Annotated in this window: 100 protein-coding genes, 2 tRNA genes and 1 riboswitch (2 of these 103 running past the window's edge); of the genes, 34 read left to right on the forward strand and 68 right to left on the reverse strand. The window is 71.5% G+C overall.

Features of this window, described 5'->3' with window-relative positions; all coding sequences use genetic code 11:
• The 8 genes from OHA17_RS13550 to OHA17_RS13585 all read right to left on the reverse strand — a co-directional run.
• Positions 1-211, reverse strand: partial view of a GNAT family N-acetyltransferase gene (locus tag OHA17_RS13550; protein WP_406506890.1) — the beginning only. Its footprint begins 308 nt before the window's first position; the window shows 211 of its 519 coding nt (coding positions 1-211); the start codon lies at positions 209-211; the stop codon falls past the left edge of the window.
• Positions 212-1384 (reverse strand): type III PLP-dependent enzyme, encoded by a 1173-nt coding sequence (locus OHA17_RS13555; RefSeq protein ID WP_406506891.1) that lies wholly within the window; start codon positions 1382-1384, stop codon positions 212-214.
• Positions 1377-2696, reverse strand: a complete 1320-nt coding sequence (locus OHA17_RS13560; protein ID WP_406506892.1) for a DUF6271 family protein — start codon at positions 2694-2696, stop codon at positions 1377-1379. Before OHA17_RS13560 ends, OHA17_RS13555 begins: the two co-directional genes overlap by 8 nt.
• On the reverse strand, positions 2678-3748 hold the full coding sequence (locus OHA17_RS13565) for a phytanoyl-CoA dioxygenase family protein (protein WP_406506893.1): 1071 nt from the start codon (positions 3746-3748) through the stop codon (positions 2678-2680). Before OHA17_RS13565 ends, OHA17_RS13560 begins: the two co-directional genes overlap by 19 nt.
• A 790-nt stretch (positions 3749-4538) precedes the next feature.
• On the reverse strand, positions 4539-6056 hold the full coding sequence (locus OHA17_RS13570; protein ID WP_406506894.1) for a glycoside hydrolase family 3 protein: 1518 nt from the start codon (positions 6054-6056) through the stop codon (positions 4539-4541).
• Positions 6057-6065: 9 nt separating this feature from the next.
• Positions 6066-6920, reverse strand: a complete 855-nt coding sequence (locus tag OHA17_RS13575; protein ID WP_053729860.1) for a carbohydrate ABC transporter permease — start codon at positions 6918-6920, stop codon at positions 6066-6068.
• A gap of 29 nt (positions 6921-6949) precedes the next feature.
• Positions 6950-7948, reverse strand: coding sequence for a carbohydrate ABC transporter permease (locus OHA17_RS13580; protein WP_398876238.1), 999 nt, complete (start codon positions 7946-7948; stop codon positions 6950-6952).
• Positions 7949-8023: 75 nt separating this feature from the next.
• Positions 8024-9304, reverse strand: a complete 1281-nt coding sequence (locus tag OHA17_RS13585) for an extracellular solute-binding protein (RefSeq protein WP_406506895.1) — start codon at positions 9302-9304, stop codon at positions 8024-8026.
• Between the two features lie 481 nt (positions 9305-9785).
• Between OHA17_RS13585 and OHA17_RS13590 the strand changes: the two genes are divergently transcribed.
• The 5 genes from OHA17_RS13590 to OHA17_RS13610 all read left to right on the forward strand — a co-directional run bounded on the left by OHA17_RS13590 (position 9786) and on the right by OHA17_RS13610 (position 16421).
• Entirely contained in the window at positions 9786-10547 is a 762-nt protein-coding gene (locus OHA17_RS13590) for a GntR family transcriptional regulator (protein WP_053729863.1), read from the forward strand.
• Positions 10548-10679: 132 nt separating this feature from the next.
• Complete coding sequence (locus tag OHA17_RS13595; RefSeq protein ID WP_406506896.1) at positions 10680-10967, forward strand: DUF3311 domain-containing protein; 288 nt, start codon at positions 10680-10682, stop codon at positions 10965-10967.
• Positions 10964-12583 (forward strand): monocarboxylate uptake permease MctP, encoded by a 1620-nt coding sequence (gene mctP, locus OHA17_RS13600; protein WP_406506897.1) that lies wholly within the window; start codon positions 10964-10966, stop codon positions 12581-12583. The genes OHA17_RS13595 and mctP overlap by 4 nt, the downstream gene beginning before the upstream one ends.
• A 183-nt stretch (positions 12584-12766) precedes the next feature.
• Positions 12767-12843: riboswitch (cobalamin riboswitch) on the forward strand.
• A gap of 147 nt (positions 12844-12990) precedes the next feature.
• Entirely contained in the window at positions 12991-15408 is a 2418-nt protein-coding gene (locus tag OHA17_RS13605) for a ribonucleoside-diphosphate reductase subunit alpha (protein ID WP_406506898.1), read from the forward strand.
• Complete coding sequence (locus tag OHA17_RS13610) at positions 15408-16421, forward strand: ribonucleotide-diphosphate reductase subunit beta (RefSeq protein WP_398876243.1); 1014 nt, start codon at positions 15408-15410, stop codon at positions 16419-16421. Before OHA17_RS13605 ends, OHA17_RS13610 begins: the two co-directional genes overlap by 1 nt.
• A gap of 93 nt (positions 16422-16514) precedes the next feature.
• Here OHA17_RS13610 and def read toward each other — a convergent pair whose 3' ends face one another.
• From def to OHA17_RS13650, 8 genes are all read right to left on the reverse strand, one after another.
• Complete coding sequence (gene def, locus OHA17_RS13615) at positions 16515-17147, reverse strand: peptide deformylase (protein ID WP_398876244.1); 633 nt, start codon at positions 17145-17147, stop codon at positions 16515-16517.
• Positions 17148-17205: 58 nt separating this feature from the next.
• On the reverse strand, positions 17206-18186 hold the full coding sequence (locus OHA17_RS13620; RefSeq protein WP_053729869.1) for a hypothetical protein: 981 nt from the start codon (positions 18184-18186) through the stop codon (positions 17206-17208).
• Positions 18187-18303: 117 nt separating this feature from the next.
• Positions 18304-19560: an HD-GYP domain-containing protein gene (locus OHA17_RS13625; RefSeq protein WP_406506899.1), complete on the reverse strand. Its 1257-nt coding sequence runs from the start codon at positions 19558-19560 to the stop codon at positions 18304-18306.
• 1 nt (position 19561) lies between these two features.
• The gene (locus OHA17_RS13630; protein ID WP_406510708.1) at positions 19562-20989 is read right to left on the reverse strand and encodes an HD-GYP domain-containing protein; all 1428 of its coding nucleotides are present in this window, start codon (positions 20987-20989) and stop codon (positions 19562-19564) included.
• Between the two features lie 261 nt (positions 20990-21250).
• Positions 21251-21565, reverse strand: a complete 315-nt coding sequence (gene rsrA / locus OHA17_RS13635; protein WP_398876247.1) for a mycothiol system anti-sigma-R factor — start codon at positions 21563-21565, stop codon at positions 21251-21253.
• Positions 21562-22206 (reverse strand): sigma-70 family RNA polymerase sigma factor, encoded by a 645-nt coding sequence (locus OHA17_RS13640; RefSeq protein WP_398876248.1) that lies wholly within the window; start codon positions 22204-22206, stop codon positions 21562-21564. The genes rsrA and OHA17_RS13640 overlap by 4 nt, the downstream gene beginning before the upstream one ends.
• Positions 22207-22453: 247 nt before the next feature.
• Complete coding sequence (locus OHA17_RS13645; protein ID WP_406506900.1) at positions 22454-23089, reverse strand: alpha/beta family hydrolase; 636 nt, start codon at positions 23087-23089, stop codon at positions 22454-22456.
• 57 nt (positions 23090-23146) lie between these two features.
• Positions 23147-23962: an SOS response-associated peptidase gene (locus OHA17_RS13650; RefSeq protein ID WP_406506901.1), complete on the reverse strand. Its 816-nt coding sequence runs from the start codon at positions 23960-23962 to the stop codon at positions 23147-23149.
• Between the two features lie 50 nt (positions 23963-24012).
• On the opposite strand from OHA17_RS13650, the gene OHA17_RS13655 reads away from it, so the two are divergent.
• The 4 genes from OHA17_RS13655 to OHA17_RS13670 all read left to right on the forward strand — a co-directional run bounded on the left by OHA17_RS13655 (position 24013) and on the right by OHA17_RS13670 (position 27516).
• Positions 24013-24714, forward strand: a complete 702-nt coding sequence (locus tag OHA17_RS13655) for a M50 family metallopeptidase (protein ID WP_344378293.1) — start codon at positions 24013-24015, stop codon at positions 24712-24714.
• A 26-nt stretch (positions 24715-24740) separates the two neighbouring features.
• Positions 24741-26066, forward strand: coding sequence for a 3-phosphoshikimate 1-carboxyvinyltransferase (gene aroA / locus OHA17_RS13660; protein ID WP_398876253.1), 1326 nt, complete (start codon positions 24741-24743; stop codon positions 26064-26066).
• Positions 26067-26080: 14 nt separating this feature from the next.
• Positions 26081-27094 (forward strand): ribosome small subunit-dependent GTPase A, encoded by a 1014-nt coding sequence (gene rsgA / locus OHA17_RS13665; RefSeq protein ID WP_398876254.1) that lies wholly within the window; start codon positions 26081-26083, stop codon positions 27092-27094.
• 98 nt (positions 27095-27192) lie between these two features.
• Positions 27193-27516, forward strand: coding sequence for a multidrug efflux SMR transporter (locus OHA17_RS13670; protein ID WP_053730036.1), 324 nt, complete (start codon positions 27193-27195; stop codon positions 27514-27516).
• Between the two features lie 46 nt (positions 27517-27562).
• On the opposite strand, the gene OHA17_RS13675 is transcribed toward OHA17_RS13670, so the two are convergent.
• Positions 27563-28222, reverse strand: coding sequence for a TetR/AcrR family transcriptional regulator (locus OHA17_RS13675; RefSeq protein ID WP_406506902.1), 660 nt, complete (start codon positions 28220-28222; stop codon positions 27563-27565).
• Positions 28223-28377: 155 nt separating this feature from the next.
• On the opposite strand from OHA17_RS13675, the gene hisN reads away from it, so the two are divergent.
• The gene (hisN, locus tag OHA17_RS13680; RefSeq protein WP_406506903.1) at positions 28378-29184 is read left to right on the forward strand and encodes a histidinol-phosphatase; all 807 of its coding nucleotides are present in this window, start codon (positions 28378-28380) and stop codon (positions 29182-29184) included.
• A 209-nt stretch (positions 29185-29393) separates the two neighbouring features.
• Entirely contained in the window at positions 29394-29792 is a 399-nt protein-coding gene (locus OHA17_RS13685) for a cyclic nucleotide-binding/CBS domain-containing protein (RefSeq protein WP_406506904.1), read from the forward strand.
• 88 nt (positions 29793-29880) lie between these two features.
• On the opposite strand, the gene OHA17_RS13690 is transcribed toward OHA17_RS13685, so the two are convergent.
• Complete coding sequence (locus tag OHA17_RS13690; protein WP_406506905.1) at positions 29881-31350, reverse strand: catalase; 1470 nt, start codon at positions 31348-31350, stop codon at positions 29881-29883.
• A gap of 127 nt (positions 31351-31477) precedes the next feature.
• On the opposite strand from OHA17_RS13690, the gene OHA17_RS13695 reads away from it, so the two are divergent.
• Entirely contained in the window at positions 31478-31894 is a 417-nt protein-coding gene (locus OHA17_RS13695) for a Fur family transcriptional regulator (RefSeq protein WP_053729883.1), read from the forward strand.
• A 129-nt stretch (positions 31895-32023) separates the two neighbouring features.
• On the opposite strand, the gene OHA17_RS13700 is transcribed toward OHA17_RS13695, so the two are convergent.
• The 4 genes from OHA17_RS13700 to OHA17_RS13715 form a co-directional block, all read right to left on the reverse strand.
• Positions 32024-32097, reverse strand: a tRNA-Met gene (locus OHA17_RS13700).
• 303 nt (positions 32098-32400) lie between these two features.
• Entirely contained in the window at positions 32401-34233 is a 1833-nt protein-coding gene (locus OHA17_RS13705; protein WP_053729884.1) for a tetratricopeptide repeat protein, read from the reverse strand.
• Between the two features lie 240 nt (positions 34234-34473).
• A tRNA-Met gene (locus OHA17_RS13710) sits at positions 34474-34547 on the reverse strand.
• A 107-nt stretch (positions 34548-34654) separates the two neighbouring features.
• Entirely contained in the window at positions 34655-37540 is a 2886-nt protein-coding gene (locus OHA17_RS13715; RefSeq protein ID WP_398876564.1) for a UPF0182 family protein, read from the reverse strand.
• 135 nt (positions 37541-37675) lie between these two features.
• Between OHA17_RS13715 and OHA17_RS13720 the strand changes: the two genes are divergently transcribed.
• The gene (locus OHA17_RS13720; protein WP_053730037.1) at positions 37676-38221 is read left to right on the forward strand and encodes a PPA1309 family protein; all 546 of its coding nucleotides are present in this window, start codon (positions 37676-37678) and stop codon (positions 38219-38221) included.
• 24 nt (positions 38222-38245) lie between these two features.
• Here the strand turns inward: OHA17_RS13720 and OHA17_RS13725 are convergent, their stop codons facing one another.
• From OHA17_RS13725 to OHA17_RS13740, 4 genes are all read right to left on the reverse strand, one after another.
• The gene (locus OHA17_RS13725) at positions 38246-39334 is read right to left on the reverse strand and encodes a PDZ domain-containing protein (RefSeq protein ID WP_398876258.1); all 1089 of its coding nucleotides are present in this window, start codon (positions 39332-39334) and stop codon (positions 38246-38248) included.
• Positions 39335-39443: 109 nt separating this feature from the next.
• On the reverse strand, positions 39444-39614 hold the full coding sequence (locus tag OHA17_RS13730; RefSeq protein WP_199827102.1) for a hypothetical protein: 171 nt from the start codon (positions 39612-39614) through the stop codon (positions 39444-39446).
• 219 nt (positions 39615-39833) lie between these two features.
• On the reverse strand, positions 39834-40295 hold the full coding sequence (locus OHA17_RS13735; RefSeq protein ID WP_406506906.1) for a molybdenum cofactor biosynthesis protein MoaE: 462 nt from the start codon (positions 40293-40295) through the stop codon (positions 39834-39836).
• A gap of 78 nt (positions 40296-40373) precedes the next feature.
• Positions 40374-41480 carry an SDR family oxidoreductase gene (locus OHA17_RS13740; RefSeq protein WP_053729888.1) on the reverse strand — a complete coding sequence of 369 codons (1107 nt, stop codon included), beginning with the start codon at positions 41478-41480 and terminating at the stop codon, positions 40374-40376.
• A 189-nt stretch (positions 41481-41669) separates the two neighbouring features.
• Here OHA17_RS13740 and OHA17_RS13745 point away from each other — a divergent pair, with 189 nt between their 5' ends.
• Together OHA17_RS13745 and OHA17_RS13750 are read left to right on the forward strand one after the other, a co-directional pair.
• Positions 41670-43121, forward strand: coding sequence for a zinc-dependent metalloprotease (locus OHA17_RS13745; RefSeq protein WP_398876260.1), 1452 nt, complete (start codon positions 41670-41672; stop codon positions 43119-43121).
• Entirely contained in the window at positions 43118-43639 is a 522-nt protein-coding gene (locus tag OHA17_RS13750) for an NUDIX hydrolase (protein WP_398876261.1), read from the forward strand. The genes OHA17_RS13745 and OHA17_RS13750 overlap by 4 nt, the downstream gene beginning before the upstream one ends.
• A 77-nt stretch (positions 43640-43716) precedes the next feature.
• On the opposite strand, the gene OHA17_RS13755 is transcribed toward OHA17_RS13750, so the two are convergent.
• The 4 genes from OHA17_RS13755 to OHA17_RS13770 form a co-directional block, all read right to left on the reverse strand.
• Positions 43717-44472, reverse strand: coding sequence for an AIM24 family protein (locus tag OHA17_RS13755; protein ID WP_406506907.1), 756 nt, complete (start codon positions 44470-44472; stop codon positions 43717-43719).
• 13 nt (positions 44473-44485) lie between these two features.
• Positions 44486-45166: an AIM24 family protein gene (locus tag OHA17_RS13760; RefSeq protein ID WP_406506908.1), complete on the reverse strand. Its 681-nt coding sequence runs from the start codon at positions 45164-45166 to the stop codon at positions 44486-44488.
• Between the two features lie 13 nt (positions 45167-45179).
• Positions 45180-46859, reverse strand: a complete 1680-nt coding sequence (locus OHA17_RS13765) for a TerD family protein (RefSeq protein ID WP_406506909.1) — start codon at positions 46857-46859, stop codon at positions 45180-45182.
• 106 nt (positions 46860-46965) lie between these two features.
• The gene (locus tag OHA17_RS13770; RefSeq protein WP_053729894.1) at positions 46966-47562 is read right to left on the reverse strand and encodes a M48 family metallopeptidase; all 597 of its coding nucleotides are present in this window, start codon (positions 47560-47562) and stop codon (positions 46966-46968) included.
• 225 nt (positions 47563-47787) lie between these two features.
• On the opposite strand from OHA17_RS13770, the gene OHA17_RS13775 reads away from it, so the two are divergent.
• Positions 47788-48921, forward strand: a complete 1134-nt coding sequence (locus OHA17_RS13775) for a ThiF family adenylyltransferase (RefSeq protein ID WP_406506910.1) — start codon at positions 47788-47790, stop codon at positions 48919-48921.
• A 40-nt stretch (positions 48922-48961) separates the two neighbouring features.
• Positions 48962-50332 carry an ABC1 kinase family protein gene (locus OHA17_RS13780; RefSeq protein WP_406506911.1) on the forward strand — a complete coding sequence of 457 codons (1371 nt, stop codon included), beginning with the start codon at positions 48962-48964 and terminating at the stop codon, positions 50330-50332.
• A 36-nt stretch (positions 50333-50368) separates the two neighbouring features.
• Here OHA17_RS13780 and OHA17_RS13785 read toward each other — a convergent pair whose 3' ends face one another.
• The 5 genes from OHA17_RS13785 to OHA17_RS13805 all read right to left on the reverse strand — a co-directional run bounded on the left by OHA17_RS13785 (position 50369) and on the right by OHA17_RS13805 (position 54257).
• A complete protein-coding gene (locus OHA17_RS13785; RefSeq protein ID WP_053729896.1) occupies positions 50369-50560 on the reverse strand; it encodes a hypothetical protein in 192 nt (63 codons plus the stop codon).
• A gap of 122 nt (positions 50561-50682) precedes the next feature.
• A complete protein-coding gene (locus OHA17_RS13790) occupies positions 50683-51006 on the reverse strand; it encodes a hypothetical protein (RefSeq protein ID WP_398876266.1) in 324 nt (107 codons plus the stop codon).
• Positions 51003-51371 carry a WhiB family transcriptional regulator gene (locus OHA17_RS13795; protein WP_053729898.1) on the reverse strand — a complete coding sequence of 123 codons (369 nt, stop codon included), beginning with the start codon at positions 51369-51371 and terminating at the stop codon, positions 51003-51005. The genes OHA17_RS13790 and OHA17_RS13795 overlap by 4 nt, the downstream gene beginning before the upstream one ends.
• A 166-nt stretch (positions 51372-51537) precedes the next feature.
• Positions 51538-51891, reverse strand: coding sequence for a hypothetical protein (locus OHA17_RS13800; protein ID WP_398876267.1), 354 nt, complete (start codon positions 51889-51891; stop codon positions 51538-51540).
• A 179-nt stretch (positions 51892-52070) separates the two neighbouring features.
• A complete protein-coding gene (locus OHA17_RS13805) occupies positions 52071-54257 on the reverse strand; it encodes an ATP-dependent DNA helicase UvrD2 (protein ID WP_406506912.1) in 2187 nt (728 codons plus the stop codon).
• Between the two features lie 262 nt (positions 54258-54519).
• Here OHA17_RS13805 and OHA17_RS13810 point away from each other — a divergent pair, with 262 nt between their 5' ends.
• A complete protein-coding gene (locus OHA17_RS13810; protein ID WP_053729899.1) occupies positions 54520-54762 on the forward strand; it encodes a mycoredoxin in 243 nt (80 codons plus the stop codon).
• Positions 54763-54851: 89 nt separating this feature from the next.
• On the opposite strand, the gene nudC is transcribed toward OHA17_RS13810, so the two are convergent.
• The 5 genes from nudC to OHA17_RS13835 all read right to left on the reverse strand — a co-directional run bounded on the left by nudC (position 54852) and on the right by OHA17_RS13835 (position 65127).
• Positions 54852-55814 carry an NAD(+) diphosphatase gene (gene nudC, locus OHA17_RS13815; RefSeq protein WP_406506913.1) on the reverse strand — a complete coding sequence of 321 codons (963 nt, stop codon included), beginning with the start codon at positions 55812-55814 and terminating at the stop codon, positions 54852-54854.
• A 71-nt stretch (positions 55815-55885) separates the two neighbouring features.
• Entirely contained in the window at positions 55886-57301 is a 1416-nt protein-coding gene (locus OHA17_RS13820) for a dipeptidase (RefSeq protein WP_406506914.1), read from the reverse strand.
• A gap of 10 nt (positions 57302-57311) precedes the next feature.
• Positions 57312-60911 carry an ATP-dependent helicase gene (locus tag OHA17_RS13825; RefSeq protein ID WP_406506915.1) on the reverse strand — a complete coding sequence of 1200 codons (3600 nt, stop codon included), beginning with the start codon at positions 60909-60911 and terminating at the stop codon, positions 57312-57314.
• Between the two features lie 230 nt (positions 60912-61141).
• Positions 61142-64552 (reverse strand): ATP-dependent helicase, encoded by a 3411-nt coding sequence (locus OHA17_RS13830; protein ID WP_406506916.1) that lies wholly within the window; start codon positions 64550-64552, stop codon positions 61142-61144.
• A gap of 161 nt (positions 64553-64713) precedes the next feature.
• Entirely contained in the window at positions 64714-65127 is a 414-nt protein-coding gene (locus OHA17_RS13835) for an MGMT family protein (protein ID WP_406510709.1), read from the reverse strand.
• A gap of 212 nt (positions 65128-65339) precedes the next feature.
• On the opposite strand from OHA17_RS13835, the gene OHA17_RS13840 reads away from it, so the two are divergent.
• Positions 65340-68333 (forward strand): lysylphosphatidylglycerol synthase domain-containing protein, encoded by a 2994-nt coding sequence (locus tag OHA17_RS13840; RefSeq protein WP_406506917.1) that lies wholly within the window; start codon positions 65340-65342, stop codon positions 68331-68333.
• A gap of 108 nt (positions 68334-68441) precedes the next feature.
• Here the strand turns inward: OHA17_RS13840 and OHA17_RS13845 are convergent, their stop codons facing one another.
• Positions 68442-68684 (reverse strand): hypothetical protein, encoded by a 243-nt coding sequence (locus tag OHA17_RS13845; protein WP_406506918.1) that lies wholly within the window; start codon positions 68682-68684, stop codon positions 68442-68444.
• On the opposite strand from OHA17_RS13845, the gene OHA17_RS13850 reads away from it, so the two are divergent.
• The gene (locus tag OHA17_RS13850; RefSeq protein WP_406506919.1) at positions 68676-68846 is read left to right on the forward strand and encodes a hypothetical protein; all 171 of its coding nucleotides are present in this window, start codon (positions 68676-68678) and stop codon (positions 68844-68846) included. The two genes, OHA17_RS13845 and OHA17_RS13850, sit on opposite strands and share 9 nt — an antisense overlap.
• 85 nt (positions 68847-68931) lie before the next feature.
• Complete coding sequence (locus OHA17_RS13855; protein ID WP_406506920.1) at positions 68932-70518, forward strand: alpha/beta hydrolase; 1587 nt, start codon at positions 68932-68934, stop codon at positions 70516-70518.
• Positions 70519-70579: 61 nt separating this feature from the next.
• On the opposite strand, the gene moeZ is transcribed toward OHA17_RS13855, so the two are convergent.
• The 12 genes from moeZ to OHA17_RS13915 all read right to left on the reverse strand — a co-directional run bounded on the left by moeZ (position 70580) and on the right by OHA17_RS13915 (position 85288).
• Positions 70580-71758 carry an adenylyltransferase/sulfurtransferase MoeZ gene (moeZ, locus tag OHA17_RS13860; RefSeq protein ID WP_406506921.1) on the reverse strand — a complete coding sequence of 393 codons (1179 nt, stop codon included), beginning with the start codon at positions 71756-71758 and terminating at the stop codon, positions 70580-70582.
• 63 nt (positions 71759-71821) lie between these two features.
• The gene (locus OHA17_RS13865) at positions 71822-72601 is read right to left on the reverse strand and encodes a spherulation-specific family 4 protein (RefSeq protein WP_406506922.1); all 780 of its coding nucleotides are present in this window, start codon (positions 72599-72601) and stop codon (positions 71822-71824) included.
• Positions 72589-73554 carry an NAD-dependent epimerase/dehydratase family protein gene (locus tag OHA17_RS13870; protein WP_398876278.1) on the reverse strand — a complete coding sequence of 322 codons (966 nt, stop codon included), beginning with the start codon at positions 73552-73554 and terminating at the stop codon, positions 72589-72591. Before OHA17_RS13870 ends, OHA17_RS13865 begins: the two co-directional genes overlap by 13 nt.
• Positions 73555-73699: 145 nt before the next feature.
• Entirely contained in the window at positions 73700-74851 is a 1152-nt protein-coding gene (locus OHA17_RS13875) for a hypothetical protein (RefSeq protein ID WP_406506923.1), read from the reverse strand.
• A complete protein-coding gene (locus OHA17_RS13880) occupies positions 74848-76569 on the reverse strand; it encodes a DUF3492 domain-containing protein (RefSeq protein WP_406506924.1) in 1722 nt (573 codons plus the stop codon). Before OHA17_RS13880 ends, OHA17_RS13875 begins: the two co-directional genes overlap by 4 nt.
• Positions 76570-76760: 191 nt before the next feature.
• A complete protein-coding gene (locus tag OHA17_RS13885; RefSeq protein WP_406506925.1) occupies positions 76761-78941 on the reverse strand; it encodes a dipeptide ABC transporter ATP-binding protein in 2181 nt (726 codons plus the stop codon).
• Positions 78938-79936 (reverse strand): ABC transporter permease, encoded by a 999-nt coding sequence (locus OHA17_RS13890; protein WP_406506926.1) that lies wholly within the window; start codon positions 79934-79936, stop codon positions 78938-78940. The genes OHA17_RS13885 and OHA17_RS13890 overlap by 4 nt, the downstream gene beginning before the upstream one ends.
• Positions 79933-80925: an ABC transporter permease gene (locus OHA17_RS13895; RefSeq protein ID WP_406506927.1), complete on the reverse strand. Its 993-nt coding sequence runs from the start codon at positions 80923-80925 to the stop codon at positions 79933-79935. Before OHA17_RS13895 ends, OHA17_RS13890 begins: the two co-directional genes overlap by 4 nt.
• A gap of 2 nt (positions 80926-80927) precedes the next feature.
• On the reverse strand, positions 80928-82658 hold the full coding sequence (locus OHA17_RS13900) for an ABC transporter substrate-binding protein (RefSeq protein ID WP_406506928.1): 1731 nt from the start codon (positions 82656-82658) through the stop codon (positions 80928-80930).
• A 167-nt stretch (positions 82659-82825) separates the two neighbouring features.
• Complete coding sequence (locus tag OHA17_RS13905) at positions 82826-82921, reverse strand: Ms4533A family Cys-rich leader peptide (RefSeq protein ID WP_317617795.1); 96 nt, start codon at positions 82919-82921, stop codon at positions 82826-82828.
• An 88-nt stretch (positions 82922-83009) separates the two neighbouring features.
• The gene (locus tag OHA17_RS13910; RefSeq protein WP_406506929.1) at positions 83010-84275 is read right to left on the reverse strand and encodes a DUF3152 domain-containing protein; all 1266 of its coding nucleotides are present in this window, start codon (positions 84273-84275) and stop codon (positions 83010-83012) included.
• Between the two features lie 8 nt (positions 84276-84283).
• A complete protein-coding gene (locus OHA17_RS13915) occupies positions 84284-85288 on the reverse strand; it encodes an alpha/beta fold hydrolase (protein WP_406506930.1) in 1005 nt (334 codons plus the stop codon).
• Positions 85289-85423: 135 nt separating this feature from the next.
• Here OHA17_RS13915 and OHA17_RS13920 point away from each other — a divergent pair, with 135 nt between their 5' ends.
• The 3 genes from OHA17_RS13920 to OHA17_RS13930 all read left to right on the forward strand — a co-directional run bounded on the left by OHA17_RS13920 (position 85424) and on the right by OHA17_RS13930 (position 86801).
• Positions 85424-85645 carry a hypothetical protein gene (locus OHA17_RS13920; protein WP_189962764.1) on the forward strand — a complete coding sequence of 74 codons (222 nt, stop codon included), beginning with the start codon at positions 85424-85426 and terminating at the stop codon, positions 85643-85645.
• Between the two features lie 145 nt (positions 85646-85790).
• Positions 85791-86432, forward strand: a complete 642-nt coding sequence (locus OHA17_RS13925; RefSeq protein ID WP_053729923.1) for a TetR/AcrR family transcriptional regulator — start codon at positions 85791-85793, stop codon at positions 86430-86432.
• A gap of 141 nt (positions 86433-86573) precedes the next feature.
• Positions 86574-86801 (forward strand): DUF3107 domain-containing protein, encoded by a 228-nt coding sequence (locus OHA17_RS13930; RefSeq protein ID WP_053729924.1) that lies wholly within the window; start codon positions 86574-86576, stop codon positions 86799-86801.
• Positions 86802-86879: 78 nt separating this feature from the next.
• Here the strand turns inward: OHA17_RS13930 and OHA17_RS13935 are convergent, their stop codons facing one another.
• The gene (locus tag OHA17_RS13935; protein ID WP_406506931.1) at positions 86880-88034 is read right to left on the reverse strand and encodes an acyltransferase family protein; all 1155 of its coding nucleotides are present in this window, start codon (positions 88032-88034) and stop codon (positions 86880-86882) included.
• A gap of 150 nt (positions 88035-88184) precedes the next feature.
• Between OHA17_RS13935 and OHA17_RS13940 the strand changes: the two genes are divergently transcribed.
• The gene (locus OHA17_RS13940; RefSeq protein ID WP_406506932.1) at positions 88185-88448 is read left to right on the forward strand and encodes a hypothetical protein; all 264 of its coding nucleotides are present in this window, start codon (positions 88185-88187) and stop codon (positions 88446-88448) included.
• A 63-nt stretch (positions 88449-88511) separates the two neighbouring features.
• On the opposite strand, the gene OHA17_RS13945 is transcribed toward OHA17_RS13940, so the two are convergent.
• Positions 88512-89273 carry a ferritin-like fold-containing protein gene (locus OHA17_RS13945; protein WP_053729926.1) on the reverse strand — a complete coding sequence of 254 codons (762 nt, stop codon included), beginning with the start codon at positions 89271-89273 and terminating at the stop codon, positions 88512-88514.
• Between the two features lie 472 nt (positions 89274-89745).
• Between OHA17_RS13945 and OHA17_RS13950 the strand changes: the two genes are divergently transcribed.
• On the forward strand, positions 89746-92022 hold the full coding sequence (locus tag OHA17_RS13950) for a DEAD/DEAH box helicase (RefSeq protein ID WP_406506933.1): 2277 nt from the start codon (positions 89746-89748) through the stop codon (positions 92020-92022).
• Between the two features lie 111 nt (positions 92023-92133).
• Complete coding sequence (locus tag OHA17_RS13955) at positions 92134-93018, forward strand: alpha/beta fold hydrolase (protein WP_406506934.1); 885 nt, start codon at positions 92134-92136, stop codon at positions 93016-93018.
• Positions 93019-93384: 366 nt separating this feature from the next.
• On the opposite strand, the gene OHA17_RS13960 is transcribed toward OHA17_RS13955, so the two are convergent.
• Complete coding sequence (locus OHA17_RS13960; RefSeq protein WP_398876303.1) at positions 93385-94314, reverse strand: NYN domain-containing protein; 930 nt, start codon at positions 94312-94314, stop codon at positions 93385-93387.
• Positions 94315-94589: 275 nt separating this feature from the next.
• Between OHA17_RS13960 and OHA17_RS13965 the strand changes: the two genes are divergently transcribed.
• Positions 94590-94742, forward strand: coding sequence for a hypothetical protein (locus OHA17_RS13965; protein ID WP_199827104.1), 153 nt, complete (start codon positions 94590-94592; stop codon positions 94740-94742).
• Positions 94743-94848: 106 nt separating this feature from the next.
• Here the strand turns inward: OHA17_RS13965 and OHA17_RS13970 are convergent, their stop codons facing one another.
• The 3 genes from OHA17_RS13970 to OHA17_RS13980 form a co-directional block, all read right to left on the reverse strand.
• Positions 94849-95454: a MarC family protein gene (locus OHA17_RS13970; RefSeq protein ID WP_053729930.1), complete on the reverse strand. Its 606-nt coding sequence runs from the start codon at positions 95452-95454 to the stop codon at positions 94849-94851.
• Positions 95455-95621: 167 nt separating this feature from the next.
• Positions 95622-96482, reverse strand: coding sequence for a PHP domain-containing protein (locus tag OHA17_RS13975; RefSeq protein ID WP_053729931.1), 861 nt, complete (start codon positions 96480-96482; stop codon positions 95622-95624).
• A 103-nt stretch (positions 96483-96585) separates the two neighbouring features.
• A complete protein-coding gene (locus OHA17_RS13980; RefSeq protein WP_406506935.1) occupies positions 96586-97224 on the reverse strand; it encodes a DUF6758 family protein in 639 nt (212 codons plus the stop codon).
• A 239-nt stretch (positions 97225-97463) separates the two neighbouring features.
• On the opposite strand from OHA17_RS13980, the gene OHA17_RS13985 reads away from it, so the two are divergent.
• Entirely contained in the window at positions 97464-98705 is a 1242-nt protein-coding gene (locus tag OHA17_RS13985; protein WP_406506936.1) for an MFS transporter, read from the forward strand.
• Between the two features lie 210 nt (positions 98706-98915).
• Here OHA17_RS13985 and OHA17_RS13990 read toward each other — a convergent pair whose 3' ends face one another.
• Positions 98916-99500, reverse strand: coding sequence for a suppressor of fused domain protein (locus tag OHA17_RS13990; protein ID WP_406506937.1), 585 nt, complete (start codon positions 99498-99500; stop codon positions 98916-98918).
• Positions 99501-99968: 468 nt separating this feature from the next.
• Between OHA17_RS13990 and OHA17_RS13995 the strand changes: the two genes are divergently transcribed.
• Positions 99969-101093, forward strand: coding sequence for a magnesium and cobalt transport protein CorA (locus OHA17_RS13995; protein ID WP_053729935.1), 1125 nt, complete (start codon positions 99969-99971; stop codon positions 101091-101093).
• A gap of 4 nt (positions 101094-101097) precedes the next feature.
• Here the strand turns inward: OHA17_RS13995 and OHA17_RS14000 are convergent, their stop codons facing one another.
• Positions 101098-102003, reverse strand: a complete 906-nt coding sequence (locus tag OHA17_RS14000) for a DMT family transporter (protein WP_406506938.1) — start codon at positions 102001-102003, stop codon at positions 101098-101100.
• Between the two features lie 68 nt (positions 102004-102071).
• Between OHA17_RS14000 and OHA17_RS14005 the strand changes: the two genes are divergently transcribed.
• The gene (locus OHA17_RS14005; protein ID WP_406506939.1) at positions 102072-102581 is read left to right on the forward strand and encodes a hypothetical protein; all 510 of its coding nucleotides are present in this window, start codon (positions 102072-102074) and stop codon (positions 102579-102581) included.
• 15 nt (positions 102582-102596) lie between these two features.
• Here the strand turns inward: OHA17_RS14005 and OHA17_RS14010 are convergent, their stop codons facing one another.
• Positions 102597-103349, reverse strand: a complete 753-nt coding sequence (locus OHA17_RS14010; protein WP_406506940.1) for a hypothetical protein — start codon at positions 103347-103349, stop codon at positions 102597-102599.
• Positions 103350-103542: 193 nt separating this feature from the next.
• Here OHA17_RS14010 and OHA17_RS14015 point away from each other — a divergent pair, with 193 nt between their 5' ends.
• Genes OHA17_RS14015 through OHA17_RS14025 form a run of 3 tightly spaced genes read left to right on the forward strand, consistent with a single transcriptional unit; the run spans position 103543 to position 106560 of the window.
• Entirely contained in the window at positions 103543-104820 is a 1278-nt protein-coding gene (locus OHA17_RS14015; RefSeq protein WP_398876311.1) for a magnesium transporter MgtE N-terminal domain-containing protein, read from the forward strand.
• Positions 104807-105382 carry a DUF1003 domain-containing protein gene (locus OHA17_RS14020; RefSeq protein ID WP_406506941.1) on the forward strand — a complete coding sequence of 192 codons (576 nt, stop codon included), beginning with the start codon at positions 104807-104809 and terminating at the stop codon, positions 105380-105382. Before OHA17_RS14015 ends, OHA17_RS14020 begins: the two co-directional genes overlap by 14 nt.
• A gap of 44 nt (positions 105383-105426) precedes the next feature.
• A complete protein-coding gene (locus tag OHA17_RS14025) occupies positions 105427-106560 on the forward strand; it encodes an Mrp/NBP35 family ATP-binding protein (RefSeq protein ID WP_406506942.1) in 1134 nt (377 codons plus the stop codon).
• 54 nt (positions 106561-106614) lie between these two features.
• Here OHA17_RS14025 and OHA17_RS14030 read toward each other — a convergent pair whose 3' ends face one another.
• The 6 genes from OHA17_RS14030 to sigE all read right to left on the reverse strand — a co-directional run.
• Positions 106615-107739 (reverse strand): FAD-dependent monooxygenase, encoded by a 1125-nt coding sequence (locus OHA17_RS14030; protein WP_406506943.1) that lies wholly within the window; start codon positions 107737-107739, stop codon positions 106615-106617.
• 253 nt (positions 107740-107992) lie between these two features.
• Entirely contained in the window at positions 107993-108670 is a 678-nt protein-coding gene (locus tag OHA17_RS14035; protein ID WP_398876315.1) for a hypothetical protein, read from the reverse strand.
• A 151-nt stretch (positions 108671-108821) separates the two neighbouring features.
• Positions 108822-109274, reverse strand: a complete 453-nt coding sequence (locus tag OHA17_RS14040; protein WP_053729944.1) for a sec-independent translocase — start codon at positions 109272-109274, stop codon at positions 108822-108824.
• A 181-nt stretch (positions 109275-109455) separates the two neighbouring features.
• Positions 109456-111327, reverse strand: coding sequence for a trypsin-like peptidase domain-containing protein (locus tag OHA17_RS14045; protein ID WP_406506944.1), 1872 nt, complete (start codon positions 111325-111327; stop codon positions 109456-109458).
• 90 nt (positions 111328-111417) lie between these two features.
• Complete coding sequence (locus OHA17_RS14050) at positions 111418-112395, reverse strand: zf-HC2 domain-containing protein (RefSeq protein ID WP_406506945.1); 978 nt, start codon at positions 112393-112395, stop codon at positions 111418-111420.
• Positions 112392-113002, reverse strand: partial view of an RNA polymerase sigma factor SigE gene (gene sigE, locus OHA17_RS14055; RefSeq protein ID WP_199827105.1) — the 3' portion only. Its footprint extends 166 nt past the window's final position; the window shows 611 of its 777 coding nt (coding positions 167-777); the start codon falls outside the window, past its right edge; its stop codon occupies positions 112392-112394. Before sigE ends, OHA17_RS14050 begins: the two co-directional genes overlap by 4 nt.

Raw genomic sequence — 113002 nt, forward strand, 5'->3', positions numbered from 1 at the left:
CGAGGAGGTAGCCGCCGACGCGCCCCGCGTGCTCCAGGACGAAGCAAGTGCCGGACGAATGGCGGGACTTGAGGGCTTCGCGGCCTTCCGACAAGCCGTCCTGCTCGTAGGCGCCCGCTTCCAGAGCCACGATCGTGTCCCAGTCGCGCTCGGCCAGCGGGCGGATGCGGACGTCGGTGTCCAGCAGCGGGTCGGTGTCCAACAGGGGCATCTACTTCGAACCTCCGATGCAGGTGTACGGCAGCGGGTCGAAGCCGTTGAAGCCCTGGGTCGTGTAGCCGACGGCGTACGCGCCGCAGGAGTGGACCCAGACCGGGTCGCCGGACGCCGCGCCCTCGGGGACCTGGACGAGTCCGGCCTCGTAGTCGTACGCGTCGTCGCTGTCGCAGGTGGGGCCCGCGATCACGGCCGGAACGTACCGGCCGCCCGCGTGGCCGGGGAACTCCAGGCGGTACTGCAGCTCGTCCATCTCGTAGAGGCCGTTGAACTTTCCGCAGCTCAGGTACAGCCAGTGCTGCCGCTCGCCGTCGCGCCGGCGCCGGGCCGAGAGCCGGGACACGCGGGCCCGGATGGCGCCGTGGTCGGCGACCAGGTGACGGCCGGGCTCCATCAGGAACTCAAGGGGTGACGCCGACTGCTCACCGAGCCGCTGCATGCCTTCGCGCAGGACGGCGAAGATCTTGTCCAGTGGGGGGTCGAGAGGGCGGCCGTGCTTGTCGAGGCAGCCGAGCGCGGGCAGACCGCCGCCGAGATTGACCGTGTCGAGCAGGATGCCCCGTTCGTTCAGGACCGCCACCAGGTCCGCGAGCTCGTCGAGCGCGCTCTGCCAGGCCTCGGACGTCATCTGCTGCGAGCCGACGTGCACGGACAGACCCGACGGGGTCAGGCCCGCGTCCCGCGCCGCTTCCAGGACACGTACGGCGTCGTCGGCCGAGCAGCCGAACTTCTGGCTGAGGCCCCACAACGCGCCGTCCCCGCTGGTGGCGAGGCGGCAGAACACCCGGGCCCCCGGGGCGAGTCGGGCGATCGCGGCGACGTCCTCGACGCTGTCGGTGGCGAAGTCCCGGATGCCCATGCGGTAGGCGTCGGCGATGTTCTCGTCCGACTTGATCGTGTTGCCGTAGTGGATCCGGTCGAGCGGTACGCCGGTCCTGATGGCCTGCTCGATCTCGCGAGGGCTCGCCGCGTCGAAGCCGGCGCCCTGGCGGGCGAGGCAGTCGAGCACCTCGTCCACGGGGCACGCCTTCATGGCGAACCGGACCTGGATACCCGGCAGTTCGCTGATCAGCTTCGCGTACTGGGCCGCGATTCCGTCGAGGTCGAAGAAGATCCGGTCGTCGGTGGCGTCGGCCAGCGCGGCCCGGATGGCCGTGCCCTCACGCATCGTCGACACCCCGGACCGGAGCCTCGGCTCTGCTCGCCGCCACCAGCGGACCCCATGCCTCGATGAGCAGGGCGAAGTCCTCGATGTCGGCCTGCGCCTCGTCGAGCAGGCGCGCCCGCAGTGGCACCAGATGATCGGCGAACTCCCCGTATTTCCCGCCCAGTTGGCGGTAGCAGCGATCGAGCACCGCCAGCCTGCGGACGTTCTCCGCGCGGTCCGTGCCCGCGCTGCCCGCGGCGAGTCCGGCGATCGTGGCGGCGCGTACGTGGTGCCGCTCGTCGAGCAGGGCTCCGCGCGCCTCCTCCATCGCCGTATAGACCGGGTAGAGGTAGAGCATCGACAGGAGGAACTTGGCGAACCGCAGCTGGTAGGCGGTGAAGCCGGGGCCGGTCCGCCGCTCGGGGGTGTAGTAGTTCACGATGTTCCGGTTGTGCACCACGCCGGGCAGTGTCGCGTCGCGCACCAGGTGCAGCAGGAAGTAGTCGCTGCCTATGGTGCTGGTCGCGGGCGGCAGCGGCACGCGCTCGTACACCTCGCGGTCGAGGCCGATGTTGCACATGTCGACCCGCCAGATGTCGGGGGCGCCGAGCGTCGACTCGTCGTGGGTGAACGGGTCGGTGCCCGCCCCGACGAACGAATCCTCGACGAGCTCGCGCCGCTTGTCGGGCGGGGTGCCGGCCTCGGCCCACAGGCCGACCACCTCGTAGTAGATGTCGGGGTCGAGGTCGCGTATCTCGCCGATGTCCACCGACAGCTCGCCCACGAACGAACTGCCCACCATCGCGACCGGCTTGTGGATGTCCGCCGGGTCGAGCCGGGTCCGCGTGACATCGGGTACGGCGTCCACGGCCCGCTTCCCGAGCGAGAGCAGTTCGTGGTGGATGGGGAAGACGGGCTCGCCGTCCAGGATCTGGTAGCTGCTGTCGGAGTCCCTGCGGTGCACGGAGGCGCAGCCGAGCGAGCTCGCGATGAGGAACGCCCGGTTGGTGCAGGCGCCGTACGACACGTCGGCGGGCAGCATGAGGTCGAGCATCAGGTCGGGCTTGGCCGGAGCGGCCCGGGCGATGACCCGCTGGAGGAAGTCCCGCTGCCGCGCCTCGTCGAGGTGGTGCACGAGGACATTCCCGACCGGCGCCAACTCCCTTACCGCGCGGGCGTGTTCGGCGCGGGTCGGCTCGTCCGAGGAGTCCAGGATCAGCAGCCGCACCTCGACGTCGAAGTGTTCGGCGGCGTACGCGGCCTCCTCGTGCACCGCCGCGATGGTGTCCGTGCAGGCCCGGTTGGTGGGCAGCGTCAGGCAGATGCGTCGCACGCGGGCTCCTCGGTCGGCGTTGCGGGCCCGGTGGCGCCCCAGGATTCGAGGCCCAGCAACTTGGCGCCCAGGTCGGTGAGTTCGGCGGTCGGGTACCTGAGGGACTCGTGCCTGCGGGCATCGCCCACCAGCGTCTTGTTCCAGTCCGGGGTGCTGAGGCTGCGCCAGGATTCGACGCGGGACTTCCGCACCTCCTGGTCCGACTCCAGGGCGGGCATCATCGAGAGGTACTGGACCGCTCGGACACCGTTGTCGGAGGTGTTGCGGGCCACGCCGTGCGCGAGCAGCCCGTTCCAGATCAGCAGGTCACCGGCCTTGAGTTCGGGCCGGACGACGGGGAATTCGGCGCGGTCGGCGTTCGGCCTGATCGGGTCACGGCCGGCGGGCTGGGCGACCTTCCACTCCTCGAAGCGGCGGAACAGTTCGGGCGAGCACTGGAAGCCGCCGTGGTCGTCCTGGGTGTCGTTGAGCGCGATGATCCCCTGGACGCGCTGCGGCAGCACGCCGAGCGTGGTGTCGACGTCCCAGTGCAGCTCGATGTCGAAGCCCTCGTCGGTGGGTTCGATGTGCGCGCGGTCGCGGTCCTTGATGTTGGGCGGGTTCAGGTTGAGCCGGTCGAGGGTGACCCAGAGCTCCTCGCAGTCCCACACGTCGGCGAACGCGTCGTAGACCCGCTGGGTCTGGCGGCTGTCCCAGAGCAGCTGGTGGTGGTACGCCTCGACGAACCCGTAGACGTGCAGGTGCTGTTCGAGCTCGGAGGCGAACTCGCGGTCCTCCGCGTACCAGGTCTCGGGCCGCTCGGGGTCCAGGCCCTGGAAGTCCCAGGTGAAGTCGAGGAGGCGCTGGGCGGCCGCGGCCGGGATCGCCTCCTTCACTATGACGTAGCCGTACGTCTGCCAGAACGCGAAGTCGTCCTCGGAGAGGACGCGCAGCGGGCGCGACTTCTCGATGTCCCGCAGCGGGGTGCGGGCCAGGTAGGTCTCGCCGCCGTCGGAGCTGAAATAGGGGACGTCGGAGGCGGCTCGGTAGAGATATCGGTCGGGTGCCGACATGCGATCACTCCAGGGTGCGGATGGCTAGGTGGCTGAGCGGATCCCCTGGTCGGCACAGGGACATGGCCCGGGCGCGGGCGTCCTGTTGGGCGGGGATCGGCAGGGTGCGGCGGCCGGAGCGGTGCGCGCGGCCGGCCCGGTGAGATCACGGTCGGCGGCGAAGCGCTGCGGCTGATGGGTTCGGCATACGGTCGTGCTCGCGTCCGGCGTGCACCTTGCGGCCGTCCGGGGCCGGGTATGTGCGGTGTGCCGGGCGATGCGGGGCCCTCGGCGTGGTCCTTGCGCCGACCGGTTCACAGTCGGGCATTGCTAGGGCAAACAGGCGCGTGGCAACCGGACTTGGCAAGCTCGGCGCGTCCTCGCGCCGGCCGGTCACCCGGTGGAGAACGTACGTCTCCACGAAGACAGGGCCGGGGTTGCCACCTCCTTGCGCTCGGTGCCGCTCATGGGACGGGGGCACCTACACCGATCTTGCGTACCTCCAAGGTGGACTAGACCAACTTCCGGTGTCAAGCCCCAAGTTGGGGCGGTGGCGGCACCCAAAACGGACGGGTTCACGCACCGGACACGGGGAGGACACATACTGTCAAGTAGACGCCCCCACGGCCGAGTTGACGGGTCCTCAAGGGAAGGACCGGAACGCTCCGCTCCGGCGGACCGTACAAGTCGGCCCTCGCGGACACCGAAAGTCGGCCCCATCGTACATGCGGCCTCGGGCATGCCCGCACATGCAAACGTGGCGGGTGACGGTCCGCCGACCGTCACCCGCCACGTGGTTCGTTGGCGGTAGTCAGACCCCCGCGATGGCCTCCGCCGCGGCCCGCCCGCACACCCGGGCCGCGCCGTGCGTGGCGACGTGCAGCGCGCCGCGCGGGGTCGCCCGCGGCACGCCCATCTCGACCACGACCGTGTCCGGACGGGCCGCGAGGAGGGCGTCCAGGGCGCCCGCCATCCAGGGGTGGCGGTGTTCGTCGCGTACGACCGCGACGATGCGGCGCTCCCCCGCGGCCGCCAGCACATCGGCGGCGGCGCTGTCCGTGCCGTACGTGCCGCTCTCGGTGCCGGGCAGCAGGGCGGCGAGCTCGCCGCCGATGCTCCAGGGGGTCTCGCTGCTCACCGCGATGTTCATGACGGGGGTGAACGTGGCCACATACGGGGCCTGCTCCAGCGGGCACCAGGACGGCGAGGCGGTGATCCGGGCCGCCCGGCGCGCGGCCACCAGGCCGATGTCGCTGCCGGTGCCGGGCGCGGTCCCCTCCTGCACCGCCGCGCCCGGCGCCGCCACATCCCCCCTGGCCCGTTGGGTCCAAGCCGCCAGCGCACGTACCCGCGCGGCGGCGTCGGCCAGGCGTTCCTCGGCGAGGTCGCCGTCCCGTACCGCCTTGACCAGCGCGTCGCGCAACCGCAGTACGGTGCCCTCGTCGGCCAGGCCGCCGCCGACGCACAGGGCGTCGGCGCCCGCCGCGATCGCGAGGACGGAGCCTCGCTCGATGCCGACCGTCCCGGCGATGGCCTGCATCTCCACCGCGTCCGAGACGATCAGCCCGTCGTAGCCGAGCTCCTCGCGCAGCAGTCCGGTGAGGATGCGCGGGCTGAGCGTGGCGGGACGTGCGGGGTCGAGCGCGGGAAGGAGGATATGCGCACTCATGACCGACTTGGAACCCGCCGCGATCGCGGCACGGAAAGGCATCAGCTCACGGGCGTGCAACGTGTCGAGGTCCACATCGATGCGGGGCATCGCGTGGTGCGAGTCGACATTGGTGTCGCCGTGGCCGGGGAAGTGCTTGGTGCAGGCGGCGACCCCGGCGGCCTGGAGGCCCTCGATGTAGGCGGCGGTGTGCCGGGCCACCAGGTCGGTCTCGGCCCCGAAGGCCCGTACGCCGATGATCGGGTTGTCCGGGTTGGAGTTCACGTCGGCGGACGGCGCCCAATTGAGGTTGACGCCGCACTCGGCGAGCCGGCGGCCCAGCTCGCGGGCGACCTCGCGGGTCAGGTCCACGTCGTCGACCGCGCCGAGCGCGAGGTTGCCGGGGAAGGACGAGCCGGTGCGGACCTCGATGCGGGTGACGTCACCGCCCTCCTCGTCGATGGCCACCAGGAGGTCGTCCCGCTCGGCCCTCAACTGGGCCGTGAGCGCGGCCACTTGCGGGGCGGAGACGATGTTGCGGCCGAAAAGGCCGACGGATGCGAGGCCTTCACCGATGCGGTGAAGGAGCCAGTCCGGCGCGCTGGTGCCGGTGAACCCGGGCTGGAGGACGGCGAGGGCGTCGCGGGTCAGCGTGTCGGAACCCGTGGTCATAGTCGTCATGGGGCGGGGTTATCCCTTCACTGCGCCGGCCGTCAGACCCGCGGCCATCTTGCGCTGGACGAGGAGGAAGAGAATCACGATGGGAACGGCCATCATGGTCGATCCGGCCATCATCGGGGCGTACTCGGTGCCGTGCTGGGTGGTGAAGTTGGACAGCCACACCGTGGCCGTCTGGTGGTTCTGGCTCATCAGCATGAGGGCGTAGAGGTACTCGTTCCACGCCTGGATGAAACCGTAGACCGAGGTCGCCACCATGCCGGGCGCGAGCAGCGGGAAGACCACGCGGATGAAGGCGCCGGTGCGGCTGCAGCCGTCGACCATGGCCGCCTCCTCCAGCTCCTTGGGCACGTTGACGATGAATCCGCGCAGCGTCCACACCGTGAAGGGGAGGATGAAGGTCAGGTACGTGATGATCAGGCCCGAGAGCTTGTCGTACTGACCGAGGTCGTTGAGCAGCAGGAAGACCGGGATGATCATGGCGACCAGCGGCACCATCTGGACCGCGAGGATGCCCACGATGACGATCTTGCGGCCGCGGAAGGCGAACCGGGAGATGGCAAGCGCCGCGAGCAGGCCGACCGCGATGCCGATGACGACCACGACGACCGAGACGGTCAGGGAGCGGCCGATCGAACCCCAGAAGTCGCCGATCTGGAGCGCCCGCTTGAAGTTGTCGAGCGTGAAGTTCGTCGGGAACAGGTGCGGATCGGGGTCGATCGCGTCCTTGGCCGGCTTGAACGCGGTGTTCAGCATCCAGTAGACCGGGAAGCCCGCGGTGACGAAGACGAGCAGGCCGAGCAGGTTCCAGCCGAGCTTGGTCTTCTTGCGGGTGGGGCGGGCCGGCGCAACGGTTGAGGCAGCCATCGTTACTCCCGTGTTTCCGTTCGCGATGCTCACTCGACGTCCCCGATCTTGAGCATCTGGCGCATGTACACCGCGATCACACCGAGCAGCAGGAGCACGGTGAGCAGGGCGATCGCGGAGCCCTGCGAGTAGTCGTTGACGACGAAGGCCTTGTCGTACGAGTACGTGGTGAGGAGTTGGTACTCCGGCTCGGGGTGACCGCCGCGCATCACGAAGACCTGCGGGAAGACGCCCATGTCCCAGATCACCGAGAGCGTCGCGAGCATCACGATGATGGGCTTGAGGATCGGCAGCGTGACGTGCCGGAACACGCCCCAGGAGCCGGCGCCGTCGAGCCGGGCGGCCTCTTCCAGCTCCTTGGGGACCTGGGTGAGGCCGGCGCTGAGGGTGATGACGACGAACGGCACCGCGCCCCAGACCACGAGCAGCATGATCACGGCGAGGCCCTGGGTGCTGCTGATGAACCAGTTGTGTCCGGTGACGTCGACCCCGGGCAACTGGCTGAGCAGCCAGTTCAGTACGCCGTAGTCGCTGTCGAACATCCACTTGAAGACGGTGATCGCGACGACGATGGGCATGCCCCAACTCGCCACCAGGGCAATGTTGATGAGGGTCTTCACCCAGCCCGAGACCCGCTGGAGCAGCAGGGCGATCAGCATGCCGATGACCATGGTCAGGACGACCGCGGTGGCGGCGAACAGGACGGTGCGTACGACGACGTGCCAGAACTCGGCGTCGCCGAGGACGGTGGCGAAGTTGTCGAAGCCGACCGACTCGGCGGCCTTGAAGCCCCACAGCTGCGGCTGCCCGAACTTCTGGAAGGACAGGGTGACGAGCCGTACCAGCGGATAGCCGAGGACGAGCGCGAGGACGAGCAGACAGGGCGCGAGCAGTGCCCAGGGCACCGCCGCTCCCCCGCCCGTGCCACGCTTCTTCCCCGGCTTGCCGGGCTGACCGGATCCAGCACCCGGTAGTGGGTCGCGCCGCGCCGGCGGCACCTTGGCGGTGGTTGTCTCTGCGGCACTCATCGCGCGCTCCTGGTGATCCCTCTCTGGAACTGGCCGGGCAGGGCCCCGTCGGCGTGACGGGGCCCTGCCCAAAGGTCACTTGGTGTTGATGACCTTGTCGATCGCGGCGTCCGCGTCCTTTGCGGCGGCCTCGACCGTCTTCTTACCGGTGCCGATGGACTGGAGCATGTCCTGGAGGGTCTTGGCCTTCTCGACCTGGCCCCAGCCCGGCGCCATCGGGACGAACCAGCTGGACTCGGCCGCGGTGGCCGGGACGGCCGTCTTCGGGTCCGACTTCAGCGGCGCGAGGTCCGTCTTGTTGTTGGGCAGGTTGCCCTTGGCGATCAGGCCCTTCTGGCCCTGGGTGCCGGTGAACGCGTTGATCCACTCGGCGGCGAGCGCCTGCGCCTTGGACTTGACCGGAACCGCGAGGTCCGAGCCGCCGAGGAAGACCGGCATGGCCTTGCCGGACGGGGCCGGCATCACGAAGCTCTCGATCTTGTCGGCGAGCTTGCCGACCTTGTCGTTCTCCGGCAGGGCGGCGTTGGCGCCCTCCCAGGCCGGGCTGAAGACGAGGGCCGACTTGCCCTGGCCGTAGACGATGGGACGGTCGGACTCGTCCTTCGTCTTGTCGCCCTTCATGTACTTGTCGACGACGTTCTTGAACTCGGTGAGGCCCTTGATGGACTCCGGCGAGGACAGGTTGGCCTTGAACTTGTCGCCGTCCTGCTTGGCGATGGAGCCGCCGGCGTCGTACACGAAGGACATGGCCGCGTACCAGTCGCGGGTGGGCTGGTACCAGGCGCTGAACTTGTCGCCCTGCTTCGCCTGGATCTTGTCCAGGTCGGCGGTCAGCTCGGTGTACGTCTTCGGGGTCGCGGTGATGCCCGAGTCGGCGGCGATGTCCTTGCGCCAGGTCGCCGTGCGGCCACCGGCGTAGTAGGGGACGCCGTAGGTCTTGCCGTCGTACGAGACCGAGGCCTTGAGGCCGTCCAGCCAGGCGGCGGAGTTGTCGAACTTCGACGGGTCGATCTCGGCGAACGCGCCCTTGACCGAGTAGGCGAGCATCTCGGTGTTGCCCATCTCCACGACGTCCGGCGCCTTGTCGGTGGCGAGGACGGCGTCGAGCTTGGCGTTCTTGTCCGGCCAGCCGTAGTACTCGTGATTGATCTTCAGACCGGGGTGCTTGGCGACGATCGCGTCGTCGGCCGCCTTGACCAGCTCGGGCCAGTTCTTCTGCGCGTCGACCGTCAGCCAGACGGTGAGCTCCTTGGCGTCGCCCCCCGCTGCGCCGTCCTTCTTGTCACTGCCGCCGCACGCCGCGGCGCCGATCATGATGCCCGCGACGCCGATCGCCGCGATGAGCTTGCGCTTCACGCCACTCTCCTCAGGGATGACTGACCCCGTTGCCTTCTTCGTGGCCCCGCCCACCGCGATGCGGCATACGACGAGTACTGCCCGTGGGGCTGGGTTCTGGTCTTTAATGGTTTAGACCAGTACCGGGAGCTTGGCCTAGACCTTTAGGGGTGTCAAGAGTCGATAAGAACGCTGAGACCGTCCGTTATCGGACCGACACCTCGCCGCCCGGCACGCCCCACAACTCCGCCCCCAGCGGCCCGATCCGGCCCGCGCCGGGCTGCCCGCGGACGACTCCCCGGGCTTTAATGGTTTAGACCAACTTGCACACTTCCCCGCACGTCCGCCGCGTGGCGGTGTATAAGAAGGGCTTGTCGATCGCGTTACCGGACCGACACCCTGACGGAGGGCGACGACCCGTGACCGGTCCGTGCCACCATGTGAGCCGCGACAGACGGAGGAGCCGGTGACGGCAGCAGCGCAGCACTCGGGAAGGCAGGCCATGGCCGACGGGAGCGGGAGCGAGACAGAGGCGGGCGCCGGCGCCCGTACCGCTCGCGTGCCCAAGTACTACCGCCTCAAGCGTCACTTGCTGGAGATGACGGAGACCCTGCCGCCCGGCACCCCGGTGCCGCCCGAGCGCACCCTCGCCGCGGAGTTCGACACCTCCCGCACCACCGTGCGCCAGGCCCTCCAGGAGCTGGTCGTCGAGGGCCGCCTTGAGCGCATCCAGGGCAAGGGCACGTTCGTCGCCAAGCCGAAGGTCTCCCAGCCGCTCCAACTCTCCTCGTACACCGAGGACATGCGCGCCCAGGGCCTGGAGCCGACCTCCCAGCTCCTCGACATCGGCTACGTCACCGCCGACGACACCCTCGCCGGGCTGCTCGACATCACCGCCGGCGGCCGCGTCCTGCGCATCGAGCGGCTGCGCCTGGCCAGCGGCGAGCCGATGGCCATCGAGACCACCCACCTGTCCGCCAAGCGCTTCCCGGCGCTGCGCCGCTCGCTGGTCAAGTACACCTCCCTCTACACCGCGCTCGCCGAGGTGTACGGGGTGCACCTCGCGGAGGCCGAGGAGACCATCGAGACGTCGCTGGCCACCCCGCGCGAGGCCGGGCTGCTCGGCACCGATGTCGGCCTGCCGATGCTGATGCTGTCGCGGCACTCCCTCGACGGCCAGGGCGAACCCGTGGAGTGGGTGCGGTCGGTGTACCGGGGCGACCGGTACAAGTTCGTGGCCCGCCTCAAGCGGCCGGCCGACTGAGCGCGCCCTCCCGGCCGCCCAGCCGTCCGGAATCCGGACGGGGGTTCCCTTGACCGAATCTCTCCCCTAGATTTCCTGCGCATTACCAAGTGATCCAACGCACAGGTGATCGTGAGGGGACGGAGCCACCCAATGCCGGAATCGACAGAAGTGAGGAGACCGGTGATCACGCCCTTGCGCGTGGTCATCGCGCTCTGCCTGATCGCGCCCTTCGTGGCGATGCTGTGGGTGAGCTCGTACGCCAAGACGGACCCGGCGCTCGGCGGCATCCCGTTCTTCTACTGGTACCAGATGCTCTGGGTGCTGATCTCGACCGCACTCACGATGATCGCGTACAAGCTGTGGCAGCACGACCAGCGCTCGCGCGCCGCCTCCACCCCGCACACCTCCGACGACGACAAGGGGGGTGCGTCCAAGTGAAGGACGGCGTGAACGGCGTCGCGCTCGGCGTCTTCATCTTCTTCTTCCTGGCCGTCACGGTCATCGGCTTCATGGCGGCCCGCTGGCGCAAGGCCGAGAACGAGGCGAGCCTGGACGAATGGGGCCTGGGCGGGCGGTCGTTCGGCACCTGGGTCACCTGGTTCCTGCTCGGCGGCGACCTCTACACGGCCTATACGTTCGTGGCCGTACCGGCGGCGATCTACGCGGCGGGCGCGGCGGGCTTCTTCGCGGTCCCGTACACGATCCTCGTCTACCCGCTGATCTTCACGTTCCTGCCGCGCCTGTGGTCGGTCTCGCACAAGCACGGCTACGTCACCACCTCGGACTTCGTGCGGGGCCGGTTCGGCTCCAAGGGCCTGTCCCTCGCGGTCGCGGTCACCGGCATCCTCGCGACGATGCCGTACATCGCGCTCCAACTGGTCGGCATCCAGGCCGTGTTGGACGTCATGGGCGTGGGCGGCGAGTCCAACAACTGGTTCGTCAAGGACCTGCCGCTGCTCATCGCGTTCGCGGTGCTCGCGGCGTACACGTACTCGTCCGGCCTTCGCGCGCCCGCGCTGATCGCATTCGTGAAGGACGGCCTGATCTACCTGGTGATCGCGGTGGCGATCATCTACATCCCGATCAAGCTGGGCGGCTTCGACGCCATCTTCAGCGCGGCGCAGCACAAGTTCGCGGGTCCGCCCGGCGGCAAGCCGACCGGGGCCATCGCGCCCGGCGAGTCGAGCCAGTGGACGTACGCCACGCTCGCGCTCGGCTCGGCGCTGGCCCTGTTCATGTACCCGCACTCGATCACCGCGACGCTGTCCTCGCGCAGCCGCAACGTGATCCGCCGCAACACCACGATCCTGCCGCTGTACTCGCTGATGCTGGGCCTGCTCGCACTGCTCGGCTTCATGGCGATCGCGGCCGGGGTCAAGGTCACGAACGGCCAGCTGGCGATCCCCCAGCTCTTCGAGGACATGTTCCCGGACTGGTTCGCGGGCGTCGCCTTCGCGGCGATCGGCATCGGCGCGCTGGTCCCGGCGGCCATCATGTCGATCGCGGCCGCGAACCTTTTCACCCGCAACATCTACAAGGACTTCATCAAGCCGGACGCGTCGCCCGCACAGGAGGCCAAGGTCTCCAAGCTGGTCTCGCTGGTCGTGAAGGTCGGCGCCCTGGTCTTCGTCCTGACCATGGACAAAACCGTCGCCATCAACTTCCAGCTCCTGGGCGGCATCTGGATCCTGCAGACCTTCCCGGCCCTGGTCGGCGGCCTGTTCACGCGCTGGTTCCACCGCTGGGCGCTGCTCGCGGGCTGGGCGGTCGGCATGGCGTACGGCACGCTCGCCGCGTACGGGGTGGCCTCGCCCACCCAGAAGCACTTCGGCGGCTCCTCGAAGGAGATCCCGGGCATCGGCGAGATCGGCTACATCGGCCTCACCGCGTTCGTCCTGAACGTGGTGGTGACGGTGGTCCTCACGGTCGTCCTGCGCGCCCTGAAGGCCCCCGATGGCGTCGACGAGACCTCGCCCGCCGACTACACGGCGGACGCGGGCGACCCGGGCGTGGCCACGGAACTCCCCCCGGCGACGGCGGGCTCGGCGCACTGAGTTCCCCTGTTGGTACGCGAAAGGGCCGCCGCATCCCGGAGGGTGCGGCGGCCCTTCTCCGTGAGCCGGTCAGCGCGCCCCCGTAGGGATCGACGGCGAAGCCGTGCCCCGCGCGACACAACATGTGGGGGGTGCCACGCACAGCGCCCCCCACATGTATGCTCGTCCTCGCTGTCGCCGCAGGGGAATCCGGTTCGAATCCGGAACTGTCCCGCAACGGTATGACCCGTACCCCTTTGTACGGGCCGAGTCCGATGACCTGCCGATGGCGCGTCCGGGTCGACCGAACCGGATGCCAGACGTCCGGGCCTCGCGGTTGGGCCGGTGGACGACGTGCTCAGGGCTGCCCCGAGGCGCGCCGACGCCTCCTCCGAAAGGCCCCGTGCCGAGCGAGGGAGTGCCCCCACGTGACCATCGCCCCTGCGGATCCCGCTTCAGCGATCACCGAAGAGTTGGCCGATGCCCCGGGGACCGCGCTGCTGCGGACCCTGACGGACCTCACCGCCGACCTCGCGGACACCGACCCCGGCCGGGTCGCCGCCGCCGCGCTGCGGGGCCGCAACGCCCGTTCCGACGAGGCCGAGCTGCGCGAGCTGGCCACCGAGGCGGCCGCGGGGCTCATCTCCGAGGACCCGGCGTACTCCCGCCTCGCCGCCCGGCTCCTGACCATCACCATCGCCCAAGAGGCCGCGACCCAGGGCGCGGTGTCGTTCTCCGCCTCGGTCGCCGTCGGCCACCGCGAGGGCCTGATCGCCGACCGCACCGCCGACTTCGTCGACGCCCACGCCGCCCGCCTCGACGCGCTGGTGGACGCGGCCCTCGCCGACGGCGCCGACGACCGCTTCGGCTACTTCGGCCTGCGCACCCTCTACTCCCGCTACCTGCTGCGCCACCCGATCACCCGCAAGGTCGTCGAGACCCCCCAGCACTTCATGCTGCGCGTGGCGTCCGGCCTCGCCGAGGACGAGTCGGTCCGCGCCCTGGACGAAGTGGCGTCCCTGTACGGCCTGATGAGCCGCCTGGACTACCTGCCGTCCTCCCCCACGCTCTTCAACTCCGGCACCCGGCACCCCCAGATGTCGTCCTGCTACCTGCTCGACTCGCCGCTGGACGAGCTCGACTCGATCTACGACCGCTACCACCAGGTCGCCCGGCTCTCGAAGCACGCGGGCGGCATCGGCCTCTCGTACTCCCGCATCCGCGGCCGCGGTTCGCTGATCCGGGGCACCAACGGCCACTCCAACGGCATCGTCCCGTTCCTCAAGACCCTTGACGCGTCGGTGGCCGCGGTCAACCAGGGCGGCCGGCGCAAGGGCGCGGCCGCGGTGTACCTGGAGACCTGGCACTCCGACATCGAGGAGTTCCTGGAGCTGCGCGACAACACCGGTGAGGACCAGCGCCGTACGCACAACCTGAACCTCGCGCACTGGATCCCCGACGAGTTCATGCGCCGGGTCGACGCCGACGGCCAGTGGTCGCTGTTCTCACCGGCCGACGTGCCCGAGCTCGTCGACCTGTGGGGCGAGGAGTTCGACGCCGCCTACCGCAAGGCCGAGGCCGCCGGGCTCGCCCAGAAGACCATGCCGGCCCGGGACCTGTACGGCCGCATGATGCGCACCCTCGCGCAGACCGGCCAGGGCTGGATGACGTTCAAGGACGCCTCCAACCGCACCGCCAACCAGACGGCCGAGCCGGGACACACCGTCCACTCCTCCAACCTGTGCACCGAGATCCTGGAGGTGACGGACGACGGCGAGACGGCCGTCTGCAACCTCGGCTCGGTCAACCTCGGCGCGTTCGTCGTGGGCGACGGGATCGACTGGGAGCGCCTGGACGAGACCGTCCGCACCGCCGTGACCTTCCTCGACCGGGTCGTCGACATCAACTTCTACCCGACCGAGCAGGCCGGCCGCTCCAACGCCAAGTGGCGCCCGGTGGGCCTGGGCGCGATGGGTCTGCAGGACGTCTTCTTCAAGCTGCGCCTGCCCTTCGACTCCCCCGAGGCGAGGGCGCTCTCCACCCAGCTGTCCGAGCGGATCATGCTCACGGCGTACGAGGCCTCCACCGACCTCGCCGAGCGCCCCCAAGCATCTCCGACAGGCTCCGATGCAGGGGGGACCCCCATGGGCCCCTTTCCCGCCTGGGACAAGACCCGCACCGCGCGCGGCGTGCTGCACCCCGACCACTACGACGTCGAGCTGACCTGGCCGGAGCGCTGGGCGGCCCTGCGGGAACGTATCGCCAAGGTCGGCATGCGCAACTCGCTGCTCCTCGCGATCGCCCCGACCGCGACCATCGCGTCCATCGCGGGCGTGTACGAGTGCATCGAGCCGCAGGTCTCCAACCTCTTCAAGCGCGAGACGCTGAGCGGCGAATTCCTCCAGGTGAACGGCTACTTGGTGGAGGAGCTCAAGAACCTGGGCGTGTGGGACGCGCAGTCCCGCGAGGCGCTGCGCGAGGCGAGCGGCTCGGTGCAGGACTTCGGCTGGATCCCGGCCGACGTGCGCGCGCTGTACCGCACGGCGTGGGAGATCCCGCAGCGCGGCCTCATCGACATGGCCGCGGCCCGCACCCCCTTCCTCGACCAGTCGCAGTCCCTGAACCTGTTCCTGGAGACGCCCACCATCGGCAAGCTGTCGTCGATGTACGCGTACGCCTGGAAGCAGGGCCTGAAGACGACGTACTACCTGCGCTCGCGCCCGGCGACGAAGATCGCCCGCGCCGCCCAGGCCACCCCCACCATCCCCGTCCAGCAGGCGGCCCCCGACGCCGACGCGATCGCCTGCTCGCTCGAAAACCCCGAGTCCTGCGAGGCCTGCCAGTAATGAGCAACACCGAAAAGAACCTTCTCGACCCGGGCTTCGAGCTGACCCTGCGTCCCATGCGCTACCCGGACTTCTACGAGCGCTACCGGGACGCGATCAAGAACACCTGGACCGTCGAGGAGGTCGACCTCCACTCCGACGTCGCCGACCTCGCGAAGCTGACGCCGGGCGAGCAGCACATGATCGGCCGCCTGGTCGCGTTCTTCGCGACGGGCGACTCGATCGTCTCCAACAACCTGGTGCTCACCCTCTACAAGCACATCAACTCCCCCGAAGCGCGGCTCTACTTGAGCCGTCAGCTCTTCGAGGAGGCCGTGCACGTCCAGTTCTATCTGACGCTGCTCGACACCTACCTCCCGGACCCGGAGGACCGCGCGGCCGCGTTCGACGCGGTCGAGGAGATCCCCTCGATCCGCGAGAAGGCGCAGTTCTGCTTCAAGTGGATCAACGAGGTCGAGAAGCTGGACCGCCTGGAGACCAAGGCCGACCGCCGCCGTTTCCTGCTCAATCTGATCTGTTTCGCGGCGTGCATCGAGGGCCTGTTCTTCTACGGCGCCTTCGCCTACGTCTACTGGTTCCGCAGCCGGGGTCTGCTGCACGGCCTCGCGACCGGCACCAACTGGGTGTTCCGCGACGAGACGATGCACATGAACTTCGCCTTCGAGGTCGTGGACACCGTCCGCAAGGAGGAGCCGGACCTCTTCGACGATCTGCTTCAGGAGCAGGTCACCGACATGATCAAGGAGGCGGTCGAGGCGGAGCTCCAGTTCGGCCGCGACCTGTGCGGTGACGGCCTGCCCGGCATGAACACCGAGTCGATGCGCGAGTACCTGGAGTGCGTCGCCGACCAGCGCCTGACCCGGCTCGGCTTCCCGGCGGTGTACGGCTCGTCGAACCCGTTCTCGTTCATGGAGCTCCAGGGCGTCCAGGAGCTGACGAACTTCTTCGAGCGCCGCCCGTCCGCCTACCAGGTGGCGGTCGAGGGCTCGGTGGGCTTCGACGAGGACTTCTAGTCCCCCACATGCGTAAGGCGTGAGGCTCCGCTGCCACGGGGGGAGCGGAGCCTCACGCCTTACGGTTTTTCACCAACTGCCTTACGGGGAACGTCAGTTGTTGGGCACGGTCTCGTAGCGGGCCGTGCCCTCCGCCATCTGCTTCAGCGCGTCCTTGCGGTCGCGCTTGGAGAGGCGGTCGATGTACAGGTACCCGTACAGGTGGTCCGTCTCGTGCTGGAGGCAGCGCGCGAAGTAGCCGGTGCCGCGCACCTTGACCGGGTTGCCCTCGGCGTCCTGGCCGGTGACCACCGCGTAGTCGGGGCGGGCGAGCTCGGCGTACGCGGTCGGCACGGACAGGCAGCCCTCGTTGGACTCGTCCAGGACGCGCAGCTCGGACGGCAGCTCTTCGAGGACCGGGTTGCAGACGACGCCCACGTGCCGCACGCCCTCGTCGTCCATGCAGTCGTAGACGAAGACCTTGAGGTCCACACCGATCTGGTTGGCGGCCAGGCCCACGCCCTCGGCCGCCTTCTGGCTGGCGAACATGTCGTCGATGAGCTTCGCGAGCTCGCCGTCGAACTCGGTGACGTCCTTGCACTCCTTGTGGAGCACCGGGTTGCCGACGACCGTGATCGGGCGGGCGGTGCCGCGCTCGCGGTAGGCCAGCTCGCGTGCCTCGCAGTCCTCCGTGTCCACGACGAACCCGTCGTTCTCGACCTGCTGGTCCGTCTCCTGCTGCGCCATGTCCGCCGTAAGCCTTCCTGAAAACCCGATTCCGATCCCGTACAGCCTACGGCCAGGCTCAGCAGACTTCTTCTAGATCCCGCCACTCCCGGCTGTCCGGGTTGTCGGCCACCCAGCCGTCGAGGAGGCCCCGGACCAGACCGGCGGGGGCCGCGATGCCGCATTCGCGCTCCGGCACCCACAGGTCGCCGGAGGTGCGGTGGCCGAGCGGGCCGGGGTGGCCGGGCTCGCTGTGGTCGTGCGGGTCGAGGTGCTCGCCGTCGCCCTCGTCGCTGGGCATCTGGGACTCGGAGCAGGCCCGGCACAGCAGGCGTACGGACGAGGACCAGTCCTCGGCGGCGAAGCCGGCGTCGGCGGCGAGCCGCTCCAGGGCGTCCCGGTCGGCCTCGGTGGCCGCCTCCAGGAGGACCACCCAGGTCGGCACGGGCGAGGGCGCCCACAGCTCGATCTCGTCGAAGACCGGGAAGGACGGGCCGGCGGCGGTGGTGCGCTCGCCGTGCGGGACACCGTCGTGCAGCACGACCTCGCCCCAGCGCCGCCCCGAGGACGGCAGCGGGATGGACAGGACTTCCATGCGGGCCGGGTCGAGCCGGCGGCCCCACACCACCTCGGCCTCGCCCTCGGGCGAGAGGCGGACGGCGGCGCTGCCCAGCTCCATGCCGACGGGTTCGCCGCTGCCGGTGGCCTCGCCCGGCACCTTCAGGCCGTACGCCTGCCAGGCCCGGCGGGCCAGCGGCCAGTCCTGCAGGGCGGTGGCCGCGATGCCGACGTTCCACCAGTCGGGGGCGCCGGTCTCCTTGTCGAGCAGGGCGACGGCGCGCAGCCCGGCGGCCCGCGCCTGCTCCCAGTCGTGCCGGAACTTGTGCAGGAGCGCCAGGTTGAACCAGGACTCGGACAGCCACGGTTCCAGGTCCGCGGCGCGCGTGAGCAACGCCCCGGCGTCCTCGTACCGGCCGTCGCCGATCAGCGTGAACGCACGGTCTGTGGCCTGCCGCCACGAGGCGGAGGGCCGGTGCCGTCCCTTGCCGAAGATCCTCACGATTCCCGCCTGCCCAGACCGGCCCCGACTACCGGGTCGGTCTTACGGTCTCCCAGTTTTCTGGGTTCTTTTCGCATCCAACCATGCCCAGCCGGAAGGCCGCTCATTACTCCTGGGTTACCCAGGCGGCACCCGGGTCAGACAGCCTCGGGCGAGCACGCGTGCCAGGGATTCGACAACCTGGGGATGGTAGTCACGGCCGGTGCCGAGACGCAGCTGTTCGAGTGCGTTCAGCGACCGTCCGGGGCCCGAGGAGCCCTCCGCGAGATCGTCGTAGGCGTTGACCGCGCGGACGATCCTGGCGGGCAGCGGCTGCTCCCGGTACGGGTCGGCCTGGCGCTCGACGACGACCGCCACGTCGGCGGGCACCCCGGTCTGGCGCACGACCGCGCCGCCGAGCAGCGCGATGCGGCGCTGCTCGGCGGCGGGCAGCGTGGCGGTGGCCCCGGCGGGGACCGGGTCGAGCAGGGACAGCTGGCCGATGTCGTGCATGAGCGCCGCGTACTCCAGGACGGTCAGCTCGCTCTCCGAGAGCCCCAGCTCGCGCCCGACGGCCCGGCTGAGCTCGGCGACCCGGCGGGCGTGGCCCGGCTTGGTGTATCCGGCGACCTCGGTGGCGCGGGCCAGTGAGGTGATGGTCTGGCGGTACGTGGTGCGTACGGCCGCGTACCGCCGGAAGGCCAGCTGGGTGAGGAGCAGCGGCACGCAGAACACGGGCAGCGCCCACAGCCCGGCGACGGCGACCGCGAGCGCCATCACGGTGCCGGTGGCGCACACGGCGGACCCGATGCCGACGAGCCCGCGCAGCTCGTCGCGCAGGAGCGGCCCGAACGGGTACCGGGTGCGGGCGTGCAGCAGCAGGGCGGCGACCACCGCGTCGCACAGCGCGGTCAGTAGGAGCAGCAGCAGGAGAACGAACGCGAAGTACGCTCCGTGCCCGAACCAGGCGTCGAGGTGCCCCGAGTTGTAGAGCGGCTGAAAACAGACGGCGGCGAAGGCGACGGTGAGCACCCGCCGGGCCGCCTGGTCCAGGCTCGGCCCGCGCCCGACGGCCACATGGGGTACGGATCCGAGCAGCGTCGCGGCCACCACCACGGCGATCACCTGGAGCACCCCGTGCCGGGTGGCGTGCCCGGCGTTCTGCCCGAGCAGCGCGTAGGCCAGCGCCCCGGCCGAGGCGAGCGGCGCCGGGTCCCGCTCCCCGTCCCTGGCCCCCCACCGGGCCAGCTCCCCCAGGGCGATGAGCGCGCCGAACGCGGCGGCGGTGCCGGGTTCGACGAGGCCGTCGTGCAGGGTCGACGCGAGCGCCCAGGCGGTGAGCAGCCCGGCGAGGGCGTAGGCGCCGAGCACGGGGGCGGTGGGCCGGGCGGCCATGTCAGGCGCCTTGGGCGTTCGAGGGGCGGGGGTCGGGGAGCGGCCCCGGTTCGGGGACGGGCGCCCCGACCGGGGCGGCGGGCGTCCCCACCGGTCTGGACGGAGGCACGTTTCCGCGCGCCCCACCGGTTCCCGGCTCGTCCGCCGTGACCTCGACGTGCCACCCGTACCGGGACAGCGCCCGCACCAGGCCGCCGACCATCCGCGGGTCGAACTGCGCGCCCGCGCACCGCTCCAGCTCGGTGACGGCCGCCGCCACCGGTCTCGCCCGCCGGTAGGAGCGCGTGGACGTCATCGCGTCGAAGGCGTCGGCCACCGCCACCACGCGGGCCGCCTCGGGGATCTGGCCGCCCGCGAGCCCGTAGGGGTAGCCACTCCCGTCGAGCCGCTCGTGGTGGTGCAGGATCGCGGCGCGGGCCTCGCCGAGGAAGCCGATGCCGCGCACCATCTCGTGGCCGTACTCGGGGTGCAGTTCGATCACCGCCCGCTCCTCGGGGGTGAGCGGCCCGTCCTTGCGGAGCACCCGGGTGGGCACCCCGAGTTTGCCGACGTCGTGCAGGATCCCGGCGAACCGGATGACCTCCAACCGGCCTTCCTCCATGCCGAGTTCGCGCGCGATCATCTCCGAGGCCCGGCCGACCCGTTCGCTGTGGCCGCGCGTGTACCTGTCCTTGATGTCGACGGCCTGGACGAGGGCGCGGATGGTGGCCTGGTGGGCGGCGCGCTCGCGCTGGTACTGGGCGAAGACCCAGCACGAGATGTACATCGGGAGCAGCACGAACAGCGCGGCGGGCGGTCCGAACCGGCTGCGCCACAGCACGGCCATCATCAGCCCCGCGAGGCCGTGCACACAGTGCGGGGCGAGCGAGCGCAGCAGGAGCCCGCGCCAGGCGGTGCGGGGCGGGCGCCGTTCGGCGGTGGCCAGGATGAGGCCGTCGAGCGCGGTCAGGACCAGGCAGAAGACCAGGGCGGTGGCTCCGGCCGGCAGCAGCGCGTACGGGAAGTCGGGGGCACCGGCGCCCCGCCCGCCCAGCGCCTCGCGCCCGCCGAGCAGCACATGGGCGCCGGCCGCGGCCGACGCCGCGATCGCGAGCTGCGCGGCCCGCCAGATCCGCCGCACCTGGCGCGGCTCTTCCTCGACGTACGCGATGAGCGCGCCCGGCACCGCGACGAGGGCGGCGGCGGCCGGCGGGAGCAGGAAGGCGGCGGCGAGCAGCACCGGGAAGAAGGAGCCGGAGGCGATCGGCACGCTCACCCGCCCGGCGAGGACCGGGCAGCGCGGCGGCCATTCGCACAGCGCGTACAGGCCCGCGAGGAGCGCCACGGCCGCCCAGGGCACGCCGGGGCGCAGCACGGGCAGCGCGCATGCCACCGCGCCCACTACGGCGCCCAGGACGGCGATGCGCGCCCCCGCCGGAATGTCCCGCAGTCCCCGCGGCTCCGCCATGGCCCCCACCTCCCCATCCGCCCGGGCAGCCCGTTGCGTACAGCTTGGCGAGGATAGGCCCGTGCGCCGTGGCGGTCAGGCGCATGGTCGGAATAGGGCGTTTCGAGCCGCCCGGATTAGCACCTTCGGGTGACGCCGGGCGCCCCACGGGTGGCCGGACACAGCAGAGCGGCCACGACGCGTGGTCGTGGCCGCTCTCAACTGCCCTGCCGCGGGCGGCAGTTCACCTCTGGATCAGCCGGGTCACTCGGGCCGGAGCGTCGGCACCTCTCCGGTGACGACGTCCTGTTCGGGCACCGCCTGGCCGGAGCGGATCAGGTCGATGCGGCCCATCACCTTGGAGCGCAGGTCGCTCGGCACGTCGTCCGAGCCGCAGCAGCGCTTCACCAGCTTCTTCACGGCCTGCTCAAGGCCGTACTTCTCCAGGCACGGCGAGCACTCCTCGAAGTGCACCTCGAACTTGCTGCAGTCCGTGGGGGGCATCTCGTGGTCGAGGAACTCGTAGAGATGGTCCAGGACCTCAGAGCAGTCCGTCTCGTGCGGCTCTCCGCAGCTCATGAGCCCGAGCCTTTCGCTTCGTCCGAGTCGCCGGCGCCGGCCGGGACGAGCCCGCGGTCACGGGCGTAGTCCTCCAGCATTCCGCGCAGTTGGCGGCGGCCCCGGTGCAGCCGGGACATCACCGTACCGATGGGTGTACCCATGATGTCCGCGATCTCCTTGTACGCAAAGCCCTCTACGTCCGCGAGATACACGGCGATGCGGAACTCTTCGGGAATGGCCTGAAGGGCCGACTTCACGTCCGAGTCGGGCAGGTGGTCGAGCGCCTGCGACTCGGCGGAGCGCAGGCCCGTCGACATGTGCGACTCGGCGCGCGCGAGCTGCCAGTCCTCGATCTCCTCGGCGGCGCTGCGCTGGGGTTCGCGCTGCTTCTTCCGGTAGGAGTTGATGAAGGTGTTGGTGAGAATCCGGTAGAGCCAAGCCTTCAGGTTGGTGCCCTCGCGGAACTGGTGGAAGGACCCGTACGCCTTGGCATACGTCTCCTGGACCAGGTCTTCCGCATCGGCCGGATTGCGCGTCATGCGCAATGCGGCCGAGTACATCTGGTCGAGGTAGCCGAGGGCATCCCGCTCGAAGCGCGCATTGCGCTCGGCGGTGGTCTCTTCCACGTGGCCGTCGTCGGTCCCTGTGACCGGACCCACCTCCTCGAACGGTGTGCTGAGCCCGAATGCGGACCCACTCGAATCGGAGGATAGACGACGATCCACTCCGCCCGCCGCTCGAATAGGAGCGGTCCCGGCCGCGGAAAGCACCGTCCACTCCAGGTCAGAGGCGGCCTTGCGGCTCGGGCAGATGGTCGAACCCATGCGACGGACTCCCTCTCCACAGCTGGTCTGCATATCCCTTACGTCGGCCATAACAGTGGGCCCGCATTCCGCATTCCCGGCGTCAGATCTCCAGCGCGCCGAGCCATTCACCGACGGCCGCGGTGATCACGTCCAATGCCTCCTGCTGGGTGAGGGAGGCCCGTTTCGGGACCGCGAACCCGTGGTCGCCGGACGGCACTTCCACGAGCCCGTACGTCCCTTCGGGGAACTCGGCGGGCTTCCCGAAGGGGTCGTTCCCGCCCTGCACCACGAGGGTGGGCACGCCCGCCCCGAGCAGCTCCGGCGCCCTCGACTTCTCCGGCCTGCCCGGAGGGTGCAGCGGGAAGCTCAGGGCGAGGACCCCGGCCGCGCCGAGCTCCGCCGCCGTGCGGCAGGCGACCCGGGCCCCGGCGCTGCGGCCGCCCGCGACGACGGGCAGCCCCTTCTTCGCCACGGCCGGCCACAGGTCGCGCCATCCCGTGTCCAGCGTCTTCGGCGCCGGGGCCACCTTCTTGCCGGCCACCCGCCAGGGCTGCTCCACCAGGGCCACGCTCACCCCGAGCGGCGGCAGCGCCCCGGCGAGCGCCTGAAGGTCCCGGGCCTCGATCCCACCGCCCGCCCCATGGCTCACGGCCAGCACGAGGCGGGCCTTCTTGGCGGTGTGCCAGGTGATGCGCGCCTCACCGGCGCCGGTCTGGATGATCTCGCTGTCGCTCACCGGGCCATCCTCCGCCGGGCAGGGCGCGGACGGCGAACGACATGGGCGAGGTCACCGTCAGAACAGCGTGCCCTCCTCGGGCCCCTCCAGCTCCGTCAGAAGCTCCGGCCCGTTGTTGCGTACGTTGCTCACCGCCGTCGATACGGGATACGCCCGCATCAGCCCGCCCGGCGGCGGCGCGAGCAGGTCCCGCAGCGACTCGGTGTCCGTGTGGGCCGGGTCGAGCCACGCGCCCCACCGGTCCGGCAGCAGCATCAGCGGCATGCGGGGATGGATGTCCGCGAGCGAGCCGGGGCCCTCGGCCGGGGCCACGCCCAGCGGGCCCGTCTCGGCCTCGGTGGTGACCACCGAGCAGGTCACCCACCAGGCCGAGGGGTGGTCGTCGGGCAGCGTGCGGTCGCGCCAGAACTCGTACAGACCGGCCATCGCGAAGACCGAGCCGTCCGCCGGGGTCACGAAGTACGGCTGCTTGCGCGGCCGCTTCTTCCTGCCCTCGACCTCCAGCTCGCGCTCGCCGGCGCCGGTGACCCACTCGTAGTAGCCGTCCGCCGGGATGATGCAGCGGCGGGCGGCGAACGCCTTCTTGAAGGAGGGCTTCTCGTGGATCGTCTCGGCGCGCGCGTTGATCATCCGGGCGGCACCCTCGGGCGATTTCGCCCAGGAGGGGACGAGTCCCCACTTCAACTTGCGCAGCTGCCGAACCGGACGCGGGGAGTCGGCGTCTTTAAGAGGGCGCTCCAGGACGACGTAGACCTCTTTGGTAGGAGCCACGTTCCAGTCGGGCTCCAGAGCCTCCGCCGGATCCCACTTCTCTATCTCAAAGACTCCTGCGAGATCCTCGGGCCTGCGACTCGCTGCATACCTACCGCACATAGGTGCCACACTGCCACGGCGCCCGTACCCCATGAGGAGCCGTCCCAGAAATGTCCGCGCTTGAAGACTTCCAGCTCTTCGGCACCCAGAGCGCGCCAGCCCAGTGGCTGGTCGTCGCGACGGGCATAGCCGCGCTCGCCGTCGTCGTCCCGCACAGCCTCTGGCGCCTCTCGCGCAACGCCATCACCATCGCCCACGAGGGCGGCCACGGCCTGGTCGCGCTGCTCACCGGCCGCCGCCTCGACGGCATCCGGCTGCACTCCGACACCAGCGGTCTGACCGTGAGCCGGGGCAAGCCGCACGGCCCCGGCATGATCCTCACGGCCGCCGCCGGATACACCGCTCCCCCGCTGCTCGGCCTCGGCGGCGCCTGGCTCCTCGCCGCCCACCACGTCACGCTCTTCCTGTGGCTGGCCACGGCCCTGCTGGTCGCCATGCTGGTGATGATCCGCAACGCGTACGGCGTCCTCACGGTCGTGGTGACCGGCGCCGCCTTCCTGCTCATCTCCTGGCTGACCAGCCCGGACGTCCAGTCGGCGTTCGCGTACACGGCCGTGTGGTTCCTGCTGCTCGGCGGCGTGCGCCCCGCGTTCGAGCTGCAGAGCAAGCGCCGCCGCCACAATGACGGCGACTCGGACGCCGACCAGCTCGCCCGGCTCACCCACGTACCACCGGCGCTCTGGCTCTTCCTCTTCCACGCCGTTTCTGTCTGCTCCCTGATCGGCGGTGGCCGCTGGCTGCTCGGCCTCTAGGTGGCGGCCCCACTAAAGTGAGGACCATGACCGAAACGCCCGTGCACCCCGCCCTCTGGCCCGCCCCCCTCGCGAGCGGAGCCGTCGACGCGACGGTCACCGTGCCCGGATCGAAATCGGTCACCAATCGCGGGCTCGTCCTGGCGGCGCTCGCCGCCGAGCCCGGCTGGCTGCGCCGCCCCCTGCGCTCGCGCGACACCCTGCTGATGGCGGAGGCCCTGCGCACCCTGGGCGTCGGCATCGAGGAGGGCGTGGGTCCGGACGGCTCGGGCGAGGCCTGGCGGGTGATCCCGGCCGGTCTGCACGGCCCGGCCACGGTCGACGTCGGCAACGCCGGTACGGTCATGCGCTTCCTGCCCCCGGTCGCGGCCCTGGCCGACGGCCCGGTCCGCTTCGACGGCGACCCGCGTTCCTACGAGCGCCCGCTCGGCGGCGTGATCAACGGCCTGCGCGCGCTGGGCGCCCGCATCGACGACGACAACCGCGGCGCGCTCCCGATGACCGTGCACGGCGTGGGCGCCCTCGAAGGCGGCCGGGTGGAGATCGACGCCTCCTCCAGCTCCCAGTTCGTCTCGGCCCTGCTGCTCTCGGCCCCCCGGTTCAACCAGGGCGTCGAGGTGCGGCACGTGGGCTCCACGCTGCCGTCCATGCCGCACATCCGGATGACGGTCGACATGCTGCGCTGCGTGGGCGCCCAGGTCGACGAGCCGGAGACGGGCGGCGAGCCGAACGTGTGGCGGGTCTCGCACTCGGCGCTGCTCGGCCGCGACCTGACCGTCGAGCCGGATCTGTCCAACGCCCAGCCGTTCCTGGCGGCCGCCCTCATCACGGGCGGCACGGTCGTCATCCCCGACTGGCCGGTCCGCACCACCCAGCCCGGCGACCAGCTGCGGCAGATCTTCACGGAGATGGGCGGCACCTGCCAACTGGCCGACCGCGGGCTCGTGTTCAACGGCTCCGGCCGCATCCACGGCATCGACGTGGACCTGAGCGAGGTCGGCGAGCTGACCCCCGGCATCGCGGCCGTCGCGGCGCTCGCCGACTCCCCGTCCACGCTGCGCGGCGTCGCGCACCTGCGGCTGCACGAGACGGACCGCCTGGCCGCGCTCACCAAGGAGATCAACGAGCTCGGCGGCGACGTCACGGAGACCGCCGACGGCCTGCACATCCGCCCGCGCCCGCTGCACGGCGGCGTCTTCCACACCTACGACGACCACCGGATGGCCACCGCCGGCGCGATCATCGGCCTCGCCGTGGACGGCGTGCGGATCGAGAACGTGGCGACGACGGCCAAGACGCTGCCCGACTTCCCGGACATGTGGAGTTCGATGCTGGCAGGGTCCGGAAGCTGAGCGGGGCTTAGATCATGCGCCGCTACGGCAAGAACCCCGACGAGGACGACATCCGCGTCCGCCCCAACCCCAAGGGCAACCGCCCCCGCACCAGCATCCGCCCCAAGCACGAGGACGCCGCCGAGGGCATGGTCCTCACCGTGGACCGCGGCCGCCTCACCTGCCTGGTCGAGGACCGCACGATCCACGCCATGAAGGCCCGCGAACTGGGCCGCAAGGCGGCCGTGGTGGGCGACCGGGTCGACATCGTGGGCGACCTGTCCGGCAAGAAGGACACGCTCGCCCGGATCGTACGGATCGGCAAGCGCAGCTCGGTCCTGCGGCGCACGGCCGACGACGACGACCCGTACGAGCGCGTGGTCGTCGCCAACGCCGACCAGCTCGCCATCGTCACCGCCCTCGCCGACCCCGAGCCGCGGCCCCGCCTCATCGACCGCTGCCTGGTGGCGGCGTACGACGGTGGCCTGGAACCGCTCCTGGTCCTGACGAAGTCGGACCTCGCCCCGGCCAACGAACTCCTGGAGATGTACGGCGCGTTGGGCGTCCCGTTCGTGGTCACTTCACGCGAGGAGCTGTACGAGGGCAACGCGGCGGACCGGGTGCGCGAGCAACTGCACGGCCGGGTCACCGCGTTCGTCGGCCACTCCGGCGTCGGCAAGACGACCCTGGTCAACGCGCTGGTCCCGGAGGCCCAGCGGCGTATCACGGGGCATGTGAACGCGGTCACCGGACGCGGCCGCCACACCACCACCTCGGCGCTCGCGCTGCCTCTGGACAGCGCGGACGGCGGCTGGGTCATCGACACCCCGGGCGTACGGTCCTTCGGCCTTCACCACGTCGACCCGTCAAGGGTGATCCTGGCCTTCCCCGATCTCGTACCGGGCACCGAGAACTGCCCGCGCGCGTGCAGCCACGACGAGGCGGAGTGCGCGCTGGACCAGTGGGTGGCGGACGGGCACGCCGATCCGGCCCGGCTCTACTCGTTGCGCCGACTGCTCGCGACGAGGGAGCGACGCGAGGGCGACTGACCTGTTTCCACGGGCGTGTGCATGCCCTCCGTTGCATAATCGCACCAAGTGTTGACCATGCAGTCAGCGACGACGATGCGTTGTGGGAGGCCCTGGACATGGCGTGGCTGCTGGTCGTGGTGGCGGGAATCCTCGAAACGGGCTTCGCCGTCTGCCTGAAGCTGTCGCACGGTTTCACCCGGCTCTGGCCGACGGTCGCCTTCGCCGCGTTCGCACTGGGCTCGTTCGGCCTCCTCACGCTGTCCCTGAAGAAGCTGGACGTGGGTCCGGCGTACGCGGTGTGGACGGGCATCGGGGCGGCCGGCACCGCGATCTACGGCATGGTCTTCCTCGGTGACGTGGTCTCCACCCTCAAGCTGGTGTCGATCTCGCTGGTCATCGTGGGCGTGATCGGCCTGCAGATCTCGGGCTCGGCCCACTGACCCACGCCCCGAGCTCTTTTGACGGACCGTCAGGCATCGGTCCCGGCTACCCCACCGCGCGCACCGGCAGCCGGGCGAGCACCGAGCGGATGTACCCGGCCTGCCCCTCGCCCCGCCCCGGCGGCGCCACCACGCAGGACAGGCCGAGCCGCACCGCCGTCTCGCAGTACCGCCCCAGCTCCACCGGATCCGCGCCCGGCACCTCCTTCTCCAGCGCCGCGAGCGCCCGGTCCCGTACGGCGGCGACGAGTTCGGCGGGCCCGGGCACCCCGGCGTCGGCGCGGCGCTGGGCGGGCACGGCCGAGACGGCGGCGGTGGTACGGATCGAGGGCGCCGGAAGGCGTTCGCTCCAGCAGCCCGTGAGCAGGGCCCGCACCAGGGCGCTGGAGCGGGCCGAGCCGACCATCCACTCCGCGACGCGGACCAGGCGGTCGGCCGGGCCGCTGGGGGTCCCGCCTGCGTCGGAGCCTGTCGGAGATGCTTGGGGGAGCTCGGCGAGCGCTCTGTCGACGCCCCGCAGATAAACATCGGCCTCCCGGCGCACGAGCGCGCGGGCGAGGCCGTCTTTGCTTCCGAACTCGTTGTAGAGGGTCTGCCGCGAGACCCCGGCGGCGGATGCCACGTCCACCATCCGGACTCCCGACCAGGGCAGTCCCGCGAGCGCCGAGAGAGCGGCGTCCAGTAAGGATTCCCGCGCTGTGGGCATGGTCGCCTCCCGAGCCCCCGAGACCGTGCGAGCGGCTCCGAGTTCAGAGTTGACGCGCTCGAAGGGACTGTCAATAGCCACCGTGGGCGGCGCGCGGGGCGTCCGGAGTGCGGGCACTGTGGTCCGCACCGCGGGCGATCGCTACGGTGGTGACCATGCCCGACTATCACGATGACCTCCGTCTCGCCCACGTCCTCGCGGACGCCGCCGACGCGGCCACCATGGACCGGTTCAAGGCCCTCGACCTGAAGGTCGAGACCAAGCCGGACATGACGCCGGTGAGCGAGGCCGACAAGGCGGCCGAGGAGGTCATCCGGGGTCATCTGAAGCGGGCGCGGCCGCGCGACGCGGTCCTCGGCGAGGAGTACGGCCTGGAGGGCACGGGCCCGCGCCGCTGGGTGGTCGACCCGATCGACGGCACCAAGAACTACGTCCGGGGCGTGCCGGTGTGGGCGACCCTGATCTCGCTGATGGAGGCGGGCGAGCACGGCTTCCAGCCAGTGGTCGGCGTCGTCTCGGCGCCCGCCCTGAACCGGCGCTGGTGGGCGGCGAAGGGCCACGGCGCGTTCACCGGCCGCAGCCTGACCTCGGCGACCCGCCTGAAGGTCTCCAGCGTCTCGAAGCTGGCCGACGCCTCGTTCTCGTACTCCTCGCTGAGCGGCTGGGAGGAGCGGGGCAAGCTGGACGACTTCCTGGACCTGACCCGGGAGTGCTGGCGCACCCGCGCGTACGGCGACTTCTGGCCGTACATGATGGTCGCCGAGGGTTCGGTGGACTTCTGCGCGGAGCCGGAGCTGTCCATGTGGGACATGGCGGCGAACGTGATCGTGGTGCAGGAGGCCGGCGGCGTCTTCACCGGCCTCGACGGGCGGCCGGGCCCGCACAGCGGCAACGCGGCGGCCTCCAACGGCCTGCTCCACGAGGAGCTGCTCGGCTACCTCGGCGACAGCGCGCAGGCGTAAGCAGCGCCGGGAGGGCCGCGCCTGAGGCTCACGATGGGCGTGAGTCGTACTTTTACGCGCCCCTCGACTGACCTCTACCAGCCCCTTGTTGACGGGCGGTCCGGATGCAACTCTAGGAGTCCCCCCACTTGTGAACTTGTGAATTCTTTCCGGAGCGGGCTGCGTCAGCCGTGCCGGGAACCGAATCCACCAAGGAGGTGGCTCCATCCATGCTCGTCCGTGACGCCATGAGCACGATGGTCCTCACCATCGGACCTGCCCACACCCTCCGCCAGGCGGCCCGGCTGATGTCCGCACGCCGGGTCGGCGCGGCCATCGTCCTCGACCCCGACACCAGCGGCATCGGCATCCTCACCGAGCGCGACATCCTCAACTCCGTCGGCCTGGGCCAGAACCCGGACCACGAGACGGCGAGCAAGCACACGACCACCGACGTCGTCTTCGCGGCGCCGTCCTGGACTCTCCTGGATGCCGCCGAAGCCATGACGCACGGCGGCTTCCGGCATCTGATCGTGCTCGACGGCCACGGCCCGGTCGGCGTCGTCTCGGTCCGCGACATCATCCGCTGCTGGGCCCCGGCGCGGCGCGAGGCCGCGATGGCCGGCTGACCACCGGGCCCCGGCCCCGGAACGCCAGAAGGCCGGACTCCCCGCGGGGAATCCGGCCTTCTGTTCATCTTCGGCCCGCGGGCCCGAATCAGCCGCGAAGGGCCTGGACCGCGGCTTCGAGCCGCTTGCCGAAGTCACCGTCCGCCTGGCGGAAGTTGTTGATCGCACGCTCTGCGATGTCGTCGCGCGAAACCTTGGCGATGAAGCCCGCCAGGTTGTCGATCAGCCGGGCCTTCTCGTCCTCCGAGTACAGCCGGTAGAGGTTTCCGGCCTGCACGAAGTCGTTGTCCTCGGCGTGGGAGGGCGCCTCGGTGCTGCCGGTGACACCGGCCACCGGGCTGCCCTGCCACAGCGGGCGGTCGGCCTGGAAGGGGCCGCCGAAGCTGTTGGGCTCGTAGTTCTTCGCGCCCTTGTGGCGGCCGTCGTACAGGTAGCCGTCACGGGAGTTGGTGCGCGCCTCGGTGGCGTGCGGGCGGTTCACCGGCAGGTGGTCGGCGTTGATGCCGACGCGGTAGCGGTGCGCGTCGCCGTACGCGAACAGGCGGCCCTGGAGCATCTTGTCCGGCGAGGGACCGATGCCCGGCACGAAGTGCGCGGGGCTGAAGATGGACTGCTCGACCTCGGCGAAGATGTTCTCCGGGTTGCGGTTGAGCTCCAGCTTGCCGATCTCGATCGGCGGGTAGTCCTCGTGCGGCCACACCTTGGTGAGGTCGAACGGGTTGAAGCGGTAGGTCGCCGCGTCCGCGTCCGGCATGATCTGCACCTGCACGGTCCAGGACGGGAAGTCACCGCGCTCGATGGCCTCGCGCAGGTCGCGCTGGTGGCTGTCCGGGTCCTCACCGGCGAGCTTGTTGGCCTCGTCCTGGGTGAGGTTCTTGATCCCCTGGTCGGTCTTGAAGTGGTACTTGACCCAGAAGACCTCGCCGGCCTCGTTGTTCCACTGGAACGTGTGCGAGCCGTAGCCGTTCATGTGGCGCAGAGTCGCCGGGATGCCGCGGTCACCGAAGAGCCACGTCACCTGATGGGTGCTCTCGGGGCTCAGGCCCCAGAAGTCCCAGACGTTGTCGGCTTCCTGGCTGCCCGTGTACGGGTCGCGCTTCTGGGTGTGGATGAAGTCGGGGAACTTGATGGCGTCCTTGATGAAGAAGACGGGCGTGTTGTTCCCGACCAGGTCGTAGTTCCCCTCCTCCGTGTAGAACTTCAGCGCGAAGCCGCGGGGGTCGCGGACGGCGTCGGCGGAGCCGAGGTTGCCGGCCACGGTGGAGAAGCGCAGGAAGGTCTCGGTCTGCTTGCCGACCTCGGAGAGGAACTTGGCACGCGTCCACTGCGAGACGTCACGGGTGAGCGTGAAGGTGCCGTACGCGCCCGCACCCCGCGCGTGGACGATGCGCTCCGGGATGCGCTCGCGGTTGAAGTGGGCGAGCTTCTCCAGGAGCGACTGGTCCTGGACCAGGACCGGACCGCCCGCGCCCGCGGTCGCGCTGTTCTGGTTGTCGGCCACCGGTGCGCCGGCCTCCGTGGTGAGCGGTCCCTGTGTCACGTGCGCCTCCTGCGTCATGTCCTGCAAGTCCTGTCCCTTGGCGTCTGCCTGACCCGATCCTACAATGGACATTGTCTAAGTCAAGCAAGGTTCCAAAGCCACACCTGTTCGGAACTGGGCCCCTTCCCCTGTTAGGCTGGTTCTTATGAGTGACCTGTTGGAGCGACTGCGCGGCCGCGGCTGGCGCATGACCGCGCAGCGGCGCGTCGTGGCCGAGGTCCTCGACGGCGACCACGTCCACCTGACGGCGGACGAAGTGCACGCACGCGCGGTGGAACGGCTGCCCGAGATCTCCCGGGCGACGGTGTACAACACCCTGGGCGAGCTGGTGACGCTCGGCGAGATCCTGGAGGTCTCCACGGACCGCCGCGCCAAGCGCTACGACCCGAACGCGCACCGGCCGCACCAGCACCTGGTCTGCGCCCAGTGCGGCGCGATCCGTGACGTCCACCCGCAGGGCAACCCGCTGGCCGACCTCCCCGACACCGAGCGCTTCGGCTTCACGATCGCGGCCGTCGAGGTCACCTACCGCGGCACGTGCCCGAACTGCGCGGCGGCCTGATCCGGCACCCCGGAACACAAAGAAGCCCTCCGGCCACTACTTGGCCGGAGGGCTTCACTTCTGTCTACAAGGGCTCAGAAAACGACTGAGGCCCGAATCCCCCAAAGGATTCGGGCCTCAGCCTCCAAGTAGCGGGGACAGGATTTGAACCTGCGACCTCTGGGTTATGAGCCCAGCGAGCTACCGAGCTGCTCCACCCCGCGTCGGTGAACACAACCTTACGGGACGACCCCGACCAGCGCAAATCTGTTCCAGGCCTGCGGAAACGCCCGGGGTCGCTAGGGTCTGCCCGGCGGATCTGGTCGCCCGCGATGCGGCTCAGCTCTTCCATGCTGGCGAGCGGGGGCCTGGTGCGTGCAGCTGCAAGGCGGAGGATTGAGGCGACGCGGAGCGGTGGGGGTCCCTCCCTGCTCGAGCGAAGCCGAGAGCTTGGGGGAGATTGACGACAACGCCGCAGATGGGCGTGCCAGGCCCCCGCGTCCCAGACAAGATCCGCCGGACAGGCCCTAGGCCGTGAGCTCCTGGTGGAGTGCCTCGCGCAGCCGGGCGGCCCGCTCGGCGACCTCCGCCGGGCCCAGCTCGACCGCCTTCGCGCACCAGCGCTGTCCCTCGGCCAGCTCGCCGTGGCGGGCGGCGAGCAGAGCGAGGCGCAGCGCGGCCCGGCCGTGTCCGGCGTGGGCGGCACGGGTCCACCACAGCGCGGCCTCGCGCTCGCGGCCCTCACGGGCGAGCAGCAGCCCGAGGTTGAAGGCGCCGTTGCGGCTGCCCGCCTCGGCCGCCTCCCCGTACCAGCGCGCGGCCGCCACCAGGTCGCCCCGGGCCGCGGCCAGCATGCCGACCCGGACCTGGGCGCGGCGGTGGCCCTGCTGCGCGGCCCGCTCGTACCACTCCTCGCACTCGGTCTTCTCCGCCATCGGCTCGCCGAGCGCGGGCGGGCCCGGCGGGGGCTGACGCGCGTCGAGGAGGGTGGCGAGGCGGAAGGCGGCCTCGGCGCTGCCGCCGCCCGCCGCGCACCGCAGATGACGCTCGGCGGCCTGCTCCTCGCCGTCCCGCAGCAGCGCGATGCCGACCTGGAGGGCCGCGTCGGTGTGCCCGGCCGCGGCGGCCCGCTCGTACCACTTCAGGGCCGTACGGTCTTCGTCGCGGCCGGCGAAGAGGATGCCGAGGTTGAAGGCGGCGTCCACGCTGCCGGCCTCGGCGGCCTTGGAGAACCAGGGCTCGGCGCCGGTCGCGTCCCCGGCCTGGAGCAGCAGGATGGCGAGCGCGTTGGCCGCCTCGCGGTGTCCGGAGTAGGCGGCTCGGCGGTACCACTGCTCGGCCTGGGCGGTGCGGTTCTGGGCGGCGCAGAGCAGCCCGAGGTTGTACGCCCCGTTCACGTCCCCGGCGCCCATCGCCTCGCGGTACCAGCGCTCAGCGGTCTGCTGCTCGCCCCGCGCCGCGTGCAGCGCGCCGAGGGCGTTGGCCGCGTTGCCGTCGCCGTCCTGGGCGGCGCGCAGCCACCACACGGCGGCGCTCTCCTCGTCGCCCGCGTCGCGCAGCAGGAAGCCGAGCGCGCAGGCGGCCTTGGCCTCGCCGTCCTTGGCGGACGTCAGGTACCAGCGGCCGGCCTCCTTGAGTTCGCCGCGCTTCTCCAGGATCGCGCCGAGGTGCAGGGCGGCCCGGCGGTGGCCGCGGGCGGCGGCCTGCCGGTACCAGGGCTCGGCCTCGTCGGCCGCCCCTTCACCTTCTGGCGCCTGGTCGACAGCGATGTCACCGGGGCCCTCACCGGCGGCCTCGCCGTCACCACGCCCGTCGAGGAGGCGGGCAAGACGGTAGGCGGCCTCGCGGTGCCCCTGTTCGGCTGCGGCACGCAGCCAGCGCTCGGCGCCGACGTCGCTGCGGTGCTCCAGGAGGTCGGCGAGCGCGTACGCGCCCAGCGCGTGGCCCTGTTCGGCGGACTGGCGCAGCCAGTACTCGGCGGCGGGCTCGTCGCCGCGCTCGCGGTAGTGCCGGCCGAGCGCGTGCGCGGCGGCGGCGGATCCGGCGACGGCGGCGATGCGCCACCAGCCGGCCGCCTCGTCCGCGTAGCCGCGCTGGTGGAGCAGGACACCCAGGTTGTTGGCGGCGGCCCGGTCGCCCTCGGCGGTGGCGCCGCGCAGATAGGGCTCGGCGCTGTCGAGGTCGCCGCGGCGCAGCAACAGGGAGCCGAGCACGCTCATCGACTCGGCGTCGCCGCCGTCGGCGGCACGCCGGTGCCGCGCCTCGGTCTCGGCGTCAGCGGTGTCAGCATCCTCATCGGAGCGTGTCTGCACAAACCGCCCTGTCTCCAACAGAGTTGCCCTGTCCCCCATAAATACCATCGTCGCACCACCCGCAACCCGCGTACACCTGGTATACCGCAGCCAGTGAGGTCACTTCAGCGTTTTGTCGACATGCCCACAGAGAGACAAGCCAAACCCGTTGTACCCAACTCCCCCCGGGAAGACCAGTTTTCACACCGGAAGGTTCCGGCCACCGGTAATCGGACAAGCTCGGCGGGCCCCGGCGCACACACAACGAGGGCCCGGATCCTTGAAAGGATCCGGGCCCTCGTCAGTGAGTAGCGGGGACAGGATTTGAACCTGCGACCTCTGGGTTATGAGCCCAGCGAGCTACCGAGCTGCTCCACCCCGCGTCGGTGAACACAACGCTACCACGGTGCGGGGTACCCCCCTGACCAGTGCGGACCAGCGCGGACCGAAGCCGACCAGGTCTGTCCGGGTCGGCTCCGGTCCGGCCGGGTCAGCTCTTCGGCCCGGTCGCCTTCGCCTCCGCGTCGGCCGCCTGCTGCAGGGCGTTCTGAAGCGCCTTCTGGGCGTCGCCGTAGGCCTTCCAGTCACCCTTGGCGAGCGCCTTCTGGCCGTCGTCGTACGCCTTCTGCGCGTCCTTGATGGCCTGGTCCACCGTCGCGTTGCCGGAGGCCGGCGGTGTGGTGGTGGGTGGCGTGGTCGGCGGTGTCGTCGTGGTCGGCGGGGTGGCCCCGTCGGCGCCGAAGACCGCGCTGAGCGCGTCCGCCAGGTTGTCCTTGAAGACGGTCTTGTCGCCGTAGGAGACGCCGACCTTCTTCAGGAGCGGGTAGTTGGCGCTGCCACCGCGTGCGTACACCGGCTCGATGTAGAGGAAGCCCCCGCCGAGCGGCACGGTCAGCAGATTGCCGTAGTCGATCTCGGAGTCGGTGCCTCTCAGGTTCCGTACGAACTCGGCGACTTCGGGCAGGCCGTTCAGCTTGCTCTGCACCTGCTGCGGGCCCTGCACGTTGTCGGTGACCCGGAGCAGTCTGATCTTGCCGTAGTCCTTGCTCGCGGCATCGGCGTCGACCGCCATGAACCCGCCCAGGTTGGGCCGGCCGTTGGGCGTGAACGTCGTGGTCAGCGAGAACTTCTTCCCCTCGGCCTCGGCGCCCGGCATCTTCATGGACAGGTAGTACGGCGGAACCGCGCTGTTGTCCTTGTTGGTCGGGTCGTCCGGCACCTGCCAGGCGTCACTGCCGCTGTAGAACTGCGCGGGGTTGGTGACGTGGTAGCGGGTGAGCAGCTCGCGCTGGACCTTGAACATGTCCTGCGGGTAGCGCAGGTGCGCCTTGAGGTCCTCGGGGATCTGGGACTTGGCCTTCACCGTGCCGGGGAACGCCTTCATCCAGGTCTTGAGGACCGGGTCCTTGTCGTCCCACTGGTACAGCGTGACCGTGCCGTCGTACGCGTCGACGGTCGCCTTCACCGAGTTGCGGATGTAGTTGACCTGGTTCTGCTGGGCCATCACCGCGCGCTGGTTGTCGGTCAGCGAGTCGGTGGTCGTCTCGCCGAGCGTGGTGCGCGAGGCGTAGGGGTAGCCGTTGGTCGTCGTGTACGCGTCGACGACCCACTGGATGCGCTTGCCGACGACCGCCGGGTAGGCGTCGCCGTCGATGGTCAGCCAGGGGGCGACCGCCTCGACGCGCTCCTTGGGGGTGCGGTTGTAGAGGATCTTCGAGCCCTTGCCGATGGCTCCCGAGTACAGGATCTGCGGCTCGCTGAAGGTGACGGCGTACGCGGCCCGGTTGAACGGGTTGGACAGGCTCACCCCGCCCTTGCCCTCGAAGCTCGTCGTGACCTGGCCCTTGCCCTCGCTCTCGTAGTCGAGCTCCTTCTGGGGCCCGCCGACGATCGAGTACTGGTCGGTCTTCTCGCCGTAGTAGATGCGCTGCTCGTAGCCGGAGGCGAGCTGGCCGCTGGTGGGCAGCCCGGACTCGGTGAAGTCGGGCGCGCCGTTGACGTCCACGCTGGTGCCCTTGGCCGCGATCGCGCCGAAGCCGTGGGTGTAGGTGAAGTGGTCGTTGATCCAGTTGCGCTTGTCGATGCCCTTGAGGTTGAGCTCGCGCAACCCGATGACGGTGTCCTGCTCCTTGCCGTCCTTGTCCGTGTAGCGGTCCACGTCCAGGGTCGAGGGGAACTGGTAGTACTTGCGCTCCTGCTGGAGCTGCTGGAAGGCGGGTGAGACGACGTTGGGGTCGATGATCCGGTAGCTGGCCGCCGTGTCGGCCGCCGAGCGCAGCTTCGGGTTGTCCTTGGCGTCGGTGGTGCCCTTGTAGTCCTGCACATCCGCGTTGTCGATGCCGTACGCCTTGCGGGTGGCGTCGATGTTCTTCTGGATGTACGGCGCTTCCTTGGCCTGCTCGTTGGGCTGGACCTGGAACTTCTGCACGATCGCCGGGTAGAGCCCGCCGATCAGGATCGCCGAGAGCACCATCAGGCCGAAGCCGATGACGGGCAGCTGCCAGGTGCGGCGCCACAGGGTCGCGAAGAACAGCACGGCGCAGATGACCGCGATGCAGAACAGGATGGTCTTCGCCGGGAGGTAGGCGTTGGCGTCGACGTACCGAAGGCCCGTCCAGTTGTTGGTCGCCTTGAAGTCACTGGACTTGACCGCGAGCCCGTACCGGTCCAGCCAGTACGCCACGGCCTTGAGGACCACGAAGACGCCGAGCAGCACCGAAAGGTGCCCGGTGGCCGCTCCCGTGGCGCGCGCGCCGGGGCTGGTGATGCGCAGGCCGCCGTACAGGTAGTGCGTCAGAGCGGCGGCGATGAGCGACAGGACGGCGGCGGCGAAGCCGAAGCCGAGCATGAAGCGGTACCAGGGCAGGTCGAAGGCGTAGAACGACACGTCCAGATGGAACTGCGGGTCCTTCTGGCCGAACGGCACCCCGTTGACCCACATCAGCCAGGTGCGCCACTGACCGGAGGCGGAGGCGCCGGCGATGAGGCCGACCAGCGCGGTGATCCCGAGCAGCATCCACTTCTTGTACGGGGCGATGCCCATCCGGTAGCGGTCGAGGCTCTGCTGCTCCAGGGACATCGCGCTGAGCGGCGGCCGCAGCCGGTGCGCCAGCCAGATGTTCAGGCCGACGGCCACCGCCATCAGCAGCCCGAAGACGCAGAAGAGTCCGATCTTGGTCCACAGCTGGGTGGTGAAGACCGACGAGTAGTGGACCGAGCGGTACCAGAGCCAGTCGGTCCAGAACCCCGCGAACATGACGAAGGCCATGGCAAGCACGGCCAGGATGCCCAGTGTCATGAGCAGGGTCCGGACCCGGCGGGACGGCCGGCCGACTCTGATCCGTGGCCCGGACGGGCCTGAGCCGCGGTCCGGCATCTGGAAAGCCAAGGTGCGCACCTCGAAGTTCGCTGTCGTATGGGCGGGCCCCGCGATCGTAGGGCCCACTCATGCAACTTACTGAGGCTTTACTCAGTTCCCGGTTGAGGGGTGAAAGAGGGCAGGATGTTGTTCATGTCCAACGTTTCCCCCTCCGGCCCTCCGATGGCCGCGAGCCCGCTCACCCGCGCGGTGCTCGAAATCGACGAGTACGCATCCGGTCTGGGCTGGGACAAGCCGGCCCGCCTTTTCGCACTCGTCGACACCGCGAAGCTCCGTGCCCAGGCGCCGGGCCTGGTCTCCACCGCCGACGACGCCCAGGTCTCCGGACTGACCCCGATCGAGCAGGAGGAGATCCCGCGGAACAAGCCGCTGGACAAGTTCCTCGGCACCATCGCCTGGCCCGACTCGGTGGCCGGCTGCGCGCTCACGGTGGAGCGCCTGATGCTCCCGCCGTCCGCCGAGACCTCCGTGCCGGAGGGCCTCGGCGACAAGGAGCTCGCCAAGTGGGTGGCCACGCACCCGGACCGTCAGGAGGTCCGGATGACGGTGGCGGTGCTGCGCGGAGGCGCCCGCGAGTCCGCCATCCGGCTCCGCGAGAAGGACTCTCCTACGGAGGTCCTGACCGGCCCCGACCTGGTGCCGGGCCTCGCCGAGGCGCTGGCCGCGACCTTCGCCTAGCAGCGGTACGGGGCGCGGTCGGCGTCACTTGGCCGAGCAGCTCGGCAGTCCGGCCGTGTCCCCCGCGCGGATCTTGTCCAGGGACTGCCGGGCGTCGTGGATGGTGTCGACCTTCACGAGCGTGAGGCCCGAGGGGATGTCGGAGGCGGCGGCCTGGCAGTTGTCCTTGGGCGTCAGGAAGTAGCGGGCGCCCGCCTGGCGCGCGCCGATCAGCTTCATTTCGATGCCGCCGATCGGGCCGACCTTGCCGGTGTCGTCGATCGTTCCGGTGCCGGCGACGAACTTTCCGCCGGTCAGATCCTCGGGCGTCAGCTTGTCGACGATGCCGAGCGAGAACATGAGCCCCGCGCTGGGCCCGCCGACGTCGGCGAGCTTGATGTCGACGGTGAACGGGAAGGCGTGGTCGGTCCCGGCCTGGATGCCGACGATGGCACGGTCGCCGTCCGACGCCTTCTCGGTGGTGATGGTGATCTTCTCGCCGCCCTCGGGCGCCTTGCCCGCCTTCTTGGCGGCCGCCGCCTCCTTGGCGGGGATGATCGTGAAGACCACGTTCTGGCCGGGCTTGTGCTTGGTGACGAGGGTCGCGACGTCGGCCGGCTTGGTGACCGGGGCGCCGTCGACGGCCTTGATGGCGTCACCGGCGTGCAGCTTGCCCTCGGCCGGGCTGCCCTTGACCACCGAGGAGACGATGACCCAGCTCTTGACCGGGATGGACAGCTCGTTCAGGGCCGCCACCTTGGCGCTCTCCTGGGACTGGCTGAACTCCTCGGCGTTCTCCTGGTTGGACTGCTCGTCGGTCTTGCCGTCCGGGTAGAGCGTGTCGTGCGGGACGACCACGCTGTCGTGCGCCAGCCAGCCGTAGACGGCCTCGAAGATGTTCATCCGGTAGTCCGCACCGGTGACCCTGACCGTCGTCATGTTGAGGTGACCGGTCGTCGGGTAGGTCTTGTGGCCGGAGATCTGCAGCACCGGCTCGCCGCCGGAGTCGCCGAGCGTGTTCACGGTGGGCCCGGGAGACATCTCGGAGTACGGCACTTTGATGAGCACCCCGGCGCAGAGCAGCGCGATCAGCACGAGGGTGGAGGCGAGCATCGTCGCGGTGCGGCGTGGCATGGAACGACAGTACGGGACCGATCTGTGCGCCCACCCCTGGGGCCGGTCCGTACGGGGGCCGTTGGCGATCGCGTACGAAACTACGGCGCCTCGCGCCGGTCGGGAACGCTCAGACGGCGTCGGTTCCGGAGTGCGATTTCGCCATCGCTTCACGGAACCGGCTGTACCCGGCGAGTTCGGCAACATCGCCGGACGTGCGATCACGGGCTGCCCAGCTCGCCCATATCGCCGCGCCGACAGCAGCGAAAAGCGGAATCAGCAGCCACAGGAGTGCAGCCATTCCGACCTCCCGTCCCCAATGAGCGACCGCAACTGACAGATCAGCAGATTAGTCATCTGCCAGTCCAACGCTCACGCCAGGGGTGCGGTTACGCAAATCGGGGCGCAAGGCACCCCACAGGGTTTCAGACGAGGAGACCGCGTCAGCAGGCGGCGGGAGCCCTTCAGCAGGCCCCGACCCGCCCACCCGTCACCCGACCGCCGCCCCTCAACGACGGCGCTACGCGCCGACCCATTCCTCTGTGCCGTCCGAGAACTTCTGGTGCTTCCAGATCGGAACCTCGTGCTTGAGGTCGTCGATCAGCTTGCGACAGGCCTCGAAGGCCTCCCCGCGGTGCGGGCAGGAGACCGCGACGACGACCGCGATATCACCGACGGCCAGATCGCCCACACGGTGGACGGCGGCCAGCGCGCGGACCGGATAGTCGGCGACGACCTTCTCGGCCACCCGGCGCATCTCCGCCTCGGCGCTGGGGTGGCAGGAATACCCGAGCGTGTCGACGTCCGAGCCGCCGTCGTGGTTGCGCACGGTGCCGACGAAGAGCGTGGTGCCGCCCGCCGCGAAGTCGCCCGAAGCCGCGAAGACCTCGTCGACGGAGATCGGGGTGTCGCGGATCGCGAGCAGCCGGATCGGGTCCTGCGCCGCCTGCTCACCGGGGTGGTCGGGGTACGTGCGTGCCATGTTCCCATCGTGCCGTACGGCACCGACATCCCGGAATAGCTCTTTCGACCGGGTGCCGTGCGCCTGGATAGGAGGGTCCTACAGCCCCCGGCGCTTGCGGGCCCTGCGCACCACCGCGGCCGCGCCGAGGAGCGCGACCGTGGCGCCCGCGGCACCCGCGGCGGTGGCGTCCTTGCGGCCGAGCCTGCGGCCGGCGACCGTGTGCCGACCGGCGACCTCTTCGAGGAGCTCGGCGAGCACCTCCTCGTTGGTCCAGCGCGGCCGCCAGCCCGCTTCGTGCAGGCGCCCGACGCTCACGACCCACGGGTGCATCGTGTACGCGAGATCTCCGGCGGGCGACGGGGTGAGGCCGATCCGGTGCAGCCTGGCGGCCGCGCCCAGGGCGACCGCCGAGGGCAGCTCCATGCGGCGGATGCCGCTGAGCTCCTCGACCTCCTCCTGCTCCAGCCACCCGTCGCAGCCGACCGCGAACTCTCCGTCGACCTTCTCCAGGGCCGCGTACTCCAGCGCGCTGCACAGGTCGTCGACATGGCAGAACTGCCAGGTCGGGCGGGATCCGGCGACGACCAGGAGGCGCGGCGACTCGAAGTACCGGGTGAGCGCGGTGTCGGTGCCGCCCACCAGGACGGCGGGCCTCACCACCGTGACGTTGAGCCCGGGGTGGGCGCGGGGTGCGCGCCGCCCCAGGCGTTCGATCTCCAGCAGGTCGCCGACGCCGGTCGCCTCGGCGGTGGCCCGCAGCTCTGCGTCCTCGGAGAGCGGGATGTCGTTGTCGGGCAGCGCCCCGTAGACCATCGCCGAGGTGCACAGGACGACCCGGTGGACGCCGGCCGCGGCCGCGGCGGTCAGCACGGTCTGGGTGCCGCGCACGTTGTAGGCGGTGCGGGCCGCCGAGTCGGTCTCCAGGTCGAGGTCGAGCGCCAGGTGCACGACGACGTCGGCGCCCCGCAGCTTCTCGGCGATCGCCGGGTCCCGTACGTCCAGGATGTGCCAGGTCGCCTCGGAGACGTCCCCTCGGCGCTCGTCGATGGCGACGACCTGCTTGACCTCGTCGGACGCGGCGAGCCGCGAGGTCAGCAGGGCGCCGATCCCGGACGCGGCACCGGTCACGGCGACGACGGGACCGCGCGATGTTGAGGTTGAGAGGTTTCGCGCTGCGCGAACCTGTGGATCTGGGGAACTCACCGGGCGTCTCCAGCGGTTGTCTTCAGTACGTACGTTAATGACGCGTACGTACCAGGTGGCGTCCATCCTGCCGCAGGCCGCGAGGCTGCGGAGCACCGAGCCCTTATCCGGTTCGGATGTCTACGCTGGTCTTGTTGTGGGGAAGCCGCCGCCGGCAGTAGCCGGCGGCCTGACGAGCCGAGGAAACCCGTGAGTGACACCCCATTCGGATTCGGCCTTCCGCCGGAGGAGCCGGACAACGGCGACGGCAAGAAGAAGGACCCTGCCGGAGGTGGTCAGGGTGCCGGTGGCCAGGGCGGCATCCCCTTCGGCTTCCCGGGCGCGGGCGGCGGGGACAACCCGTTCGCCGCGATGTTCGGTTCGATGAACCCGAACGATCTGGGCGCAGCCTTCCAGCAGCTCGGCCAGATGCTCAGCTACGAGGGCGGTCCCGTGAACTGGGACATGGCCAAGCAGATCGCCCGCCAGACGGTCGCCCAGGGCACCGCGGACGGCACCAAGGACGAGAGCGTGGGCCCCGCCGAGCGCGCCGCCGTCGAAGAGGCGGTACGCCTCGCCGACCTGTGGCTGGACGACGCGACGTCGCTGCCCTCGGGCTCCACCACCGCCGTGGCGTGGAGCCGCGCGGAGTGGGTCGAGGCCACCCAGCCCGCCTGGAAGGAGCTGGTCGACCCGGTCGCCGAGCGCGTCGGCGCGGCCATGGGCGGCGTCCTTCCCGAGGAGATGCAGGCCATGGCGGGCCCGCTGATCGGCATGATGCGCTCCATGGGCGGCGCCATGTTCGGCCAGCAGATCGGGCAGGCCGTCGGCACGCTCGCGGGCGAGGTCGTCGGCTCGACCGACATCGGGCTGCCGCTCGGCCCGGCCGGCAAGGCCGCGCTGCTGCCGCTGAACATCGAGGCGTTCGGCAAGGACCTGGGCGTCCCCAAGGACGAGATCCGGCTCTACCTGGCCCTGCGCGAGGCCGCCCACCAGCGGCTCTTCGCCCATGTGCCGTGGCTGCGCTCGCATCTGTTCGGCGCGGTCGAGGGCTATGCGCGCGGCATCAAGGTCGACACCGCGAAGCTGGAGGACGCCGTCGGCCAGCTCGACGTGTCGAACCCGGAGCAGTTGCAGGAGGCCCTTCAGCAGGGCATGTTCCAGCCCGAGGACACCCCCGAGCAGAAGGCCGCCCTGGCCCGTCTGGAGACGGCCCTCGCGCTGGTCGAGGGCTGGGTGGACGCGGTGGTCCACGCCGCCGCCAAGCCCCGGCTGACCTCGGCGGACGCGCTGCGCGAGATGCTGCGCCGACGCCGGGCGACCGGCGGCCCCGCCGAGCAGACCTTCGCCACGCTGATCGGCCTGGAGCTGCGGCCGCGCCGGCTGCGCGACGCCTCGCGCCTGTGGGCCTCGCTCACCGACGCGCGCGGTGTGGACGGCCGGGACGACCTGTGGGAGCACCCGGACATGCTGCCGACCGCCTCCGACCTGGACGACCCGGACGGCTTCGTGCACCGCGAGCACCTCGACTTCTCGGAGCTCGACAAGATGCTGGGCGAGGCCGCCGAGCAGAACGGCCCTTCCCTGAAGAAGGACAAGGGCGCCGAGGCCGACGAGAAGACCGACGGCTCCGACGACGGCAAGGGCGATTCCGACAAGTGAGCCTGCATGACGACGCGGTCCTCGTACTGAAGGCGTACGAGGGCCAGCCCGAGCTGCGCCAGGCCTACCTGGACCATCTGTCCGCGCACCCCGACGGCATGTGGAAGGCCTGCGAGGCGGGCCACCTCACGGCCAGCGCCCTGGTCATCGACCCGGAGCAGGGCCGGGTGCTGCTCACGCTGCACAAGAAGCTGAACATGTGGCTCCAGATGGGCGGCCACTGCGAGCCGGGCGACACCACGGTGGCGGCCGCCGCGCTGCGCGAGGCCGAGGAGGAGTCCGGCGTCGCCGGTCTCACCCTGCTCGCGGGCGGCCCGGTCCGCCTCGACCGGCATCCGATCCCGGCACCCTGTCACTGGCACCTGGACGTCCAGTACGCGGCGCTCGCCCCGGCCGGCGCGGTCGAGGCGATCAGCGACGAGTCCCTGGACCTGCGCTGGTTCGGCTACGACGAGGTGGCCACGGTCGCCGATACGTCCGTGGTCAACCTGCTGGAAGCGACCCGCGCGCGGTTGTAGCCGGAGACAGACCCGGCTACAACTGGCGCAAAAGTAAGGGGCGTTCGCCATGGCGAGCGCCCCTTACCGCGATGGGCCTAGCTCCAGGCGTTGCCCTGGTTCTGTGCGTGGACGCCCTGTTGGCCCATGCCGTACTGGGCGCGCATGCCCTGCCCGATCACCGCGTTCTGCGGCGGCAGCACCTCGCTCGGCTGGACGAGGGCGAAACCCTGGCCCAGGAAGCTCAGTTCCCAGCCCTCGCCCGTGTTGCCGCGACGGCGCCAGACGCCCGTGGAGTGCGTCTGCGCCTGCATCTGGACGCGCAACGACGTCGACCAGGCCACGATCGCGTCCGCGTCCGCGTTGACGTACTTGTCGGGCGTGACCTGGAGCATCAGCGGCTGGCCCGAGGTCATCAGGACGACCTTGCCGGTGCCGGTGATGTTGAGCTGGTACTTGCCGGTGCCGGAGACCCCGTACTGGCTGTCCACGGCGATGACCTCGTGGTGCAGCGAGGAGTCCATCGCGAGGACGTAGCCGCTGTCGACGGTCAGCCCGTCCCGGTCGACGTCCACCACGTGGACGTGCTGGGCCAGGTTGGCGAGGTAGACCGTGCCCTGGCCCGAGACGCGCATCAGGTCCAGGCCCTCGCCGGTGTGGGCGCGGGCGCGCTGCTGGCCGTTCGACTGGTACTCGCCGTCGAACTCCATCAGCCCCTGGTAGGCGACCATCGAACCCTTGCGGGCCAGCAGGTCGTCGTGGCCGGTGAGCACGGCCCGCAGCAGCTGCGGGTTCTGCGCCGTGTACCGCTCCTGGGACTGCTGCTCGGTGTAGCTGAAAAGCGGGCTCTGCATGGTGTCTCTCCCCCTAGCCCCGGGCCCGCAGGCGGTCCGTGCTGTCCTCACTCGGCTGTACGACGACGATGCCCTGGCCCGAGAAGGCCATCTGGAACGCCTCCCCGCTGCCCCGGCCGATCAGCGAGGACGCCTTGAAGCTGCGCTTGCCCTTCACCTTCAGGTTCGGGGACCAGGCGACAAGCGCGTCCGGGTCGACGTACGTCTCGTCCTCGCCGCTCCCGCAGTCGACGACGACCGGGGTGCCGCGCGAGGTCAGGGCGACCCAGCCGGTGCCGGAAATCTTCACGTTGAACAGGCCCTGGCCCGCGAACTTGGCGAGCCCCTTGACCCGTTCGACGCCCCACTGGAGGCTCGCGTCGAAGGCGAGCACATTGGTGCCGTTGACGGAGAGCGCGTCGTTGTTGAGGTTGACGATCACAACGTTGGCGCCGTAGTCGGCCAGGTAGAGCAGCCCGTCGCCGGTGCACTTCATGAGGGGCGCGCCCTCGCCGGTGATCCAGTCCCGGGCCATCTGGCGCACGGCGGGCGGGTTGGGCTCGTACTGGATGAAGCCCTCGTAGGCGACCATCGAGCCGACCCGGGCGAGCAGGTCCTGGCCGGTGGCCATGGCCACCTTGAGCATGGCGCTGCCGTGGTTCTCCATCCGGGCCGCGACGGGGGTCGGGGCGTAGCCCGCAAGTTGCTGGTTCATTGTTCGGGCTCCCTCAGACCTCGTACGGCTGGACGACGATGAAGTTGCCGGGGGCGCCCCGGAACTGGAGATTGACGGACTCGCCGCTGTGCCCGGGATAGGCGTTGCGGCGCAGCCTGACCTGGCTGGAGACGATCACCTGGGACGCGGCGGACCAGGCGACGATCGCGTCGCTGTCGGCGAACGTGGTCGGCGTGACCGGCAGCACCACCGGGGTGCCGTGCGTCATGACGACGACGGTGCCGGTGCCCTGGAAGAGCATGGTGAACAGGGCGCCGCCGGGGATGCCGTGCCCCTCGATGCGGCGGACCTCGTACTGGAGCGACTCGTCGAAGGCCAGGACGTTCTCGGCGGAGACGCAGATGCCGTCGCCCTGGAGCTCGATGGGGTGCAGATAGGCGCTGTTCTCGGCGAGGAAGACCTGGCCGCGGCCGGAGCAGCGCATCAACTGCATTTCCTGGCCGGTCGCGTTGCCGACGATCCGGCCCGCGAAGCCTGCTCCCTTGTAGCCGAAGTCGACCTTGCCCTGGTACATGACCATGCTGCCCTGGCGGGCGAGGACCGGCTGGCCGCCCGCGCCGAGGTCGACCCGGACCAGCTGCTTGTTCTGCGACGTCCAGCGCTGGCCGGTGGGCAGTTCCTTGTACATCTGGATTGCGGCGTGGAGGCCGCCACCGCCCTGGGGCATGGCCTGCGGCTGCCCATAGGGCGCGGGCTGCCCATAGGGCGCCGGCTGACCGTACGGGGCGGGGGCACCCGGCGGCGGGACCTGGCCCGGAATGTGGCCGGGCTGCTGGCCGAACTGCGGCTGCTGCGGCGGCTGTCCGTACTGGGGCTGGGGCGGCTGCCCGTACGGAGAAGGCGCGGGCGGCGGCGGCACGGTACCGGGCACCAGGTGCATGGGCGCGGCGATGGTGGGGGCCGCATGGATCTGCGGGCTGGGCGCGGGAGGCGGCGGAGGAGGAGTGGATCCCTGCGGCGGCGGCGCGTAGTGCTGCGGGGCGGCCGGGGCAGGCGCCGGCACCGGTGCCCCGAAGGAGGGCGCGGGCTGCGGGGCGGGCGCCGGGGTGCCGAACTGCGGGGCCGGGACGGCGGCTTGGGGCGGCGGCGCGAAACCGGGCGTCGCACCCTGCGGCTCAGGCTGCTGCGGGGCCGCGGGCTCCTCCTCCAGGACCTCGCCGCCGAAGTTCTTCAGGAGGGCTTCGAGGCCACCGTCGAAACCCTGGCCGACGGCGGCGAAGCGCCAGACGTCCTTCAGGTAGAAGTCACCGAGCATCACGGCCCGCTCGGTGCTGAACTCCGCACCGGTGAAGGCGTACCGGACGACTTCCTCGCCGCCGGCGACGACCCGGATGTAGCCCGGGCCCACCTGCGACATCTGGCCCGCTCCGTCGAGCGTCGCGGTGAAGGAGAGCTTGTGGATGTTCGCCGGGACGCGGTCCAGGGTGACGCGGAACGACTCGGTGTCACCGGACTGGGCACCGAGGAGCTGGATCGACTCCTCAGGGGATTTCGGCTGGTTGAAGAAGACGAAGTAACGGTCGTCGGACAGCTGCTCGTTGGCGTCGAGCCCGAAGCAGCTGATGTCGAAGGTCAGCCCGGGACCGCCGATCTGCACGCCTACGTACAGATCCGTCCCTGCCGTGAGATCACTGACCTTGGCCTTGTGGCCGCGCTGGAATTCCCTGGCCATGCGTACCGACCGTCCCCCATCCCGAGGTGATTGCGTCGCGCCAGGCTAACGGCTGCCTCGGACAATCGGCGAAGCCGCTACACATTCGGTACAGAACCGCCGACTCTCACTCTCCGCGAGCGGCGGGCAGGTGCGGAAGCCGGTCGGCGGCCACCACGCCTTCGAGGTAGCCGCGGGCCCGTTCGGTGCGCGGATAGGCGTCCAGGAGCCGCCAGAACCGGGGTCCGTGGCCGGGCACCAGCAGGTGGGCCAGCTCGTGGACGAGCACATAGTCGACGACGTACTCGGGCATGCCCTGGAGCCGGTGCGAGAGGCGGATGCTGCCCTCGGCCGGGGTGCACGAGCCCCAGCGGGTGTTCTGATTGGTCACCCAGCGCACCGACGCGGGGCGGGCCCGGCCCTCGAAGTACTGCTCGGAAAGACGCTCGGCGCGCTCGGTAAGTTCCGCGTCGCCCAGCATGCGCTTGCTCTCCTGCGCGGCCAGTTTGTCCAGCATTACCGTGACCCAGCGCTGCTCCTCCGCCTCGGACATCCGGGCCGGGATCAGCACGATGGTGCGGTCGCCCTCGCGGTACGCGGAGACCGTTCTGCTGCGCCGGGTGCTGCGGCGGACCTCGACCGCGCTCGTCGCCGAACCGCGTGGCGGCAGGCTGGTGGGGCTGCGCGGCGGGCTTCCGGCACTCTGCAGTGGGTCGGCGGGCACGCCCCGACGTTACCCGCTGTCAGTGGGGGAAGTCCCGCCTCCGGGACGGTTGAGCCATGATCCATCCGCCGGGGTGCAGCATTTGAATGACTAATACCCCTCGCCTGTGGACAACTTTTCACGGCCTTCACCGCAGCGGTGCATTCTGGCCCCATGCCGCGCGACGGCCTGCGATCGGGCAGGTTCCGGGGACGCGCGGAGGTGCGGGACAACGGGGGTTCGACCATGCATCCGATGCTGAAGCCGGCACTGCGCCGGGCCTGGCGGGACCGGCAGACCGTGCAGTTCGGGATCACGCCCGCGCAGGCGGTGGTCGTGTCTCCGGTGGACCCGGCGACGGGCCATTTCCTGGAGATGCTCGACGGCACCCAGGGCCTGCCGCTCCTGTACGAGCGGGCGCGCGCCCTCAAGCTGCCACCGGGTCAAGTGGACGAGCTGGTGGCCCGGTTGACGGCGGCGGGCGTCGTGGACGATCCGACGGCGGGCGGCCCGGCGGCCGATGCGTTACGGAATCGGTCGGATGCGCTGGAGCGACTACGGCCGGATCTGGCTTCCCTCTCCCTCGTCCACCCGGAGCCGGGCGACGCGGCGCGCAGGCTGGCGGCCCGCAGGGCCATACGGGTTCAGGTGCGCGGCGCCGGGCGGGTCGGCGCGACCATCGCCGCGGTGCTCTCGGGGTCCGGGGTGGGCCGGGTCGACGTCCTCGACGGGGGCGTCGCGCAGCCGGGCGACGTGGCGCCGGGCGGGCTGCCCGAACGGGCCCTCGGCGAGCGGCGGGCGACGGCGGCGGGACAGCTGGTGCGACGGACCGCGCCGGGCGGGCCGCCGCGCCAGGGGCGGGACGCGGAGCAGGTCCCGCTCTCCCTGATCGTGGTCGCCCCGCGCGAGGCACTCGACGTGTACGCGCCGAACGCGGCGGACGCCGAGGACTGGATCGGAGCCGGAATTCCCCATCTGTACGCGGGAGTTGCGGAGACGACGGGGGTGGTGGGACCGCTGGTGCTGCCCGGCGGCACCGGGTGCGCGGGATGTCTCTCGCTCGGCCGCACGGAGCGCGACCCGGGCTGGCCGCGGCTGCTCGCGCAGTGGCGCTCGGGGCGGCAGCGCACCGCCGTGCCGGCCTGCGACCTGGCGCTCGCGACGGCGGTCGCGGGTCTCGCCGCCGGGCACGCGCTGGCGTTTCTCGACGGTGATCTTCCGGCGAGCACGGGCAGCCGCTGGGAGGCCTCGCTGCCCGGGCTCGACTGGCGGTCCACACCGATCGAGCCACACCACGACTGCTTCTGCGGCGCGGTCGGGAACACTCAGGGGGAGCAGGTCTCAAAGGCGGTGGGGCCACACGACACAATGGCCCGGTAACGCCTCCGAGGGCGCTGCTGTCTGGGATTTGGAGGGGCGCATGTCTGATCTTCCCCGGAAGGCGGTCACCCGGACCGCCAAGCTGGCCGCGCTGCCACTTGGCTTCGCCGGCCGGGCCACCTGGGGCCTGGGCAAGCGGATCGGCGGGAAGTCCGCCGAGCTGGTGGCGCGCGAGCTCCAGCAGCGCACCGCCGAGCAGCTCTTCAAGGTCCTGGGCGAGCTGAAGGGGGGCGCGATGAAGTTCGGGCAGGCGCTGTCCGTCTTCGAGTCGGCTCTCCCGGAGGAGGTCGCAGGCCCCTACCGGGCCGCCCTGACCAAGCTCCAGGAAGCGGCGCCGCCGATGCCCACCCGCACGGTCCACGCCGTACTGGAGGAGCGGATCGGCGCCGACTGGCGGGAGTTGTTCCTGGAGTTCGAGGAGAAGCCGGCGGCGGCCGCCTCGATCGGGCAGGTGCACCGGGCGGTGTGGCACGACGGGCGCGAGGTGGCCGTCAAGGTGCAGTACCCGGGGGCCGGCGAGGCGCTGCTCTCGGACCTGACGCAGCTCAGCCGGTTCGCCCGGCTGCTCGGCCCGCTGATTCCGGGGATGGACATCAAGCCGCTCATCACCGAGCTGCGCGACCGGGTCTCGGAGGAGCTGGACTACGAGCTGGAGGCGCGGGCCCAGCGGGAGCACGCCGCGGAGTTCGCGGGCGACGGGGATGTGCTGGTGCCCGATGTGGTGCACCAGTGCGACCAGGTCCTGGTGACCGAGTGGATCGAGGGGATACCGCTCTCGGACGTGATCAAGGACGGCACGCCGGAACAGCGGGACCGGGCCGGGCAGTTGCTGACCCGGTTCCTGTTCTCGGGCCCGGCCAGGACCGGGCTGCTGCACGCCGATCCCCACCCGGGCAACTTCCGGCTGCTGCCGCCCGAGAAGGCGGGCGGTCAATGGCGGCTCGGCGTCATGGACTTCGGCACGGTGGACCGGCTCCCCGGCGGGCTGCCCGCGACGATCGGCGAGTCCCTGCGGATGACGCTGGAGGGCGAGGCCGAGGCCGTGTACGAGCTGCTGCGCGGGGAGGGCTTCGTCAAGGAGTCCATCGACCTCGACCCGGACGCCGTCCTCGACTATCTGCTGCCGATCATCGAGCCGGCCCAGGCCGACGAGTTCACCTTCAGCCGGGGCTGGATGCGCGGGCAGGCGGCCCGGATCGCCGACCCCCGCTCCCCCGCCCACCAGTTGGGCAAGCAGCTCAACCTGCCGCCGTCGTATCTGCTGATACACCGCGTGACGCTGTCCACCATCGGCGTGCTGTGCCAGTTGGACGCGACGGTGCGCATGCGGGACGAGCTGGAGGAGTGGATGCCCGGGTTCCTGGCGGACGCCCCGGGCGAGTCGGAGCCGGAGGCTGCCGAGGAGGCGTGAGAACGGGGCCGGGAGGCCTGGGGGCGGGCCCGGGCGCTACCACCAGGAGGCGTCGAGCCTGCCTTCGATGGCCCTGATGTTGGCGCGGGAGCAGTCGTCGCAGTAGTAGCGTCCGGTGCCGTTCTCGACCGAGTAGGTCCAGGTCGGCGGTGGGCCCTCGGCAGGGGCCGGGGTCCCGCAGTGGGAGCACACGATGGTTTCGGCCACCGGCCGATTCTGGTCGTCCACCTCGCGACGATACCGCCGTGCCCGGACCTTTGAGGCCACAACGCACCGCGGGGGCCGGTCCGTTCGGACCGGCCCCCGCGTCTGATTGCTCACTTCCTGGTCGTACGAGCCGACGCCGGCCGTCAGTGCATGACGGCCATGGCGAGGGCACGGCGGGCGCGCATCGACGCGCGCTCGGCGCGCCGCTGCATCCGCCGGGCGGCGACCATGCGTACGGCCTGGCGCTCCACCTCGGCTTCCCGCAGCCGCTGGTTCATATGCGCACGGGCCAGGGCTTCTGGCATGAGTTGCATTTCGAGGGTCCTGTTCTGACGCGACTCGTTCGCGCCGGTGGTGGTGAAGTCTGGGGTCGCGGAGCCGGTGGGCTCGCTGGCGGACGTCGTCATCGGGGCCTGCTTCTGGGGGTCGTTCGTTCGGGGGTGGTCGATGGTTCCCGGGCGGTTCATGCCGCGACCGGGTTCTTGCGCGGGCGGCCACGCGGCCGCTTGCGGGCAACAACCACACCCTGGACGAAGAGCTCGCCGCCCCAGACGCCCCACGGCTCGCGCCGCTCCTTGGCACCCGCGAGGCAGGCGGCCATCAGGGGGCAGGTCTGGCAGAGCGACTTGGCGTACTCGACATCGGCCGGCGACTCGGCGAAGAAGACCTCCGGGTCGAACGAACGGCAGGGGACGGGTACGCCGAGGTTCTCGATGGCGTCGTCGAGCGCGGTGAGCGCAGTGAGGGGAGTCAAGGCGGGGTCCTCCGTGAGACCGGGCGGGGGGAGAGTCGGGGCGGGCGGTACGGACGGGGCGTGCGCTTCGAGTTGCACGGTGATTTCTTCCTCGTCTTGTTCGGCTGTGTCGGTCCGGCCGGTCGGCCGGGTTTCGGCTGGCACCGAGGCCCCCTTCACTCCGTCCGTCCCGTTCGGGACAAACAGAAGGGCCGCGGATCCCTGATGGGGTTCCGCGGCCCTGAAGGCGCCTGCCTGATCTGGATCAGGCTGGATCACTCCAGGGTTCGAGCCCACGGAAGGCCCACATCGTGTGGTGCTGGTAGTGCTTCGTCTGCTTCTCGGCTCCGGCACCGGTCGCCGCAAAGGCGTGGGCCTGAGCCCGTCCCTTCGCTACTGCTGCTCCCGGCGCCTGGATCGGTCGCTCATTGCGCTCATCACGCACGGGGAGGCTCGCCAGGGAGGCCGGAACGACGGCGGAGATGCCGACGAGACCGGAGGCGCCGGCGGACAGACCGGTGCCCTGGAACGAAGAGCCGAGCGTGCAGGTGGCGGCGACCGAGCGGTCCGTCACTTTGGTGCTGATGAAGCTGGTGGTGATCTCGATGTAGCTGGCCACTGGTCTCGCCTCCTCTCGGCGTCTCGGGGACTTCGGCCTCGCGGCCTGATCCCATGCGTATTCGGATAAGTACAGCTAAGTACAGCACGGAGACCGGGCTTCGGAGAAGCTCTCGTTTCCGTGGTTAAGAACCTATGGGGATTCCTGGGGCGGGCGCAAACTATTTTTTCGACGAGTTTTCATGAACCTGTCTCGTCGACTCCTCCAGGCTCCTCACCAGCGCAGATGGCCAGGACGTCGGTGCCGAACCGATCCAGCTTGCGGGCACCCACGCCGGAGATCACCGCGAGCTCGTGCCCGTTGGACGGCACGGCCTCCGCGATCGCCATGAGCGTCTTGTCGGTGAAGACGACGTACGGGGGCATGCCCAGCTCCTTCGCCTGGTGGGAGCGCCAGTCGCGGAGCCGCTCGTACAGCGCCTCGTCCATGTCCGAGGGGCAGTCCTCGCAGCGCATCAGCTTCATCTCGCCGGCTTCGGTGAGTGTTTTCCCGCACACCCGGCACAGCACCGGGCCCCGGCGCACGCGCTTGCGGACGGCGGGGCCGCGCTCGATGCCTCCCGCGCCACCCGCTGCCGCCCGGGCGGCTCGGGATCCGGAGCCCGGTCGCAGACCGTCCAGGAACTGGCTGGCGCGACGGTGGGCCCGGCCGCCGGGAGAGCGCGAGAGCGACCAGGAGAGCCCGAGGTGGAGCCGGGCGCGCGTGACGCCGACGTACAGCAGCCGGCGCTCCTCCTCGATCTGCTCGTCCGTCTTGGCGTACGTGATCGGCAGCATGCCCTCGGTGAGGCCGACCAGGAACACGGCGTCCCACTCCAGGCCCTTGGCCGCGTGCAGCGAGGCGAGGGTGACGCCCTGCACGGTCGGGGCGTGCTGGGCTTCTTCCCGGGCGCGGAGCTCTGCCGCCAGGTCGGACAGCTCGGCGTCGGGCTTCGCCCGCGCGTAGTCCTCGGCGAGGCGGACGATGGCGGCCAGCGACTCCCACTTGTCGCGCATCGCTCCGGAGCCTTTCGGGGGCACGGCCGTCCAGCCCTTGGTGCCGAGCACGGCCCGCACCTGGGAGGGCAGGTCCACGGCGTCGTCGAGCAGCGAGTCGTTGCGGCCGGCCACGGAAGCGCCTCGGATGGCGGTCGTCGCCTCGCGGACCTCGGGGCGCTCGAAGAACCGCTCGGCGCCGCGCAGCTGGTACGGCACGTCGAGGTCCGCCAGGGCCTGCTCGTAGATCTCGGACTGGGCATTGATCCGGTACAGCACCGCGATCTCCCCGGCCGGGACCCCGGAGCGGATCAGGTCGCGGATGCGCCGGGCGACGCCCTCGGCCTCGGCGGGCTCGTCCCCGTACTCCGTGTAGACGGGCTCGGGGCCCTTCTCGCGCTGCGAGACCAGTTCGAGCCGGTGCTCGGCGGCGCGGCCGGTGGCCTGGTTGAGCAGCCCGTTGGCGAGGTGCACGACCTGGGGGGTGGAGCGGTAGTCCCGGACCAGCTTGACCACCGTCGCGTTCGGGTGGCGGGTGCGGAAGTCGAGGAGGTAGTCGGGGGTGGCGCCGGTGAAGGAGTAGATGGTCTGGCTCGCGTCGCCGACCACGCACACGTTTCCGCTGTCGCCCACCCACAGGTCGAGCAGGCGCTGCTGGAGGGGGCTGACGTCCTGGTACTCGTCCACCACGAAGTGCTGGTACTGGCGGCGCACCTGCTGTGCGATGTCCTCCCGGTACTGCAGGATGCCGACCAGGAGCAGCAGCACGTCCTCGAAGTCGATCACCACCCGGTCCTGCTTGAGCTGCTCGTACGTCCGGTAGATCTGGGCGATCTCGGCCGGGTCGCGGGGCGGTTCGCGGTGCGACTTGGCGACGGCCGCCGCGTAGTCGTCGGGCACCCGCTGGGTGACCTTCGCCCACTCGATCTCGCCGGTCACGTCGCGCAGCTCGTTGCGGTCGAGGCGGAGACCGCTGCGGGCGGCCGCCTCGGCGACCAGCTGGACCTTGCGCTCGACGAGCCGGGGCGGGTACTCGCCGCCGACGGCTCCCCGCCAGAAGAACTGGAGCTGGCGCAGGGCAGCCGAGTGGAAGGTCCGGGCCTGGACGCTGCCGACGCCGAGCTCCCGCAGCCGGCCGCGCATCTCGGCGGCTGCCCGGTTGGTGAACGTGACGGCCAGCACGCCCGACTGCGGGAGGATCCCCGAGCGCACCCCGTACGCGATCCGGTGGGTGATCGCTCGGGTCTTGCCCGTGCCCGCGCCGGCCAGCACGCACACCGGGCCGTGCAGGGCCGTCGCGACCTCGCGCTGCTCGGGGTCGAGCCCGTCGAGCACCGCGTCGGCCGTGTCCGGGACCGGCGGGAAGAGAGTGGAGTGCGTTGCTGATGTCACCCCGCCATGCTGCCAGGTCGCCCGGGGCCGGTGCGCCGCGTTGTCCACAGGGGGCGCCCGCAGTCGTACTAATGCGGGCCGCGCCGCCTCCACCATGCGCCGGGCACCTGGCCGAACAGCCACGAGGGCGGCCGTGGTGGCGATTCGGTCACATACCGGCCCGGTGCGGGAATGGTGATCGGCCCTCGTACGTTCCAGAGCGTGCGGAACCGCATTCGGCGGGGCGCGCACGCCAGTCAGCGATACAGAGGAGCGCGAAGACATGCCGGGCACTGTGACGATGTACAGCACCACTTGGTGCGGCTACTGCCAGCGGCTGAAGAAGCAGATGGACCGCGAGGGCATCGCGTACACCGAGGTCAACATCGAGCACGACCCGGCGTCGGCGGAGTTCGTGGAGAAGGCCAACGGCGGCAACCAGACGGTCCCGACCGTGCTCTTCGGCGACGGCTCGACGCTGACCAACCCGTCGCTCGCACAGGTCAAGCAGAAGATCGGCGTCTGAGAGCGCCGTACCGCGGCTGAACCGGAAGGCCCCCGTCCTGCCTCGGACGGGGGCCTTCCGTATGGAGGGATACCGCAGACGGATCCGGGTCAGTGCGTCGGCTTCGGCAGGGGCTTGCCGTACCAGAGCTCGATCAGGCGGGCCGCGATCGAGATGCCGTACGGGGGCAGGACCTCGCCGGACTCGAAGGCGGCGGCCAGGTCCTCGCGGGAGAACCAGCGGGCCTCGTGGATCTCCTCGCCGTCCACGTTGATCTCGGACGAAGTGGCCTTCGCCATGAAGCCGAGCATCAGGCTGGACGGGAACGGCCAGGGCTGGCTTGCGACGTACTCGACCGGGCCGACCGTGACGCCGGCCTCCTCGAAGACCTCGCGGCGCACCGACTGCTCGATGGACTCGCCGGGCTCCACGAAGCCCGCCAGGGTGGAGAAGCGGCCCTCGGGCCAGTGCACCTGGCGGCCGAGCAGCGCCCGGTCGTGCTCGTCGGTGACCAGCATGATCACGGCCGGGTCGGTGCGCGGGTAGTGCTCGGCTCCGCACGCCGGGCAGCGGCGGATGTGGCCGGCCGCCGCGATCATGGTGCGCTCGCCGCAGCGGGAGCAGAAGCGGTGCAGGCGCTGCCAGTTCTCCAGGGCGACGGCGTGCGTCATCAGGCTCGCGTCGCGCGGGGACAGCAGGAGGCCGGCCTCACGCAGTCCGGCGGGCCGGGCCGACTGGTCCATGCGGCCGGGCAGGGCGTCCTTCTGGAGCGCGAAGTAGCTGACGCCGTCCTCGTCGGTGCCCAGGAAGTAGCGGTGGGTCTCGGTGACCGGGGCCTCGAAGGCCGGGGTCATGACGAGCTCCGTACGCCCGTCCGGGGCGTCGTCGATCAGGACCTGGCCGCCGGAGACCACGAAGACCCGGGTCGACGGGTGGCTCCAGGCGGCGGCCAGCCACGCCTCGTCGAGGCGGTGGTGGGCCGCCCGGTCGATGCCGCTGGGCGCGGTGAGACCGATCGGCGTGGCGAGCCCGATCGGCTGGTCCGTGATGGCTTCACTGCTGGTGGTGCTCACAGGTGCTTCCAACTCCCCCGGGTGGATGGTGTGTTCAGCGATTTCTGTCAGCCGGTGGTCAGGCTGGCGGATCAGGCTGTCGTGGCGGCGAGGTCGCTCCACAGGTGGGCCGTGGTCTCGACGCCCTTGAACAGCAGATCCAGTTCGACCTTCTCGTTCGGCGCGTGCCAGCCGTCGGAAGGGACCGAGATGCCCAGGAACAGGACGGGCGCCGCGAGTACGTCCTGGAGGTCGGCGGCCGGTCCCGAGCCGCCCTCGCGGGTGAAGCGGACCTTCGTGCCGAACGCCTCGCCCATCGCCCGCACGACGGACTGGAGCGCCGGGTGGCCGAGCGGCGTCAGGCACGGCCGGGTGCCCGCGCTCCAGGTGATCTCGTGCCGGACCCCGGCAGGGATCCGCTCGGCGGCCCAGTCGGTGACGAGCTTCTCGATGCGCTGGGGGTCCTGGCCCGCGACCAGGCGGAAGGACAGCTTCACCATGGCCGACGACGGGATGATCGTCTTGCCGCCGGGGCCCTGGTAGCCGCCGCCGATGCCGTTGACCTCGGCGGTCGGGCGGGCCCAGATCCGCTCCAGCGTGGAGAACCCGGCCTCGCCCAGGGCCGCCCGCGACTTGGCGGTGCCCAGCCACTCGGCCTCGTCGAAGGGCAGCTCGGCGAAGAGCTCGCGCTCGGCGTCGGTGAGCTCCGCGATGCCGTCGTAGAAGCCGGGGACCGTGACGTGCTCGTCGGCGTCGTGCAGGGCCGCCACCAGGCGGGCCGCGGCCGTCGCCGGGTTGGGGACGGCTCCGCCGAAGGAGCCGGAGTGGATGTCCTGGCCGGGTCCGTACAGCTGGATCTCGCACTCGGCGAGGCCGCGCATGCCCGTGCACACGGTGGGGGTGTCCTCGGACCACATGCCGGTGTCGGAGACGATCACGGCGTCGGCCGCGAGGCGCTCGGCGTGCTGCTCCACGAGGGCCCGGAAGTGCGGCGAACCCGACTCCTCCTCGCCCTCGATCAGGAGCTTCAGGTTGACGGCGGGGGCGGTGCGGCCGGTGGCCGCGAGGTGCGCGCGGACGCCGAGGGTGTGGAAGAACACCTGGCCCTTGTCGTCGGCGGCGCCGCGCCCGTACATCCGCCCGTCGGTGATCACCGGCTCGAACGGGTCGGTGTCCCAGCCGTCCTCGCGGGCCGCGGGCTGTACGTCGTGGTGGCCGTAGACCAGGACGGTCGGGGCGCCCGCCTTGCCCGAGGGCCATTCGGCGTAGACGGCCGGGGCGCCCGGGGTGTCCAGGATCTCGGCGACCGGGAAGCCGGTTTCCCTGAGTTTGGCGGCGAGCCAGTCGGCGCTGCGCCGTACGTCGGCGTCGTGGTCGGGCTGGGCCGACACGGACGGGATGCGCAGCCACTCCGCGAGGTCGTCGAGGAAGGCGGCGCGGTGCTGCTCGATGTACGTGCGCACCGTCTCGGTGGCGGTCTGGACGGCGCTGTCCGGGGTCTCGCTCATGTCCTTGAGCCTATCCGGCCGGGGGCGGTGGCCGGTCCGCCGGTCCGCCCTGCGGACGCTGCCCGAGCAGGATCCCCTCCAGCTCGGCGCGGTCCGGCAGCCGGGCCGGGCGGACCGTCTCACCTGTGCGTACGTACACGAACGCGGCCCCGACCGACTCCAGCGGGACGCCGAGCTGCTCGGCCCAGGCGACCCGGTAGACCGCCAGCTGGAGCGGGTCGGCGGTAGCCTGCCGGCCGGTCTTCCAGTCGACGATCTCGTACGTGGCGAGGTCGCCGTCGCCCTCCTTGTAGACGGCGTCGATCCGGCCCCTAATCACCCGGCCCGCCAGCGTCAGCTGGATGGGGGCCTCGGTGCGGTACGGCGTGCGGGCCGCGTAGGGGGTGCGCTCGAAGGCCTCCTTGAGGGCGGCCAGATCGCGCTCGTCCGCGATGTCGGCTTCGGTGTCGTCCGCCCCGGGCAGCTCGTCCGGGCCCAGCATGGGCAGCGGGAGCTCCTCGAAGCGGGACTCCACCCAGGCGTGGAACCGGGTGCCCCGGCGGGCGGCCGGCTGCGGGCGGCGCGGCATGGGGCGGGCCAGGTCCCGGGCGAAGCCGTCGGGGTCGGCGGCCAGCCTGAGCAGCTCGGACGCGGTGAGCGAGGCCGGCACCTCGACCTCGCGGGTGGTGGCGCGGGCCCGGCGGAGCTCGGTGGTGAGCGCCTCCAGGTCGCGGTCCCAGGAGTGCAGGGTGCGGCGGTCCTCGGGGGTGAGGCGGGGGGCGGGGATGCCGGCCGGGGTCCGGGCCAGGGTGTGGTCGCGGGCTCCGGTGTCGGTGCGGGGGGCGCTGCGGGTGTGCTCGGCGTGGTCGACGGAGGCGGGCTCGGCCGGGGCGGGCTCGATCTCCGCGTCGGCGGACGGCGAGGTGGTGACCGGGCGCTCCGTGGGCAGCAGGTCCCAGTCCTCGGCCAGGTCGACGGGACTGCCCAACTCCCCTTCTCCGTAAGGCTCTTCGTAAGGTTCTTCGTAAGGAGGGAACGCCTCGTCCGGAGGGAACGGCTCGCTCTCGTACGGCTCGCTCTCGTAAGGGGCGTCCTGGTAGGGCGCGTCCTCATAAGAGGGGGACGCTTCGTCGCGGGGCGGAGCTTCTGCGACCGGGGTCGCCATGTGGGCCAGGACGCGTTCCGCGGCGGCTCGGCGGCGGGCCAGGGAGTCCGGGTCCAGCGGGAGCGGCCAGGCGTGGGTGGTGGCGGACTCGTGGAGGGCGGGGTTCTCGGCGTCCTCGGCCGGTTCGTCCGCCCACGCCTCGATCTCGCCGTGGCCCGCCGCGCAGTGCTCGTACAGCGCGTGCAGGAAGGCGGAGGGGCCCCGGGGCTTCTTCTGGCTCGGGCCCCACCAGTGGCCGGAGCCGAGCAGCAGGGTGCGGGGGCGGGTGAACGTGACGTACCCCAGGCGCAGTTCCTCGGTGTGCTGGTGGTCCTTCATCGCCTCCTTGAAGGACTTGAGGCCCTTCGCGTCCCACTCCTCGACGACCGGCAGCGTCGGGGCGTCGCCGCGCAGCGCGTGCGGCAGGACCTTCGCCTGGGACGTCCAGGCTTCCCTCGACTGGGTGGAGGGGAACGTTGCGGTGACCAGGCCCGGGACGGCGACGACGTCCCACTCCAGGCCCTTGGACTTGTGCGCGGTGAGCACCTTCACCGTGTTCTCGCCGCCGGGCAGCGCGTTGTCCAGGCCCTTCTCGTACTGGGCGGCGGTGCGCAGGAAGCCGAGGAAGGCGAGGAGCGAGGCCTCGCCGTCGAGCGCCGCGAAGCTCGCCGCGGTGTCGAGGAAGCCGGAGAGCGTCTCGCGGCGGCGGGCGGCCAGGGCGTGCGGGGAGGCGGAGAGCTCGACTTCGAGGCCGGTGACGCTCAGGACGCGGTGCAGTACGTCCATGAGCGGGTCGGCGAGCGAGCGGCGCAGGTCGCGCAGTTCGGCGGCGAGGCGGGCGAAGCGGACGCGGGCCTCGGCGGAGAAGGGCAGCTCGTCGTCCTCGGCGCCTTCGAGGAAGGTGTCCAGGGCGTCGGCGAGCGAGATCACCTCGGCCGGGTCGACCCCCTCGACGGCGTCGGCGAGGCGCTGGTCGGGGTCGTCGGCTTCGCCGGTGACGCGGCGTACGAGATTGCGGGCGCGGCGGCCGAGCAGCGCCAGGTCCCGGGGGCCGATGCGCCAGCGCGGGCCGGTCAGGATCCGTACCAGCGAGGCGTTTGCGCCCGGGTCCTGGAGGACTTCGCAGACCGCCACGAGGTCGGCGACCTCGGGCAGGTGGAGCAGCCCGGAGAGGCCGACGACCTCGACCGGGATGTCGCGGGCCACCAGGGCTCCCTGGATCTGCGGGAAGTCGCCCGCCGTACGGCACAGGACGGCGATCTCGCCGGGCGCCCTGCCGGTGCGCACGAGGTGGGCGATCGAGTCGGCGAGCCACTCGATCTCCTCCTGGTGGGTGTCGAGCAGGGCTACGCGCACGCTGCCGTCCCGCTCGGCGCCGGGGGCCGGGCGCAGCGCCTCCACCCCTTCGTGCATCGAACGCAGCGGCGTGGCAAGGGAGTTGGCGAGGTCGAGGAGGCGGCCGCCGCTGCGGCGGTTCTCGGAAAGCGCGTAGCGGGTGGCGGGGCGGCCGTCGGCGTACGGGAAGTGGCGGGGGAAGTCGTCGAGGTTGGCGACCGAGGCGCCGCGCCAGCCGTAGATGGCCTGGCAGGGGTCGCCGACGGCGGTCACGGCATGGCCGGTGCCGCCGCCGAAGAGCGCGGCGAGCAGCCGGCGCTGGGCGACGGAGGTGTCCTGGTACTCGTCGAGGAGCACCACCTTGAACTCCTCGCGCAGGATCCGGCCGACCTCGGGGTGGGTGAGGGCGAGCTCGGCGGACAGCGCGATCTGGTCGCCGAAGTCGAGCAGGTCGCGGCTCTTCTTGGCGGCGCGGTAGCGAGTGGTCAGGTCGAGCAGTTCGAGCCGGGCGGCGGCGGCCTCGGGCACCTTGCGCAGCTCGGCGTTGCTGAGCCTGGCGCCCTCCAGGGCCCGCAGCAGGTCCCGGTCGTACGCGGCGAGGCGCTCGGGTCGTACGAGGTGTTCCGCGAGCTCGGCGTCGAGCGCGAGCAGGTCGCTGACCAGGGAGGCGAACGACTTGGTGAGCGTCGGGTACGGCCCGGGGGCCTCGCGCAGCACGCGGGCGGCGAGCTGGAAGCGGGTGGCGTCGGCGAGGAGCCGCGATGTGGGCTCCAGGCCTATGCGCAGGCCGTGGTCGGTGAGCAGCCGCCCCGCGAACGCGTGGTACGTGGAGATCCCGGGCTCGCCCTGCTCCGGCTCCGGGGCATCCGGGTCGGTGATGCCCGCCCTGATCAGCGCGGTGCGCACGCGCTCGGCGAGCTCGCCGGCCGCCTTGTTGGTGAAGGTCAGGCCCAGGACCTGCTCGGGCGCGACCTGGCCGGTGCCCACCAGCCACACGACCCGGGCGGCCATGACGGTCGTCTTCCCGGACCCGGCCCCGGCCACGATGACCTGCGGGGCGGGCGGCGCGGTGATGCAGGCCGTCTGCTCCGGGGTGAACGGGATGCCGAGGAGCTCTTTGAGCTGCTCGGGGTCGCTGAGGGGGGTGGGCACGGTTGAAAGGGTAGTGGGGGGTGCTGACAGTGGGGGGTCGTGAGGGTTCGGGTGCAGGTGGGGGGGGCGCCTGCGGCGGGCATTGCCCCACCCCACCCCTTCCCGAAACCCGCCGGGGGTGGGTGGAGCGGAGGAAGGGGTTTTCTGGGGCTTCGCCCCCAGACCCCCGCGGGGGCTTCGCCCCCTGCACCCCCTTCGGGGCTCCGCCCCGGACCCCTCGCACCCCGGGGTTACTCCACCACCTGCCGCCCCTCCGGCTGGGCCGTGCACGACGCCCTGAACGTGCAGTGCGTGCAATGCGTGCCCGCGGTCGGGGTGAACTGTTCGTCCAGGACTCGGCCTGCCGCCGTGGCCAGTAGGTCGCCGACCCACTCGCCCGTCAAGGGCTGCTGGGACTGGACCTTCGGGTACGCCTCGCCGCCCTCGCGTTTGGGGGCGGGCTGGCGCAGGTGGACCAGTTCGGCGCCGCCGGGGTCGGGGCGGCGGCCGTCGAAGGCCTCGTCCAGGGCGCCCTCCCGCACCGCCAGCTGGTAGACGGCCAGCTGCGGGTGGGCGGCCACCTCCGCGGCCGTGGGCGACTGCTTGCCGGTCTTGAAGTCGACCACGTACGCGCGGCCTTCGACGTCCTGCTCGACGCGGTCCATGGAGCCCCGGATGCGCACCTCGTACTCCCCCGCCTCCAGGGTCACGTCGAAGCCGTGCTCCGTGGCGACCGGGGTGCGCCCCGCGCGGTCCAGGGTGTGCCACTGGAGGAAGCGTTCCAGGGCGGCGCGCGCGTTCTGCTTCTCCTGGACCGACTTCCAGGGTGCGTCGAAGGCGAGCGCGTCCCAGACCGAGTCCAGGCGTTCCATCAGGACGGCCAGGTCGGCCGGGGTGCGGCCGGAGGCGACCTCGTCGGCCAGGACGTGGACCACGTTGCCGAAGCCCTGGGCGGCCGTAGCGGGCGCGTCCGCCTTGACCTCGCGGCCCAGGAACCATTGCAGGGCGCAGGTGTTGGCCAGCTGGTCCAGGGCGCTGCCCGACAGCGCGACGGGGACGGCGCGGTCGCGCAGCGGGACCTCCGAGCGGGTCGGCTCGTACAGGCCCCACCAGCGGTGTGGATGCGCCGCCGGGACCAGCGGCTGGCCCTCGTCGTCGGCCAGCGCGGCCAGTCGGCCCAGGCGTTCGGCGGCGGCCTCGCGCAGCGCGTCGGAGGCCGCCGGGTCGACGGTCGTGGCGCGCAGCTCGGCGACCAGCGCGGCGACGGCCAGGGGGCGGCGGGGGCGGCCCGTAGTGTCCTGGGGCTCGACGCCCAGCTCGGTGAGGAAGCGGGACGGCTGGTCGCCGTCGTCGGCCGGGGCCTTGACGGCGGTCACCACGAGGCGGTCCCGGGCGCGGGTGGCCGCGACATAGAAGAGGCGTCGTTCTTCGGCGAGCAGCGCGCCCGGGGTGAGCGGTTCGGCCAGGCCGTCGCGGCCGATCCGGTCGGCTTCGAGGAGCGAACCCCGGCGGCGCAGGTCGGGCCAGAGTCCTTCCTGCACCCCGGCGACCACGACGAGGCTCCACTCCAGGCCTTTGGAGCGGTGGGCGGTCATGACGCGCACCGCGTCCGGGCGGGCGGCCCGGCGGGTCAGGGTGTCGGCCGCTATGTCCTGCGCGTCGACCTCTTCGAGGAAGTTGAGCGCGCCCCGGCCGCCGGTGCGCTCCTCGGCGCGGGCCGCGGTGTCGAACAGGGCGCAGACGGCGTCCAGATCGCGGTCGGCGGCCCGCCCGCCGGCCCCGCCGCGCAGCGCCGCGCGTTCCAGGCGCTGCGGCCAAGGGGTGCCGTTCCACAGCTCCCAGAGCGCCTCGGCGGCGGTGCCGCCACCGGCCAGGAGCTCGCGGGCCTTGCGCAGCAGCGCGCCGAGCCGCTGGGCGCCGCGGGCGTACGAGGGGTCGTGCGCGACGAGCCGCTCGGGCTCGGTCAGGGCCCGGGCCAGGAGAACGTCCGAGGGGGCCGGGACTCGGTTGCCCGCTGCCCGCTCCTCGTCGCGCAGGGCCCGCCCGAGGCGCCGCAGGTCGGCGGTGTCCATGCCGCCCAGCGGCGAGGTGAGCAGGGTGTGCGCGGTCTCGGGGTCGAGCCGGGCGGGGGATGCTACGGGGCTGTTCGCCGTGTCCCTGCCAAGGTGGACGAGGCTGACGGGCGCGGAACCCCCGGCACCGGCCCCGTCCTTCTCACCACCCTCGCCTGCGGCCCCCTCCCCCGCGGGCGCGGACACCCCGCCCCCCGAAGCGCCCTTCAACGCCGCCTCCGCCACCACCCGCAGCGCCGTCAACAGCGGCGACACCGCCGGCTCGGCGCGCAGCGGCGTGTCGGCACCCGACGTGTCCACGGGGATGCCCGCCGTCGTCAGGGCGCGGCGCAGGGCCGGGATCGTGCGGGTGCCCGCGCGGACCAGGACCGCCATCTCCTGCCAGGGGACGCCCTCTTCGAGGTGGGCGCGGCGCAGCAGGTCCGCGATGTTGTCCAGCTCGGTGGAGGCCGTGGGGTACGTGTACGTCTCCACGCGGCCGCCGGTACGGGTCGGCGACAGGTCCCGGTGGGCGCGGACCCGCTCGGCGGGCAGTCGCGGCAGCGGCATGCGGCGGGTCAGCAGCCGGGTGGCGGCCAGCAGGGCCGTGCCCGAGCGGCGGGACGTGGTGAGGACCTCGACCGGCGCCGGGCTCCCGTCCGTACGCGCGAACGTGTCGGGGAAGTCGAGGATGCCGTTGATGTCGGCACCCCGGAACGTGTAGATCGACTGGTCCGGGTCGCCGAAGGCGACGAGCGTGCGGCCACCCCCCGCCAGCGCCTTCAGGAGCCGTACCTGCGCCGGGTCGGTGTCCTGGTACTCGTCGACGAACACCGCCTCATAGGAGGGCAGCTCGATGCGTTCGGCGAGCAGCACCGCGCGGTGCACGAGTTCGGCGTAGTCCAGGACGCCCTGGAGGTCGAGGACGTCGAGGTACTCGGCGAGGAACGCCGAGGCCGCCTTCCAGTCCGGGCGGCCCGCGCGCTCGGCGAAGCGGGCCAGGGCGTCGGGGCCGAGGCCCAGTTCCCGGCTGCGGGCGAGCACCGCGCGCACCTCGTCGGCGAAGCCGCGCGTGGTCAGGCAGGCCCGCAGCTCGTCGGGCCAGCTCACATGCGCGAGGCCGGTGCGCTGGAGGTCGATCTGCCCGGCGAGCAGGTCGCGTACGGCCACGTCCTGTTCGGGGCCGGACAGCAGGCGCAGGGGCTCGCGGAACAGCTCGGCATCCTGGTGCGCCCGGACCAGCGCGTAGCAGTACGAGTGGAACGTGGTGGCCTGCGGGCTCTTCGCGCCGACGCCCAGGCGCAGCGCCATCCGGTCGCGGAGCTCGACCGCGGCCTTGCGGCTGAAGGTGAGCACCAGGATGCGTTCGGGGTCCGTGCCGGCCGCCACCTTGGCCGCGACCGCCTCCACCAGGGTGGTCGTCTTGCCGGTGCCGGGCCCCGCGAGCACGAGAAGCGGACCCGAGCGGTGGTCAACCACCCTGCGCTGGGGTGCGTCAAGGAGGGGGGGATCCACCGGGTCCGGCGGGGTACGCACCAGTCGGTACGCGCCGGGGGACCGCCGACGTACCTGCTGGTACGTCTGACGCCCGGTGGAAGAGGAGGAGCTCACGTGGATCGCCGGTCCTGGTGGGTGTGCTGGTCGTGATGGTGGTTACGAGGCCTGCGCGGCCGGCGCAGACCCTCGACGGTACGCCGAACCGCGACCGGAACGCAGCGAGTCATCCGTACGGTCCTCAGGCCGCCCCCGGCATTGCCGGATGGCGGAAGCTGTCAGGTATGAGCCGCCCCGCCGCCGAGCCCGCCGACCGCGCCGCCTTCGGTGCCGTCCCAGCGTGCCCGCCGCATGTCGAGCCGCGGCAGGTGGCCCTCGGCGGACCGGCCCGCCTCGCGCAGCGGGGTGGCCTCGTCGCGGTAGTGCGCCAGGGCCCGCAGCTCGTGTCCGGGCAGCAGCGCGCCGTCCGACCGCACCACGCGCCACCACGGCACCGCGCCGCCGTAGAGCGCCATGACCCGGCCGACCTGGCGCGGCCCGCCCTCGCCGAGCCATTCGGCGACGTCCCCGTACGTCATCACCCGGCCCGGCGGGATGTGCTCGGCGACCTCAAGGACCCGTTCCGCGTATGCGGGGATCTCGGGCAGCACCTCGCCCGCCCGGTCCCGCTGCTCCTCGCTCATCCGCTCCATCCTGCCGTACGCCACCGACAGCCGCCCCGGGTCGAGCCATATCCGGTCGCAGCCCGGTCGCGGAACGGTAAAGGGGCGCAACTCACACAGCGCACGCCCTGGCAATGCACCCTGATGCCCCCCTGGGATCTCTGGACATGCCACCATCATGCGGGCGGTGAGCGGTGATACGAGACAGAGACAAGTCGGACGAGGCAGCGAAGGAGCGGGGCGTGCAGCCACCCGAGGCGGCGGCGAGCAGCACCCCTGAAACGGGGCGGCAGCCCGCCGCACCCGAAGCTTCCGGGCCGACGGGCGACGGCTCGGCACCCGGCGCGGAGTCCCACCCAGGAACCGGGCCCGAAGCCTCCGCGGGCCACGCGGACGGCGAGCGCTACGAGGCCGCCGAAGACTCCGCGGACCACGAAAACCCCGAGAGCCACAAGGGCCCCGACCGCCCCGCAGGCCACGAGCGCTCCGAAGGATCCGGCGCCCGCGAGGGCTCCCCGAGCCCCGAAGGCGACCGGCGTCCCGAAGGCTCCGAAGGCACGGACTCCGTCCGGTGCGACAAGGGCACCAAGGGCGGCGGCGCCCCGTGCGACGACACCTCGGGCTCCATCGAGCGCGTCTCCGTGGACGAACCTCTGCTGCCCGCCCGCGTGCACCGCCCCTCGGACCTGCTCCGGCTGCTCACCGGTGTGCTCGCGATCGCCGTCGTCCTGGCCATCGCCGCCTTCGCGCACGGCACGACGTCCGGCCTGGAAAACGACATCACCAACGGCACCACCGGCGCCCCCGACGTCCTGATCCGCCTCGCCGGGCTCGCCTCCAGCATCGCCGTCCTCGTACTGCCCGTCGCCTTCGCCATCGAGCGGCTGATCAAACGTGACGGACTGCGGATCGCGGACGGCGTACTCGCCGCGGTGCTCGCGCACGGCGTCGCCCTCGCCACCGACCTGTGGGTCGCCAAGTCCGCCCCGGGCTCAATCACCGAGGCGCTGACCCGGATGTCGCCCTCGGGCTCCCTCACCGACCCCGTGCACGGCTATCTCGCCCCCGTCATCGCCTATATGACGGCCGTGGGAATGGCCCGCAGACCCAGGTGGCGGGTCGCGCTGTGGGCGGTGCTGCTGCTCAACTCCTTCGCCGTACTGGTCGGCGAACAGACCACCCCGTTCTCGATCATCGTGACGATCCTGATCGGCTGGACGGTCGCGTACGGCACGCTCTACGCGGTCGGCTCGCCCAATGTGCGGCCCACCGGGCAAACCCTGCTCGCGGGGCTCCGCCACGTCGGCTTCAACCCGGTGACCGCGCTGCGCGCCGAGGACGTACCGGACTCGATGGAGCAGGGCGAGCGCGGCCGGCGGTATCTGGTCACGCTGCAGGACGGCCCGCCGCTCGACGTCACGGTGGTCGACCGCGAGCAGCAGGCGCAGGGCTTCTTCTACCGGGTGTGGCGCCGCCTGACACTGCGCTCCATCACCACCCGCCGATCGATCCAGTCGCTCAGACAGGCCCTGGAGCAGGAGGCGCTCCTCGCGTACGCGGCGATCGCGGCCGGGGCGAACGCGCCCAAGCTGATCGCCACCTCCGAGCTCGGCCCGGACGCCGTGATGCTGGTGTACGAGCACACCGGCGGCCGTTCCCTGGACTCCCTGGAGGACGCGGAGCTCACCGACGACCTGCTGCGCGAGACGTGGCGGCAGGTCGAGGCGCTCCAGTCGCGGCGGATCGCGCACCGCAGGCTGGCGGGCGACGCGATCCTGGTGGATCGTTCCGGCAAGGTGATCGTGACCGACCTGCGCGGCGGCGAGATCGCGGCCGGCGACATCGTGCTCCGCATGGACGTCGCCCAGCTCCTGACCACCCTCGGCCTGCGCGTCGGCGCCGAGCGCTCGGTCGCCTCCGCCCTCGACGTGCTCGGCCCGGACGCGGTCGCCGACAGCCTCCCGCTGCTCCAGCCCATCGCGCTGAGCCGCTCCACCCGTGCCACGCTGCGCAAGCTCGGCCGCGAGCAGGCGCAGCGCGAGCGCGAGGCGGTTCTGGAGGCGTCGGACGCGGCGAAGGAGGCGAAGGCCGCGGAGGCGGCCGCCGCCAAGGAGGCCGCGGCGCACCCCGAAGCGGTCCCGGTCCTTGACGACCGCAAGGCCGTCAAGGCGGAGAAGAAGGCCGAGAAGCTGGCCATCGACGAGGCCCTGGACGAGGCGAAAGAGGACGATCTGCTCACCCAGATCCGCCACCAGGTGCTGCTGATCCGCCCGCAGGCCCCGGTCGAGCCGGTACGCCTCGAACGCATCAAGGTGAAGACCTTGATCAGTTTCGTGGCGGGGGCCTTCGCCGCGTACTTCCTCCTGGTGCAGCTCACCAACATCAAGTTCGGCGACCTGATCGCGAACGCCCAGTGGGGCTGGGTCGCGGCGGCCGTGCTGTTCTCGGCGCTGTCCTACCCGGCCGCGGCTGCCAGCCTGCTCGGCTTCGTGCCGGAGCGGGTGCCGTTCTGGCGGGCCGTGATCGCGCAGGTGGCGGGCTCGTTCGTGAAGCTGGTGGCGCCGGCGGCGGTCGGCGGTGTCGCCCTCAACACGCGGTTCCTCCAGCGCGCGGGGGTACGTCCGGGGCTCGCGGTGGCGAGCGTCGGCGCGTCACAGCTCTTCGGGCTCGCCTCGCACATCTCGCTGCTGCTGATCTTCGGCTACGTGACCGGCACCGAGCAGACCTCGGAACTCTCGCCGTCCCGCACGGTGATCGCGGGTCTGCTCACGGCGGCCGTCCTGATCCTGGTGGTCACCGCGGTCCCGTTCCTGCGGAAGTTCGTGGTCAGCCGGGTCCGCTCGCTGTTCGCCGGGGTGGTGCCACGCATGCTGGACGTGCTCCAGCGGCCGCAGAAGCTGATCACCGGGATCGGCGGCATGCTGCTCCTGACCGGCGTGTTCGTGATGTGCCTGGACGCGTCGATCCGTGCCTTCGGTACGGGCAGCGAGCACACGCTGAGCTACGCGAGCGTGGCGGTGGTCTTCCTGACGGCCAACGCGCTGGGCTCCGCGGCGCCGACGCCGGGCGGTGTGGGGGCGGTTGAGCTAGCGCTGTCCACAGCGTTGACCATTGCCGGCATGACTGCCGAAACCGCGACTTCCGCAGTGCTGCTGTACCGGCTGCTGACGTTCTGGCTCCCTGTCCTGCCGGGCTGGCTGTGCTTCAACTACCTGACGCGCAAGGGGCAGTTGTAGGGGGCTGCGCTTCGACTGCGGGTATTCGGTGGCTGGTCGCGCCCACGCGGCAGAGCCGCAAAATGTCACAGCCCCGCGCCCCTAACAGGGTACGAGCTCCAACCCCGCCTAGAACGCGGCCAGCACCGTCCCCAGCAGCGCCAGCGAGCACAGGACCTCCAGCGCCCCCACCACCCCCACCTTCAGGCCCCGGCCGGGCAGTACCGCCGCCCGTAGCAAATAGACGGCGAACGGGGCTGCCAGCCACGGGTTCAGCAGCGCCGCCGGCGCCACCGCCACCCCGTGGTACCCCACCGAACCCCCGTAATACGCCCGCGAGCCCCGCTCCCTGATCATCACACGATGGGCCACGCCGCCCGCCTTGCCCGCATCCGCGAGGACATCGCGCGCCTGCCCGGCCTGGAGGTGTGCGGCGCCGCGTACGAGGGCGTGGGGATCGCGGCGTGCGTGGCGACGGGGCTCGCGGCGGCGGAGCGGGTGCTTGAGGTGGAGCGGGCGGGCGTTCCGGGCTGAGCGGGTGGCGGGAGCCGGGCGGGGCGCCACCCTGATGGGCCGCCCCGCCCGCGCGCGCTCCCTGTTCCCGACGCAGGATGGAGGGATGGAACACCACCGCGCCCCGCGCAAGCGGACCCGGGCCGCCGCGTTCAGCGCCGCCGCCGTACTGCTCGCCGCCGTCGGCTGTTCCAGCGGGGCCAAGGACGACGGCGGGCTCACCGCCGGCACCGCCGACGCGGGCAAGCTCGCCACCCAGAAGCTGAACTGGAAGGCGTGCTCGGCGCCCACCGCGGCCGAGGGCACCGGCTCCGCGCCCTCCCCGCTGCCCGGCGGCGCCCAGTGGAGGTGCGCCACCATGAAGGTGCCGCTGGACTACGCGAACCCCAAGGGCGGCACGCTCGACCTCGCCCTCATCCGCACCGAGGCCACCGACAAGGCGCACCGCATCGGCTCGCTCGTCTTCAACTTCGGCGGCCCGGGCGGCTCCGGCGTGACCACCCTGCCCGCCGCGGCCAAGGACTACGAGGCCCTGCGCGGCCGCTACGACCTGGTCGGCTTCGACCCGCGCGGGGTCGGCGCCAGCGCGCCCGTGCAGTGCGAGAACGACTCCCAGCTCGACACCTACTTCGCCCAGGACGCCACCCCCGACGACCCCGCCAAGGAGCAGACGTACATCGAGGGCCTCAAGTCGTTCGCCACCGCCTGCCAGGACAACTCCGGCAAGGTCCTCCCTCACGTCGGCACCACCGAGGCCGCCCGTGACATGGACCTGCTGCGCCAGGTCCTCGGCGACGAGAAGCTTCACTACATGGGGATCTCGTACGGGACGGAGCTCGGCGGCGTCTACGCCCATCTGTTCCCCAAGAACGTCGGGCGGGCCGTCTTCGACGGCGTCGTCGACCCCACCAACGACGTCGAGCAGGGCGCGATCGGCCAGGCCAAGGGCTTCCAGCTCGCTCTCGACAACTTCGCGCAGGACTGCGTGAACCGCGGCGACAAGTGCCTCCTTCGCGGCGCGAACGTGAAGGAGGTCGAGGACGTCATCGTCAAGCTGCTCGCCCAGCTCGGCGAGAAGCCCATCCCGGCGGGCAACAGCGGCCGCCGGCTCACCCGGACCCAGGCCACCAACGGCATCGCCCAGGCGCTGTACTCCAAGGAGTACTGGCAGCTCCTGGAGCAGGGTGTCGACGAGGCGGAGGGCGGCCAGGGCGCGCTGCTCCTCGCCCTGTCGGACGCCATGAACGGGCGCGGCAAGGACGGCACGTACAGCAACCTTCAGGCCGCCAACGTGGCCATCAACTGTGCTGATTTCAAAGAGCGTTACTCACTGGAGCAAACGAAGGCCAAGCTCCCCGAGTTCCGCAGGGCCTCGCCCGTCTTCGGCGACTTCATGGCCTGGGGCCTCATGGGCTGCACCGAGTGGCCGGTCGCCGGCCAGTGGACCACCCCGGACGTGAGCGCACCGGGCGCCGCCCCGATCGTGGTCGTCGGCAACACCGGCGACCCGGCGACGCCTTACGCGGGCGCGAAGAACATGGTGGACAAGCTGGGCCCGGGGGTGGGCGTGGAGCTCACGTACAAGGGCCAGGGGCACGGGGCGTACGACAGCGGCGACAAGTGTGTGCAGAACACGGTGAACGCTTACCTCTTGGACGGAAAGGTTCCCTCTGCGGGGGCGGTTTGCCAGTAGCGCGACGGCAAAGGGGCCGGCCCGCACATCGCGGAACCGGCCCCCTGCCGAACAGCACTCTTTAATAGATGGGCTTCTCCGGCTCGATCTGGTTGACCCAGCCGATCACGCCGCCGCCCACGTGCACCGCGTCGGCGAACCCCGCCGACTTGAGGACCGCGAGGACCTCCGCCGAGCGGACGCCCGTCTTGCAGTGCAGGACGATGCGCTTGTCCTGGGGCAGGTCCTGGAGGGCGTTGCCCATCAGGAACTCGTTCTTCGGGATCAGCTTGGCGCCCGGGATCGAGACGATCTCGTACTCGTTCGGCTCGCGGACGTCGATGATCTCGATCTTCTCGTCGGCGTCGATCCACTCCTTGAGCTGCTTGGGAGTGATCGTCGAGCCCATGGCCGCTTCCTGGGCCTCCTCGGACACGACGCCGCAGAAGGCCTCGTAGTCGATGAGCTCGGTGACCGTCGCGTTCGGACCGCAGACCGCGCAGTCGGGGTCCTTGCGGACCTTGACCTGGCGGTACTGCATCTCCAGGGCGTCGTAGATCATCAGGCGGCCGACCAGCGGCTCGCCGACGCCCGTGAGGACCTTGATCGCCTCGGTGACCTGGATCGAGCCGATCGACGCGCAAAGGACGCCGAGAACGCCGCCCTCGGCGCAGCTCGGGACCATGCCCGGCGGCGGGGGCTCCGGGTAGAGGCAGCGGTAGCAGGGGCCGTGCTCGGACCAGAAGACCGAGGCCTGGCCGTCGAAGCGGTAGATCGAGCCCCAGACGTACGGCTTGTTCAGGAGCACGCACGCGTCGTTGACCAGGTAACGCGTCGCGAAGTTGTCCGTGCCGTCGACGATCAGGTCGTACTGGCTGAAGATCTCCATCACGTTCTCGGCTTCGAGCCGCTCTTCGTGCAGGACGACGTTCACGTACGGGTTGATGCCGAGGACGGAGTCGCGCGCGGACTCCGCCTTGGAGCGGCCGATGTCGGCCTGGCTGTGGATGATCTGGCGCTGGAGGTTCGACTCGTCGACCTCGTCGAACTCCACGATGCCGAGCGTGCCGACACCGGCGGCGGCCAGGTACATCAGGGCCGGGGAGCCGAGCCCGCCGGCGCCCACGGCGAGCACCTTCGCGTTCTTCAGCCGCTTCTGCCCGTCCATCCCGACGTCGGGGATGATCAGGTGGCGCGAATACCTGCGGACCTCGTCTACGGTGAGCTCAGCTGCTGGCTCGACCAGGGGTGGCAGCGACACGGAAACTCCGTCGGTCGGTATGTCAGTACGGTTGTTCTCTCCGTAACACTGCCACGCGTCCCCTCATTCCGAGATACCAGGTCCGATCCGCGAGACGATTTCGTCCCAGTAGCCGGGCAGCGTTTCAAATGGGTCGGTATGCCCGTTTCCCTGCCCCCGGGACCGGTCGACGCGGTCCGTGAAGTAGATCGTGCCCGCGCCCTGCCAGCGGGCGATCCGCAGCGCCTCCTCCAGATGCGTCCTGGGCACGCCGTGCACCAGGTGGCAGAAGCGCTCCGGCGGGTAGTCGGCGGTCCATTCGGCCACCTGCGACCAGCGGTAGTCGGTCCACGGGCCGGTGTAGGTGATCAGCTGGTCGGCGGCCTCCGCATAGCCGGGGTACGGGTGCGTCCCGTGCCCGAAGACCAGGTGGACGCCGTCGCGCAGGGCCCGCAGTGTGTCGGTGGTGCGCCGCATTTCGGGAAGCGCGTCTCGCTCTGTGGGACAGCGGTCGAGCAGGAAGCCGTCGACCCGGTACCAGTCGAGGTAGCGGTGCGCCTCGGAGATCTGCTCGCCGAAGGGGCGGGTGCCGTACGCCGTGTCGAGGTGGCCGAGCACCCGGATGCCGGCGTTGCGGAGTCTGCCGACGGCTTCGAGGCAGTGCGGGTCGGGCCGGCTGCCGGGGCCGCCGGGAGTTCCGCCGGACACATTGAGCACGGCCCAGTGCAACGGCGTTCCGGGGCGGGTGAGTTCGGCCCATTCGACGGGGGCGACGAGCGGGTGGGCGTAGCCGGGGACGCCGAGGCCGAGCCGGTCGGCGCCGGTCGCCGCGCGCTGCCCGAGGAGCCGGGTCAGATTCGGCATGCCGCCTCCATCCAGATGTCGGCGAGGGATTCCTCCAGGTTGATCCGGGGCCGCCAGCCGAGCCGGTCGCGGGCGGTGCGCACGTCGGCCTGCTGCCAGCTGCCGCAGCCGTCGGGGTACGGGGCCGGCGTGGCGAGGTGTTCGAGGCCGGCCTCGCCGTTGCGCGGGGAGCCGATGAGGCCGGGGCGCATGACGGGCGGGCCGTCGAGTTCGTGCAGGGCGCCCGCGTAGCCCGCGACCCTGGCGAGGACGGCGGCCGCGTCGCGGAGCTTCACCGAGCGTCCGGTGCCGATGTTGACCACGCCCTGGGCGGCGGAGAGCGAGGCGGCGTGTACGGCCCGCGCCACATCGCGTACGTCCACGAAGTCCCGCTGCACGCCGAGCCCGCCGAGCTTCAGCTCGCCGTCGCCGGACTGCATGGCGCGCCGCATCGCCTCGGCGAGGCGGCCGAGCGGGGAGCCGGCGGGGGTGCCGGGGCCGACGGGCGAGAAGACGCGCAGCACGATCGCGTCGAGTCCGGAGCCCAGGACGAGCTCGGTCGCGGCGAGCTTGGAGACGCCGTACGGCCCGCCCGGGCGCGGCACCGCGTCCTCGGCGGTGGAGGAGCCGGGCTGCGAGGGCCCGTACTCCGAGGCGCAGCCGATCTGGACGAGGCGGGCGCCGCAGCCGCTGCGCCGCAGGGCCTCGCAGACGGTGGCGACGGCGACGGTGTTGTGCCGGGTCAGCTCGCGGGCGCCGCCCCGGGTGGCCCCGGCGCAGTTGACGACGACTCCGGGGTGCACGGCGTCGAGGAAGCGGGTCAGGGCTCCCGGGCTGCCGGTGGCGAGGTCGAACCGTACGTCCGCGTCGTCGCCGCGCCCGAGGGCGGTGAGCTGCACGGCGGGGTCGGCGAGGAGGCGGTCGGCGACGAACCGGCCGAGGTATCCGTTGGCTCCGAGCAGCAGCACCCTCATCGCGCGGTCCTTCCGTGCGGGCGGCGGGAGGCCGATGGCAGGGCGGTCATGTGTCGTTCTCCTTCAATGCCGTGTCGCCCGCTCCGTGAGGTGGCCGGGCGATCGCGGCGCTTCGGTGGGGTGGGCGCGTCGGTCGTCGGGCGCCTCACTGGTCACAGTGGGCCGAGGCGCGGGCCAGCACGGCGGCGGCTCGGGCGAGCAGGGCGAGGGCGGCGGCGGCGCACACGGCGGCGGGCAGCGCCCCGGCGCCCCAGGTCTGGACGGCGGCTTCGACGGGGCGGCCGAGGGCGGCGCAGCCGGGCAGCCGGCCGGCGAACACGGAGGCGAGCGCGAGCAGTTCGGCGCCCGCGGCGGCGGCGAGCATCTTCGTGGCGGCGCCGGCGAAGCCGTGCGCGGCGAGCAGCCGGGCGAGCCAGAGCAGCGCCCCGAGCGCGGCACTGGCGGCGAACACATCGGTTCCGTAGGCGAGTTGAGCAACCGTCAGGCAGGCGGCGAGGCAGCCGAGGAACAGGGCCACGGTGGCCAGGAGCAGCGGGCGGGAGCGCCCGGCGAACTCGGCGAGGCCCCGGCTGGAGGCGAGCTTGCGGCGGGCCCCTGCGGAGAAGAGGTGCGCGCACCACATCGCGGGGGCGACGGCGAACGCGAGGCCGGTGGCGGCCGCCGGGTCGAGCGGCCAGCCTCCGTCGGGGCCGCCGCGCACGGCGTCGGCGAGCAGCCCGTCGCCGCCGATCGCGTACGCCATGAGCCAGGCGGCGCAGAGGCGGGCGGCGGGCCGGGTGCGGTGGTCGGCGCGCAGGGGGCCGCGCCGCAGGGACAGGGTGAGCGCCACCGCGAAGGCCACCGCCCCGACCACGCCGGCCGCCAGCCGGATCCCGCCAGGGGTGAGCCGAACACCCTCGACGGCGAGTACGCAGACGACGCCGGGCAGCAGCGCCCAGAGCGCCCAGCCGGCGGGCTGTGGGGTCAACTCCCTTGTGGCGGAGAGGGTTTCGGTGTCGCGGGGTACGCGGGCGTAGAGCTCTTCGGCGAGCGAGAAGACGTCGCGGTGGCGGAAGCGGGCGGCGGTGCGGTCGGTGACGCCGTGCGCCTCAAGGCCTGCCGCGATCTCCAGCGGGTCGACGGCGCGCTCGCAGAGTTCGCGGTGGCGGTGCATGAGAGCTTTGACGGGGTCGGCGGGGCCGCGCCGGGGGGTGGCGGTGCGGCCCGCGCCGCTCGGGGCGGGCATCGAGGAGAGGGCGCCCTTGGAGCGGGCGTCCCAGGCGGCGCCGGTGGCCGGGGCGGAGGGGATGTCGGTCACGCGCCCGCCCCTTCCGCTTCGGCGTCGAGGCGTTGCTGCAACAGGACCGCGATCGGGCCGCCTGCCCAACTGGGGCCGCTGGGCGGCGAGTTGGATGAAGTGCGGGCTGCGGTCGGGGCCGCCCAGCGGCCCGGCACATGGGCTTCGGCGGGGTGCGCGAAGGGCTGCGGGGCGGCCGTCTCGTCGGCGTTCTCGCGATGGACCGGGTTGTGCGACATGAGCTCCAGGTAAATGCCGCGAAATGCCGCGAGGTTCTGCTCGACGGTGAACAGTTCGAGCGCGCGGGCGCGGGCGGCGGCGCCCAGGCGCGAGCGCCGCTCGGGGTCGCGAAGGAGCGCGACGCAGGCGTCGGCGAGCGCTCGGGGATTGCGCGGCGGCACCACCAGGCCCGTACCGCCGATGACTTCGACGACCGCGCCGGTGTCGGTGGACACGGTGGCCCGGCCGCAGAACATGGCCTCGACGAGGCTGATGGGGAAGCCCTCGACGACGCTGGACAGGACGACGACACTGCCGGCGGCGTAGGCGTCGGCGAGTTCGGGCGCCTCGGGGCCGCCGATCTCCTCGAACGAGACGGGGTTGTCGCCGACCGCGTGGGCGTCGGCGGCCTCGTCGGGGAAGAGCTGGGCGGCGAGCGCCCGGCAGTGCGCGAGGTAGGTGACGGCGTCGGGCCCTTCGGCGGGCGCGGCGATCAAGCGCAGCCGCGCCTCGGGCTCGGCCTTGCGGACCTCGGCGAAGGCGTGCAGCAGGGCGATGAGGTCCTTGGCGGGCTCGATCCGCCCGACCCACACCAGGGTGTTGGGGTCCCCGCCGTACGCGCCTTCCCCGACCGCGTGGAACCGGTCGGCGGACATGCCGGGATAGACGGTGCGCAGCTTGGCTCGGTCGGCTCCGCAGCGTTCCTGCCAGCGGCGGGTGTGGGTGTTGCCGGGGGTGACGAGCTCGGCCTGCCCATACACCTCGGCGGCGAGGCGCCGTTGGAACCCTGCCTGCAACGCCCTTACGGGGACGGTGAGTTGGGAGTTGGCGAGGTACTGGGCGCGGAGCTGGACGCCGTACTCGGTGACCAGGAGCGGGACCCCGCAGAAGCGTTTGGCCAGGAGCCCGGGCAGGGCGGCGCGGCCGCCGGAAGCGGCATGGGCGAGGTCGACCGCGCCGAGCGCGTCGTCGCCGTACCAGTCGAGGGAGAGCGGGCGCAGGGCGCGTTCCAGGAGGCTCGCGAAGGCGAGGTGGTCGGGCACCCGGGCGGCCTGGACGGCGCGGTTGGCGCCGGGGGTGCGGCAGGCGGCTTCCAGAATGCGGACGGCCGTCTCGGAACGGAGCTCGCCCGCGATCCCGCCGTGCTCGCGGGCGAGGGAGGCGAGCCCGTACAGCCCCTCGGCGAAACTGTCGCGGTCGGACCGTTCGCTGCAGATCGAGGCGGCCAGGCGCCCGAAGTGGAGGGCGAACTCCCGGCGTTCACGCCGCCCGTACCCGCGCTCGGTACGCCTGCGGCCGGTGTAATGGGTTTCGGGCGCGGCCCAGAGCGGCGCGGTACGCACCTGGCGCACGTGGGGAGGCAGGGCGAGCAACCCCTGTTGTTCCTGCTCGGCACTCCGGCTGAGCGCGAATATGTCGAACTCGTGCCGCGCGAGCCCGCGCACGAGCCGGTCGCACCACAGCCTGGACTCACCGGTCGTGTACGGATAACCGCCATCCGTGAGCAGTCCGATCCGCATGTGCGCACCCCCGATCTCCCTTGTGGGCGGCCACCGTTGACAACGGCGACTCGCAGCGGGACGAACGTAAGCGGTCATGCCGGTGGCGCGACGGACGGTTGTCCATCGCGCCACCGGAAGGGGTGAATGCACGTAACTTTCCCGACCCGGTGGCGTTCGGTCGCGCTACGGGTCGATCCGGTCACTCACGGCTACGCTACGGCCACCTCCTCGCGGGCGGTCTCCCGGGATGCCTCGCGCAGCTCGCGGCGGGCCGCGCGGCGGGTGGCGGCCAGCGCCGGATCCAGCGAGGGCACGGCGGCGAGCAGCTGCCGGGTGTACGGGTCCTTGGGCGCCCCGTACACGACGTCTACCTCGCCCTCCTCCACGATCCGCCCCTGCCGCATCACGGCGACCCGGTCACTGACCTGCCGCACCACGGCGAGGTCGTGCGCGACGAAGACGAGCGCGAGGCCGAGCTCGCGCTGCAACTGACCGAGCAGCGCGGTGACTTGAGCCTGTGTCGTCACATCGAGCGCGGACACGGGCTCATCGCACACGATGAGTGTCGGCTCGGCGGCCAGCGCGCGGGCGATCCCTACGCGCTGGCGCTGGCCGCCGCTGAACTCGTGCGGGTAGCTGTCGTACCGGTCCGGGTCGAGGCCGACCCTGTGGAGCAGCTCGCCGACCCTGGCCCGGATGCGGCTGTCGCCGCGCTCCCCTCTCGCCCTCAGCGGGTCGGCGACGGATTCGCCGATGGACCGGCGGGGGTTGAGGGAGGAGACGGGGTCCTGGAAGACCATCTGGACGTCGCCGGTGCGGGTGACGTGCCCGGAGCTGGGCTGGAGCAGGCCCACGAGCATGCGACCCAGGGTGGTCTTCCCGCTCCCGCTCTCGCCGACGATGCCGAGGGTTTCACCGCGGTGGACTTTCAGGGAGACGCCGTCCACGGCGGTGAACGCGGCTCTGCCACGCCCGAAGGTGTGGCGGAGGTCGCTGGCCTGGAGCACGAGGCCGCCTTCGGCGGGGGTTTCCCCCACCCCGCCCCTTCCCGAGACCCTCCGGGGGTAGGCATGTGACCGAGGTCCGTTCCCGGGGGCGCCGCCCCCGGACCCCGGCTCCTCAAACGCCGGAGAGGCTGAGAGTGACTGAGCCTCGGAGGGCCCGCCTTCGACCGCGGACCGTGCGTGGCCGATCGCGCATTTCCCCGCGCCCCTGGCAGGACTGGACACCGCGGCATGGCCACCCTGTGGCCCGCTCGCAGTCCGCGAACCGCCCTCGCCGGCATCCGGAGCCCGTCCGGCACTTGAGGACACCACTGAATCGCGACCAGCATCGTCCGTCGCCTGCAAGCCGCCCTCGCCCGCATCTTCAGCCCGTCCGGCGTTTGAGGACGAGCGCCTTTCGGGCGCGAACGGGGTCTGGGGCGGAGCCCCAGCAACGACCACCGGGCCGCGCCCGGACTCCACACCCCCGGCGGGTTTCGGGAAGGGGTGGGGTGGGGCCAAGGGGGTCTGGGGCGGAGCCCCAGCGGCGTCCACCGGGCCGCGGCCTGGCGACACCTCCCGGAGGCCCGCAGCGGCGGGAAGCGGCGGGGTGGGGGAGATCCTCGGGACCGCCGACAGCAGCGCCCGCGTGTACGGCTCCCGCGGAGCGCCAAGGACCGCCCCCACCGAGCCCCGCTCCACCGCCCTCCCCGCCCGCATCACCAGCACCTCGTCCACACTCTCCGCCGCGACCCCCACGTCGTGGGTGACCAGCACCAACCCCAGCCCCGTCTCGCGGCGCAGATCGTGCAGCAGGTCCAGGATCTGCGCCTGGACGGTCACGTCCAGCGCCGTCGTCGGCTCGTCCGCGATGAGCAGGCGCGGCTCGCACGCCAGCGCCATCGCGATGAGGGCCCGCTGCCGCATGCCCCCGCTGAACTCGTGCGGACGGGAGCGGGATTTGCGGGCCGCGTCGGGAATGCCCACCCGGTCCAGGACCGAGACCGCGCGGGCCCGGGCGGCCCGCCGGGAGCCGCCCTTGTGCACCCGGTACACCTCCGCGATCTGGTCGCCGATCGTGTAGTACGGGTCGAGCGAGGACAGCGGGTCCTGGAAGACCATCGCCGCCAACCCGCCGCGCAGGGAGCGGAGTTCGGCGTCGGAGGCGGCCATCACGTCCACCCCCGCCACCCGGATCGCGCCCGACACCCGCGCCCCCGTACCCCGGTGCAGGCCGAGGAGCGCGTACGCCGACGCGCTCTTGCCCGAGCCGGATTCGCCGACGACACCCAGCGCCGCGCCGGGCCGGAGCGTGAAGGAGAGGCCGTCGACGGCCCGTACCTCGCCGAAGGAGATGCCGAGGTCGGCGACCTCCACCAGAGGCGCCTCAGCAGGAACCAGCGTCATGAAAGCACCACCCGTCGATCCGCCATCGCGTACAGGACGTCCGCGACCGCATTGGCAAGCACCACGAAGAATCCGGTGGTCAGGACCACCCCGACCACCACCGGCAGGTCGACTGTGCGCACCGACTGCACGAGCTGCTGGCCGATGCCCGGTATACCGAAGAGCGTCTCGGTGAGCACCGCGCTGCCGAACATGGTCCCCGCGTCGAGCGCGCTGAGCGCGATGACCGGGGCGACCGCGCCACGCAGCGCATGGCGCCCGACGATGGCCCGCTCGCTCAGCCCGTACGCCCGGAACGTCCGCACATGGTCCTCGGCCAGCGTCTCCAGCATCGAACTCCGCGTCAGGCGCGCGTACTTGGCCGATTCGATCAGGGCGAGGGAGAACCAGGGCAGCAGCAGACCCCAGAACCACTGCTCCGGGTCGTCCGTGAACGGCACGTACTGCGGGAACGGCAGCCATTGCAGCGTCGAGCACAGGATGATGATCAGCAGCAGGCCGATGACGAACACCGGCGTGGACGTGCCCGCCAGGGTCAGCCAGGTCAGCAGCCGTTCGATCATCCCGCCGCGCTTCCACGCGGAAAGCACCCCGGTGCCGACACCGATGAGCAGCCACAGCGCGAACGCGCCGACCACCAGCGAACCCGTGACCGGGAGCTTGCCGAGGATGAGGGCGGTGACCTGCTCGTCGGTGCGGTAGGACTGGCCGAGGCAGGGCGCCGAGCAGTGCACCACTCCCGTGCCGGACGAGAAGTCGCGGCCGGCGAAGATGCCCTGGATGAAGTGGCCGTACTGGAGGTACAGCGGGTCGCCGAGCCCCAACTTGTCGTGGACCAGGGCGACTTGCTGCGGTGAGCAGCGTTCGCCGCAGACGATCTGGGCGACGTTGCCGGGGGCCACGTAGAAGACGGCGTACACGATGGCGGAGAGGGCGAGGAGCACGAACACGGTTCCGGCGATCCGCCTCAGCAGAAAGCCCGTGAAGCCGGTCAACTTGCCTTCTCCTTAAGAGAGTTACGGGACTTGCGCGTGCCTACCCGCAGCCTTGACGCCGCTCTCGGGTCCAGGGCCGTGCGCACGCCCTCGCCGATCACCGTCAGCGAGAGGACCGTGATGAAGAGCAGGCCGGCCGGCAGGAGCAGATAGGTCGGGGCCGCCTGGTACCAGGTGTTGGCGTCGGTGAGCATCTGGCCCCAGGACGGGGTCGGCGGCTTGATGCCCACTCCGAGGAAGGACAGCGCCGCCTCGGCCACCACATTGGTGGGGACGAGCAGGACCGCGTAGGTGATCACGGGTGCGGCGAGCGCGGGCAGCAGCTCACGGCGGGCGATCGCCCAGGTGCCCCAGCCGCTGAGCCGCGCCGCCGAGACGTGGTCGAGCGTCTTGAGCGAGAGCGCGCCCGCCCGCACGATCTTCGACGTACCGAACCAGCCGAGCCCGGCGATGATCAGGGTGATCAGGACCGGCCGCGGGATCGAGGCGGGGGCCACCGCGAGCAGGCCGAGCGTGATGACGAGCATCGGCAGGGCGGCCGCGACATCGGTGACGCGGCTGACGACCTGGTCGGCCCAGCGGCCGCCGAGCGCGGCGAACAGACCGAGGGCGACGCCGAGCGCGACCTGGATGAGGGTGGCGACGAAGGCGACGCCGAGCGAGACGCGGGCGCCGTAGACGATCCGGGCGAACAGGTCACGGCCGGTCTGCGGTTCGACGCCGAGCCAGTGCTCGCCGCTGATCCCGCCGAACGAGCCGATGGGGACGCCGCCGCTGGCGGAGTCGACGAGCGTGGGGTGGAAGGCGTTGGGGTCCTGGCCCTCCAGGGCGGTGAGCAGCGGGGCCGCGAGCGCGACCAGGACGAGCAGGGCGAAGACGGCCGCCGCGGCGGTGACCGCGCGCTGGGCGCGCAGCCGCCGCCAGAAGAGACGGCCGCCGGGGGCGGGCGCGGCGACGCCCGCCCCGGTGGTCAACAGGGCTTCGGACATGGCTACTTGACCGCGACCTGCGAGATGTCGAGCACGCCGGTCCAGTCGCTGATGACGACGTTCTTGACGTCCTTGCCGACGAGCCGCTTGTAGACGGGGTGGAACAGCGGCACGACCACGGCCTGCTCGCCGATCTTCTTGTCGAGCGCGCCCCAGCGCGGGGCGGCCGCCGTCAGGTCGGTCAGCTTGTTGATCTCGTCGATCTCGCTGTTGACGGAGGGGTCGTTCAGGAAGCCGGTGTTGAAGTTGGCGCCGTCCTGGACGATCTGCCGGCCGTCGAAGATCGGCGCGAGGAACGGGCCGCCGGAGGGCCAGTCGGCGCCCCAGCCGCGCAGGAAGAAGCCGGGCTCCTTCTTGGCGCTGGCCACGGTGTCGTTGTAGTCGTTGCCTTCCAGGCCCTGGAGCTTGACGGTGATGCCCGCCTTCTTCAGGGCGTCCTGGAGGGCGGTGGCGACCTCGGGTCCCTTGGGGCCGCCCTTGGCGTTGGAGTGGGTGAGCGTGACGGTGAGACCGTCGGCGTAGCCCGCCTCCTTCAGGAGCTCCTTGGCCTTGGCCGCGTTGCCGGAGGCGCCCGCCGGGAACGGGTCGTACGGGGTGTACCCGAAGGCCTTCTGGTTCGGCAGGAAGGTGGTGGCGGGCTCGGCGAGCGAGGAGCCGCCCACCGCGTTGACGGCCGAGGTGCGGTCGACGGCGTACGCGATGGCCTGGCGGACCTTGGGGTTGTCGAACGGCTTCACGTTCGGGTTGAACGCGATGTAGTTGGTGTAGCCGAAGTGCCCGGTACCGACGCGCGCGGCGAGCTGCTTGTCGCTGCTGACCTTGGCGAGTTCGGCGGGTCCCAGGTTGGTGTCGGTGGTGACGGCGGCCGCGTCCGGGCCCTGGGAGGCGGAGAGCCGCTGGTTGATGACGGCCTGGTCGAGCCCGGAGCGCACGTCGATGGTGTCGGGGTAGGCCTTGCGCTCGCTGTCGGTCGCCTCGGACCAGTTGGGGTTGCGCGCCAGGACCAGGTGCTCGCCGTCGTTCTCGTTCTTGACGACCTTGTACGGGCCCGAGGAGACGGGGTGCTCCTCGTACTTGGTGCCGTCGTCCTTGGCCTTGGGGACCGGCGCGAACTGCGTCTGGGTGGCCAGGAACGGGAACTCGCCCTCGGGCTTGTTCAGGTGGAACACGATGGTCTTGGCGTCGGGCGTCTCGATCGAGGCGAGGCCCTTGCCGCCGTCCTTGTACGGGCCCGGGTACTGCGCGCCGCCGACCAGCCAGTCCCTCAAGTACGGTGCCCCGCCGGAGAGTTCGGCCGCGAAGGAGCGCTCGATGCCGTACTTGATGTCGGCGGTGGTGATGGGGCTGCCGTCCTCGTACTTCAGCCCGTCCTTGAGCGTGTACGTCCATACGGTGGCGTCCGCGTTGGGCTTGCCCGTGTCGGTCGCGAGGTCGGGCACCACCTTCGTGCCCTCGGCGCCGTTCTCGCGGTTGCGGGTGGTCAGGGTGCGGAAGACGAGCGAGGGGACGTTTCCGCCGCCGGATGTGTAGAGCCGCGCGGGGTCGAAGTCGGTCTGCGCCTCGTTGTTGAGCACGCTGAGCGCGCCGCCCTTGTGGGGCGTGCCGGACGCGCCGGACCCGGCGTCCTTGGCGCCGCTGTCCTCGGGGCCGCAGGCGACGGCGCCCACGGCGAGAACCACGGCTATCGCTGCCGCTCTGGCGACATTCCCCGACGAAATGGACGTGTGACGCATCGGAAGTAGACCTCTCGGTGACTGCTGGGCAGGGCGGGAAATACGGGCGCCCACAGCACCAAAAGGGAAAAGGGGTGGCTGCGCCCGCATGCGGAAACCGTGCGAAAGCACGGAAATGCCCGGGCGCAAAAAGGGAAAAGGGAAAGTCGAACGCGCTCGGGACGGCGTCAGCTACAGAGAATGTCGGCCACGCTGTGCCCGGTCACGCCGATGAGCGCCAGCTCGATGGCGGCGCGTTCGGGGGTGGCGTGACGGTGCGACATGCCGAGAAATATGGACGACCCGCTGTTCACTGTCAATCGAGAACGAGACGGTCGTCCCACATCGTGGACATGTCGCACCGTATCCGGATCAACCCTGGGGATACACCCACGGGTTGGGCAGGCACTTGATCCCGTCGATGTCCAGGGACTTGGTCTGCTGCTGCATCACCGGGGCGAGCGCGCCGGGCGTGCGGCAGCTCACATGGTTGTGGCCGAGCCGGTGGCCGACCTCGTGGTTGATGAGCATCTGCCGGTAGGTGAGCATCGCCTTGCCCCAGCCGAACGTCTCCGAGCCCTGCGCCCAGCGGTAGGCGTTGATCATCACGCGGTCGGTGGCGGCCGAGTCGCAGGAGACGTTGTCCTCGTTGGTGTCAAGCCCGGACTTGGCGCACCAGGTGCCGGTGGTCCCGGGGCTGGCCAGCGTGATGATGAAGTCCGGCTGGCCCGACGAGATCCGCTCGAAGGTCATCGTGCCGCCGTGGCCCCAGCTGCGGTCGTCGTTGAGGGTCTTCTGCACGGCCTCGGCGAACAGGGCGCCGTCCAGGCCGAGCCCCTGCTCGACGTCCACCCGGTAGCGGTACTTGCGCCCCTTGCCGGGCGCCGCTTCGAACCCGGGCACGGCGTCGAACTTGCCGGACGCGGTGAGCTTGGCGTCCAGCGGGAACTGCTGGGCCATCTTCTGGTCGTACGTCTGGACCGCGGGGGCCGCCTGCGGGGTGGCCCGCCCGCTGCCCCGGGATGCCGAACTCCCGTCGGTGTCACGGTCGTTGTCGCCCGTAGACCGGCCGGCGACGTCGTGCTTGTCGCCGTCGGAGGTGACCTGTCCGGCGACGACGACCGCGAGCACGGTGGTCACCGCGGCGGCCGCGATCCCGGTGAACGTCCGCCCCTTGGACCCCTTGGACTCTTTGGCCCCCTTGGACCCGGTGTCGGGTTCGGGCGCCGATGGCCCGTCCCGCAGCGGGGTCGGGGCGGCGACGGTGCGGTTCGCCCCGGTGTCGGCCGGCCCGGGCCCGTCGAAGGCCTCGGTGTAGGAGCGGCGGGGGCCCGGAATGCGGGCCGCGGCGCCGTAAGGATTCTGCTGGACGGTGTGCGGCCTGCCCTGCCAGTCGCCGTGGCGGATCGAGGCGTCGCGTCCGCCCTCGGGGTGCTGCGGGTGTCCGCCGCGCACCTGCGGGGTGCCGAAGGCCGGGGTGCCGCCGCCGTGGTGCGGGGCGGGGCCGTCGTCGCCCGGGGCCTGTCGTCTGCGTCGGCCGCCGCCGGAGGCGACGGCCGGCTCGGCCTGCGGGGCCGGGGGCGCTTCGGATATCGGCGCCTCTCCGCTGGAGCCCTTGGGTCGGCTGTGTCGTCCCACGCCCCGGATCAGCTCCTGTTTTCTCGGTCGTCGATTTCCCAGTCGGCGCGGTGCCCGTCGGCGCTCTCGTCGATCAGCTCCCGCACGGCCTGGGCGACCGTCTCGGGGTACTCCATCATCGCCACGTGCCCGGCATCGGGCAGCGTGAGGAGCCGCGAGTCACGGAAGGCGGCCGCGGCCCGGCGGGCCATCCGGTACGAGACGAGCTGGTCGCGCTGTCCGTAGACGAGCAGCGTCGGCGCGAGCACCCGCTCCGCCTGCCGCCACAGCCCGTGCTGGCCGCCCAGCGTGTACGCGTCCACGATGCCACGCGCCGAGCGGGTCATCGCGTCCCAGAAATACGGGAGCTGGAGGCGTCGCTCCATCTCCTGGACCGCGGCCTCGAACCCCTCGGGGCTCACCCGCCCGGGGTCGCCGTAACAGAGCGCCATCACGCCCCGGGTGCGGTCCTCGGCGGTCCAGTCCCGGCTCAGCTTCGCGAACAGGGAGGCGACGCCGGGCAGCGCTATCAGCGCGGTCGGCCAGGCGCTGCGCTGCACGCGGATCTCCGGCAGCGCGGGCGAGATGAGGGTGAGGGTGCGCACCAGGTCGGGGCGTACGGCCGCGACGCGGGTCGAGACGGCGCCGCCCAGCGAGTTGGCGATGAGGTGGACCGGGCCGCGGCCCGCCGAGTCGAGCAGGCGGATCACGGCCCGGGCATGGCCGGTGACCGAGTAGTTGCCGTCGTCCGGTGGCGGGGAGTCCCCGAAGCCGGGCAGATCGAGCGCCTCGGCGTCCAGGCGGTCGGCGAGCAGCGGCATCAGCGTCGACCAGTTCTGCGAGGAGCCGCCGAGCCCGTGGACGTACAGCGCGGGTTCGAGGCCAGGGCCGGTGCCGGGACGCGACCGGATGGTCAGGGTGAGGCCGGGCAGGCTCACGGAGCGCAGCTCCTCGCCCTCCGAGACCCTGACCGCGCCCACCCGTGGTGCCAGGGAGGCGGCGGCGAGGGTTTCCGGCAGCTCGGTCGAAGACATGCGGCAATGTTACGAGACGATCACACCGTGGTTCATGTGTTCGCCGTCACAGGCCGTATAGCGACTTCCCCGGGGAACTCCTAGGCTCATAAGGGAGCCCCCGAATCACTCGAAGTGTAGGAAAAGGGAGCAGTCATGTCCGTCGATCCCAGCGATCCGGAAACCTTCCAGGACGAAGACGACGACACCGCGGAACTGTCCGAGGAGACCAACGAGGCGGACGCGGCCGAACAGCACACGGACGTACGACAGGACCACGACGACCCGCTGACCCGCGTCGACCCCGGCGCCGCCAACGAGGCCGACGCCGTCGAACAGGCGCGCGTGGTCGCCCTCGACGAGGACGACTACCGATGATTTGTTCGGTTTCCCGCGGGTATCTCCGGCTACCCAGCGCGTCCGGTCCGTGAAATTCTGCGTTCGCACCGCGCACAGCCGGGTTACCCAAAAGTACGATGGCGGCGCGCGTGCATCGCGCAGCAGAACAACTTTGGGAGGCGGCGTGACAGCCATCGAGCAGACCGAGGCGGCGCGCCCGCGAGGCACGCGCCTGCCGCGCCGGGCCCGCCGCAATCAGCTTCTGGGCGCGGCCCAGGAGGTTTTCGTCGCACAGGGTTACCACGCGGCCGCGATGGACGACATCGCGGAGCGCGCGGGCGTCTCCAAGCCGGTGCTCTACCAGCACTTCCCCGGCAAGCTGGAGCTCTACCTGGCCCTGCTCGACCAGCACTGCGAGTCACTCCTGCACGCGGTCCGCACCGCTCTGGCGTCGACCTCGGACAACAAGCTCCGCGTCGCCGCGACCATGGACGCCTACTTCGCGTACGTCGAGGACGAGGGCGGCGCGTTCCGGCTCGTCTTCGAGTCGGACCTGACCAACGAGCCCGCCGTGCGCGAGCGCGTGGACCGGGTGAGCCTCCAGTGCGCCGAGGCCATCTCGGACGTCATCGCCGAGGACACCGGCCTCTCCAAGGACGAGTCGATGCTGCTCGCCGTGGGTCTGGGCGGGGTTTCCCAGGTGGTGGCCCGCTACTGGCTCTCCAGCGAGTCGGCCATCCCCCGGGACCAGGCGGTCCAGCTCCTCACCTCGCTCGCCTGGCGCGGCATCGCGGGCTTCCCGCTGCACGGCACCGAGGGCCACTGAGCGGCCGGCGCGCGGTCATTCCTGAATTCTGTTCGCTCCTGGCGTTCTGCGACCGGCCATTTCCGGTCGCCTCCCCGGGCTAATGTGTGCAGCGTACGGCGCGGCTGACCGCGCACCGCACGAGGTCGGAGGGACATAGCCGTGGAGGTCAAGATCGGCGTGCAGCACGCACCCCGGGAGATCGTTCTGGAGAGCGGGCAGTCCGCCGAAGAAGTCGAGAGCGCGGTATCCGACGCCCTCGGCGGCAAGGCGCAGCTGCTCAGCCTCACGGACGACAAGGGCCGCAAGGTCCTGGTACCGGCCGACAAGATCGCATACGTGGAAATCGGCGAGCCGGCGGTCCGCCGCGTGGGCTTCGGCGCGCTGTAGTACACAAGGACACCGAAGAAGGGGTGCCACCAGTGATCACTGGTGGCACCCCTTTTTTTCCTTTCCGAGAGATCTTGCTCAGTGCACTCCCGCACCGTGCAGGGGCCGCCGCTCTTCAGGAGCCCCCGGAAGCGAGGGCCGCGGCCGGTCCTGCAGACGGGCCGGAGAGTTGAGGCGTACGTCTTGGATGCCGCGCTTCATGGAATCGCGGACCCACTTGCCGACGGGGCGCTCCACATGGCGGTGGATGAGCCAGGCGGTGGCGGTCATCAGCGCGATCACCGAAGCCACCAGGACCGGGGCGGGGAGCCGGTCGCGGAAATGGTGGATCAGCGTCATCCCGATGAACATGTGGATCAAATACAGCGGATAAGTGATCGCTCCGGCAGTGGAGAGCCACCTCCACTGGACCTTGTCGAAGGCGCCCAGGGCGATCGCGCCGACGACGGCGAACCCGGCGACGACGATCAGCCGGACCGGCCAGCTCGGCAATTGCTCGGCGGCGGCGTGACCGAGGTTGATGGCGACGCGGTAGTGGATGTAACGCTGCGCGAGCAGCAGTTGGAACAGGACGATGCCCCAGAGCAGCGCATTCGGCCCGAAACGGCGCATCAGGTAGAAGGCGATGCCCGCGATGAAGAACGGCGCGTACTGCGGCATCGCGAACGCCGCGAGCGCCGGGAAGCCAAGGCTGGGGGCCAGGGCCGCCGCCACCGTCCACACCCCGCAGAAGATGAGCAGGTTGCGATAGGTGACCCCGCAGAGCACCACGATCGCCATCAGGACGTAGAACTTGAGCTCCACGAAGAGCGTCCAGTACACGTCGTCGACGTTCCTGGTGTTGTTGCCGGCCTGCACCATGGTCAGGTTGACGATCACGTCGTCCCAGCCGCGTATCGAGGTGATCTCCGGCCATTTGTCGACGACCAGCGCGGTCAGCGGTACGGCGACCCAGTAGGCCGGAAACAGCCGGGAGACCCGCGATACGGCGAAGTCGCCGAGGCTGCGGCCCCACACGCTCATGCAGATGACGAACCCGCTGACCAGGAAGAACACCTCGACCCCGAGCCAGCCGAACTCGGCGAACCTGTGCAGCGTCGGGAAGACGGTCACCGGGTCGTGTCCCCAGGGTCTGCTCAGCGCGAGGTAGTGGTAGCAGACCACCATCAGGGCGGCGACGAGCCGGAGCCCGTCCAACGCTGCGAGTCTGGGCACCGGCCGACGCTGGCTCATGGTGTGACCGTAAGCACATAAAAATCGGGTCCGGCCAAGGACACGCCCGCGTTGCTTCCTCCCAGTGAGGGGAGGGTTGCGTTCCGCGAGGCTCGGGTAGGACGGCTGTGACTGGATCCGCCCTGGCCGCACCCATGGGAGGCGACGCACATGCTCCTTGAAGCCCTTGGCTCCGTACTGCTGGGATTCGCCCTCGCGTGGGCCGCCGCGGCCCGGCTGTCCCACCGGCTGCCCGACCGCCGCATCGTTCTGTTCGTCGGCCCGCTCGCCGGTCTTTTCGGCGCGTTCCTGACCCACTCGGCGATCGGCCCGGGGCACGGGGTGACGACGGTGCTCGGCGCGACCTTCGTCGCGTCCGTCCTGCTCTCGCTGCTGCTGCGGCCGACGCGCCGCCTGCGCCGGTCAGCGGCGTAGGCGGCGGTTCGGCGACTCGTCGGGCGTCGGCTCGTCGGGCAGGTGACCCGTCGGCGCTACGGGTCAGGCCGCGAGACCCAGCGCCGCCATCCGCTTGGTGTGGGCCTTGGTGATCCGGGTGAACATCTCGCCGACCGCCGCGAGGTCGAAGCCCGCGGCCACCCCGTCGACCCCGCCGACCAGCATCGTCGAGAGCGCGTCGCGCTCGGCGACCACGCGCTGGGCCTGCGAAAGGGCCTCGCCCATCAGACGCCGCGCCCACAGCGCGAGCCGGCCGCCGACCCGCGGGTCCGCTTCGATCGCGGCCCGCACCTTCTCCACGGCGAAGTTGCCGTGCCCGGTGTCGTCGAGGACCGACAGGACCAGGGAGCGGGTGTCGGAGTCCAGGTGATTGGCGACCTCGCGGTAGAAGTCACTCGCGATCGAGTCGCCCACGTACGCCTTGACCAGGCCTTCCAGCCAGTCCGACGGGGCGGTCTGGTGGTGGAAGTCGTCGAGCGCCTTGGCGAACGGCTCCATCGCGGCCGTCGGCTCGGCGTCGATCTGCGCGAGCCGGTCCCGCAGCCGCTCGAAGTGGTGGAACTCCGCGGAAGCCATCTTCGCCAGCTCCGCCTTGTCCGCCAGGGACGGCGCCAGCTTCGCGTCGTCCGCGAGCCGCTCGAAGGCCGCGAGCTCTCCGTAGGCGAGGGCGCCGAGGAGGTCCACGACCGCGGCGCGGTACTGGGGAACCGCGGAGGCCGTCGCCCAGTCCTGGGCGGCGATCCCGGTGCGCTCGGGCTCCGGGGTGGTTTCTTCGGCTGCAGTGGCGTTGTCAGACGTCTCCATAAACCGCACAATAGCCCGCCGGGGACGGGCTGTAAGGGCCTCCTTGCTCACACCCGTCGCACCGGTCCCGCGAATTCTCCCAACACACATGCGCGAATCCGGGGTACAGTGGTAATGCGCCCGCCGAGTATTTCGACGGGCTGCACGAATGAGGATGCCCGGTCGGTTGCTCCGGTCGGCTCCGACCCGACAGCCCTCCGCCGGGCACGTTTCAGTACGTGCCACAGAAGAGGGATCCCTCAGCGGCACGAGCGCTTGAGCGACGGCAGTGGTCCCGCGCCACCCGGCAACACGATCGAATCTGATCCCCGCCGGACGAAATGGGCACGGTACGACCCGCCGCGTTCGCCTCCGTACCGCGTCTCACAGAAGAGGCAGCACCCTGACTACGTTCCGAGAGCTCGGGATCCTTCCCGAGACCGCCGAAGCCCTTGAAGCCGTCGGCATCGTGTCCCCGTTCCCCATCCAGGAGATGACGCTCCCCGTAGCGCTCTCCGGCACCGACATCATCGGGCAGGCCAAGACCGGCACCGGCAAGACGCTCGGCTTCGGTCTGCCGATCCTTGAGCGGGTCACCGTCCCCGCCGACGTCGAGGCGGGCCGGGCCACGCCCGAGCGGCTCACCAACACCCCGCAGGCCCTCGTCGTCGTACCGACGCGCGAGCTGTGCCAGCAGGTCACCAACGACCTCCTCACCGCGGGCAAGGTCCGCAACGTGCGCGTGCTCGCCATCTACGGCGGCCGGGCGTACGAGCCCCAGGTCGAGGCGCTCAAGAAGGGCGTCGACGTGATCGTCGGCACCCCGGGCCGCCTGCTCGACCTCGCCGGGCAGAAGAAGCTCGACCTCTCCCACGTCAAGACGCTGGTGCTCGACGAGGCCGACGAGATGCTCGACCTCGGCTTCCTGCCCGACGTCGAGAAGATCATCCAGCTGCTTCCGCCGAAGCGGCAGACGATGCTGTTCTCCGCGACCATGCCGGGCGCCGTCATCGGCCTCGCCCGCCGCTACATGTCGCAGCCGACGCACATCCGTGCCACCTCGCCGGACGACGAGGGCACGACCGTCGCCAACACCGAGCAGTTCGTCTACCGCGCCCACTCCATGGACAAGCCGGAGATGGTCGCGCGCATACTGCAGGCCGAGGGCCGCGGGCTCGCGATGATCTTCTGCCGTACGAAGCGGACCGCCGCGGACATCGCCGAGCAGCTCGCCAAGCGCGGCTTCGCCTCCGGCGCGGTCCACGGCGACCTCGGCCAGGGCGCCCGCGAGCAGGCGCTGCGCGCCTTCCGCAACGGCAAGGTCGACGTTCTGGTCTGCACCGACGTCGCGGCCCGCGGCATCGACGTCGACGGTGTCACGCACGTCATCAACTACCAGTCGCCGGAGGAGGAGAAGACCTACCTCCACCGCATCGGCCGTACCGGCCGCGCGGGCAAGAAGGGCATCGCGATCACGCTGGTCGACTGGGACGACATCCCGCGCTGGCAGCTGATCAACAAGGCGCTCGACCTGAAGTTCCCCGACCCGGTCGAGACGTACTCCACGTCGCCGCACCTGTTCGAGGAGCTCAAGATTCCGGCGGGCACCAAGGGCGTGCTGCCCCGGGGCGAGCGCACCCGCGCGGGCCTCGCGGCCGAAGAGGTCGAGGACCTCGGCGAGACCGGTGGGCGCGGACGCAGGTCCGCCGCCGCGGCGCCCGTCGTCACCGAGGAGCGCCCGGCCCGTACGCGTACGCCGCGTCAGCGTCGCCGCACCCGCGGCGGCGCGCAGGCGGACGGCGTCGAGACCACGGCCGCAGCTCCCGTCGCGGCCCCGGTCGCCGAGGCCGCCGCGGCCACCGAGACGGTGACCGAGCCGCGCACGCCGCGTCGTCGTCGCCGTACCCGTGTGGGTGCGCCGTCGGCCGTGCCGCAGGCCGCTGCCGCCGCGCCGGTGATCGAGGCGGCTCCGGTCGCGGTGGTCGCCGAGCCCGTCGCCGCCGTCGTCAAGGCTGAGCCGCGCCGTCGTTCCGCGCCGGTCGCCGCCGCGCCCGTCGTCGAGCCGGTCCAGGCCAAGGCGCGCCGTCGCCCGGTGCGCAAGGCCAAGCCGGCCTCCGAGGTCGGTTTCGTGACGCCGGAGTCGGCCGCGCTGGAGCTGGCCAGGGCCGCGAAGGCCAAGACCACCGCCGCGATCACCGAGGTCGCCGCGGCTCCGGCCGCCGCGGTCGCGGTCGCGGTCGAGGAGGCTCCGGTCAAGCCGCGCCGTACGCGCAAGAAGGCCGCCGAGCCCGTGGTCGAGACGGTCGAGGCCGCTGCGGTCGTCGAGACCGAGGCCCCGGTCAAGCCTCGCCGCACCCGCGCCAAGAAGGTCGCCGAGGTCGCCCCCGAGGCGGTCGTCGAAGCGGCCGTCGAGGCGGAGGCGCCGGTGAAGCCGCGCCGCACGCGCAAGAAGGCGGCGGAGGCCGTCGTCGAAACGGTCGAGGCCGTCGTCGAGACCGAGGCACCCGCCAAGCCCCGCCGCACCCGCGCCAAGAAGGTCGCCGAGGCTGCCCCCGAGGCGGCCGAGGCTCCGGCCGCGCCGCGTCGGACCCGGGCCAAGAAGGTCGCCGAGGTCGCCCCCGAGGCGGCCGTCGAGGCCGAGGCTCCGGTCAAGCCGCGCCGCACGCGCAAGAAGGCCGCCGAGCCCGTGGTCGAGGCCGTCGAGGCCGAGGCCCCGGCGAAGCCGCGCCGCACCCGCGCGAAGAAGGCGGCGGTCGCGCCCGAGGCGTAACCAGCACCACCCGAAACGGCCCGGTCCCCCTGTGGGGTGCCGGGCCGTTCGCGCTGCGTTCATTGGGTTGGCGAACCAGGCCCCCTGCGGCAGGCCGGATACGCTCTACTCATGAGTAAGCCGCGCTCCCTCGACCTTCCGGCGCGTACGCGTGCGTACCGACTGGCCACCCCCCGCCAGGAGTTCGCCGTCCTGGACTCGCGGCCCGACGGCGCCGCGCGCGGCACTGTGCTCCTGCTTCCCGGGTACACCGGGAGCAAGGAGGACTTCCTCGGGCTCCTCGACCCGCTCGCGGACGTCGGGTACCGGGCCGTGGCGGTCGACGGGCGCGGGCAGTTCGAGAGCCCGGGGCCGCGGCACATGTCCGGCTACACCCCGCGCGCCCTCGGCGGCGACGTACTCGCGCAGGTCGCGGCGCTGGCCGACGGCCCCGTGCACCTCGTCGGCCACTCCTTCGGCGGCTTCGTCGCCCGGTCTGCGGCCCGCCTCGACCCGTCCCCGTTCCTCTCCCTGACGCTGCTGTCGTCCGGCCCCGGCCGGGTCGGCCCCGAGCAGCGCACCAAGATCCGGATGCTCCGGGCGGCCCTGCCGGTGCTTCCGCCGTCGTGGGTGTGGGCGGCGACGCAGTGGCTGGACGGCCGGGACCCGGCGTACGTTCCGGACCCGCCGGAGATCATGGCGTTCCTGGAGCGGCGCTGGTTCAGCACGCAGCCCGCCCAACTCATCGCGACAGGGCGGCAGTTGAGGGTGGAGCCGGACCGCACGGAGGGCCTCGTGGCGCTGCCGCTGCCCCTCCACGTGGCGTACGGGTCCGGCGAGACGGTCTGGGCGGTGAGCGAGCTGGCCCACATGGCCCGCAGCGTGAACGCGCGGCACACGGTGATCCGGGGCGCGGACCACTCCCCCAACGTCTCCCATCCGGGGGAGCTGGTGGGGGCGATGACGGAGTTCTGGGCGGGCGTGACTGTCGGCCGCCCCAGCCCGACGACGGCGTGAGCGCTCCCGCGGCTGCGACGTTCGCCTGCGGACCGGACGTGGTTGCTCGCGCAGTTCCCCGCGCCCCTAAGGGGTTGAAGCTGGCCGACGCAGGCCCCCTGAGCGCTCCCGCGTGATTGCTCGCGTCAGGGCGCCGACCAGCCCAAACCCCTTAGTGGCGCGGGGAACTGCGCGACCAGCCCACGACGACCCGCACCCGACAGCCAGCACATGCGCGCAGCGCGTGCTTTCCAGGGGCGCGGGGCTGTGACATCGTGCGGCTCCGCCGCGATGGGGGTCCCCCCTGTTCGAGCGAAGCCGAGAACTTGGGGGAGCGACCAGCCCCTCGACGGGCCGCGGTCGAAGCAACCGCACCCCGCAGAACGCCTAGTACTGCGACTGAAGGTGCTGCCAGAACCCGTCCCGCAGAGCGCGGCGCAAATCCGCATGCCCCCTCAGCGAGTACTGGAGAAGCCGCTCCGCCTCGATGAGCAGGTCCTGGTCCACCGGGCCGGGCAGGTACGGGTGGCCGGGCAGGAGCTCGGCGAGGGCCGCGCGGCCCCGCTCGGAGAGCCACGTCGCGGCGATCCGGGCGCCGACGAACCGCACGTCCTCGCGCGACGGCGCCGGCCCCTCCTGCTCGTACATCGTGACCGGCCGCCGAGTGACGTACGGCTTGCAGAAGTCGAGGTCGAAGGTGCGCTGGCTGTCGACCTCCCAGAGCAGCGGTTCCGCCTGGTTGCGCCCCTCGGCGGCCTCGATGCCCCAGAGATGGACGCGCGCGCCGTAGCCCTGCGCCGCCTCGACCGCCGAGACGAGGTCCTCGTCGCCGCCGATGAGCGCCGCGTCGCTGATCGCGCGGTGCCGGGCCAGTGACTCCAGGTCGGAGCGGATCAGGGAGTCGACGCCCTTCTGCTGGTTGTTGGCGTTGAGGTTGCCGAGCCGGACCTTGACGTCGGGGAGCTCGGCGATCGACTGCTGTTCGGGGGTGTGGATGCGGCGCCGGGCGCCGTCGTACCAGTAGACGCGCAGCAGCCGGCTGTCCGCGAAGATCGTGCGCGCCTTGTCGATGAAGGCCTCGATGAGCCCCTCCGCGTCCAGGTCGAAGGAGCGGCGGTCCTCGGTGCCGGTGACGAGGAGGCCGGCGGCCGCGTAGACATAGCCCGCGTCGACGAAGATCGCGTGCGTGGAGGGCGTCTTCGCGACTTCGGCGAGCATGCGCTGGAGCAGCTCGTTGGTGGCGTCCAGCTTGCGGTCCAGCTGTGCGGCGCGGTCGTCGGGCGCCTGGGCCGGCTGTGGTTCCTGGGAGTCGTCCATACGTTTTCCATTGTCGAGGTCGTGACGCGCGGGGCACAACCGGGCACAACCGGTCGCCATCAGAGCCATATCCTTAGCAACTCGAAAAATTTCCTTAGCGTAGGGAATGTTTGCTGGAGGCAACCCGTTGAACAGGACGGAACGCGTTGCACCGTAGCCACGCAATCCACTCTTAACGGGCGGGCAACCGCCCCGACGCCTCGTGGGAGCAGGCTGTTCTCAGCCCCCCGCACCAATAGTTCTCCTAGCAGGAGGATCAGACGAAGGGAGAAGCCATGCGCTTCGAAATCATGCGCCTGGACGACGTCGACGGTATCGCCGTTGACAGCACCGTCGTGGACGCCGCCTCCGTCAACCGGATTGTGCAGCAGGCCGCCGCAATGGGTCAGCGCATCTACATCCGCCCGGCCACGTCCGTGGCCTCGTAACGCGTTAGAGGTAGTGCTCCCGCGAGCCGGTCGAACGGCCGCGGGTGCCGTACGTAAAGCGCCCCCGTACAGATCCGTACGGGGGCGCTTCGGCGTGTCAGGGGGCTCAACTGCCGTGAATCACCTGGGTGATGCCGTTGATGATCTGCTGCACCGCGAGGGCCGAGAGCATCATGCCCGCGAGCCGGGTCACCAGGACGACGCCGCCGTCCTTGATCACGCGGATGATCAGCAGCGAGTACCGCATGGTCACGTACAGGACGACGTGGATCGCGATGATCGCCGCCCAGACCGAGACCTGCCCGGACACCGAGTCGTGGTTCTGGACGGCCAGGATGACCTGGACGATCGCGCCGGGCCCGGCGAGCAGCGGCATGCCGAGCGGCACGAGCGCGACGTTGACGTCCTTGGTCTGCTTGGGCTCGTCGGTCTTGCCGGTGAGCAGGTCGAGCGCGATGAGGAGCAGCAGCAGACCGCCCGCGATCATCAGCGCCGGGACGTCGATGTGCAGGTAGGTCAGGATCTGGTGCCCTACGAGACCGAAGAGCGTGATCACTCCGAGCGCGACGGCGGCGGCCTGCCAGGCCATCCTGCGCTGGACCTTGGCGGCCCGGCCGGCGGTCAGCGCGAGGAAGATCGGCGTGATCCCGGGGGGATCCATGATGACGAACAGGGTGAGGAAGAGGGAGCCGAAGACGGCAGCGTCGAACACGGTGAGCCTTGCGAGGTGAGGGGCGTACAGAAGAGGGCCGGTGTGCTGCTGCGCAGATCGGCCGGGCCCGGCCCCCGGGACCGCGCGGACGTGCCGGGCGGGGGTTCGAGGAGCGGGGATGCGGGGGCGGCGCCCCCGGGGTCGGGAGAGGCGCGCTCTCCCTGCGGTCAGGCGCTTCCGCCCGCACCCGGCACGGGGAAGGCCCCCGTGGCGCGGCGGGTGATCTCGCCGTAGATCTCGGGGTCGGTGGTGCACTCCCCGAGCCGTACGGGCTTGCGGCTGCCGTGGTAGTCGCTGGAGCCGGTGGCGAGCAGCCCCAGCTCGCGGGCGAGGCCGCGCAGCCGCTCCCGGGTGGGGGCGTCGTGGTCGGTGTGGTCGACCTCGATGCCGTCGAGCCCGGCGGCGGCCAGTTCGGCTATCGCCGACTCGGGCACCACCTGGCCGCGCTTGACGGCGAGCGGGTGGGCGAAGACGGTGACGCCGCCCGCGGCCTTGACCAGGCGGATCGCGTCGAACGGGTCGAGCTCGTGCTTGCCGACGTAGGCGCGGCCGCCGTCGGCGAGCCAGTCCGGCACGAAGGCGTCGGAGACGGAGTCGACGACGCCGAGTTCGACGAGTGCCTCGGCGACGTGCGGGCGGCCGACCGAGCCGTCGCCGGCGATCCGCGCGACCTGTTCCCAGGTGACGGGCACGCCGAGCTCCTGGAGCTTGGCGACCATTCCCTGGGCGCGCGGCACCCGGTCGTCCCGCACGAGTTCGCGCTCGCGGGAGAGCTCGGGCTCCTCGGGGTCGAAGAGATAGGCCAGCATGTGCAGGCCGACGCCGTCGATGCGGCAGGAGAGTTCGGCGCCGGTCACGAGGGTGAGCCCGGCGGGGAGCGCGGCGACGGCCTGCGCGTAGCCGCGGGTGGTGTCGTGGTCGGTCAGCGCGACGACATCGAGCCCGGCGGCCGCCGCGTTGCGGACCAGCTCGGCGGGGGTGTCCGTGCCGTCCGAGGCCGTGGAGTGGGTGTGCAGATCGATGCGCACGACGCGTACTCCAGGGCATAAGGGGCGGATCAGGGGACAGTCAAGGATAACCGCCCGTCCACGCCTCCCCGCCCGCCCGCGAGCGGACTCGCCATCAGGACCGTCAGGACAGGATGCGCGGGGTCAGGGCCCCGCACGGCACCAGTTCCGTTTCGGCGCCCGCGTCGCGCAGATCGGTCAGGACGAGCTCGTCGTACATGAGGAGTCCGGACTGTTCCGGCCACACGATCGCCCACAGCCACAGGCCGCGCGCCTCGCCCGCGAAGACCGCGCGGTCGTCCGGGGTGCGCGTGACGTGCCACAGCGGGGTCGGCCGGCCGGCCGCGAGGAGCTTGGTGTGCGCGGGCTTGTCGACGCTCATGAACGGGCCGGGGTCGGGCGCGTCGATGCCCGCGTACCGCGCGCCGAGCCCCACTCCCAGCTCCTCGGCGACCAGGATCAGCTCGCCGATGCCGCCGAGCGGGCCCGGGCCGGAGCAGGCGACGGCGGTCGCACGGCCGCCGCTGCGGTCGTCACCGGCGTACGCGACGCCCGTGAACAGCCAGCCGACGGGCAGCGGCCAGGGCATCCACACCGGCACCTGCGCCCGGCGCACGACGACCTCCAGGGCCTCGACACTGGGCGGGACCACCGGCTGGAGCGGAAAGACGGGGCCGTGCACATCGCACTGCCAGGTGTCGGCAAAGAGACCGGGCGCCCTGACCCGGCCTCCGCACTTCGGGCAACTGGGTTCGCCCCTCATAGAGCCCCACGGTCCTCCCCGGCCGTCGCCCCGTCAAGGACGATCACCCGTCCGGAGTGCGGTCCGCCTGTCGAGGCAGGCGCGGCACGGGCCGGGAGGCCTGGCGGTACGGGCCCGGAGGCCGCCCGGCACCACCACCGGAAAAGTAGTTTCGTCTTGCACTCATTAGGCTCCCTAAGTTATTGTGTGTATTGCGCAACGATCTTGTGCCCACCATCCAACGGGAAGCGGGAGCAGCCATGCGGCAAGGAAAGGACCCTCTCGACGAAGGCGCAGGAGTCGGCAGCCTGCTGCGTCAACCCAAGGCGGTCTGGGCGACCGCGGGCGCGTCCGTCGTCGCCTTCATGGGCATCGGCCTGGTCGACCCGATCCTGCCGTCCATCGCCAAGGGTCTGGACGCCACGCCCAGCCAGGTGTCCCTGCTCTTCACCTCGTACTTCCTGATCACCGCCGTCGCGATGCTGGTCACCGGATTCGTGTCCAGCCGGATCGGCGGCAAGAAGACGCTTCTGGTGGGGCTCGCCCTGGTGGTCGTCTTCGCCGCCCTTGCCGGCACCTCGAACTCGGTCGGCGAGCTCGTCGGGTTCCGGGCCGGCTGGGGGCTCGGCAACGCGCTCTTCGTCTCGACCGCGCTCGCCGTCATCGTCGGCGCCGCGGCCGGCGGCAGCGCGGCGGCGATCCTGCTGTACGAGTCCGCCCTCGGACTCGGCATGGCGTGCGGCCCGCTGCTCGGCGCGGTCCTCGGGGACATGAAGTGGCGCTACCCCTTCTTCGGCACCGCCGCCCTCATGGCGATCGGCTTCATCGCGATCACCGCGTTCCTGAAGGAACAGCCCAGGCCCGCGCGCAAGACCTCGCTGCTCGATCCGATCAAGGCGCTCGGCCACGGCGGGCTCGCCTCGGCCGCGGCGTCCGCCTTCTTCTACAACTACGCCTTCTTCACGGTGCTGGCCTTCACGCCGTTCGTCCTGAACATGTCGCCGTACAAATCGGGTGGCGTCTTCTTCGCCTGGGGCGTGCTGCTCGCGGTGTTCTCGGTGCTGGTCGCGCCGCGGCTCCAGGAGCGGTTCGGCTCGCTGAAGGTGCTCGGCGGATCGCTCGTGCTGCTCGCCGCCGACCTGATCGTGCTCGGCTACGGCAGCCACACCACCGCCGTCGCCGCGACCATCGCCTCCGGCGCCTTCATCGGCCTCAACAACACCGTGTACACCGAGCTGGCCCTCGGCGTCTCGGACGCGCCCCGGCCGGTGGCGAGCGCGGGCTACAACTTCGTCCGCTGGTTCGCGGCGGCAGCGGCGCCGTACTTCGCGCCGAAGATCGAGGAGTGGAGCGACATCCACGTTCCGTTCGTGGTGGCGGCCGTGGCGGCGGTGCTCGGGGCGGGGATCGTGTGGGTCCGGCGCACTTCGCTCACGCGCGAGGCGACTGAGCGTCAGCCTGCGCATGCTGCGGAGGACGGGGTTTCTGTGTTCGCGAACTGAGCGCTCGGCTCGGAAGGTTGAGGTTCAGCTGCGGACCGTGCGTGGCCGGTCGCGCAGTTCCCCGCGCCCCTAGCAGGGTTGGCCCTGGCAGGGGCGAGCGTCTTCAGCCCGTCCGGCGTTTGAGGACGAGCGCCCTTCAGGCGCGAACGGGGTCTGGGGCGGAGCCCCAGGAGTCGAGCTGGAGCGCACGATGTGTTTCCAGCGGCCCCCTCAGTCCAGCCCCACCGACCTCCGCAGCGGGTCGCGCAGGTCCGTGCCCCCGGCGAGCCAGCGCTCCTCCAGTTCCTTCGCGCCGCGCACCCGCTTCCACGCGGCCTCGTTCGTGGTCATGGGGAGCAGGGGCAGGAAGCGCACCGGGTCCATCGGGGCGTCGAGCTCCAGGTCCTCGATCAGGCCGCCCGCCTCGGCGACCAGGACCGAGCTGAACGGGGCGCCCGGCCACAGCGGTTCGCCGACGTCGAGCGAGGCGCCCGGCGCCACCACGAGGCCCTCGACCCGCGGGGATGCGGCGAGCACGGCGAGCGGGCGGAGCACCTTGTCGGTGTCGGCGAGCCCGGCGCGCACCGACAGGACCAGCTCCGCCCGCGGGCCCTTCACCGGGTCGGCCAGCGCCGAGGTGGGATCGGCCATCGGCTGGGCGGACATGCCGAGCGTGGCGTACCGGACGATGTCGCCGTCGGTGAACCGCAGCACCTCGATGCGGTCCGTACCGAGAAAGGTGACCGCCGCGCGCGCGTCCGGCTCGCCCAGCGCGGTGCGCAGGCGGGCCTCGACCAGAGCAAGAACATCAACCATGGGGCGAGCATAGAAGGCGTATGCAAGCGGCAAAGACGGGGCTTGACGCAACAGTGGGCTGATAGTCTTGGCCGCTGTTCAGGACAGCAGGAAGTCCCCCACGGGGGACCGGCTGGAGGAGGTGGGGCTGCGATGGATCGAAGTCGGCCTGGCAGTACCAACCGCTCTTCCACGCGCCTGCGTTGTTCCCGGTGAACTGAGACCCTCTCTACCCGGCCCCCGGGTCCGGAAACATCCGAGTCTCCTGGCGTTTCGCCCAACGGAAGAGCACATCGCCTCGCCTTGTCCGTTTCAGTAGCGAACGCCGTCCCCGCGTGCCCCTGTGGTGCCGCCCGCTTTGCGAACGTGTGCGATTGATGCCCTTCGGGGTCGATTCGACCCTTCGGCCCTCTTCTTCGCTGTACGTCCCCATTCCGGGCAGTTCCAAGTGCCATGCCCTGCGACGGCCCTCCGTGAAGGAGTCCTGCCATGTCGATGATCCGTGACCTGCGCGCCGTGGTCCGCCCCGCGCTGCGCAAGACCAGCACCCCCTACAGCGGCTACGACACCACCCGCGACCCGTCGGCGAGCAGCGCCGTCGTGGACTGCGCGGTCTACCGCGACGGGCAGCGCGTCCAGTCCGTCGAGGACACGTCCTGCCTGACGCCCCGTGAGGCGATGCGGCGGGTGCGCGAGGGCGGGGGCTTCGCGTGGATCGGTCTGCACGAGCCGACCGAGGCCGAATTCGCCGGTATCGCCGCCGAGTTCGGGCTGCACCCGCTGGCGGTGGAGGACGCCGTCCACGCCCATCAGCGGCCGAAGCTGGAGCGCTACGACGACACCCTGTTCACCGTCTTCAAGACGATCCACTACGTGGAGCACGCCGAGCTCACCGCGACCAGCGAGGTCGTGGAGACCGGCGAGGTGATGTGCTTCACCGGGCGGGACTTCGTCATCACCGTCCGGCACGGCGGCCAGGGCTCGCTGCGCGCCCTGCGCAAGCGCCTCCAGGACGACCCGGAGCTCCTCGCCAAGGGCCCCTCGGCCGTCCTTCACGCGATCGCCGACCAGGTGGTCGACGGCTACCTCGCGGTCGTGGACGCGGTGCAGGACGACATCGACGAGGTCGAGATCGAGGTCTTCTCGGCTCCGGCCAAGGGCAGCCCGCGCGGCGTGGACGCCGGCCGGATCTACCAACTCAAGCGCGAGGTACTGGAGTTCAAGCGCGCGGTCTCCCCGCTGCTGCGCCCGATGCAGCTGCTCAGCGAGCGCCCGATGCGGCTCGTGGACCCCGACATCCAGAAGTACTTCCGCGACGTCGCCGACCACCTCGCCCGGGTGCAGGAGCAGGTCATCGGCTTCGACGAGCTGCTCAACTCGATCCTCCAGGCCAACCTCGCGCAGGCCTCCGTCGCCCAGAACGAGGACATGCGCAAGATCACGGCCTGGGCGGCGATCATCGCCGTACCGACGATGGTGTGCGGCGTGTACGGCATGAACTTCGACAACATGCCGGAGCTGCACTGGAAGTACGGCTACCCGATCTCGATGGGCCTGGTGGCCGTGGCCTGCTTCGCGATCCACCGCAGCCTGAAGCGCAACGGCTGGCTCTGAACGCTCAGTTGGTCCGGCTCGCCCGTACGACGAGGGCGAGTCCGGCCAGGATCGCGAGCAGCGCCGGGTAGGCCAGGGCCGGGGGCTGCTGGCCGAGCCAGAGGGCCGCGATGAGGGCGGCGCCGGGGGTTTCGAGCAGGATCGCCGTGGAGGTGACGGACGGGCCGAGGCTCGCCACCACCCGGTTCAGGAGGGAGTGGCCGAGCAGCTGGGCCGCGAGCGTGAGCACCGCGAGCTTCAGCCAGGTCGCGCCGTCGTACGAGGTGAGGTCGGCCCCGCTGACGAGGGCGGCCGTCAGGAGCCCGGCGGCGGCCGCGCCGTAGCAGAGGTAGGTGTACGGAACGGTGTCCACGCTCTTGCGGACCTCGGCGCCGAGCAGCACGTAGCCGGCCGCCGCGATGCCGCCGCCGAGCGCGAGCGCGTCTCCGGCAAGGGCCCGGGTCGACAGGCTGAGGTCGACGCCGGTGAGCATGACGACTCCGGCGCACGCGGCAAGGGTGCCGGCCCACACCAGGCCGGGCGGGCGGTGGCCGCGCAGGCGCAGCGCGATGGTCGTCCATATCGGGGTGGTGGTGCACAGCGCGGTCGACGAGGCGACGGACGTCATGCTCAGGCTGGGCAGCCACAGCCCGAAGTGCAGCGCGAGGAGAGCGCCGGCGCCGACGGTGAGCCCCACCTCGCGCCGGGTCAGCGCGCGCAGCCGGGCGCGGTACTTGAACCAGGCCACCGGGGTCAGCGCGCCGACCGCTAGGGCGTTGCGCCAGAAGGCGATGGCGAGCGCGGGCGCGGCGGTGGCGGCGATCAGCGGCGCGGACAGCGAGACGCTGGAGATCGCGACGGCGAGCAGGACGACGTCGATGCGGGGGACGCCCGCGGCGACCTGCGGCGCGGGGGTGGTGGCAGTGGTCACGGCGGAAGCGTAAGGGGCATGGCCGGATTACGGAACTGACTGTTCCCCGGGGCCTCTACTGTGGTGGCATGACGCAGACGTTGCTCGACCAGGCCCTCGTCGAGGAGGCCACGAAGAAGTCCGGGCTCATCTGGGTGCGCGGCACCGGGGTGGCCGAGCGGGCCCTGTGGCACGTGTGGCTCGACGGGGCGGCGTACGTGGTCGGGGGCGGCCCGGGCGAGCAGCCGCTGGAGGGCCTGACGGGCGGCGGCACGGCGGCGGTGACGGTCCGTTCGAAGGACAAGGGCGGACGGCTCGTGGCATGGACCGCGAACGTCTCCGAGATCCCCTCGGGCACGGCCGCCTGGGACGCGGCGGTGGCGGAGCTGAAGGGCAAGCGGTTGAACGCCCCGGACGGCGAGGCGATGCCGGCCCGCTGGGCAGCGGAGTGCCGCCTCCTGCGCCTGACCCCGACGGGCGGGCTCGGGGCGGTCCCCGAAGGCTCCCTGGCCACGGCCCCGCTCGCGTCCCCGGCGACGACGCGGCACGCGGTGCCCGCGGCGCTGCCGAGCCTGCTGTTCCGGCGGAAGCGGCGCTGAGCGGGGCACCCGGGGTCAGGTCTTGGGCAGTTGCTGCCCGTAGTCCACCGTGTCCCCCTTGGCCGGAGCGGCCAGCGCGAAGTCCTTGTTCCAGTCGGCCAGTTCGAGGACGCCCGCCCCGCCCGCCCGCTCGAAGCGGAGGGGATAGGGCGTGCCCTGGAGGGAAACGTCGAGGGTGCCGCCCTCGCCGTCCTTGCCCGCCGCGATCCGTACCGTACGGACGTTGCCGACCTCGGACCGGTCGCTCCTGGACAGCGCGCCCTGCAGCCCGAGCATCCCCTTGAGCAGCACGGACTTCTCGGTGAACCCGCGCAGCTGCTGGTAGGCCGGGTCCCCCGACGGCACCTTGACGTACTTGTCGTCGAGCTTGCCCGCAGCCGAAGCCGCACCCCCCGACTCGCTGTGCGACCAGAACCCCGCGTTCGCCTTGAGGAACAGGTCCTCCCCGACCCGCAGCAGCCCGAACGTGCTCTTCTGCGACGTGACCGTGCCCGTTCCGCCGCTGCTCTTCAGCTTCATGTCGATCTTGTACGAGCCGCCCTTGCTGACCAGCGTCCCCGAGAGCCGTACCGCGTCCGCGCCGTCCGCCGCCGTCCGCGCCCTGTTCTCGATCTCGGTCGCGGACAGCTTGCCGACGCCGTTGGTCCCCTCGTCGGGATCCGTACCGCACGCGGTGAGCCCCGCGGCGAGACCCGCGCACAGCGCGAGGGGCAGGGCGGCCCGGCGGGCCTGGACCCGTACCCGTACGGACAAGGGGGATGAGGTCACCTGCGCACTGCCTCTCACATCGATGTAGGGGGTCGGCAGACCGCACCCTACCCGCAGTGTCTACGCTGCTCGGCAGAGCGCCGTACGGCCGCCCCGCAAGGGCGTACCGCGCGACCACCGGCTAGCCTGAAACCCTTGTCCCGCAGCGATCGCGGTGGTGCGGAGCAACCCTGAACAGTAAGGAGGCGCTCGTATGGCGGCAGGCGCCCCCCGGGTCTTCGTATCGCACCTCTCCGGCGTCGCCGTCTTCGACCCCAACGGCGACCAGGTCGGCCGCGTGCGCGACCTCGTGGCGATGCTGCGGGTCGGCCGCCGGCCTCCCCGGCTGCTCGGCATCGTCGTCGAAGTGGCCGGCCGCAGGCTGATCTTCCTGCCCATGACCCGGGTCTCGGGCGTGGAATCGGGCCAGGTCATCACCACCGGCGTCGTCAATCTGCGCCGCTTCGAGCAGCGCCCGACCGAGCGGCTCGTCCTCGGCGAACTCCTGGACCGCCGGGTCACGCTGGTCGAGACCGGCGAGCAGGTGACCGTCCTGGACGTCGCGATCCAGCAGCTGCCGGCCCGCCGCGACTGGGAGATCGACAAGGTCTTCGTCCGCCGGGGCAAGTCGGGCGCGCTGCGCCGCAAGGGCGAGACGCTGACCGTCGAGTGGTCGGCCGTCACCGGCTTCTCCCTGGAGGAGCACGGCCAGGGCGCCGAGAACCTGGTCGCCACCTTCGAGCAGCTGCGCCCCGCCGACCTCGCCAACGTCATGCACCACCTCTCGCCCAAGCGCCGCGCCGAGGTGGCCGCCGCCCTCGACGACGACCGGCTCGCGGACGTCCTGGAGGAGCTGCCCGACGACGACCAGGTGGAGATCCTCGGCAAGCTCAAGGACGAGCGGGCCGCCGACGTCCTGGAGGCGATGGACCCCGACGACGCCGCCGACCTGCTCTCCGAGCTGCCCGAGGAGGACAAGGAGCGCCTCCTCACGCTGATGCAGCCCGACGACGCGGCCGATGTGCGCCGACTGCTCTCGTACGAGGAGCGCACCGCGGGCGGTCTGATGACGACCGAGCCGATCGTGCTGCGCCCCGACGCCACGGTCGCCGACGCCCTGGCCCGCGTGCGCCAGCAGGACCTCTCCCCCGCGCTCGCCGCGCAGGTGTACGTGTGCCGGCCGCCGGACGAGACGCCGACGGGCAAGTACCTGGGCACGGTGCACTTCCAGCGGCTCCTGCGCGAGCCGCCGTTCGCGCTGGTCAGCTCGGTGGTGGACAGCGATCTGAAGCCGCTGCCGCCGAACGCCTCGCTGCCCTCGGTGACCAGCTTCCTCGCCGCGTACAACATGGTCGCAGCGCCCGTGGTGGACGCGAGCGGCTCGCTGCTCGGCGCCGTGACCGTCGACGACGTACTCGACCACCTGCTGCCGGAGGACTGGCGCGAGACGGAGTTCCACGGGCCGGAGGGGGTACCGGATGGGCGGCACTGACCGGGCGGAGGAGCGCACCCGCGCGAGCGGCGCCAGCGCGCTGCCGCGCGGCCGCACCCGCCTCGACCAGCCGCGCGCGCCGCGCGTGCGGCTGCTGCCGGAGTGGGACCCGGAGGCGTTCGGCCGGTTCAGCGAGCGGATCGCACGGTTCCTGGGGACCGGGCGGTTCATCGTCTGGATGACCCTGATCATCATCGTCTGGGTCCTCTGGAACATCTTCGCGCCGAGCTCGCTGCGCTTCGACAACTACCCGTTCATCTTCCTGACCCTCGCCCTGTCGCTCCAGGCCTCGTACGCGGCCCCGCTGATCCTGCTCGCGCAGAACCGGCAGGACGACCGCGACCGGGTCACCCACGAACAGGACCGCAAGCAGAACGAGCGGTCGATCGCGGACACCGAGTACCTCACCCGCGAAATCGCCGCGCTCAGGATGGGCCTCGGCGAGGTGGCCACCCGCGACTGGATCCGCTCCGAACTCCAGGACCTGGTCAAGGAGATGGAGGAGCGCAGAAACGTATTCCCGCCGGAGCGGGCGTACGGACGTGACGAAGGCGACCGCTGACAGGGCTTTCCGTACTGTGCGGTAAGCGCCGTACCATCGGCTGTATGGCTACGGAAGACGCGGTGCTTGAGGCACTGGCGACGGTGAACGACCCCGAGATCCACCGACCGATCACTGAGCTCGGCATGGTCAAATCGGTTGAGATCGGTGCGGACGGGGCGGTTGCCGTCACGGTGTACCTGACCGTCTCCGGCTGCCCGATGCGCGAGACCATCACCAAGAACGTGACGGAGGCGGTCGAGCGGGTCGAGGGCGTCAGCCGCGTCGACGTGACGCTCGACGTGATGAGCGACAAGCAGCGCAAGGAGCTCGCGACGTCGCTGCGCGGCGGCACCGCCGAGCGCGAGGTGCCCTTCGCCAAGCCCGGCTCGCTGACCCGCGTCTACGCGGTCGCCTCCGGCAAGGGCGGCGTCGGCAAGTCCTCGGTGACGGTGAACCTCGCGGCCGCGATGGCGGCGGACGGCCTGAAGGTCGGTGTCGTCGACGCCGACATCTACGGCCACTCCGTGCCCCGCATGCTGGGCGCCGACGGCAGGCCCACCCAGGTCGAGAACATGATCATGCCGCCGTCCGCGAACGGCGTGAAGGTCATCTCCATCGGCATGTTCACGCCGGGCAACGCGCCGGTCGTGTGGCGCGGCCCGATGCTGCACCGCGCCCTGCAGCAGTTCCTCGCGGACGTGTACTGGGGCGACCTGGACGTCCTCCTGCTCGACCTGCCGCCGGGCACCGGTGACATCGCGATCTCGGTGGCCCAGCTGGTCCCGAACGCCGAGATCCTCGTCGTGACGACCCCGCAGCAGGCCGCGGCCGAGGTCGCCGAGCGGGCCGGTTCCATCGCCGTGCAGACCCACCAGAAGATCGTCGGCGTGGTCGAGAACATGGCCGGGCTGCCCTGCCCGCACTGCGACGAGATGGTCGACGTGTTCGGCACCGGCGGTGGCCAGAAGGTCGCCGATGGCCTCACCAAGACGACCGGCGCCAACGTGCCGGTGCTCGGCTCCATCCCGATCGACGTCCGTCTGCGCGAGGGCGGCGACGACGGCCGCCCGGTCGTCCTGTCCAACCCGGACTCCCCCGCGGGCGCCGCCCTGCGCGCCATCGCGGGCAAGCTGGGCGGCCGTGCCCGCGGCCTGTCGGGCATGTCGCTGGGGATCACCCCGCGCAACAAGTTCTAGCCGGACGGCCGGGGCGTCCTACGGCGCCCCGGCCCGACGTGCGGCACTCGCCCCCTACGCCGGGACGGACAGCGCCGCGAGGTACTCGGCCAGCGCCTCCTTCGTACGCGAGAGGGGGAAGCGGGCGCCCAGTTGTCCGTCGGGGCGGACGATGAAGCCGGTCGGGCCCTCGGGGCGGTAGGTCCGTGCGAACTCCCCCGCTGTGTCCAGGTATCCGGGAACCGGCAGCTCCACGACGGCCGAAAGGCCGGCCGGGGTGCCGGGCGACTCCCGGGGTTCGGTCCCCCGGGCGACGACGGCCACCGTCCGCGGCCCCCGCGCCCGATGGGGAGTCGGCGCGGCCGTCCCGATGGCACGGGCGCCTTCGAGCTCGGCGGCGGCCCGGGCGGCGACCGGATCGGCGGGGTCGGTCAGGTAGCGGATCACGACGTGCCCCGGGCAGCCGCGCAGAACGTCGAGCAGCCGCATCCGGTACGTGACCAGTGGCGCGGCCAGCCCTTCGCAGTCCGGGGCCCGGTCGCCCGGCTGGGGCGCGTCGGCCGGGCCGTCCGCGGCGCGGTGGCCGGCCCGCACGCTGTAGCCGGCCGGAAGGTCCCAGTCGGCCTCGACGTCGGCCAGCATGTAACTCGTCGGGAAGGCCCCGCCCTCGAAGGAGAGCCCGAGACCCTTGCGGACGGCGCTGTGCGCGCCGTCGCAGCCGAGGAGAAACCCGGCCCTGACCTCCTCCTGGCCACCGGAGGCGGAGTCGAGGAGCGCGGTCACACCGTCCGCGTCCTGGCTGAAGGACAGCAGTTCCGTCTCGCGCTCGATGGCCGTGCCCAGGCCCGCGAGGTACTCCTCCAGGAGGCGTTCCGTCTCGTACTGCGGCAGCGCGGCGACCCCGTACGGCACTTCCGGCGGCAGCTCCAGTTCCATCCGCGGCTGCTCGATGCCGTTGACGTAGGTCAGCTGGCCGTGGAGCGGCACGGCCGCCTCGACGACGTCGCGGGCCAGGCCCATCCGGTCCCAGATCTCCAGCGTGCGGGGCTGGATGCCCACCGCCTTCGCGTACGGAAGCCGAGCCGGCAACCGGTCGACGAGCCGGATGCGCACTCCGTGCGGGGCGAGCCCGGCGGCCGCGCTCAGGCCGACCGGGCCGGCGCCCACGATCAATACGTCGGTGCTGCGGGTGTGCGCCACGGGTGCCTCCCGGTCTCCGCCTGCCGGCCCCGGTCCCCTTCCAGTGTGGCGCCACGAGGGCAGCGCGGCGCGGCAACCGGGATCGCCTCGGCGCGGCCCGTACGACAGGGACCAACAAGCGCCTCGACCAGCATCCCGAGAGCGAGTGGAGCCCGCAGGACCTGCTCGACGCGGCCTTCCGCCACGGCGGTAAGGGTCGCCCCGCAGTGGCGAGGCGGCCCTTACGCGTACCTCCGCGCGCTCGGCGCCGCGCTCACTGGTACGACCTGATGTCCTTGACCACCGAGAAGGCCAGCCCGTACGCGCTCAGGCCGCGCCCGTACGCCCCCAGGTGCACGCCGTTCTGGGCCGGACCGGCGAGGATCCAGCCGAACTCCGACTCGCGGTAGTGGAAGTCCGCCGGCTCCCCGTCGACGGGCAGCGAGAGCGTGGACCAGTCGGGGCCGTCCAGGTCGTCGGCGAGCTCCCAGGCCGTCTCGGTCTGCTGGTCCAGCCATTCGCCGCGCCGGACGTGGTCCATCTGCGGGGGCCAGGTGAAGGCCAGCAGCCCCGAACCGGCCAGCCAGGCCGCCGAGGAGACCGATGTGGCCTCCAGGACACCGCCGTCGCCGCTGTGGCGCACGGGGCTGGCGGGGACGCTCACGACCACCGCGAACCGGTCCCGGTCGGCCGCGGCCGCCGCCTCGGGCCGTATCGACGGCTCGTCACCGTGCCCGATCGAGCCGTGCTGGACGGTGCCGTCCGCGGCCTGCGCCACCTGCATGAGCCAGCGTGCCCCGGTGAACGCCTCGTCGAGGCCGTACCAGGGGAAGGGCGCGCGCAGATAGCCGTCGAGCGTACGCCGGGCCACCGGCACTCCCTCCGGTGTGGACTGGGTGCCCTGGGGCGCCCCTTGAGCGGACTCCCCCGCTACCCGGCTTGTCGTCTCCATCTGCCCGGCCGCCTCCTGGATCAGTAGCGTCCGGAGCGGCCCGCCCCCGCGGGCGTCCTGGCTGCCGGACAGATGGAGGATAGCCACCTCGCCGCGGCTCGCCGGAAAAGCCCAAGTCGGATTGGCGTGTATCAAGTCTGATTGGCGTGTATCAGGTGGCGTCGGCGTCGAACGGGGGACGCTCGCCCGGGTCCAGCTTCTCGCGCTTCTTCAGCAGGTCGGGGGTGCCGCCCGAGCCGTTCACCGAACCGTTGGCGGCCGTGGTGGCGGTGGCCGATTCGCGGCCGTGCACCGCGTCCGCGACCTCTTCCATGTCCTTGCGGAGGTCGAAGCTGTTGCGGATCTCCTTGAGCCCCAGGTCGTCGTTGTCCATGAGCTGCTTGCGGACGAACGTCTTGGGGTTGAGGTCCTCGAACTCGAAGTCCTTGAACTCCGGGCCGAGCTCGGCCCGGATGTCCTGCTTGGCGCTCTCGGAGAAGCTGCGCACCTTGCGGATGACGTTCGAGACGTCCTGGATCAGCTTGGGCAGCTTGTCCGGACCGAAGATGAGCACGGCGAGGACCACGAGTGTGACCAGCTCCATGGGCCCGATGTCGTTGAACACCCGCTGCTCCTCGTGTTCTCAGTGCTCGCGATCTCGGCGCTTGATTCTCAGCCCCGCGTCCGGTCATGGACCGCTCTACGGTACCCGGCCGAGCTGTCGGCGCGGTACCCGCGGGGTGACCTTTGGGCATCGGTACGGGGCCGGTGGGGCGCCCGGCCCGCGGGCGCCCCGAAAGCCGGGGTCAGGACGAGGCGCCGAGCGTCAGAGTGAGCTCCTGCTCCTTGCCGTCCCGCTGGACCGTGAGCTTGAGCTGGTCGCCGGGGCGGTGCGCACGGATCTTCACTATCAGCTCCTCGCCGCTGTGCACCCGCTGGCCGTCCACCTTGGTGATCACGTCCTGCGACCTGATGCCCGCCTTGGCGCCGGGGCCGTCGGTGGCGACGGCCGGCTTGCCGTCGCTCGCCTTGTCGCCGACCCGGGCGCCGTCGCCGGTGAACTTCATGTCGAGCGTGACGCCGATCACCGGGTGCGTGGCCCTGCCCGTGTTGATCAGCTCCTCGGCGACCCGCTTGGCCTGGTTGACCGGTATGGCGAAGCCGAGCCCGATCGAGCCGGCCTGGCCGCCGCTGCCCTCCGTGTTGCCGCTCCCGGCCGACCTGATCGCGCTGTTGATGCCGATGACGCGGGCCTTGGAGTCGACGAGCGGGCCGCCGGAGTTGCCCGGGTTTATGGGGGCATCGGTCTGGAGCGCGTCGACATAGCTGACGTCGCTGCCGTCGCCGCTCTCGCCCCCGGCCGTGATCGGGCGCTCCTTGGCGCTGATGATCCCGGACGTCACCGTGTTGGAGAGGTCGAAGGGCGCCCCGATGGCCACCACCGGGTCGCCGACCAGGACGTTGTCGGAATTGCCGAGCGGCAGCGGCTTCATGCCCGATACGCCGTCGACCTTGACGACCGCGAGGTCGTACCCGGTGTCCCGGCCGACCACCTGGGCGGGCGCGCTCTCGCCCCCGCTGAAGGTCACCGAGATCTTCCCCGAGTCGCCGGCCGGCTGGACGACGTGGTTGTTGGTCAGGATGTGCCCGGCGTTGTCGAGCACGAAGCCGGTGCCCGTGCCGGACTCGGTGGCGCCGGTGACGTGGATGGTGACCACGCTCGGCAGCGCGCTCGCGGCGATCCCGGCGACGCTGTCCGGCGCCCGCCCCTGCGGCTCCTTGCCGGACTGGGGCAGCTTGACGCTGGTGATGCCGCCGTTGCGCTCGACGTACGCGCCCACCCCACCGCCGATGCCGCCCGCGACCAGGGCGAGCAGCACGGCCCCGACGAGCAGGGCCCCGCGCCGCGGCTTCCTCGGCTCGGGCCGCCCGACCTGCGTGAGCGGCTCCCCGGGCGCGCCCCAGGGGTCGTACTGCAGCCACTGCGAGGCGGGCGGAGCGGGAGGCGCCGCAGGCGCGGCGTAGGCGGACTGCGGCGCGGACGCCTGCTGTACGGGGGCCTGCGGCGCCGGTGCCGGGGCGGCGGCCGGGGCTGCCGGTGCCTGAGGTGCGGCGTAGGCGGACTGCTGGGCCAGCGAGGTGCCCCCCGGGGGCGTCGGCACCGGCCGCTGCACGGGCGGCGCGGGCGCCCACGGCCCGGGGCCGCCGTAGGGCGGCGTGCCATAGGGATCCGGCGCGTGCAGGGGCTGCCGGGGCGCGACGGGCTCGGGCTCGACGACCGGGCCGGGCTCGGCCTCGACGACCGGGTTGGTGATCGGCTCGGGGGCGGGCCCGGGGGGTGCGTCGTGTGCCGCGTGCGGGTCGCCCGCGTCGTCGCTCACCGGGGCCGGGGTGGCCGGCGGCGCGTCCTGGGGCGACGGGGCCACCGGGCTCGCGTCCCGGGCGGGCGGAACCCGCGGGTTCGACTCCTGGAGCGGCGGCGCCGCCGTCACGTTCGCGGGCTGTGCTTCGGCCGCCGGCGCGGGCCGAGCCGCCTCGCCCACTGCTGTCGGCGGAGCCAAGTCATAGGTGTCGGCCGGGACTTCGGCCGGGGCCGGGGCTTCGGTCTCGCGGCGGCGGCCTGCCTGCGGTCGGCTCCACCACTTCGGCTTCGGCCCGGTGGGCTTCTGCTCGTTCATGCTCTCCCCGCAACTGGCTTCCCTGCGTGCTCCGACGAGCACCCCTCCCCCGGATTCAACCAGGTTGCCGGGGGCGAGGGCAGGGCGCGGTCAGCGCCGGGCGGTGAGCGGGAGCCCGGAGGCGATCGGAGCCGCCAGCTGCGTCGGCGCCGCCAGGGGCGCCGACGGCGTGACGGCGAGCACTCCGGTCGTGAGGTCCGTCGTGGTGAGCGGGAGCGTCGCCACCGCCGGCCGTATCAACGGGGGCAGGGACGAGCCGTTCAGCCGGGCCGCCGGGAACGCGCCGCCCAGCTGCTGGACGGGCCCGTTCTGCGCGGGCATGCCGCTCAGGCCGCGCGGGGCCGGGGCCGTGGGCTGTGCGGACATGGCCGAAAGGAGGCTTGCCGCGGCGCCGCCGCGACGGCGGTCCTCGGCCGAACTGCCGCTCGGCGCCGGGGAGTTGGAGCGGATCGGGACGACATTGCTGCCGCTGCCCGCCGCGCGGGCGCCGGACGTCGAGCCCAGCGGCAGGGTGCCACCGAGCGCGATCGCCGCCAGGGACACGGCACTGGCGGCGGCGAACGCGAATCTGCGGCCGCGCCATGCCGAGCCCGAGCGGTCCTGCTCGGCCCTGCCCACCTCGTGGATGCGGAAGCCGCCGCTCAGCCCGTCGGGCAGAACCGCCGCATGGGAGCCGACCGGGACGTAGCCGAAGCCGCCCGAGCGGGGAACGCGCGGGTCCCCGGGGCCGCCCGCGGTGGGGGTCAGCACCCCGATTCCTCCGAAGAACCCGTCGGCCTGGCGCCCCCCGCCGAACGGTGAATCGTCGTCGTCACCCCCGGATCCGGTGGGCCCGCCGGGCAGTCCCTGGAGCCGGGCGAGGAAGCCTTCGGAGGGCGGCGGCGGGGCCGCCCGGGCGAAGACGTTCTTCAGGTTGCGCTGGGCGTCGGCCTCCGCCTTGCACTTGGCGCAGGTCGCGAGGTGGGACAGGACGCGCTCGCGGGCATCGTGGTTCAGCTCGCCGTCGACCAGGGCCGCGAGCCGGTCCCCGAGGTGCTGTTCCGCCGGGGTGGGACCCGTACCACTCACGCCGTCCCCTCTCCGGCCACCCCGAGAGCTCCCGGCGCCACCCCCGCCAGCGCGCGCTGCTGCTCGGCGCGGGCTTCGGGCGAACGGTGCTGGAGGGCCTTGCGCAGGTGGGAGCGGCCGCGGTGGATCCGGCTGCGGACGGTGCCGAGCTTCACTCCGAGGGTGGCCGCGATCTCCTCGTACGAGAGGCCCTCGATGTCACACAGGACGACGGCCGCGCGGAACTCGGGCGCGAGGGTGTCGAGCGCCTGCTGGACGTCGGCGTCGAAGTGGGCGTCGTTGAAGACCTGTTGGGGGTTGGGCTCGCGGCTGGGCAGCCGCTCCGCCGCGTCGTCGCCGAGCGCGTCGAAACGGATGCGCTGGCGGCGGCGCACCATGTCCAGGAAGAGGTTGGTGGTGATGCGGTGCAGCCAGCCCTCGAACGTGCCCGGCGTGTACGTCGACAAGGAGCGGAAGACGCGGACGAAGACCTCTTGCGTGAGGTCCTCCGCATCGTGCTGGTTTCCCGTCAGGCGGTAGGCGAGGCGGTAGACCCGGCCGCTGTGCGTGCTGACGATCTCCTCCCACGAAGGGGGAGTCCACGCCTGGGAATCCGCGTCGGCGAAGG

Origin of the sequence: Streptomyces sp. NBC_00212 (assembly GCF_045206365.1) — a bacterium.
Lineage (GTDB): Bacteria > Actinomycetota > Actinomycetes > Streptomycetales > Streptomycetaceae > Streptomyces.

Excerpts from the sequence above, each read along its gene's own strand:
- OHA17_RS13555 (WP_406506891.1), bottom strand. The coding sequence starts at position 1,384 with ATGCGTGAGGGCACGGCCATCCGGGCCGCGCTGGCCGACGCCACCGAC.
- OHA17_RS13565 (WP_406506893.1), bottom strand. The coding sequence starts at position 3,748 with ATGTCGGCACCCGACCGATATCTCTACCGAGCCGCCTCCGACGTCCCC.
- OHA17_RS13570 (WP_406506894.1), bottom strand. The coding sequence starts at position 6,056 with ATGACGACTATGACCACGGGTTCCGACACGCTGACCCGCGACGCCCTC.
- OHA17_RS13575 (WP_053729860.1), bottom strand. The coding sequence starts at position 6,920 with ATGGCTGCCTCAACCGTTGCGCCGGCCCGCCCCACCCGCAAGAAGACC.
- OHA17_RS13580 (WP_398876238.1), bottom strand. The coding sequence starts at position 7,948 with ATGAGTGCCGCAGAGACAACCACCGCCAAGGTGCCGCCGGCGCGGCGC.
- OHA17_RS13590 (WP_053729863.1), top strand. The coding sequence starts at position 9,786 with ATGGCCGACGGGAGCGGGAGCGAGACAGAGGCGGGCGCCGGCGCCCGT.
- OHA17_RS13595 (WP_406506896.1), top strand. The coding sequence starts at position 10,680 with ATGCCGGAATCGACAGAAGTGAGGAGACCGGTGATCACGCCCTTGCGC.
- OHA17_RS13610 (WP_398876243.1), top strand. The coding sequence starts at position 15,408 with ATGAGCAACACCGAAAAGAACCTTCTCGACCCGGGCTTCGAGCTGACC.
- def (WP_398876244.1), bottom strand. The coding sequence starts at position 17,147 with ATGGCGCAGCAGGAGACGGACCAGCAGGTCGAGAACGACGGGTTCGTC.
- OHA17_RS13625 (WP_406506899.1), bottom strand. The coding sequence starts at position 19,560 with ATGGCCGCCCGGCCCACCGCCCCCGTGCTCGGCGCCTACGCCCTCGCC.
- rsrA (WP_398876247.1), bottom strand. The coding sequence starts at position 21,565 with ATGAGCTGCGGAGAGCCGCACGAGACGGACTGCTCTGAGGTCCTGGAC.
- OHA17_RS13650 (WP_406506901.1), bottom strand. The coding sequence starts at position 23,962 with ATGTGCGGTAGGTATGCAGCGAGTCGCAGGCCCGAGGATCTCGCAGGA.
- OHA17_RS13655 (WP_344378293.1), top strand. The coding sequence starts at position 24,013 with ATGTCCGCGCTTGAAGACTTCCAGCTCTTCGGCACCCAGAGCGCGCCA.
- aroA (WP_398876253.1), top strand. The coding sequence starts at position 24,741 with ATGACCGAAACGCCCGTGCACCCCGCCCTCTGGCCCGCCCCCCTCGCG.
- rsgA (WP_398876254.1), top strand. The coding sequence starts at position 26,081 with ATGCGCCGCTACGGCAAGAACCCCGACGAGGACGACATCCGCGTCCGC.
- OHA17_RS13670 (WP_053730036.1), top strand. The coding sequence starts at position 27,193 with ATGGCGTGGCTGCTGGTCGTGGTGGCGGGAATCCTCGAAACGGGCTTC.
- OHA17_RS13675 (WP_406506902.1), bottom strand. The coding sequence starts at position 28,222 with ATGCCCACAGCGCGGGAATCCTTACTGGACGCCGCTCTCTCGGCGCTC.
- hisN (WP_406506903.1), top strand. The coding sequence starts at position 28,378 with ATGCCCGACTATCACGATGACCTCCGTCTCGCCCACGTCCTCGCGGAC.
- OHA17_RS13685 (WP_406506904.1), top strand. The coding sequence starts at position 29,394 with ATGCTCGTCCGTGACGCCATGAGCACGATGGTCCTCACCATCGGACCT.
- OHA17_RS13690 (WP_406506905.1), bottom strand. The coding sequence starts at position 31,350 with ATGACGCAGGAGGCGCACGTGACACAGGGACCGCTCACCACGGAGGCC.
- OHA17_RS13695 (WP_053729883.1), top strand. The coding sequence starts at position 31,478 with ATGAGTGACCTGTTGGAGCGACTGCGCGGCCGCGGCTGGCGCATGACC.
- OHA17_RS13705 (WP_053729884.1), bottom strand. The coding sequence starts at position 34,233 with ATGGTATTTATGGGGGACAGGGCAACTCTGTTGGAGACAGGGCGGTTT.
- OHA17_RS13715 (WP_398876564.1), bottom strand. The coding sequence starts at position 37,540 with ATGCCGGACCGCGGCTCAGGCCCGTCCGGGCCACGGATCAGAGTCGGC.
- OHA17_RS13720 (WP_053730037.1), top strand. The coding sequence starts at position 37,676 with ATGTCCAACGTTTCCCCCTCCGGCCCTCCGATGGCCGCGAGCCCGCTC.
- OHA17_RS13725 (WP_398876258.1), bottom strand. The coding sequence starts at position 39,334 with ATGCCACGCCGCACCGCGACGATGCTCGCCTCCACCCTCGTGCTGATC.
- OHA17_RS13730 (WP_199827102.1), bottom strand. The coding sequence starts at position 39,614 with ATGGCTGCACTCCTGTGGCTGCTGATTCCGCTTTTCGCTGCTGTCGGC.
- OHA17_RS13735 (WP_406506906.1), bottom strand. The coding sequence starts at position 40,295 with ATGGCACGCACGTACCCCGACCACCCCGGTGAGCAGGCGGCGCAGGAC.
- OHA17_RS13755 (WP_406506907.1), bottom strand. The coding sequence starts at position 44,472 with ATGCAGAGCCCGCTTTTCAGCTACACCGAGCAGCAGTCCCAGGAGCGG.
- OHA17_RS13760 (WP_406506908.1), bottom strand. The coding sequence starts at position 45,166 with ATGAACCAGCAACTTGCGGGCTACGCCCCGACCCCCGTCGCGGCCCGG.
- OHA17_RS13765 (WP_406506909.1), bottom strand. The coding sequence starts at position 46,859 with ATGGCCAGGGAATTCCAGCGCGGCCACAAGGCCAAGGTCAGTGATCTC.
- OHA17_RS13775 (WP_406506910.1), top strand. The coding sequence starts at position 47,788 with ATGCATCCGATGCTGAAGCCGGCACTGCGCCGGGCCTGGCGGGACCGG.
- OHA17_RS13780 (WP_406506911.1), top strand. The coding sequence starts at position 48,962 with ATGTCTGATCTTCCCCGGAAGGCGGTCACCCGGACCGCCAAGCTGGCC.
- OHA17_RS13790 (WP_398876266.1), bottom strand. The coding sequence starts at position 51,006 with ATGAACCGCCCGGGAACCATCGACCACCCCCGAACGAACGACCCCCAG.
- OHA17_RS13810 (WP_053729899.1), top strand. The coding sequence starts at position 54,520 with ATGCCGGGCACTGTGACGATGTACAGCACCACTTGGTGCGGCTACTGC.
- OHA17_RS13820 (WP_406506914.1), bottom strand. The coding sequence starts at position 57,301 with ATGAGCGAGACCCCGGACAGCGCCGTCCAGACCGCCACCGAGACGGTG.
- OHA17_RS13835 (WP_406510709.1), bottom strand. The coding sequence starts at position 65,127 with ATGGAGCGGATGAGCGAGGAGCAGCGGGACCGGGCGGGCGAGGTGCTG.
- OHA17_RS13850 (WP_406506919.1), top strand. The coding sequence starts at position 68,676 with ATGGGCCACGCCGCCCGCCTTGCCCGCATCCGCGAGGACATCGCGCGC.
- OHA17_RS13855 (WP_406506920.1), top strand. The coding sequence starts at position 68,932 with ATGGAACACCACCGCGCCCCGCGCAAGCGGACCCGGGCCGCCGCGTTC.
- OHA17_RS13865 (WP_406506922.1), bottom strand. The coding sequence starts at position 72,601 with ATGCCGAATCTGACCCGGCTCCTCGGGCAGCGCGCGGCGACCGGCGCC.
- OHA17_RS13870 (WP_398876278.1), bottom strand. The coding sequence starts at position 73,554 with ATGAGGGTGCTGCTGCTCGGAGCCAACGGATACCTCGGCCGGTTCGTC.
- OHA17_RS13880 (WP_406506924.1), bottom strand. The coding sequence starts at position 76,569 with ATGCGGATCGGACTGCTCACGGATGGCGGTTATCCGTACACGACCGGT.
- OHA17_RS13885 (WP_406506925.1), bottom strand. The coding sequence starts at position 78,941 with ATGACGCTGGTTCCTGCTGAGGCGCCTCTGGTGGAGGTCGCCGACCTC.
- OHA17_RS13895 (WP_406506927.1), bottom strand. The coding sequence starts at position 80,925 with ATGTCCGAAGCCCTGTTGACCACCGGGGCGGGCGTCGCCGCGCCCGCC.
- OHA17_RS13900 (WP_406506928.1), bottom strand. The coding sequence starts at position 82,658 with ATGCGTCACACGTCCATTTCGTCGGGGAATGTCGCCAGAGCGGCAGCG.
- OHA17_RS13905 (WP_317617795.1), bottom strand. The coding sequence starts at position 82,921 with ATGTCGCACCGTCACGCCACCCCCGAACGCGCCGCCATCGAGCTGGCG.
- OHA17_RS13915 (WP_406506930.1), bottom strand. The coding sequence starts at position 85,288 with ATGTCTTCGACCGAGCTGCCGGAAACCCTCGCCGCCGCCTCCCTGGCA.
- OHA17_RS13920 (WP_189962764.1), top strand. The coding sequence starts at position 85,424 with ATGTCCGTCGATCCCAGCGATCCGGAAACCTTCCAGGACGAAGACGAC.
- OHA17_RS13935 (WP_406506931.1), bottom strand. The coding sequence starts at position 88,034 with ATGAGCCAGCGTCGGCCGGTGCCCAGACTCGCAGCGTTGGACGGGCTC.
- OHA17_RS13940 (WP_406506932.1), top strand. The coding sequence starts at position 88,185 with ATGCTCCTTGAAGCCCTTGGCTCCGTACTGCTGGGATTCGCCCTCGCG.
- OHA17_RS13945 (WP_053729926.1), bottom strand. The coding sequence starts at position 89,273 with ATGGAGACGTCTGACAACGCCACTGCAGCCGAAGAAACCACCCCGGAG.
- OHA17_RS13950 (WP_406506933.1), top strand. The coding sequence starts at position 89,746 with ATGACGCTCCCCGTAGCGCTCTCCGGCACCGACATCATCGGGCAGGCC.
- OHA17_RS13955 (WP_406506934.1), top strand. The coding sequence starts at position 92,134 with ATGAGTAAGCCGCGCTCCCTCGACCTTCCGGCGCGTACGCGTGCGTAC.
- OHA17_RS13960 (WP_398876303.1), bottom strand. The coding sequence starts at position 94,314 with ATGGACGACTCCCAGGAACCACAGCCGGCCCAGGCGCCCGACGACCGC.
- OHA17_RS13965 (WP_199827104.1), top strand. The coding sequence starts at position 94,590 with ATGCGCTTCGAAATCATGCGCCTGGACGACGTCGACGGTATCGCCGTT.
- OHA17_RS13980 (WP_406506935.1), bottom strand. The coding sequence starts at position 97,224 with ATGAGGGGCGAACCCAGTTGCCCGAAGTGCGGAGGCCGGGTCAGGGCG.
- OHA17_RS13985 (WP_406506936.1), top strand. The coding sequence starts at position 97,464 with ATGCGGCAAGGAAAGGACCCTCTCGACGAAGGCGCAGGAGTCGGCAGC.
- OHA17_RS13990 (WP_406506937.1), bottom strand. The coding sequence starts at position 99,500 with ATGGTTGATGTTCTTGCTCTGGTCGAGGCCCGCCTGCGCACCGCGCTG.
- OHA17_RS13995 (WP_053729935.1), top strand. The coding sequence starts at position 99,969 with ATGTCGATGATCCGTGACCTGCGCGCCGTGGTCCGCCCCGCGCTGCGC.
- OHA17_RS14005 (WP_406506939.1), top strand. The coding sequence starts at position 102,072 with ATGACGCAGACGTTGCTCGACCAGGCCCTCGTCGAGGAGGCCACGAAG.
- OHA17_RS14015 (WP_398876311.1), top strand. The coding sequence starts at position 103,543 with ATGGCGGCAGGCGCCCCCCGGGTCTTCGTATCGCACCTCTCCGGCGTC.
- OHA17_RS14020 (WP_406506941.1), top strand. The coding sequence starts at position 104,807 with ATGGGCGGCACTGACCGGGCGGAGGAGCGCACCCGCGCGAGCGGCGCC.
- OHA17_RS14025 (WP_406506942.1), top strand. The coding sequence starts at position 105,427 with ATGGCTACGGAAGACGCGGTGCTTGAGGCACTGGCGACGGTGAACGAC.
- OHA17_RS14035 (WP_398876315.1), bottom strand. The coding sequence starts at position 108,670 with ATGGAGACGACAAGCCGGGTAGCGGGGGAGTCCGCTCAAGGGGCGCCC.
- OHA17_RS14045 (WP_406506944.1), bottom strand. The coding sequence starts at position 111,327 with ATGAACGAGCAGAAGCCCACCGGGCCGAAGCCGAAGTGGTGGAGCCGA.